Consider the following 115343-nt stretch of genomic DNA (forward strand, 5'->3'; position numbering starts at 1 on the left):
ATCACGCGTTCTGCCGAGTTCGTGCCGCAATCCTTCAACGCCCCGCTCACGTTGACGGTCGAGGGCGACATCGACACGGCGAAATGGGCCGGCGAGACGACGATCGTTGCATCCGGCGCCTCCGCAGCAGCCACGTCCGTCCCCGTCATCCACGAACTCAGCGGGTCGAGCGAACTGATGAACCCCCTCACCGGCGTCGTCAACATCAGTGCGGGCAGCAACGTCGATGATGCCTTCTACGCGCAGGTTGGTGACTTGCTGCTGCGGCGGCTGGGAAGTGCGTGGACCGAGGACGCGCAGAATGTCCAGGACCCTGCCTTCCCCGGTTGACGCGGTGGATGCCTGATTCGCTGCGCGGCGTGCCCGACGGATTCGTCATGGGCGGCCCGAGCACGGCCTCGTCGGGAGGCGCGCTTATCCCCATGGGCGAACCGCCGTCCTGACTTCCCGGCCGGCCTGCGATCCTTGAGCCATGGTTCCGGCGGTGGTCCTCAAGGCAGGGATCTTCAAAGCAGCGGACCGGCTTGTGCTGGCACCCGCCTGGCAGCTGTGCGCTGAAGCTGCGGCGAGCTTCTGGTCACTGGTCTTCCCCACTGCCTGCATTCGATGCGGCGCCTGGGACCGGTCCCTGTGCAGCGCCTGCCTGGATGATTTCCGGCGGGCCACCGCTCGGCCGTTCCGAGCCGAAGCCGGCGCGGAGTCCCTTCCGGGGTATCTTGAGCCCCGACGCGCGGGTCGGTTCTCGGTTTCCATCCGGACCGGTGACCTTGAGGGGTTCGTGCCCCTGCCGGTCACAGCGGCCGGGGTCTACGCGGGGTCCGTTGCCGGTACGGTGCTCGCTTTCAAGAACCACGGCCATACGGACCTCGAACGCCCCCTCGCCGTTGCGTTGGCGGGCGCGCTGCATGCCGCGTGCACGACTGCGCAAGGAGAGCGGGCCGCCTGCACCTACTTCCTCGTGCCTGTTCCCGGAAGGTCAGCCTCCATTCGGCGGCGCGGCTACGACCCGCTCCGCCTTGTGCTGCAGGGTCTGGCGAAACGCGGCGAGCTTCCGGCAGGCACCCGCGTCGTCGCCGCCGTCAGGCCGGCGTCCGCCTGGCAGGGCGTGGGCGACCGCCCACTACCGGTCAGGGCAGTGCTCCTATTCGCTGCCTTCGTGCGCAACAGAGGTGCCGGCGGCGGCCAGAAAGGGCTCGGGCGGCGGGGCAGGCAGCGTCAGGTAGCAGGTTCGATGGTCGTCCCGCCCGGAGTTGGTGCCCGGCTGGAGGGTAGGGCCTGCCTTGTGATCGATGATGTCCTCACCACCGGTTCGACAGTGGCGGAAGTGACGCGGGCGCTCCGCGCGGCGGGAGCGGATGTGGCAGGCGCAGTCGTCATCGCGGCTGCGCGTCCCCCCGCTGCCATGAAGCAGGCTCCATCCGCACCACAAGAAAAATCGGGCCACGCAGGGATGAATAAAGAACCCGCGTGAACTACCGTGAAGTATGGGTAGCACGATGACGAACGTTACTCATCGACACCGGCCAGCAGCTCCGTTCCCGGCCGGTGTTGCATCACCTTAGCGAAGTGGAGGGCACCATGGAATTTGTGATCAATGGTCGAAACTTGGAAGTATCCGACCGGTTCCGCGAGTACGCGACGGAAAAGCTCGACAAGATCGAGCAGCTCGGAGACAAGGTCCAGAGGGTGGATGCAAAGATCACCAAGGAGTTGAGCGCCCGCATGGCGGATACCTCCCTGACCGTCGAACTCACGGTGTTGTGCAGGGGGCCGGTGGTCCGTGCCGAGGCATCCGCAGCTGACAAGTTCGCCGCTTTCGACCTCGCCTACAACAAGCTTCTCGAGCGCTTGCGCAGGGCTCGGGACCGCAGGAAGATCCACCACGGCCGCCACACTCCTGTCGCCGTCCGCGAGGCGACTGCGGATCTGGAGCCCGCAAGCGCGGGACAGCCGCTCTACCTGGAGACCCGGGCCGATGAAGCTGAGCCGATTGCTGCCGCTTCGGCACCGGCTGATGCCTACGAGTCGCCGAATGACCTCCCGGCCGGTGATTCGCCGGTACTGATCCGCCGGAAGGTGTTCTCCGGGGCGTCGATGACGCTCGACGATGCGGTGGACAATATGGAGCTCGTGGGCCACGACTTCTACCTCTTCGTCGATTCCGCCACGGGCGCGCCCTCGGTCGTGTACCGCCGGCAGGCGTGGACGTACGGCGTCATCACGCTCGACGCGAAATGTGCCGAAGGGACAGAAGAGCCCCGCGAGGAAGTGCTGGCCTACCGCGCAACGGAAGCAGTTGCCTCAGCCTGATGAACCGGCCTGAAACCGCCTCGAGCCTTTCTCCGCACACGACGTGTGCGGAGAAAGGCTCGACCCGGTGACCGTCCGCCTGAGTCCCTCGCAGGCGAGACGGATCGCCCTGAATGCCCAGGGGCTCGCAAGGATTCGACCGGAAGGGCCAGTCTCCCCGGCAGCAGTGTCCCGGATCACACGCCGGCTTCAACTGCTCCAGATCGATTCGGTGAACGTCCTTTCGAGATCCCACTACCTGCCGGTGTTCTCCCGTGCCGGCAGTTACGACACCGCAGTGCTCGATAGGCTGTCCACCAGGCATCCGCGCCGGCTGGTGGAGTACTGGGCCCACGAAGCAAGTTTCGTCGATCCGGAACTGTTTCCCTACCTCCGCCCGTGGCAGCGGCGCACCTGGATGGGCGCGTCGCGAATGGACCAGGAACTCCGCAATCATCTCGAGCCCAAAGTCCTGGATCTTCTCGCATCCGGCCCTGCACTCACCGCAACCCAGATCCAGCGGCAGCTGGGCCATGAGGAGATCCGTTCGACCGACGGCTGGGGGTGGAACTGGAGTGCCGTGAAACGGGTGCTGGAGGACCTCTTCGGCCGAGGCGAGATCGGTGCAGCGGGGCGAAGTGCCCAGTTCGAGCGGCAATACGGGCCGGTACGATCGGTGCTGCCTGATCCGGCTCTCGCCGACGCGTGCATCCCCGCGCAGGAGGCACTGCAGGTCCTTGCCGAAAGGGCCTTCGGCGCCCTCGGCATCGGGTCCGCGCGTTGCATTGCCGACTACTTCCGGACCCCCGTCCGAGAGACGACCGAGGCGATCCGCTTCCTCGAGGCCCGGGGCATAGTCCGGGCAGTAGAGGTGGACGGGTGGAACAAACCCGTCTTCGTCTCATCATCGGCGGTCCTTCCGCGCCGCGCGGCGGGCAGGGCACTGCTCAGTCCCTTCGACTCGATGGTGTTCGAGCGATCACGGCTACAGGCGCTCTTCGGCTTCCACTACCGCATAGAGATCTACACACCGGCCCCGAAGCGCCGCTATGGCTACTACGTGCTGCCCTTCCTCCTCCGCGAGACCATGGCCGCCCGGGTGGATCTCAAAGCCGACCGCAGCTCGGGAAGGTTGCTGGTGAGGGCAAGCCATGCCGAGCCCGAAGCGCCCGCCGACACTGCCGTCGAACTGGCCAGGGAGCTGTTGCTGATGGCGGCCTGGCTGGGCCTGGGCAGTGTGGTGGTCGGGGAATCCGGCAATCTCTCCGCCGCTTTGCGGGCTGCAATCGACACGGCCTGAGGGACTGCGGGGAACTGAAACCAGAGAGTGAGCGTCTAGCACGTAGACTGAACACGCCATATTTGGGCAGCCTTAGATTGGGAGCGAAAACCAGTGCCATCACTTCTTGAACGTGTTCTCCGTACCGGCGATAAGAAGACACTGAAGAAACTCCGGAACTACGCTGATGCGATCAATGTTCTCGAAAACGAGTTTCGAGAACTCTCCGACGCGGAGCTGCGCGGAGAAACCGACCGGCTGAAGAAACGCCATGAGGAGGGGGAGTCGCTCGATGCGCTGCTTCCCGAAGCGTTCGCCGCTGTTCGCGAAGCCTCCAGCAGAACCCTCGGGTTGCGGCACTTCGACGTCCAGCTGATGGGCGGGGCGGCGCTGCACCTGGGCAATATCGCCGAAATGAAAACCGGTGAGGGCAAGACGCTCGTCGCGACGGCACCGGCCTACCTCAACGCACTGGCGGGCAAGGGCGTCCACATCGTCACCGTCAACGACTATCTTGCCGAGTACCAGTCGGACCTCATGGGACGCGTCTTCCGTTTCCTCGGACTGACGAGCGGCTGCATCCTTTCCAAACAAGACCCTGCGACGCGCCGCGAGCAATACGCCGCGGACATCACCTACGGCACGAACAATGAGTTCGGATTCGACTACCTCCGGGACAACATGGCCTGGAGTGCAAGCGAGCTGGTGCAGCGCGGCCATAGTTTCGCGATCGTCGACGAGGTCGATTCGATCCTGATCGACGAGGCACGGACACCCCTCATTATCAGCGGGCAGGCCTCCGGGGACGTGAACCGCTGGTACAACGAGTTCGCCAAGGTCGTCAAACGCCTCACGATCGACAATGACTACGAGGTGGATGAGAAGAAGCGCACCGTCGGTGTGCTGGAGGACGGCATCGAGAAGGTCGAGGACTACCTCGGCATCAGCAACCTCTACGAGTCCGCCAACACGCCGCTCATCGGATTCCTGAACAACGCTATCAAGGCCAAGGAACTCTTCAAGCGCGACAAGGACTATGTGGTCCTCAACGGCGAAGTGATGATCGTCGACGAGCACACCGGGCGCATCCTCGCCGGTCGGCGTTACAACGAGGGAATGCACCAGGCGATCGAGGCCAAGGAAGGCGTCGAGATCAAGGCCGAGAACCAGACCCTGGCCACTGTCACACTGCAGAACTACTTCCGCCTGTACGACAAGCTTTCCGGAATGACCGGCACCGCTGAAACCGAAGCCGCGGAGTTCATGTCCACCTACAAGCTCGGCGTCGTGCCCATCCCCACCAACCGCGAGATGGCGCGGAAGGATCTGTCCGACCTCATCTACAAGAACGAGGTCGCGAAGTTCGACGCCGTCGTCAAGGACATCGTCGAGCGGCACGAGAGCGGGCAGCCTGTCCTGGTGGGTACGACCAGCGTCGAAAAGAGCGAGTACCTGTCGAAGCAGCTTGCCAAAGCCGGTGTGCGCCATGAGGTGCTCAACGCCAAGAACCATGCACGGGAAGCCGCTATCGTGGCCCAGGCCGGACGTAAGGGAGCCGTCACGGTAGCCACCAACATGGCCGGCCGCGGAACCGACATCATGCTGGGCGGCAACGCGGAGTTCAATGCAGTGGCGGAACTCGAGAAGCGGGGCCTCGACCCCGCCGAGAACGCCGAGGAGTACGAGGCTCAGTGGACCGTAGCGATCGAGGCTGCCAAGCACGCAGTGGAGGCTGAGCAGGAGGAAGTCCGCGAGCTGGGCGGGCTCTACGTCCTGGGCACCGAACGGCATGAGTCACGCCGCATCGACAACCAGCTGCGTGGGCGCTCGGGCAGGCAGGGCGACCCGGGGCGGTCGCGGTTCTACCTGTCACTGACGGATGACCTGATGCGGCTTTTCAACTCCGGCGGCGCCCAGCGCATCATGAACAGCTCGACCATGCCCGACGACGTCGCGCTCGAGTCGAAGCTCGTGTCGAAGGCCATCGAGAACGCCCAGGGGCAGGTCGAAGGCAGGAACGCGGAACAGCGCAAGAACGTCCTGAAGTACGACGACGTCCTGAACCGTCAGCGTGAGGCCATTTACGGTGACCGCCGGAGGATCCTCGAGGGCGGCGACCTCCAGGAAAAAGTCGGCTACTTCCTTGAGGACGTGGTGACAGCGATGGTTGATGAAGCCACGGCGCAGGGCCACGGTGACGACTGGGACTACGAGCTGCTCTGGACCAACCTCAAGACCCTGTACCCGATCACCCTGACCATCGAAGAGGTCGTCGAGGAAGCCGGCGGCACGTCGAAGATCACCCGCGACTTCCTGCACGCCGAGATTCTCTCCGATGCGAAGCTGGCCTATGGGGCGAGGGAGCAGGCGCTCGGCGAACAGACCATGCGCGAACTCGAGCGCAGGGTAGTGCTCTCCGTGATCGGGCGGAAGTGGCAGGAGCATCTTTACGAGATGGACTACCTCAAGGAGGGCATCGGGCTGCGCGCCATGGCCCAGAGGGATCCGCTTGTCGAGTACCAACGGGAAGGCTTCGTGCTCTTCCAGGCGATGATGGAAGCCATCCGGGAGGAAAGCGTCGGGTACCTGTTCAATCTCGACGTCGAGGTGACGGCGCCCGCGACCACGGGCCTGCCGGGTGTGAAGGATGCCCGGGGACTCATCCAGTCGCCCACGATCAAGGCTGCCGGGCTCGATGCACCTGAAAAGCCGGCAAGCCTGAACTTCTCCGCCCCGAATGCGCAGGGCGAGGTCGAAACCCACGTCGAGCGTTCACGGGCTGAGAAGCCGGTTGCCGGGGCGAAGGGCGAGGGCAGGGGCGACCAGCGCTCCGCGGCCAAGCGGAGGAAGAGCTGACCCCTCAACCGATCTCGAGGGCAGTGACCCTCCACGATCCGCGTCGTTGCTCGATGCGAAGGGCAACGGCGCGGACCCGTTTCTGGTCGAAAACCACTACCGCCGCCTCGTAGGCGGCGGGTTTGACGCAACATACCCGGACAGAACGGACCACGACATTCCGGTGCACCCGGAATGCCGGTTGTTGTCCCGGTAGTCCTGTCCCACTTCGTTCTGCGGAGATGCAGCGGATGAGGTTGGCCCGGAGTTGGAGGCGTTCATAGCTGTCCGGGTCCAGCCACTTCGCCATCTGCTGCAGGGGGCGCGTTCCTCCGAGGACCTCGAGAGCTCCCTGGGCGACCGAGCGCGCGATTCCGGAGACGCGGGCATCGAGGGAATTCTCATCATCTGAAGTCGCATCCTCGGCCACCGGTACCGAAGACGCCGCAGGGAGAGCAACGACGGACACCGCATGCTGGCGGGGTTGCCGGGCCTGCCGCGGAGGTACTGGCCTCGGTCCGCCGCTCAAGGCGGCCGAATCCACGGCTTCTATGGGTTGCAGGCGGGTGATGACCGACATTATTTCGTTCCTCTCGCTGGCGACTCAGGGTGCTGGGGGAATTCGAAGGATCTGACCTGGGTAGAGCAACGAGGGATTCCCTCCGATGACGTCCCTGTTGGCGACGTACCACGAAGGCCAGGCCGCTGCCACCTCGGAGTCGGTGGCGAACGCACCGAGGTGGGCCGCAGCGATGGTCCACAGGGAGTCGCCCGGTTTCACGATGACCTCGACGGCCTCTCCGGCCACGCTGTCCGGACTTCGCGCCGTGTCGGTTCGGAGCACCAGTCCGCCGCCGGGCGGGAACGGGAGGGGCTTCCAGGAAGGGGCGGCATCCGGTCCCGCGGCTTCGTCCCCTGCGGTGGCGTCGGCTTCCGCGGCTTCGTTCCATGGCGGGCTCCAAAAGGTGCTTCCTCCGGGATGGATGGTCTCCCACTTCTGCAGGGCGCTGGTGGACTCGAGTAGCGGTGCTGCATTCGCCATCGCCGGAACGGCCAGCAGATTCGCTCCCAGTGCCGCTGCCGCAAGGCGCCTCATGAAGGCTGGTGAGAAACGGGCGGCAATCGCAGCGGCGTACCGGTGCCCGCTGCCGGCAAGGAGTTGCGCCATCACTGCTGCGATCGCTGCGAACACCCACCAGGTGATGATGCCGAGGCCGGCCGCCGAACAGCCGATGCCAAGTATCTCCTCAGTCCCTGCTGCCGGATAAGGCGACGCATCGCTGGCAAGGCGTGTCCCGGACCACCACAGGAGTGCGCCTGCCATCAGCCCCGCAGCACCGGATGCGGTATCCACTGGAACTGCTTTCATACCGGCCTCCCTCGCTCCCGTCCCCATCAGTTTGATGCAGTTTGATGTCATTTGTCTACACCGACCTTATTTGTTTTTATTTGATCGCGTTGACTGAGACCCCTGGTCGGCATAGGCTTCCCGCATGCGCTGGGCCGCCCTGTTCGATGACATGGAGTTACAGTTCTCGGCTGCCCTTCAGGCGGCGTCCGAGGAGGAAACAGCCAGCCTTTACCGGAGTGAGCAGGGACGCCTTGCCTTGACCGCCCGGCTCGCAGGACAGGGTGATAGCGACGTGACGGTGAGGGTTGCCGGGGGGCAGGATTTCGTGGGCGGCATCTCACACGTAGGGTCGGACTGGCTCGTGATGCGCTCGGGCGCCCGTTCCGTTCTGATACCGCTCGCCGCAGTCCAGGTTGTCCAGGGCTTGAGCCGGGCCGTCGGAGCGGCGCCCACGCGGGTACACGCGAGGCTCGGACTTGCCTCGGCACTTCGCACCCTGAGCCGGGACCGGCAGTCCGTGAGCGTGTATGCAGGCAGCGCAGATGCCCGGTATGACGGCGTCCTGGACAGGATAGGTCGTGACTTCCTCGAACTGGCGCTGGTTCCGACAGGTGAGGAGCGTCGTTCCTCCAACGTTCTGGGCGTGCTGACCATGCCCTTTGCCGCAGTCTCGGCAGTAGTAACGCTCGTCTAACAGGACCGACTGCTGCCGGGCCATTCCGCCGCGTCGGGCTAGCTGTTGGTAATGCTCTCCGGGTCCCGCAGGGAGGACGCGGTCTTTTCGTAGGCCTGCTTGATGTAGTCCTCGAGCACAGTGGTTTCCACCCTCCACTGGCCGCGCCCTCCTACCTGAATGGCGGGCAGATCGCCGGAACGCACCAGCGCGTAGGTCTGGGACGAACTGATGTTGAGGACTTCGCCCACGTCTGCGAGGGTGAGGAACCGTTTCTCAGCCACGACAGCCGCCTTCCTTTACCGGATGAAACTTCGTCCCAATGATGTCATTCCAAACCGTCGTCGCACCTACTTATCCACAACTCGGGTGTATTCGACCCCGATGGGCTAGTTTTGTACGCGGCGGAGAGAACAGGGGAGCGCAGTGTCTACAATCAGCGCACGCGGCAGCAGGACCGGCGACGCGGAGAGGCTGAAGAAGCCCTCGTGGCGTGATCCACGCCTACTGGTGGGCCTTCTCCTTGTCCTCGCCTCGACTGCCGGGGTCATCGCGCTGATGGGCAGCGCGGACCGGACCACCGGGGTCTACGCCGCGAAGAGCGACATCGCGGTGGGATCCATCCTGGTGCCCGGTGATTTCGACGTGGTCCCCGTGCGTCTTGGCGACCTCGAATCGTCCTACGTCCTGGCAGCGGATGGTCTTCCGGAGAGCCCCATCGCCACCCGCCTGATCAAGCAGGGTGAGCTCGTACCGAGAGGCACGGTCGGCACTGCAGATGAGCTCGACCGCAAACCCGTCGGATTGAGCGTTACTGATCCGCTGCCCACCGGCACTTCCGCCGGAGCGAGAGTGGATGTATGGGTTTCGCTCCGTGGACAAGGGACCGCATTCGAAGAACCGATCCTTCTCCTTGAAGCCGCCGAGGTATCCGAGATCACCGTGAATGAGTCGGCACTTGGCGCGAACTCCTCGACGCTGGTCCACGTCCTCGTCGACGATCAGGCCATGCCGGCCCTCCTCGACGCACTGTCGAACGAGGCCGCGATCGCCGTAGTGCTGAATCCCGGCGGAAATTCATGAACATACCCGTAGTCACCATCGGAGCCGCCGCCGGCGATCATGTGGCGGGTCTCGAGAAGCTGCGGGGTCCGGTGACCGTCGTGCGCCGGTGCGAGTAACTGTCGGAGCTGATGGCGGCGTGTCAAAGCGGCCTCGCCCGCGCCGCTATCTTTGCTCCCGGCGCGGGGGAGTTGACCCTGACGATGCTCGAAAGGCTTCGCGGAGCGGGTGTGGCGGTCGTGGTCCTCACCGACGGCACACCCCACCCACACCTCGATCAATTGGGAGTGCGTACCGCTCCATCCTCCATCCCGGCGGAGGAGCTTGCCGCCGTCGTGTCCTCAGCGGTCGAGGACCTTGCCGCCCAACCGGCGGGGCAGGGTTTCGCCACCGGGTATTCGGACCCCGCCGCCGCGCTGCAGCCGGTGCGCACCCAGGAAAGTGCCCAACCCGCAGCGCGTGGTGGAGGAACGGTCGTCGCTGTATGGGGTCCGGCGGGATCGCCGGGCCGAACCACCATCGCCGTGAACGTGGCGGCGGAGCTCGCTGCGGCCGGCACGGAGGTGTTGCTCATCGACGCGGACACGTACGGTGCGAGCGTTGCTGCCTCGCTCGGTCTCTTCGACGAGTCCGCGGGCCTCGCCCAAGCCTGCAGGCTCGCTGACCAGGGCGGATTCGGTGCGACGGAACTCGCCCGTGTCATCACCACCGTGGCAGTGCAGGGAGGTCGGCTCGGCGTGTTGACCGGTATCACCAGGCCGGACCGCTGGCCCGAACTCCGGCCCGCGGCACTGACCAGGGTACTGGACACTGCGCGCTCCAGCGCCGCGGTCACCATCATCGACTGCGGATTCTGCCTGGAGTCCGACGAAGAGCTGAGCTTCGATACCGCTGCGCCGAGAAGGAACGGTGCAGCCCTGCGCTGCCTGGAACTCGCTGACACCATCCTTGCTGTCGGTGCGGCGGACGCGCTCGGGGTACCGCGGCTGGTCCGGGCGCTCGCAGAATTGCGTGAAGCAGTACCCTCGGCAGTTCCCAGAGTGGTTTTCAACAAGGTCCGCGCCAGCTCCATCGGGCGATCCCCTGAGCACCAGTTGCGGGAGGCCTGGGACCGGTTCGGTTCGTCCCACCGGATAGCCGCTTTCCTCCCCGCTGACTTCGCCGCTGCAGACAAGGCGCTGTTGGGAGGCTCAGCGCTGGTGGAAACTTCGCCGTCGTCGCCCCTGCGTGCAGCCATCGCCGAACTCGCTGATGTGCCTGTTGAACAACGGCGGCGCCGCCGGGTTGGAGCAGGGGACAACGAAGTGAAGTTTTGGAGGAAGCCCGTTAGTCTTCCAAGGTAAGAGGCCGCAAGGGTGCGGTCTTTAATTTCGTTTTGGAGGCGTTTTCCATGTCGTCTGGATCCAGCACCACGGACCAGTCCACTTCAGCCACGACCCCCGAGGATTTCATCGGGCATTACTATGAACACCTCGCGGCGGAGGACGCCGGAAGCTACAGCGGGCAGATGCTCCAGGATCGGGCGGTGAGGCACCGCGAACTGGCGGCAAAACGTGCGCCGGGGCAGGCCGTCGTGGAGGTCTTCGACCAGGCCAATTCAAGTGTGGTCCTGATCGTCACCGACGACATGCCGTTCCTCGTGGACTCGGTCACAGCAGAACTGGTGCGCCTCAATGCCGCGATCCGGCTGGTCGTCCACCCCACCTTCGTTGCCACCCGCAGCCGGGAGACGCATGCGCTCAGCAGTCTGCAGCGGGTCCCCTCCGTCGCGGGAGTGTCGAGCGGGGATACCGCTGCCCTGCCGGATATTTCCGGTTATGTGGCCCTCGCTGATCAGAGCGCCTCCATCGAGTCCTGGATATCGGTGGAAATCGGGAAGGTCGCCGACGACACCGAGCGGTCCGCCGTTGTGCGGGGGTTGCTCGGCGTCCTCCAGGATGTCCGTGCCGCCGTTGAGGACTGGCCCGCGATGCGCAGCAAGGTCCGGAGCATCGAGGCTTCCCTTGCGTCGACCGAGGGTGCAGCCGGCATTCCGGACCTGCATCAGGCCCGGGAATTGCTCCAGTGGCTCGACGACGGGAACTTCACGTTCCTCGGGTACCGGGAGTACGACCTCGTCAGCGAGAACGGGATCGATGCACTCCGCATGCGGGATTCGAGCGGACTCGGCCTCCTGCGGGGTGGAGGTGCCAGCGGCCAGTTACAGCAGCTCACCCGCGCAGGGCGGGCAAAGGCGCGGGAGAAGCGGGTGCTGGTCATTACCAAGGCCAATTCACGGTCCACCGTCCACCGTGCCGCGTACCTCGACTACATCGGTATCAAGAACTTCGATGATCAGGGGAACGTCACCGGAGAGCGCAGGTTCATCGGGCTTTTCGCCACCAGCGCCTACACCGGCTCGGTGCGGAACGTGCCGATCGTCAGGGACAAGGTCGCGGAGGTGCTCCATCGGTGCGGATTCCCGTCGGACTCCCACTCCGGCAAGGACCTCCTGTCCATTCTCGAAACGTACCCGCGCGACGAACTGTTCCAGATCGACGTCCAGGACCTCGTAGCGACGGCACTGGGCATACTTCGCCTGCAGGAACGTCGCCGCACCCGCCTGTTCCTGCGCCCCGACGTCTACGGCCGCTTCATGTCCGCGCTCGTCTATCTTCCCCGCGACCGGTATACCACCAGCGTCCGGCTGCGGTTCGAGGAGGAGCTGCGCAGCACTTTCCATGCTGACTCCATCGACTTCGAAGCGCGCATGAGCGAATCCGCCCTGGCGCGGTTGTTCTTCCGGATCCGGCTGACCCGCGGCGACGAAGTGGCGGAAGTCGACGCCGCCGCTCTCGAGGAACGGCTGGTCCGGGCCGCGCGTTCCTGGTCCGAGGGGATCACCGAGGTGGCCCATGGACGGTTTCCGCGGGAGTCCGCCGAGCGGTTGGCCGGATTGTGGGCTGAAGCCTTCCCGCCGAGCTACCGTGTCGACTACGAGGTGGAGGACGCTCTCGAGGACATCGAGCGTTTCGAGTCCCTGGACCGGTCCGCCGGCGGAGCTCCGGGGATGCATATCTACGTACCGACGCGCGCGGGGAACCAGCGTGAAGAGGATGCACGGCTCAAGCTCTACCTCACGGAGTCCAAGAGCCTCACCCAGATTCTGCCGTTCCTCCATAATCTCGGCCTCGAGGTGCTCGACGAGCGTCCCTTCGAGATCGAGCGCGCCGACGGAGAGTCATATTTCCTCTATGACCTGGGCCTGAAGTACCCGCAGGGCGTCGATCCCGGGGCCACCGCGTCCCTCCTGAAGGATGCCTTCGCTGCCGCCGTCGTGGGGAACAGCGAGTCGGACACGTTCGACCGGCTCGTCCTGCGGGAGGGGCTCAGCTGGCGCCGGGTCCTCATCCTTCGGAGCTACGCCAAGTACATGCGCCAGATGGGCAACACCAATTCCTACGGCTTCGTGGCCGACACCCTGCTGCGCAACGCCGTCGTCGGCCGCGCGCTCGTCGCCCTTTTCGAGGCACGTTTCGACCCGGATGCCCGGGGTAACCGTGAGGAGTCGGCGGACAGTGCGCGTCAGGTGCTCGATGCAGGCCTCGAGCAGGTACCCACGCTCGACGCCGACCGCGTGTTGCGCACGTTCGCGAACCTGATCGAGGCAACCTCGCGCACCAACTACTTCCAGGGCAAACGGCATCTCAGCTTCAAGCTCAATACATCGATGGTCGAGGGGGCGCCGTTCCCCCGGCCGAAGTTCGAGATCTGGGTCTACTCACCGCAGGTGGAGGGTGTTCACCTGCGGTTCGGGGCCATCGCGCGTGGTGGCCTTCGCTGGTCGGACAGGCGGGAGGATTTCCGCACCGAGGTGCTGGGGCTCGTCAAGGCGCAGACCGTCAAGAACGCCGTCATTGTTCCCACCGGAGCCAAGGGCGGTTTCTTCGCGAAACAGCTCCCGGACCCTTCGGTCGACCGGTCGGCGTGGCTCGCGGAAGGACAGTCCAGCTACCGGACGTTCATCCGCGGGCTACTGGACATCACCGATAATCTTGCGACGACCGACGGTTCGGAAGTCGTTGTTCCGCCGGAGCGGGTGGTCCGGCACGACGGCGATGACACCTACCTCGTCGTCGCAGCCGACAAGGGAACGGCGTCTTTCTCCGACATCGCGAATGACCTCTCCCGCGAGTACGGCTTCTGGCTCGGCGATGCTTTCGCCTCGGGTGGATCGGTCGGCTACGACCATAAGGCCATGGGGATCACGGCTCGCGGCGCATGGGAATCGGTGAAGCGGCATTTCAGCGAGTTCGACCTCGATACGCAGACACAACCTTTCACTGTCGTGGGAGTGGGCGACATGAGTGGTGACGTGTTCGGGAACGGCATGCTGTTGTCCGAACATCTCCGGCTCGTCGCGGCCTTCGACCACCGCCATATTTTCCTCGACCCGAACCCGGACTCCGCGGCTTCATTCGCTGAACGGCGCCGCCTCTTCGCCCTGCCACGGTCGAGCTGGGAGGATTACAGCACCACGCTCCTCAGCACCGGCGGCGGAATCTATTCACGCCAGGCGAAATCGGTACCGGTATCCGAGGAGGTACGCGCGGTTCTGGGGATCGAAGGAACGGCCGCATCCATGAGTCCTCCCGAGTTGCTGCGGGCGATCCTTCGGGCGCCCGTGGACCTGCTGTACAACGGTGGAATCGGAACCTACGTCAAGGCCGAGTCTGAGACCCATGCGGAGGTCGGGGACCGTGCGAACGACGCCATCCGGGTGAACGGCAGCGAGCTGCGGGTGAAGGTGGTCGGCGAGGGCGGAAACCTCGGCATGACCCAGCGGGGCCGGATCGAGGCCGCGCTGGCCGGAGTTGTCCTCAACACCGATGCGATCGACAACTCCGCCGGAGTGGACTGCTCGGACCACGAAGTGAACATCAAGATCTTCGTCGACCGTATGGTGAAGATCGGCCGGCTCTCAGCAGCCGAGAGGCCGGAATTCCTTGCCTCGATGACTGACGAAGTTGCCGGCCTCGTCCTGCAGGACAACGTGGACCAGAACGTCCTGTTGCTCAACGACCGGCAGCGGGTGGTGGAGTGGAGCCCTAGCTTCGAGCGGTTGATGGACTGGCTCGAACAGAAGGCAGACCTCGATCGGTCACTGGAGGCACTGCCCACAACTGCGGAGCTGCGTGCACGGCTCGAGACCGGCCAGGGCCTTACCTCACCGGAATTGTCGGTGCTGGCCGCCTACGCCAAGATCGAGCTGACGAAAGCGCTCACGAAGAGCAATCTTGCCGATGACCCGTGGTTCTCCGGAACCCTGAGGCGGTATTTCCCGCAGCAACTGGTGGAGCGGTTCGACGACGTACTGGACACGCACCCGCTACGGCGCGAGATCATCGCGACGGTGGTTGCCAACGACATGATCAACCTCGGCGGCATCACCTTCGCCTTCCGCGTCATGGAGGAGACCTCGGTGCCGGAGGTCGTGATCGCGAAGGCTTTCGTGGCGCTTCGGGAGATCTATGATCTCGATGAGACGGTGCGCGCACTGGCGGAACTGCCGGCGGACTTCCCGACCGACCACTGGTCCACCGTCCACCTCGACCTGCGCCGTCTTCTTGACCGGGCCGTGCGCTGGTTCGTGAACCACGTGGAGCAGGGAACCACAGTGGAGCAGGACGTTGCGGCGTTCAAGCCCCTCATCGCTCCGCTTCGGTCGAAGCTGGCGAACTACGTCCGCGGCTGCGACCTTGCCCGTGTGGAGCAGTGGAGTGCCCGCGCGGAGGAGTGGGGGCTTCCCGAGGGAATCGGCCAGCACTGGGCGGAGCAATTCGAATCGTTCGCGCTCCTGGACATCGCGATCAGCACCCGGCGTGTCGATGAACCGGTGGAGGAGATCGCCCGGGTCTACTACGCCGTCTATGACCGTTTCGAGGTGGACAACCTCCTTGAACGGATCACCAAGCTGCCCCGCAGCGATCGGTGGCAAGCGCTTGCCCGTGCAGCACTGCGGGATGACCTCTATTCGACCGTCGCCGACATCTCTGTGGCGGTGCTCCGGGCGTCCAGGGAGGTGGGCGGTGGCGACCCCACCCTCCGGCTCAAGGAGTGGGAAGCCCAGAATGCCGACCAGCTCAAACGAGCCAGCAATATGTTCGCCGAGGTGAACCGCCTGGAACGTGACGACATCTCGTCGCTTTCGGTAGCGCTCCGCCTGCTGCGTTCGATCGTGCGCTGAGCCGGGGAGGACATCATGGCAATGTTTGCTGACCCGATACGGGAGTACGCGGGGTTCGGTCCCGGCGACGCGGAGTGGCTGCACCTCCTGGTCGGCGACTGGCAGATGGTTGCGGACCTCGCGTTCGCGGACCTTGCGCTATGGTTCCCGCTCGAGGGCGGCGGTTTTGTGGCGCTGGCGCATGCCCGGCCCTCGACCTCGCACACCGTCTTCCATAGTGACTTCGTGGGGGAGCGGATTCGTGCCGACCTTCAGCCGCTGGTCGAACAGGCGTGGGAATCGCAGAAGATCGAGCGTTCCGGCGAGACCAACTGGACCACCGAAATGGCCATGCGGGTGGAGGCCGTCCCCATGGTGAGGAACGGGCGGACGCTTGCGGTGGTCACGACCCATCTGGACCTGTCGAGCTCCCGCATGCCGTCCAGGCTGGAGTTGACCTACCGGCAGTGTGCCTATGACCTCCTGCGCATGGGGACGCTTGGTCTGTGGCCCGATTTCGCAACGCCCACAGGCTCGCGCCGAGGTGCCCCCCGCGTGGGAGACGGATTGATCCGGCTGGATGTCGACGGAATCGTTCAGTACGCCAGCCCCAACGGGGTGTCCGCGTTCCGGCGGCTCGGTGATGTCGAAACGCTCGAGGGCCGCCCCCTGGCTGAGATCACCACCGCGCTGCTCAAGGACGGGCGGATGGTTGACGAGACGCTGCCGCTGGTAGTGACCGGCCGGATGCCGTGGCGCACGGAAATCGGATCGAAGGGCGTCAGTCTCTCCCTGCGTGCCATCCCGCTGCGTGACGAGAAGGAACGTTTCGGAGCCCTGGTCCTCTGCCGTGATGTCTCCGAGCTCCGGCGGCGCGAGATGGAACTCGTTTCCAAGGACGCCACTATCCGGGAGATCCACCACCGCGTGAAGAACAATCTGCAGACCGTTGCCGCGCTCCTGCGGATGCAGTCCCGCCGAATGGTCAGCGACGAGGGAAAACTCGGCCTCGAGCAGGCGATGCGGCGGGTATCGACCATTGCCCTGGTTCACGAGACACTTTCCCAGGGTCTGTCGCAGGTTGTGGATTTCGATGAGCTGATCGCGCGTCAGTTCCGCCTTTCGGCCGAGGTCGCGTCGCCGTCGCAGACGGTGCGCACCGAACGTCAGGGCGATTTCGGTGAACTTCCCAGCGACTTCGCCACGCCGCTTGCGCTCGTCATCAACGAGTTGGTCACCAACGCCGTCGAGCACGGGCTGTCCGAAAGGGCAGGTACGGTGTGGCTCCTGGCCAACCGGCGGATCGCGGATGACGGTGAGGAGATCCTTGAGGTCACCATCGCTGACGACGGCGCGGGGCTTCCCCCCGGCGGGCACGCCGAAGGCCTGGGGCTGCAGATCGTCCGTACTTTGGTCACCAGCGAACTCGGGGGGAGTATCTCCTGGAGCGCGAGGCAGGGCGGAGGAACGTCCGTGAGTATCGAGATGGGCCTGAGCCATAACCAGGGCTCCTGAGCCGGACTTTCCAGGGAGTTCGGGACCGGTTGTTCCGGGCCGGCCGAGCAAAAAGCCCGAAACAAGGAAGGACCGCCCTGAGGCGGTCCTTCTCCGGTTCTGCCGTCACCCGGCAATTCTTGCGGGGTCGTTCCGTTCCCTGGCGGTGATGGCCAGGGATTCCGTCAGGACGCTCTGCGCGCCCGGGCGGCGCGACGCTTCAATGCACGGCGTTCGTCCTCGCTGAGACCGCCCCAGACGCCGGCATCCTGGCCGGATTCAATCGCCCACTGAAGGCATGTGTCCATCACCTGGCAGCGACGGCAGACGCTTTTGGCCTCTTCGATCTGAAGAAGCGCCGGTCCGGTGTTTCCGACCGGGAAAAACAGCTCCGGGTCCTTGTCCAGACACGCAGCGCGGCTACGCCAATCCATGCTAATCACATTCTCCTTCGACCCTGCTTGTGAAAAAATTCACGAGGGGTCACATAGTAAAGGGGCCGAATTTGGCCCCCGCTTTTATCTGCTATTAAGGCTGACACGTTACCTACTGGTAAACAAGGGGTTGCGCACCGCTAATTGTTGCTATTGGTGAGCGATGCGTCACAGGGTCCAGAATGCCGCCCGGAAAAGGCCGTCCCTGTCGGGTATCTCCGATAGGGTGCTCGTGTGTCGACACCCCAGGATCCGTTGCCTCTCCGACGTCCCGCCTCAGTGGTGGTCCTGGCGCTCGTCCTCCTTGGAGAGGCTTTGGCCCTTGCCGCACTGGCTTTGGGCTACATTCTTTCCCTCCTTGGCCCAGATCCCCTGTCGGTGGGGGGAGCGGTGTTCATGATCGTCTTCCTCCTGCTGCTCGCCGCCGGCATTCTGGCCGCCGCACGCGGGCTCCTGGGCGGTTACCGGTGGCCGAGAACGCCGTCGTTGGTGCTCCAGGTGTTCCTGGTCATCTTTTCTGTCTCCTTCCTGTCTGCGGGGGCCGTGGCTGCAGGGATCGTGGTGTTCGTCCCGGCCGGTACTGCACTGGTGCTGCTGTTCACCCAGCCGGTTGTCGCGTTCACGGTGCGGACCACCGGGGAAACGAGAATCCACTAGTCTCCTTCCGCTGCCGAGGGGGCGGCTCCGGGCGCCCCGAGTGGCGGAGAATGGTAAGGAGGCCTCCGGAAAATCTGCAGCTCCACTACAGTGCCCTGCTCCACCAGAAATGCCCGCCCAGGTTTCGGGCGCCCGTCGAGGTCGAACCGCACGCCGAAGAAGTCGCCGTCCAGGGGGCTCCGGGGTGCGAGATGAAGGCCCCTTCCCGCGGCACGGGCCTGCAGTGCGAGCGGAACGCGAATCGGCAGCGATGCGCCGGGGACTACCGTCAGTACTGCCGCGGCTCCCCGAGCGACCCAGGATGCAAGGACCGGCTGGACATCCGTCGGCAGTGCGTCGGCATCGTCCACGAGGAGCACGCACTTTCTCGGATCCGGATTGCCGCTTCCACGTTCCAGGAGTCTCCAATAGGACGACGGATCATCAGTAGCCGCGGCCCTCAGGATAGTTGTGCCCGGGCCGGTTCCTGCGCCCTGCTCGATGACGTCGAGCAGGTTGCTCCGCCCGGATCCACGGGCCCCCAGCGCAATGAACGCGCTACCGGCGGGTAGTTGCAGGGAGAAAATATCAAGATTGTCGCCCGACACCCCAAGAGGAACTGTGAGTCCTTGGACATGGCTCGTTCCCTTCACCGAGGCCGGTAGGTCGATCAGTACCGGAAGGGCGGCGACCGGAAAGGGGAGCACCGTGGGCGACTGCCCGGATTCCGCGGGCCGCCGGCGTTCGACGACGAGTTGGGCCACCGCGTCCCGGCCCGGGGCCACAGGGCCCTGGACCAGTCCCCTTCCCTGGACGGGCTCCAGATCGGGAAGTTTCGGCCAGGTCAGGAGGGAGTCAGCGGCGGCGCCCGCGGGGAAGTAGATTCGGTTGGGCAGGAGGCCGAACAGCCGGCTGGACACCAGTTCCCGGTTCCCGGTGATGACGATGGTAATGTGTGCTGCTTCTCCGTCCCTGACGAGATCATGCAGGGAGTCCTCCGCCCAGGAGAAGCGGCTGTTCCGGAAGAGGCTGGTCCAGCGGCCCCATCCCGAGACAGCCAGAAGGATGGGGGTACGGTCGGCTCCGACGCCGGCGGTGAGCCTCGAGGAAAGAAGGAGTGCAAGCCGTTCCAGCACGCGGGCGGCTCGCTTGACCTCGTGACCCCCGACGTGGGCGCCCGTTTGGCTTCGCGCAGAGACGAAACCCAGGGTGGAATCGCCGTCGAGTACGTACAGGTGGGTCTCGGGCAGGAAATCGAGGCATTCCGTGAGGACATGCGCCAGGAGACCCGTCCCTCCTGCAGAGGGAATACCGACGAGCCCGAGGTGTGAGTGGTGTCCCGGTGCCCAGAACAACCCGCGTTGTGCCTGCTGTCGGGGTAGATCCAGCACGCCGAGGTAGAGCTCTCCCGGCTGTCCTTCCTGTGCCGGCACTGCCTCGGAACGCCTGGGCAACGGCGGCATCACCGGTCGACGGGGCGAAGGGTGACCACCGGTTGCGGCTGCAGCAGCTAGTGCACTGACCGCTGCCGCCAACGGGTCACCGGCCGTTCCTGCCGTTGGTGCTCTTTCGCCGCCGGGAATCGACCCGCGCGCCGGGCCGGTGAGGTGCGTCTCGAGGTCCTCAAGGCCCGAGGCGGCCGGACGCCCTGTCGGAAGGCGAAGCGATGCGGTCTGGAAGGGGACGGGAGTGTCGGAACCTACTCGGATGATGGCGCGCCCGGGCACGGAGACCGGGATGACCGCGGCCGCGGGAGACCCGATGATGTCCTGCGAATCCATCGCGGTCTGGACCCGAAAGGCCACAGCAGTATTCACGTTGGCCCGGATATCAGGGGTGATGGCGCCCTGGGGTCGCTGCGTTGCCATCACCAGGTGGAGTCCCAGGGATCTGCCGAGAGTGGCGATCCTCAGGAGCTTCTGGACCGAACCGGGAACATCATCGGTCAGCATGCGGAATTCGTCGATCACCACGATCAGGTGAGGCATGCTGACGGAACCTGCGTGCAAGGAAAGCTCCGAGATGTCCTGCATGCCATGGTCCGCCAGAATCGCTTCACGGCGGCCCAGCTCAGCCCGGAGGGAAACGAGGGAGCGGGTGACGGATTCGGTCGAGAGATCGGAAAGGAATCCGACGGCGTGGGGAAGCCGCGCGAGCTTGCCGAGTCCTGAGCCGCCCTTGAAATCGATCAGCAGGAAGTTCACCCTGGCAGGTGAATGGTTGGCTGCAATGCCCAGGAGGAGTGTGCGGAGGAACTCGGACTTTCCGGATCCGGTGGTTCCCGCCACCAGCAGGTGCGGACCTTGCTGGGCCAGGTCGAAATGGAGGGGGCCCCCGGTGCTGACACCGATCGGGCAGCCCAGACTCGAGGACTGCTGCGTCTCCCGCCACCGGGCGAGCACTGTGGGTGGTGCGGGAAATCCGTCGCCCTGGCCGGGCAGGGCCGCCGTCGCGGGAAGGTGACCCGGAGCCCGCTGAGACGACTTCGGGCCCATCCCGCCCATCGCACGCGCGGTCCTGTCGAAGGACTGCGTCCCCACCAAGTCCGGCGTCAGGAGAAGCTTGCCGCAATTCCCCGTCTGGATGGCTTTTCCCGCCCGAAGGGCCACTGTGGCTGTTGCCATTCCCGCGACGGCTGCCGTCCCGGGGCCCGGCTGGAATCGAAGGACCGCAGCCGGTCGGGCGATCGCATCGGGAAGCGGCCGGCCGCCGAAGGCGAAGACGAGATGCCGGGAGCCGTTCCGAAGCAGGTGCCCCAGTCTTCCCGGGTGGGTGACGAGCTCCACGCCGGGGAGGAACCTGGCGGCCGACGGAAGGTCGGGGAGTGAGCCCCAACAGAGGACGGAGACCGTGCCCGCGTGTCCGAAGCTGACCTGCAACAGCAGCAGCCGGGCCAGCCCCAGAAGCTCCGACGGCTCACCCTGGAAGTGCAGCTCCATCTCCTCGGAGCGATCCAGTTCGACCCCGATCAGGCAGGGCAACTGGGCCAGAAGGGGTGGTTCCCATCCCGGCACGCTGCCCCGGACCGCGACGTTGGCGCGCTGGTCCGCAAGGCCGATCCGCAGGTGGATCCGGGAGGGCGGGGTTGGGGAGCGCGGCGGAAATCTCCTGCCCTTCAGGGTCTCCGCGGCGAGGGCGAGTTCTCCGGCATCCGCTACTGCGCGTCGTCGTCGTTCCCCGTCTCTCTCCGCTGCTTCTCCGACGGCGGTATCGAAGGCTTTGGAGCGCCGGTGGCGCGTGAGGAACGGCACGACGCCGGTGACCGCTGACAGTGCGCTGAAGGCCAGGAAGAACCACATGCCGGTGGAAAGGGCCAGAGCTACGCCGAGAACCAGGGGAAGAAAGGCGGTGACGAGTTGTGTCCGTGACAGCTCGGGCGGGGGAAGGGCTTCGACGTCGAGGGGAATATCCACATCGACACCCAAGGGATCAGCGGCCGTCGCGGGGCCGTCCACGGAAGGGCCGTGAATGGAGGGTGCACGGGTGGTCGCGCTGCCCGCGGGAAAACCGGGCAGCGCGATCCTGCAGGTACTTGACCCGCACGTGATCAGGGAGCTGGTGGTGATCGTACTCTCAGTGATCAGGGCGCCATCCACCCAGGTGCCGTTGGACGAGTGCGCGTCCGAAAGAGTGATCCGTTCCTTCCCGACGACCAGGGGGGCGTGGTGCCGGGACATCTCGGGATCACTGATCGGGATGTCGCCATGGTCGCGACCGATCGTATGCGTGCCGCGCGCCAGGGGGGTGAGTCGTCCTGCGTCCGGACCGGTATGCACGACGAAGACGAGGGAGGGGCTTGGTGTCCTGCCTGTGGTAGCCGTTGCTCCTGCAACGACCACTGCTCCGTCGACCAGCGGGAAGTCGCCGGGAGTGAGTGTTTCGAGGGGCAGCCCGGCCACGGTGAGAAGTGGGGTTCCGGCGAGCTTCCCCAAACTATTGCTGATCTTGGTCCCGCTGTCCAGGAGCGCAGTGTCGACGACAAGTTCCCGGACGGGCTGCTCCACGAGCGCAGCGATGACCAGCGATAGGTGCAGCGTTCCAACCACCTGCCTTCCCTCGACGCGGCCGAGCCTGCAGGTTATGGCCTGGCCAAGGTCGGGAGTGCGAGGGGCCAGGGGATGTGAACAACAGGTCAGGGCGACAGTACCTCCCGACCCACGAGCCGTCGATCGCCCTGACGGTTGGACCGGCCTGATCCGCGATCCCCATCCGGCCCCGCCGTGGTCGGTCATGCCCGCGCGTGTTCCGACGATGATCACCTGACGAGGCGCCATATCGAGACCTGAGTCCGCGCCTCCCGGACCCGGTTCCTGGCCACCACCGCTTCACAGCGTGCACACGGCCGGGGGCCGAGCGTTGCCGGGATCATGTACCGCATCGGGTAACCTTGACCGGCAGGCAGTTGATGTTCATGCCTGCCCAAAACAACTCAGGAGACTTTGTGAACGTTGATCTCGTCGTCGTAGGTTCGGGCTTTTTCGGACTGACCATCGCGGAACGAGCTGCAACCCAGCTGGGGCTCAAAGTCGCAGTACTCGACCGCCGCCACCATATCGGCGGCAACGCCTACAGCGAGAACGAGGCGCAGACCGGAATCGAGGTACACCGCTACGGTGCCCACCTCTTCCACACCTCCAACGAGCGCGTGTGGGACTATGTCGGGAACTTCACGAAGTTCACCAACTACGTGCACAAGGTCTATACCCGCCACAAGGGTGAGGTGTACCCCATGCCCATCAACCTGGGAACGATCAACCAGTTCTTCCGCTCGGCCTACGGGCCCGAGGAAGCACGAGCGCTGATCCAGGAGCAGGCCGGCGAGTTGGCGGGAACCGATCCCCAGAACCTGAACGACAAGGGCATCCAGCTGATCGGGCGTCCGCTCTACGAGGCGTTCATCAAGTACTACACCGGGAAGCAGTGGCAGACGGACCCCAAGAACCTTCCCGCCGAGATCATTTCCCGGCTTCCGGTCCGCTACACCTATGACAATCGGTACTTCAACGACAAGTACGAGGGACTCCCCGTCGACGGCTATACGGCCTGGATCGAGCGGATGGCAGACCACCCGAACATCTCCGTCCAGCTCAATACCGACTTCTTCGACGAGGGACACGAGTACTCCCGGTCGACGACCCTGGGGCAGGTTCCCGTGGTGTACACCGGACCCGTGGACCGTTACTTCGACTACGCGGAGGGTGACCTGTCCTGGCGGACGATCGACCTCGAGGAGGAGGTCCTTCCCGTGGAAGATTTCCAGGGCTGCTCCGTCATGAACTATCCGGACGAGGACGCCGCCTTCACCCGGATCCACGAGTTCCGCCACTTCCACCCCGAGCGCGCATACACCAAGGACGCCACCGTCATCATGCGCGAATTCTCCCGCTTCGCGGAGAAGGATGACGAGCCCTACTACCCGATCAACACCGCGGACGACCGGGCCAAGCTGCTCGCCTACCGCGATCTGGCGAAGGGTGAGAAGTCGGTGCTGTTCGGCGGGAGGCTGGGAACCTACAAGTACCTCGATATGCATATGGCCATCGGATCGGCGCTGGGAATGTTCGACAACAAGATCACGCCGCACTTCACCGGTGGGACAACCCTTGAAAGCGGGGGAGTGGACGCGTGAGTGCTGCGGCGACCGACACCCTCGCTGGCAAGGAAATGGCCGGCCCCGCCTATCGGGTGGTGCAGCGCGTCGTTCTTCCGCTGGACGGCGATACCGATGTGCTGCCGCTCTACGTCGACTTCAACTCCGCACGGCGGGTCGTCGAGCACACCAAGCGCGCCATCCGGCGAGGTGCACCGAAAACGCCTGAGCATCTTCCCGAAAGCACGCACCAGCGTTCGGACTTCATCGTCGGACGGTGGAGCCTGCGGCTCCCTGCGTTCCGGAGGATCTCGCTCGGCACGTATTTCAACGCCTTTCCGGCGAGCTACTGGCGCAAGCACACCGAGGTCCGGTCAGTCCGGCTGACGGTGGAGGTCGACGCCGAGGCAACAGTGATCGTCTACCGATCGAGCCCGCGCGGCGTCGCGAACCGCGTCGACAGCGCGCACGTCCTCAAGGGGCAGGCCTCGTTCGATCTTCCCGTCACGGCTTTCGTCGACGGCGGATGGTACTGGTTCGATCTGGTGGCACACGTCGACAACGTCACACTGGTCGGCGCGTCCTGGGCGGTCGAGGAGTCGAAGCAGCTGCAGCGCGGCTCCCTGTCGGTCGCGGTCACCACCTTCAACCGGCCCGACTACGCACTCCGCCACATCTCCACCCTTGCCGACGACGCCGGCGTGATGGAAGTGCTGGACCGCCTGATCATCGTCGACCAGGGCACCGACAAGGTGAGGCTCCAGGAAGGATATGCCGACGCCGCGGCGCAGCTGGGCGAGAAGTTCCTCCTCGTCGAACAGGCGAACATCGGCGGATCGGGTGGTTTCGCCCGGGGCATGCACGAGACGCTCGAGGCGGGTGACAGCACCTATGTGCTCCTCCTCGATGACGATGTCAGCATCGAGACCGAGGGAATCCTGCGGGCGGTCAACTTCGCCGATTTCACCACCAAGCCCACCATCGTGGGTGGCCACATGTTCAACCTCTACGAGAGGTCGGTCCTCCACACCTTCGGGGAGCAGGTCGATCAGAGACGGTTCTTCTGGGGACCGGCAGCCAATACGAAGGAAGGCCACGATTTCGCGGCGAGCAACCTGAGGACCAGCCCCTGGATGCACCGCCGGGTGGATGTCGACTACAACGGCTGGTGGATGTGCATGATCCCCACGAGCATCGTCCGCGAGGTCGGGTTGTCGCTCCCGGTCTTCATCAAGTGGGACGACGCCGAATACGGGCTCCGCGCCCAGCAGCACGGCTATCGGACGGTCACCCTGCCCGGTGCCGCCGTCTGGCACATGCCGTGGACCGAGAAGGACGACACCATCGACTGGCAGGCTTACTACCACCAGCGGAACCGGTGGGTTGCCACGCTCTCGCATTCCTCCCAGCCGAAGGGTGGCAGGATGCCGTTCGAGAGTTTCGCCATCGACGTGCGGCACCTCCTGTCCATGCAGTATTCGGCAGTGGAAGTGCGGTTGAAGGCCCTGGAGGATGTCCTGTCCGGGCCCGACCACCTTCACCGGACGATCGGTGAGCGGCTGCCATGGATCCGCGCTACACGGGCTACCTTCAGCGACGCCCAGATCAAGCCGGACCGGAGTGCCTTCCCCGAAGTCCGGCCGCCGTCGATCCGTAAGGAAGTCGAGGAACCCGTCGTCGTGGCGGAGTCCCTCCTTCGTGCCGGACTCGGCGCGCTTCGCCAGTTCCGGGCGGTCGACCCGGAGGCCCGGGCCCATCCCCAGGCCGAGGTACCGGCGATGGACGCACGGTGGTGGCGCCTGACCGGACTGGACTCGGCACTGGTTTCGTCGTCGGACGGATCAGGATCGTCCTGGTACAAGCGCGACCGGAAACAGTTCGTGAGCATGTTGCTGCGGACGATGGCACTGCACCGCTCGCTGCTTCTTCGCTGGAACACGCTCAGCGCGGACTACCATGAGGCACTTCCCCGCTTCACCGGGCGTGAGGCCTGGGCCGAGACGTTCACAGCAGCGACTGTTCCCGGTGAAGAGCCGAAGGTGTTGTGAGTTGGGAGTGCTGACTTCCAGCAGTGCAGAATCCTCGGATTCGCTGCTCCCCCCGGGAAGAGGACGCGGCCTGCGCGATGTGCTCCGCGACCGCTTCCTCCTGAAGCTGCTCGTCCGCAAGGAGATCCGGGTCCGATACCGCGGGTCGGTGCTCGGCCTGATGTGGTCCTACCTCAAGCCCCTCCTGCAGTTCGCCGTCTACTATGTGGCACTGGGAATCTTCCTGAATCTCCAGGGATCCACACCGAACTATGCCGTCTACCTCTTTTCGGGCATCGTCCTCATCAACTTCTTCACCGAGGCGCTCGGAAACGCCACCCGCTCGATCGTCGAGAACCGGGACCTGATCCGGAAGATCTACCTGCCCCGGGAGCTCTTTCCCGTTGCTGCCGTGTGGGTTTCCGCCGTCCACTTCTTCCCCCAGGTGGTCGTCCTCATGGGCGCCTGCCTGATCGTGGGCTGGGTTCCTTCAGTCCTTCAGATCGCTGCACTGGTGGTTGCCTTCCTTCTGGTGGCGGTCCTAGCGACAGGGCTCGGCCTGCTGTTCGGCGCCGCCAACGTCTATTTTCGGGACTCCGAGAATATCGTCGACATGATCCTGATGATCGTCACGTGGGCCTCACCCGTGCTCTATGTCTGGAGCATGGTCGAAGACGTTCTCGGCCGCTGGTTCTTCCTTTACCAGCTGAACCCGATGACCGTCGCGGTCGAGCTGTTCCATTGGGCCTTCTGGTACCCCACGCTCACGGACGTCGAACTGGCGGCTGCTCCGCTCCCGCCCGACCTGCTGACCGTCTGGACTCCGATCGCGCTGGCGGTCACGGTCCTGATCATGTTCCTCGGGCAGATCACCTTCCGGCGCCTCTCGGCCAACTTCGCGCAGGAGCTGTGATGAAGGCGATGGTGGACGATCCGGCGATCGTCTGTGTCGGTGTCCAGAAGCAGTTCGTGCTGCGCCACACGCGTTCCCTCAAGGAAGCGCTCGTGTGGATCGTGAAGGGACGCAAGGGCGATCTCTCCAAGAAGTTCGATGCGCTGCAGGAGGTCTCGCTCACCGTCAACCGTGGTGAAACCGTGGCGCTCCTCGGCCTGAACGGCTCCGGGAAATCGACACTCCTCAAGCTCATCTCCGGCGTCCTGCAGCCGGACAGGGGGTCGCTGCTGACGAAGGGCAGGATCGCCGGGCTGATCGAGGTCGGGGCCGGTTTCCACCATGACCTCAGCGGCCGGGACAACGTCTACCTGAACGGCGCTATCCTCGGCATGTCCGAGCACAAGATCAATGCGATGTTCGATTCCATCGTCGATTTCGCCGAGATCGGCGAGTTCATCGATACCGAAGTGAAGTTCTACTCATCGGGCATGTACCTCCGGTTGGCTTTCTCCATCGCTGTGCACACCGATCCGGAAATCTTCCTCGTCGATGAGATCCTCGCCGTCGGTGATGAGCCGTTCCAGCGCAAGTGCCTGGCCAAGATCAAGGAACTGGCAGCAGCGGGCAAGACGCTGCTGGTGGTCAGCCACGACCTCGACCTCGTGTCAACGGTCTGCGAGCGGGGGATCCTGCTCGAACATGGAAAGCTGATCGCGGACGGGCCTGTCGGGGATGTGGTCGCCGAACTGCGCTCTCGCTCGCGCGCCGATGACTAGCCGCCCACCGGGCTCCCGGGAGCGACGCCGGTGATCCGACAGAAGGACGAAGACGCACACCATGCCGATGTTTGAGTTGAAGGTTGGATCATGACGCACCATTTCAGAAGTACTGCGGGGAGCGGGCCCAGCCGGCGGAGCGTACTGCTGGGGCTCGCAGCCCTACCCGTGGCACTCACCGCGTGCAGTTCGCCGGACGAAGGTGCAGTGCAGGCGGTACCGCCGTCCACGGAGTTCCCGGTGACGATCAGGCACAGATTCGGTGAAACCGTCATCAGGTCCGCTCCGCAGCGGATCGCGACGATCGGAGCCTCGAGCGCCGACGTCTGCCTCTCGCTCAAGGTCGTCCCGGTAGGAATGCCGGGCTCCAACGCAACGCCGTGGTTCGTCGTCGAACTGGCGGAACTGTCGTCCCCGATGCCGGTTCTCTATCCCGATGAGGTGGACCTCTCGATACCGCAGATCGAGAATCTCGAGCCGGACCTCATCCTGGCCGTCAACTCGGACCTGACCCAGGCGCAGTACGACGAACTGACGGAGATCGCGCCTGTGGTGGCCAGTACCGGGGCGGCACTGAATACGGACTGGCGGACGTCCGTGATGATGGTGGCCCAGGCGCTGGGCCAGAGCCGGGCGGGTGCTGAACTGGAAGAGGAAACCACCGAATTCATGGCGGAATCAGTATCCGATTACCCCGATCTTCCCGGCAAGACCTTCTTGTTCGTGGGCCTCTCCACAGCTCTCGGAGCGGATTTCGAGGTCTACGGTGAGGCATCCAACCCGGTCCGCATCCTCGAGGACTTCGGTCTCGTGGCCGGCCCGCTGATCGCCACGCCCGAGGCTCAGGCACTCCTGGTCGCGGACGGCACGGGGCCGGTCACTCTCCAGTGGCCCAGGGACAGGGGCGCCGAGCTGGACACCGATATCGTCATCGCCTCGATCGATCGGTTCCAGCGGGAGGAACTCGACGAGCTCGACCTGCTCGCCGAGGCTCCGGCTGCGGGCAGGGGATCCGTCGCCTATGCCACGAGGGATGTCTACACCGCTGCCCTCGAGACCGGATCGCCCCTCGGCATCCGCTGGCTCGGGCGGAACTTCATTCCGGAACTGGCGAAGGCCGCCTACTACGCGGGAAGCTAGTCCTCATACCGCCGGGGCGGGAGCGGGATTCACCCGCCACCCCGGCGATCAGCTGCAGGCAGTCATTCGGAACAGTCGGGCGTCTCCTTCTTCAGCCACGAGCTCGACCCCCGGCGCGGATTCGTCGACGAGGTCCCGCAGCCCGATAAACGGCTCCTCGCCAGGAACGATCTCCTGGTTCCCGAAATCCAGTGCCCAGTAGGCATTCAATTCATTGACTGCCGAGCACACCGACGTGTTGTAGGCCGCTTCGCCCCAATGGTCGAGGAGCGTCTGCTCCTCAGGCGTGCGCTCACCGAAGATGTGCGGCGCGATCGTCTCGCTCGAGGAGAACGCGTAGACCAGCGAAGCGCCGGTCCGGGGGTTGGCGACCACGACGTCGGTCTCGGGGACATAGTCGTCCACCCTTTCCAGCAGCGCGATCTCGTCCTCGGTCAGCAGCGGGGAGCCCTCGGTCGTTGCGAACACCTCGCGCATCCGGTCCTGCACGCCGGCGAGCGTCCCACCCTGGGTTCCGAAGCCCAACAGCAGGATCAGGGCCACCGGCACCACGTTCTGCAGGTTCTGCGGCAGCAGCCGGGCTGCGCGCCCGACGACGGACGGCCGGCGGTGAGCGGCGGTCGCGGAGTGCTGCGAGCCCAGCAGGACGTAGAGTGCCCGCACGCGCCAGGCGAGCCACTCCGCTCCGAGCACGATGACGGGGAGGGTCACCACGGGAAGGAGTGCGGCGAGACGGAAACTGTCGTTGTACCAGACGCCGGTGAGGAACGTACGGAACGCACCGAGGCTCCAGCTCGACACCACCATGTAGAGAAGGCCGCCGACGCCGTACATGGCCGCAACCCACCAGTAGGTGCGCAGCTGCCGTGCAACGACATACAGGCCGATTACCGTGAGGAGGAGGAGGATCCAGGCCGTTGTCGCCCCCATCGGAGCACTTCCGAGAATTTCCCCGATGGCCCTTGCATTGGACTGGAAGGGAGTCCAGGGGGCGAAGGCGAGGCTGGGCCTGACCAAGATCCAGGCGAGCACGACGACGACGATATAACCGGCGGTGAAGACAAGCCACAGATAGGCAGCCCGCCTGCTTTCCGTGCCGGCCCGTGCGCCCAGCCATGACCGGATGAGCCGCGCAACGACGACCGGTCCACCGAATCCGAGCAGGGCAACCGCCGTGCTCGGATGTGAGAGACCGAGACCCGGAAGCGTGGCAACGAGGGCGATCGCAGCCGGCCAGACGGAAAGCGGCCGGGCCCTCGACATCCCGACCGCCTCGATGAGCAGGCCGAGCACCACCGGCAGCAGCGCGATGGCCGCATGGTTGGGATACAGCACGCCGAAAGCGACCATCAGGTAGGGGAACCCGCTGAAGCCTGCGCAGAGGACCCCCGCACAGAGGAGGGGGATCGGTCGGTAGCCGATGATCCGGCTGATGAGGAAGATGCAGGCAAGGGGCCACACGAGGGCCCCTGTGACGATGGTCCCCACATTGACCACTGCCATCACCGACGGGGCGCCCAACATCAGCACGAGCGCCATGGAATCGTGCATGGCCGCAGGATAGAGGGCCTGTGAGGCGTCGGTGAGGTTGCCCAGGGTCAACGTCGACCCGTTCTGCGTCTCGGCAATATGGCGGATCGCATTGAGGTGGTAGACGTTGTCGAACGTCTGGGAGAAATTCTCGGGGGAGCCGAAGGCCGCAATATAGCGCCCGGCGATGATGATCGCCGGGAAAATCACGGCGACCGGCACGGCGAGTAAGGCAATCCACCGAGGGTAGTCACTGTCAAGGAGGCGCCCGTTGCCGCCCAGCGCCCCCCGCGACGCCGTCCGGCTCTTATTCGACGCGCTGCGTCGCATCAGGAGGAATCGGGCGAGGAGTGTGCCAGCCGCTGCAAGGACGCTGAAGACGAAGTAGGAGACCGGATTGAAAGGAAGCCCGGCATACGGCAGGACGATGGCCAGGCAGGCCGCTACCGACGTCGACACCGGCGCAGCCAGCGCAACCAGATTGAGCCGGCGGACACCTGCCGCCGCCAGGATGAGGAGGCCCGGAACGAAGAAAACCACCAGGGTCGCCGCGAGGGTAGGGATGGTTGCCCACCAGCTCATATATTCAATCTCCTCTAGTCGCACGCTTGCCGTGCCCTGCGCCCAGTCCGGGTCGAAGCCGGGAGGCCGGTCAGGGCCGGGAGCTTCCTGCGAACTTGAGCTCGCTTCCGGTCACGTCACCCCACGTCAGAGTAAGAACGTCGATGGTGTATTGCTATGATTGCACATCATGGGCAACTCAACGCGTTCGGGCGTTCTCATCGTCATGCCAGCGTGGAACGAAGCTGAGGCCATCGGAAACACCATCCGTGAGGTTCGAAAAATCGCGTCCCACCACGACATTCTGGTGGTCGATGACGGATCGAAGGATCAGACGGCGTGGATCGCACGGCAGGCCGGAGCGACAGTACTCAAGCTGCCGTTCAACCTGGGCGTCGGCGGTGCAATGCGGACCGGTTTCAAGTACGCGATCCGCAACGGTTATTCCGCCGTGGTGCAGGTCGACTCGGACGGACAGCACGATCCGCACGACATCGACCGGGTGGTGGCAGGGCTGCGCCACGCGGACATCTCGATCGGTGCACGCTTCGCGGGCCGGGGCAGCTACGATGCCAAAGGTCCACGGCGTTGGGCCATGGCCTTCCTTGCGCAGGTGATCTCCAAGGTTGCCGGCACCCGGTTGACCGATGTCACATCGGGCTTCCGCGCAGCCAACGAGCGGGCCCTTCACCAGTACATTGAGCATTTCCCTACTGAATACCTCGGAGACACGATCGATTCACTGGTAGTGGCCATCAAATCCGGCTGTACCGTCACGCAGGTGCCGGTGGAGATGAAAGCCCGGCAGGCAGGAACCCCGAGCCAGAGCCCATGGAAAGCGACGCTGTACCTTGCGAGGTCCGGACTGGTGCTGTGCTTCGCGCTTGCGCGAAGGAAGTCGCCCCGGGAACACCTCGTGCCGTCGTCCGGGGACATTGCCGGGGAAGGAAGTGTCCAGGCATGAGCGTCGCCTTCTCCCTCATCTCGTCGATCCTGATGGTCGTGGTGGTTCTGCTGATGCTGCGCAACGGCAAGCTGCGGGAAAAGTACGCCATCCTCTGGCTGGTCATCGGAACCCTGACCATCATCCTCGGCTTCTTTCCGCGGCTGCTCGACTGGGCGGCATCGCTCGTCGGGGTGATCGTCCCCTCGAACCTGCTGTTCGCCCTCTCGATCCTGCTGCTCGTAGGCGTCAGCCTCCATGTCTCACGCGAACTGACCATCCTGGAGGACGAAACACGCATCCTTGCAGAAGAAGTCTCCATCCTCCGCACAGCCATCGAACAATTGCAGCGGGACCCCGTGACCGCCCCTCGCGCCGGCCGCGCAGCCCCACAAGACCTGAGCCAACCATCGAAGGAAGAATGACGTGACGATTGATGTAATGCTGCCCTACTACGGTGATGTGGCGATGATGAAGGCCGCGGTCGATTCGGTCCTCTCGCAGGCCGACCGGGATTTCAAACTGACAATCGTCGACGACGGCTATCCGGACGAATCGCTCCCCACCTACTTCGCGGGCCTCACCGCCGGCGACAGCCGCATCAGTTACTCGCGTAACGAGCAGAACCTGGGCGCCAACGGCAACTACCGCAAATGTCTTTCGTTGATCGAACACGAGTATGTGGTCATCATGGGCGCCGATGACATCATGCTGCCGAACTACCTCGAGACGGTACGCCGCGGGTTCACGGACCCGACGGTCAGCATCGTCCAGCCCGGCGTCGAGGTCATCGACGAGAACGGCGCTGTCTACCGGCCGCTCGGCGACAAGGTCAAGGACTACCTCAGGCGGCGCGCCGTCGGAGACAGCAGCGACGCCGTCCTCGCCGGAGAGGCTGTCGCCAAGAGCCTCATCACCGGGGACTGGCTCTACTTCCCGTCGGTCGCCTGGCGCTCGGACGCTATCCGGAAGCACAGCTTCCGCGAGCAGTACGACGTCGTCCAGGACCTCGCGCTGGCGATGGATATCGTCATGGACGGCGGCAAGCTGATGGTCACGGACACCGTGTGCTTCCAGTACCGGCGGCACCGCGAATCCGATTCCTCGGTGAAGGCCCTCGACGGACGGCGGTTCGCCGAGGAACGCGCGTTCTTCGACGAGTGTGTTCGCGACTTCCAGCGGCTGGGGTGGCAGAAAGCGACGCGCGCCGCGCGGCTCCACGTCTCGTCACGCCTTCACGCCCTCACCCTTGCGCCCAAAGTCATCGACAAGCGCATGTGGAACGGGTTGCAGAAGCTTGCCACCCACGCCGTCAAACCGTAGAGCGTGACTGACCGGCAGGAGACTCCCCGGCGCGGGATCGCGGGCAGGAGGTCTGCCCTCCTCTACCTGTTCGGGTCCCTCCTCCAGGGTCTTGGACTGATCCTGATCCAGCCGTTCGCCATCCGGCTGCTCAGCGAACTCCAGTGGGGCCTGGTAGCCACCTCCATCGTCCTCATCCAGGTCGTCGTCGTCCTCCTGTCGGCAGGTTTGCCGCTCGCGATCAGCCAGTTGTGGTTCGACCAGGACAACGGCCGCAACCGGTCGCTCGCAATGTACGGGTTCCTGGCGATCGCATGCCTCGCGGTGGGTTGCGTCCTCGCTGTCGCTGCCGGCTTCCTCGGAAGGAGCGAAGCCACCGGAACTCCCTGGACGATCGTCCTGGCGATGGTCATCATCGGGTTGCTCGGCACCGTGCTCGGCGCGCAGGCGGTGTTGAGGGCACAGGACCGCCCGGTGGCCTTCGTGGTCCTCAGCGTATGTTCGTCAGTCCTTGCGAACCTCGCGGGACTCGGCGCCATCCTCGTCGCGGGCAGGACGGCTCTGGTCTACATCGTTGCCTACGGAGCCGCCGTGGTGGTGTCCGTCGTCGTTGCCCTGGTCCTCGTGCGGCCGCGTCTGCCGTGGAAGGTACCAGGCATGACCCGCGCGTCCATGAGGATAGCGGGCCCCCTGCTTCCGCACACCGGCGCCCTCATGCTCCTGACACAGGGCGCCGTCCTGCTGCTGGCGCAACTATCTGGAGCCTCGATGGCCGGCCAGTATGGTGCCGTACTCATTTTTGCGCTCGGTCCGTTGACGATCCTCAATGCGCTCAACAATTCCTGGTCCACCCGCATCATGTCCGCGGATCCCGCTGAGCTACAGGCGAGGATACGGGAAGTGGCCGGTGAAGCCGCCGTCATCGCGCTCGTGGTCGGTCTGCTGGCCACCTCCGCAGCCAATGTCGGCGCCCATGTGCTGACGACGGACCCCGGGTCACTGGTCCAGGTTGCGCAGATCCTGCCCGTCGTTTCGCTGGGCTACGCGCTGTTCCTGGTTGCCGGTAACGTGCTGTACGTCGTGCACCGGACGCGAGTGATGGCTTTCGTCACTCCCGCAGTCCTGTTACTGACCACTCTTCTTGCGCTCCTTCCCGCGACGACGCCCGCTTTGGCGCTGTTGGCCGGTGTCCACGCTGCGGGCTTCGCCGTACTCGGGGCGAGCTACCTGATCGCGGTCCGCAGGTATACGCCGGCGGAAGCGTGGCCTTCGTCGGTCTTCCTCTACTGCGGAGCAGCCCACGTGCTCTATGCGGCCGTGCTCTGGTTCGCCCCGGTCACCCTCCTGTGGGGAGTGGTGGAGTTGGCCTCGGTCGTCGTCGCTATCGGCGTTGCCGGCCTCCTCTGGCTCCGGCGCAGGCGTTCCGGCTCCGCCGCGGAGCAGGCGGCTGCGAGCGATGCCCGGCGAACGACGGGAACCGCGGGGGACTAGCCCGCCCTGGCTGCTTCGAAGCGCTCCGAGAACAGCGGCACGAGGGAACGGATGTAGCTGCGGGCCACGTGGTCAGTATCGTAGAACACATGAAGTCCCCCGATTGCCGCATAGCACTTGTCGTCCGGGCAGAACCGGTCCGACAGGTCGATGACCTTCGCCCCCGGTTCATCCATGTCGTACACCGCCTCGGCAAGCGGGTCGAGGGGTAGTGCCTTGGTCTTGTCGTTCGCACACGCCAGGGGATTGTTGCTGTTGAGCGAGAGGCATTCGGGGGTGGAGCGGTTCAGGGTCAGGGGCGTGTCCCGGATGACGTGAACCTGTGTGCCGTTCGCGGTCCATTGGCCAACCCTTTCGCGGAAGGCTTCGCCGTACTGCTCGAGCTGCGAGCGGCCGGTGCCGTCGTCGATGGTCTCGCCCGCTGCGAAGGTTGCGAGGAAGACGGTGTCCGGCCGTTCAGCAAGGATCCGGTCGGAGACTTCGGCGCTCCATTCGAGGCAGCGCCTCTGGAACGCGGCGTCGGTAGTCCGTACTCCCAGGAAAGCGACCCGCTTCACGTCGACGAGCGGGCATCCACCCATCAGGCTCGCGTTCACCTGCCACTTGTGCTGGCGGGCCAACTCGAAGACGCCGGCCTGCCATTGCTCCGCATGTGAATCTCCCACGAGCCACACCGTCTCCGACACTTCCTCGCTCCCCGAGAAATCGCAGGCACTGAGCAGTTCCTGCTCCCGGACGCGGATGGGGTCCTCGTGGGGCAGGCAGTCGCCGGAGGCGAACCAGGGCGCCTCGTCCTCCCCGACATTGTCCACGTCGGGGGGTCCGAACGGATCAACGCAGTCATGTGCAGGGTCAAGGCTTTTCGCACCGAAACAGTCCCCGCCTGAGATTGCGTCGAGCTTGCCCAGCTCGGCTTCCTGCGCAGCGGCTCCGCCTGCCATCATCGCCGCGCTGGCCACGCACACGGTGGCCATGGCGATCGCTGTCCAGCCGAGTACCCTTCGGGTAGTGCCCCCGACGAGAAGCTTCGTTCGTCCCGGGTCCTCGATATATTTCTTGCTGAGCGCAGCGAGGAGGAGTGCGACGACGGCGACACCGACCTTGTCGACGTCGGTCAGGTTGCGGTTGATCACGCTCGGCAGGAGGATGATCAGCGGCCAGTGCCAGAGGTAGAGGGAGTACGACACGTTACCGACGAACTGGATCGGTGCCGTTGCGAGGGGATAGTTGGGTGACCACAGCGGGAACCGGGGGCCCGAGCAGATGACGAGGACCGTCCCGAGAACCGGGACAACGGCCGCGTAGCCGGGGAAGTACGTTTCCTCATTGTAGGAGAAGGCAGCCAGCATGATCAGGGCGAAGCCTGCCCACTGCATCAGGCCCGCCAGAATGCCGGACCGTCCCAGTCTCGCCGGCAGGGAGGCTGCGGCTGCTGCGACAAGGGCGCCGGCAGCGAATTCCCAGACACGTGCGGGCGTCACGAAATAGGCTTCGCTTCGGCTCGCGTAGGTGAAATAGATCGAGAAGGCCAACGACGCCGTGCCGACGGCGGCGAGGCCCAGGACGAGGATCCGACGCCGGCCGAGGGAGAAGCGTCGGGCAAGGAGGAAAAGTACCAGCAGGAAGACGGGCCACACGAGATAGAACTGTTCCTCGACGGAGAGGGACCAGTAGTGCTGGACCGTCGACGCAGCAGTGTTCTGCGCCGAGTAGTCGATCGACTCGGACGCCAGCCACCAGTTCTCGACGTAGAGGGTTGCTGCGATCGTTTCGCCGGCGATGGTCGGCCAGCGCGAGAACGGCAAGAATACACAGGCGCCGATCAGGGAAATGACCGACACCACCAGGGCGGCCGGCAGGAGCCTCTTGGCACGGCGGGTGTAGAACTTGCCGAGCGAGATACCCCCGGTCCTCTCGAGCTCGCCCATCAGGTGCTTGGTGATGAGGTAGCCCGAGATGACGAAGAAGACGTCGACGCCGACATAACCCCCGGGCAGCACCTGTGGCCACAGGTGGTTGAGTACCACAAGGAGCACAGCTATCGCCCGCAGGGCCTGGATGTCCCGCCGCGGGGTGGTTCCGGTCGCTGCCCGGCGTCCACCGTCCTGAACGGACGGGAGTTGATCGATCACGCAGTCTCCTAGCGACTTTTGCTGCACCGCGAGGAAACGGAGCCGGGTCGGGGATCCCGCGGTATCAAGGATACCGCGGGATCCTGGGCAGTAGCGGCACTCGACGCCGGTCCCTTGCCGGCTGCCAGCGCCCCTACCGCGCTATTCCGGCTCTTATTGTCGAACCATCCGGACGCCGTTGGTGGGGGTCCAGGTGAGGGTTCCGTTTTGGAAGGGTTGGGTGCATTGGGTGTTGGTGGTGCAGGTTTGGGTTTTGGTGGGGTAGCCCAGGGCACCGTTTTCGGCTCCTTGGGCCCGGTAGGTGGTGCGGATGGGTCCGGTGATGGTGGAGTGGGCTTCGGTTCTGGGGGACCAGAGGATCTCGCCGTTTTGGAAGGACTGGTAGCAGCCGCCGTCCCTGATGCCGCAGATTTCGGTGTTGGTGGGGTAGCCCAGGGCACCGTTTTCGGCTCCTTGGGTCCGGTATGTGTTGCGGATGCCGCCGTTGCGGGTGATCACGGGACCGGTTTTGGGGGACCAGAGGATCTCACCGCGTTGGAAGGACTGGTAGCAGCCGCCGTCCCTGATGCCGCAGATTTCGGTGTTGGTGGGGTAGCCCAGGATCCCGTTCTCGGCTCCTGCCGCCCGGTAGGCCAGGCGGATACCGCCGCCGCGGCTGAGGTGCGCTCCGCTGGCGGCTGACCAGAAGATCTCGCCGTTTTGGAAGGACTGGTAGCAGCCGCCGTCCTTGATGCCGCAGATCTCCCGATTGGTGGGGTAGCCCAGGATGCTGCTTTCTGCTCCTGCTGCCCGGTAGGCGGTGCGGATGGCGCCGTGGTGGGTGATCTGGGTACTGGTGGTGGGGGACCAGAGGATCTCGCCTCGTTGGTAGGCCTGGTAGCAGCCGCCGTTTCTGAGGCCGCAGGTCTCGGCGCCGGTGGGGTAGCCCAGGATGCTGTTTTCGGCTCCTGCCGCCCGGTAGGCCAGGCGGATGCCGCCTTGCCGGGTGAGGTGCGCTCCGCTGCCGGCGGACCAGAGGACCTCGCCGCCCTGGTATGCCTGGTAGCAGCCGCCGTCCCTGATGCCGCAGATTTCCCCGCTGATGGGGTAGCCCAGGATGCCGTTCTCGGCTCCTGCAGCCCGGTAGGCGGTGCGGATGGCGCTGTTGTAGGAGATCCTGGCTCCACTGGCGGGGGACCAGAGGACCTCGCCGTGCTGGAAGGTCTGGTAGCAGCCGCCGTCCTTGATGCCGCAGATTTCCCCGTTGGTGGGGTAGCCCAGGATGCTGCTTTCGGCTCCCGCTGCCCGGTAGGCGGAGCGGATCTCGCCGTTGCGGCTGAGGTGCGCTCCGCTGGCAGCGGAGTAGAGGATCTCCCCGCCCTGGAAGGACTGGTAGCAGCCGCCGTCCCTGATGCCGCAGCCCTGGGCGCTCACGGGGTAACCCATGGGCCCGTTCTGCGCACCGGAATCAAGCCAGGCCTTGCGCAGGGGACCGTTCAACGTGGCCGCCGCGCCGGAGCCGGCTGACCATAACACTGCACCATTGACATAGCCCCGGTAGCAGCCGTTGTCCTTCAGGCCACAGATGACATCCGACACCGGCGTACCCAGGGCCGGTACCGCCGCCGCAGCACCATCAATGAACGGCTTCGCCACCGCCTCCCGCGACGGAGGCACCGAAACTGAGGGCCCGTTGCGTGCGAAATCCCGGAGGCTGGCAAGATCACCGCGCCACTGGTTCCAGTCGCCCACTACGGGGCCGGAATCGGTGTACTGCCACAGGCTGTAGTTGCTCCAGCCGGACGGCATGGTGCCCGCCGTGGAGTTGCTGTATCGCGCCAGGTGGAGGGGGTGGTCCGAGAAGGCCCGTGAACTGCCGGTGCACGTGTTCCACCAGTCAGCCGTCGTGTAGATCATGGGTACGCGTCCGGTGAGCTGAACCATCCGGTCGGAGAAATCCCGAATCCAGGTGACCATCTGCGACGCCGTCATGTTGTAGCAACTGTTGCCCAGGGATGGGTACGGGTTGTATTCGACGTCGAGCAGCGGAGGCAGAGTCTTCCCGTCAGCGGACCAGCCGCCTCCGTTCTTGACGAAGTACTCGGCCTGGGTTTTCCCGTCGGAGAGGCTGGGTGTGGCGAAGTGGTACGCCCCGCGCAGCATTCCTGCGGAACCAGCTCCGGCATACTGCTGGGTGAAGAATGGATTGAGATAGTTGGTGTTTTCGGTGGCCTTGACGTAGGCGAAGCGCGATCCGTAGTTCCAGGCACCGGTCCAGTCGACCGCGCCCTGGTAGCTGCTCACATCCACGCCGAGCACCCCGGTAGGCGTCCAGAAGTTCGTCGCTGCAGCGAATGAATCTGTATCAGGAGAATCCAAGGCCGCTCCTGCCCCTGCCTTCGCGGTCGCCCACAATCCCTGCTCCTCGCTGGTGGGTACCTGTGGATCGCCGTGCTCCGCTATCCGGGCGAGTCCCTGGCCGAGGGTTGCTCCCTGCAGCCTCTGCTTCAGCTCATCCTCCGCCGAAAGTGCCGGGGTGCCGGGCTTCGGAGCTTCTGCCGCAGGCACTTCTGCCGGAGTGGGCGCGGGCACTTCGGTGGCGGACACCTCGGGCACCGCCTGGGGTGGCATCGGGGCGGCTTCGGCCGAGGGCTCAGGTGTCGCCGTCGGAAGCGCCCCCTGCGTTCCGGAAGGAACCGATTCGCTCGACTGCTGCGATTCGACGGTGTTAGCCACAGCAGCGACCGGTGCTGTCAGGCCGACCAGCAATGATGCGAGCAGTGCGGACCGGCGTGCCAGGCGCAAGGTGTTCGATGATTTCACGGCAGTGTCTCCAGATCAGTAAAGCTGTGGAACAGGTAGCGGGTCCGCCCGCAGCCGCACCGGAGTTCCGATAGCTCGGATTCCGGCGGAGGCGACGGGCGGCTGCTCATCATTTGGAACGCGAAACCACGCCGTTGGTGGGGGTCCAAGTGAGGGTTCCGTTTTGGAAGGGTTGGGTGCATTGGGTGTTGGTGGTGCAGGTTTGGGTTTTGGTGGGGTAGCCCAGGGCACCGTTTTCGGCTCCTTGGGCCCGGTAGGTGGTGCGGATGGGTCCGGTGATGGTGGAGTGGGCTTCGGTTCTGGGGGACCAGAGGATCTCGCCGTTTTGGAAGGACTGGTAGCAGCCGCCGTCCCTGATGCCGCAGATTTCGGTGTTGGTGGGGTAGCCCAGGGCACCGTTTTCGGCTCCTTGGGTCCGGTATGTGTTGCGGATGCCGCCGTTGCGGGTGATCACGGGACCGGTTTTGGGGGACCAGAGGATCTCACCGCGTTGGAAGGACTGGTAGCAGCCGCCGTCCCTGATGCCGCAGATTTCGGTGTTGGTGGGGTAGCCCAGGATCCCGTTCTCGGCTCCTGCCGCCCGGTAGGCCAGGCGGATACCGCCGCCGCGGCTGAGGTGCGCTCCGCTGGCGGCTGACCAGAAGATCTCGCCGTTTTGGAAGGACTGGTAGCAGCCGCCGTCCTTGATGCCGCAGATCTCCCGATTGGTGGGGTAGCCCAGGATGCTGCTTTCTGCTCCTGCTGCCCGGTAGGCGGTGCGGATGGCGCCGTGGTGGGTGATCTGGGTACTGGTGGTGGGGGACCAGAGGATCTCGCCTCGTTGGTAGGCCTGGTAGCAGCCGCCGTTTCTGAGGCCGCAGGTCTCGGCGCCGGTGGGGTAGCCCAGGATGCTGTTTTCGGCTCCTGCCGCCCGGTAGGCCAGGCGGATGCCGCCTTGCCGGGTGAGGTGCGCTCCGCTGCCGGCGGACCAGAGGACCTCGCCGCCCTGGTATGCCTGGTAGCAGCCGCCGTCCCTGATGCCGCAGATTTCCCCGCTGATGGGGTAGCCCAGGATGCCGTTCTCGGCTCCTGCAGCCCGGTAGGCGGTGCGGATGGCGCTGTTGTAGGAGATCCTGGCTCCACTGGCGGGGGACCAGAGGACCTCGCCGTGCTGGAAGGTCTGGTAGCAGCCGCCGTCCTTGATGCCGCAGATTTCCCCGTTGGTGGGGTAGCCCAGGATGCTGCTTTCGGCTCCCGCTGCCCGGTAGGCGGAGCGGATCTCGCCGTTGCGGCTGAGGTGCGCTCCGCTGGCAGCGGAGTAGAGGATCTCCCCGCCCTGGAAGGACTGGTAGCAGCCGCCGTCCCTGATGCCGCAGCCCTGGGCGCTCACGGGGTAACCCATGGGCCCGTTCTGCGCACCGGAATCAAGCCAGGCCTTGCGCAGGGGACCGTTCAACGTGGCCGCCGCGCCGGAGCCGGCTGACCATAACACTGCACCATTGACATAGCCCCGGTAGCAGCCGTTGTCCTTCAGGCCACAGATGACATCCGACACCGGCGTACCCAGGGCCGGTACCGCCGCCGCAGCACCATCAATGAACGGCTTCGCCACCGCCTCCCGCGACGATTGGCTGTTGATGGTCACGGTTGCGTTCGTGCCGAGGGAGTCGATACGCACCGTGGTTCCCCTGGCGGTGCGGAAGGTCGATCCCTGCTGCCAGGCGTGGTTCTGGTTGTAGTAGCCGCTGAACCGGTAGCTCGACGGGGTCAGGGCCAGGGATGCGGCCTCCGGCCAGTCTCCGCGAGCGTCCTTCTTGTGGATCATCACACCGCGGTTGTTGTCTGTTGCGCCGGCGTCGTTGGCACCGGAGGGGTTGCGGTACGAAAGGTAGTAGGTCTCCCTGCTCGCGGGATCGACGAACTTCACGGCACGCCGTGCCGCGGTTCCGCCCCAGGGCTGGAGGGTGAAGGCTTTGCTTCCCTCGATCACTCCCGCGTCGAGGATTTCATCCCCGCGGCCGAATCCGCCGTATTCCCAGAGGTAGGCGTTGATAGGCGGCGTGGTGTACTGCGCCAGTCCCATCAGGTCCATGGTGTCTCCGTAGTCCCGGGAGTCACATGCGGAGTCGCCCCAGGTGTTGTTCGGAGATGCGATATCACTGCTTCCGGTGGAGCACTCCAGGCTGTTGGCGTGGTTCAGTCCGAGAACGTGCCCGAATTCGTGGGTGACCACGTTGTTGGTGAACCCGGACGGCACCGGCATGATGACCCTGCCGCTGTTGGAGCCGTCGGTGAATCCGCCACCGAGCACTCCGCCGGCGAACTGAGCCACCGGAACATAGACCACGAGCGCGTCATTCGGGGTGGCGGTCCACTGCAGCTTCGCGGTGATCTTTGCCATGAGGTCGTAGTACTGGTCGGTGCTGTTCGCCGTGATGACCACGTCCCGGTATTCAGGTCCGAACTGCATCCCGAGCCGGTTGGCCGACGCGGCCCGCCAGTAGTCGTTCGAGGCGAGGATCGACTGCTTGGCCTGGCTGAACTGGAAATCCGAGATTCGATTGTTGGGTGCGCCCGAGAGCACTACCGTGACGAGCGTGACGGTGAAAGTGCCGCTTCGCTGACCGAATGCGGCCGCCGATCCTGCAGGGGCGCCGGATGCACTCTTTGCGGAGTCCGACGGCGCAGCCAGGTGCTCTCCCAGGACCGGATTGAAGCCGGGCTGACTCATGGGGTCCGCCAGGGGCTCCACGGTGACCGCGCTGTCCTTGGTGCCCGGCTCCGCGGAGGGCGAAACCGTCGCAGGGGTGCTCGGGGCTTCGCTCGGGACTGCTGCCGGCTTGCTCGGTGAGATGGCCGCCGGGTCGCTCGGTGGGACGGCCGCCGGCTCGCTTGGTGGAAGGAGCGGCTCGATCGCAGGGCCGGGTACAGGTGCCGACGGAGATGCGGTCGGAGCCGGGGGCTCGAGGGATGCAGCGACTGCGGGCATTGCGCTACTCAGGAGTGCGAGGGACAGGACGGCCGAAAGAACAAGTCGTGACGGGGAAGCAAGGAACAAGAGTTTCTCCAGCGGGACATGGGCGTCGGCCCAGGCGAGTGAAATCCCGAGAAGACTACAGTCCTGTTACAGATGTGAAAGGGGTTCCTGGAGTGAATTAGCAATCCTAGGTCTTTCTTGCGGGTTTCTTTCGTATCCCCCGGGCGTGTCACCGTCGGACAGTTGCTTTTGCGCTCAATACAATTGCTTTGCCTCTCCCCTTTGTCCGCTCGCCCCGACGGCCCGCTCGCCCCGACGGCCCGTCCGGCCCGTCGGGGCGGCCCGAGGGTGCGCGGGGTCGCCGAAACCGGGGAGCACGGTAACCTTGCTCGGACTCGCGGATACCGGGTGACAGCTAGCCGGTGCAATAGGGGCACGCCCGCCCGGTAGGAAGCTCCATCACGCGCAGCGCCTGCAACGGGACGATCGTCCTTCGCTCAGGGCCGCATGAGCCAGGACCGACCGCTGACCTTCTGCCGCCCTTCGACTCGATGAAGCGGACCGGCCCGGCTGGGATGCCAGCAGCAACGTCGCTCAGGCGTTCGCCGCCATCGGCTGGTCCGCTGCAGGAGGTGCAGATCACCGCGAGAAAACGATCCAGGTCCTCGAGGCGATTCTCAGCGCATAGCTCGGGGGCCGGCGAGATGGCCAGCACTATGTTCCCCTGGCGATCCTCGCGTTTCTCGCACCCGGGAAGCGCGACAGTCGACGTCGTCGCGCTGGAATGGTGCGGCCTGAGTCTGTGTCCATGTGAAAGCCCGCCCGCGGCGGGCTTTCCTGGCACTCCGCCTACGGAGCGGTACGGAACTTCCGGATGGGTGAACTTCGCCGTACAACGCTCGTTCAGTGCATGAAGCCACTGCCGTCCCTGCCGCGATCGTACTTGCCGCAACTCGTACAGCGCCTATACCTTGCGCTGCCATCCTCGGTGGATTCCAGGTGCCAGACGTGGCGCAGGTTCAGTTTGCACATCAGGCTCTGGAGCATCGCTCTCCGTTCTGAAGCACGCATCGCATGCAAGCCGGCGGGGTTCAATTCTATGCGGGGTCCCATGGAGCGGCTAGGGACAGGGGAGCGGACGGCCGCGGAGCTCCTGGGCAAACTGCACCGCATCGACATCGCCGACGACGGCATGGGCGCCGTGCCGGCGAAAATTGCACCGGAACCGGGTGCGGAATGTCCGGCAGGATGTGCCTGCGGTATCCACGATCTTCCCTGCCGTGGTGGCCCGATGCTGCCCCAATGGTTCGATCCGCGGTGGCGTGAGCGCCCTCGTGTCTAACGCACGGCCGCCATTGGTCGATCGTCCCCTACGAGGGTACGCCGCACACAGGTTGTCGGGCGCACTTCACCGGGAGTGCCCGGCATGACCTAGTACCAGTAGACGGAGAAACCATGAGGAAAACGTCCACCCCCACCGCGGCGGTTCCGCCCCATCGGTTCGTCGAACTGCTTGGCACACGCGGGACCAAGGCAGCAGCCCCCGTTCTCGTCGCCCTGATGGTGCTGAGCGGCTGTAGTGCCCCAGCTGCTCCGGCCACGCTCGATGAGGTTCGAGTCGCGGAAACGGGCACAGCAACCGCCGACTGGTTGCACACCGATGGCAGCGCCATCAAGAACGCCGACAACGAGACCTATGTGGTGAAGGCCGCCAACTGGTTCGGTCTCGAAACCGACCAGTGCGTGCCGCACGGCCTGTGGACGCTGAAGATGAACGACGGCCTGAAGCAGATCAAGTCGATGGGCTTCAATACCATCCGGTTGCCGTATTCCAACGAGTGCATCACCTCGGGCCGGGTCAGCACCGACACGAACTTCTGGGCCAACCCGGACCTGAAGGACAAGACGCCCCAGCAGGTCATGGACATCTTCATCGCCAGGTCCAAGGCCAACGGGCTCAACGTCATCCTCGACCGCCACCGCCCCTCGTCGTCTTCACAATCCGAGCTTTGGTACACCGGCGCCGTCAGCGAGGCGAAGTGGATCGCCGACTGGAAGATGCTGGCCGACCGCTACAAGAACGAGCCCACCGTCATCGGCATGGACCTGCACAACGAGCCGCACGGTGCAGCACGATGGGGAGGCACCAACCCGGCGACCGACTGGCACGCCGCAGCCACCCGCGCCGGCAATGCCATCCAGACCGTGAATCCGAAGCTCCTGGTGATCGTCGAGGGCGTCGAAGCCCAGGGCGATGACACCTGGACCTGATGGGGCGGCGGACTGAAGGACGTCAAGACCAAGCCGGTGAAGCTCACCGTGCCGAACCAGGTCGTCTACTCCCCGCACGACTCTCCGCAGTCCGTGTACGCCCAGAAGTGGTTCAGCGCCCCCGCCTACCCGGCGAACCTGGCCGGGCTCTGGGACGCGAACTGGGGCTACATTGCCAAGCAAGGCATCGCCCCCGTCCTGGTTGGCGAGTTCGGATCCAAGCTCGAGACCCAATCCGACAAGCAGTGGATGACGGAAATCGTCAAATACCTGGGCAGCAACGGCATCAGCTTCTCCTACTGGTCCTTCAACCCGAACAGCTCCGACACCGGTGGCCTCGTGAAGACCGACTGGCGGACCCCGGAGTTCACGAAGCTCGCAGCACTGAAGCCGATCCTCGACGGCACCCCGCCGGTCGTCGTCGCTCCTCCAGCACCAGGTCCGGCCCCGACAGCTACGGCTACTCCTGCCCGAGTGCCAACGGCCCCGGCTCCGGTGCCCACGCCGAGGCCCACTGTTGCACCAGTGCCGTCTCCCACACCAGTTCCGACGGCTCCTGCGCCTGGGCCGACCACCCCGCCGGCACCGGTGGCGGGAGTTCCGAAGCTTGACGCCACGTGGGGGCTGCAGAGTTCATGGTGGGGCGGGCACACCGCGACGCTGAGGCTGACAGCCAAAGAGGCGGTGAGAAGCTGGTCGGTTACCTATGCTGACCCGAACGTCACTCGGATCCCCACCTCGTGGGGCATGAAGTGCTCGTTCATCCCGAAAACCTCGATTACGTGTGTCGGGGCCGACTGGACGACGTCACTGAAAAAGGGCCAGACGGCCAGCGTCGGCCTGCAGGTCGACGGAGTGAAGCCGCCAGTCAAACCGGTGCTCAGGGTCACCACGAAGTAGATCCGACAACGGCAGCGTCCAGGCAGCCGGTCGCTCGGCTTCCCCCGCTCTGTCATGTGCGGGGGTTACAGGCGATCGGTCGAGCTCCTGCCTGCGGACTTCGTCTGGTACGGCCGATTCACCAGGCAGTCCGTCACCAGGATCAGGCTCACAAGCAGGCAGGCGACCCGAAGTATGAATGCGGCATCGGACGCTGCAGCGGTGTGAATCGGCGCAGCAGACACCGCTTCACCGCCCAGGCTGCCGAGGACCGTTAGCACGAGGATGGCCGAAATGAACTTGAGCGGGGAGTCGACACGTGCGAGTGTCTTCGCGATGAGGTCCATCAGGACACGGTACGCCCGCCAAAACAGGATCGGAATCGCACAGCAGTCGAAAGGGCGTCGCAGATGTCATCCGGACAGCTATAGCCGCGCGCGGCATGGGATCCGGTCGTGGGCGACGCAGGTAGAGCGGAAGTGCTGGGTCTGAAATACAGGTAGTTCGCTTATCCACATGTGCTTACTTACTCTGTCCCGGTGCTTATACCGCGCCTAGGGTGAGGGGGGTCGGCTGGAGCCGGCGCGCAGGACCACCAAGTGGGTCTGCCAGCTACCGGATGGGGGTGCGCCATGGACGGTGTCCGCATTGTCGAGGATGAAGTGCGCGAACTCATTCGAAGGCGAGGTCTGGACCCCGCCCGTCAGGTGCAGGAAATCCTCTCCCTTGTCGATGCGGCCGTGAATGACTATGACGAACGGTCGATCCTCGGGGTGCTTCCGCCCCTGGGTCATCTGGAGCATGCCCGAAAATATGTTTTCGATGCGGTGGCCGGGTTCGGGGCGTTGCAGCCGTATCTTGATGATCCGACGATCGAGGAGATCTGGATCAACGCCCCGTCGGAGATATACGTGGCGCGTGCGGGAGAATCCGAATTGGCTGCCTTGACGTTGACTGAGCAGCAGGTGCGGGACCTCGTGGAGCGGATGCTGAAGTCGTCCGGAAGGAGACTTGACCTCTCGTCGCCCTTCGTGGACGCCTCGTTGCCCGACGGTTCGCGGCTCCACGTGGTCATTCCGGATGTCACCCGACGGCATTGGGCCGTGAACATTCGGAAGTTCATTGCCAAGGCCACCAGGCTGGAACATCTCGTGGATCTCGGGACGCTTTCTCCCCAGGCTGCGCTCTTCCTCAAGGCAGCAGTGGCCAGCGGCCTCAATATTCTTGTTTCGGGAGCTACCCAGGCCGGGAAGACGACGCTCCTCAATTGCCTGGGTTCGGCAATCGGTCCGCGGGAGCGAGTGGTCACGGTCGAGGAAATCTTCGAGCTTCAACTGCCGCTGCGCGACGTGGTGGGACTGCAGTGCAGGCATCCGAATCTTGAGGGCCATGGCGAGATTCCGTTGCGGAGACTCGTCAAGGAGGCTTTGCGGATGCGGCCCGACCGGCTGATCGTCGGGGAAGTCCGGGAAGCGGAGAGTCTGGACATGCTGATCGCGCTCAACAGCGGGCTGCCCGGGATGTGCAGCGTCCATGCAAATAGCGCGCACGACGCCATCACGAAAATCTGCACCCTGCCGCTGCTCGCCGGCCAGAACATCTCAAGCGCCTTCGTGGTCCCCACGGTCGCTTCCTGCATCGACCTGGTCGTGCATTGCGCCAGGGTGAGCGGCGGCGCACGCCAGGTTCTGGAAATAATGGCCCTCGGCAGACGTGTGGAGAACGGGATCATCGAGTCATCTTCGGTTTTCCGGCGTGTCAACGGTCGATTATTGGTCAGCGCAACGTCGATGCCCGCCGAGGAGAAGTTTGCCGAAGCGGGAGTGGACGTAGCAGCCCTCCTCGGGGACCGCTCGTGAGAGCCGCCCTCGGACTCTGCATGGGGACGGGACTATTTCTCATCTGGTGGTCCTGCTGGGTCACTGGTGCCAGCCCTGCAGGAAAAGGGAAACGACGGCGCCGCTTCGATGAGCTCCTGGTCCGCGCGGGAGTGGAACGGGTTTCATCGGGAGGCCTCCTGGCGAGTTGCGCCGCGCTCGCGGCATTCGTTCTCCTGCTGATCCTCGTGCTGACGCGATCCCTGCCCATCGCCCTGTGTTTCTCGATTTTCGGCGGGTTCATCCCTCTCGCTATCGTGCGGTGGAGAGCTGCCAGGAGGACCGCTTCCCTGCGGGAACTCTGGCCGGATGTGGTGGATCACCTGCGGTCGGCTATCCGGGCAGGTCTGTCCCTGCCTGAGGCACTCATCCAGTTGGGGGACAAGGGTCCGGTTGAGCTCCGGCCGGCGTTTCTGGCGTTCGGGTCGGACTATCGTGCGGGCGGCCGGTTCGATGACTCACTGAGCCGCCTCAAGGACCGACTGGCCGATCCCGTCGCGGACCGCATCATCGAGGCACTCCGGATGACGCGGGAAGTAGGCGGCTCGGACTTAGGAAGGCTGCTGGGTACTCTTTCGGAGTTTTTGCGGGACAGCGCCCGGACTCGAAGCGAACTCGAGGCACGGCAATCCTGGACCGTCAACGCAGCACGCCTTGCGGTCGCGGCGCCGTGGTTCGTCCTGATGCTCCTTGCTACCCGGCCCGAAGCAGTACGGGCCTACAACACTGCCACCGGTTCGCTGGTGCTCCTCGGAGGGCTGGTGGTCTCGGTGGTGTGCTACCGGATCATGTTGAAAATCGGTGCATTGCCTCAGGACGAGAGAGTCCTCCGGTGAGCACCCCGTTGGCGCTTCCTCTGCTGCTCGGTGGAGCGATGGGAGCCGGCTTGTGGCTGATTATGGTGCGGGTACCGATGATGCGCCGTGTACGTTTCGAGGACCGCATTGCTCCTTCCCTGAGGGCGGTGGAGGTCCAGTCGCGTCTACTTCTGCCTCAGGCCGGTCCGCTCACGCCGTTCGTGCCGCTCGAGCGGATCATTCGCCCGCTCCTCGCGGATGCTGTCGGCTGGTTCAACAAGTTCAATCCGGCATCAACTGTTCTTGCCAAACGCCTGGTGCAGGCCGGGAGCGGGCAGTCGGTCCTGGATTTCCGGGCACAGCAGATTCTCTGGTCCGCTGCAGGACTGGCCGGCGCCACCATCGTCATGGTGCTGTCCTCGGCAGCGGGGCGGGCAAGCGTCCTGTTCGGCGTCGTCGTCATACTTTCGTGCGGTGCGGGCGGATTCCTGTTGAGGGATTTCCTGCTGTCCAGCCGAATTCGAAAACGTGAAGCGCGAATGGTCGCGGAGTTTCCCAGCCTTGCGGAGCTGATGGCGTTGGCCGTCAGTGCGGGGGAGAGCGCCACCGGGGCGCTGGAAAGGATCTGTCGCACCGCCAATGGTGAGCTTGCGGGCGAGTTCTCCCGGGTGCTGGCGGAAACGAGGGCTGGAATGCCGCTCATCGAGGCCCTGCAGGAATTCTCCAGGCGCACGCAGCTGGCACCCCTGGCCCGGTTCGTCGATGGGCTCAGCGTCGCAGTTCAGCGCGGCACCCCGCTTGCCGATGTGCTGCGTGCACAGGCACAGGACGTCCGGGACATGGCCAAACGGGAGCTGATGGAGTCGGCCGGCAGGAAGGAAATCGCCATGATGGTTCCGCTGGTCTTCGGCGTGCTCCCGTTGACCGTTCTCTTCGCCGTCTACCCCGGCCTTGCACTCATCAACCTAGGTTTCTAGCATCAACCCGAATCCCCGACCGATCGGCAAAGGATGAAAATGCGCAGGTTCAGCAGCCCCTTCCACAGACTCTTTGTCCTGCTCCTGGGCACCATGCTCCATGGGAGATCCACAGGCGACAGCGAACGGGGGGACGTCCCCGGCTGGGTCATGATCACCCTGATGTCAGCGGTGCTGGTGGCCGGTCTACTGGCGCTCGCCGGTCCGGCACTCCAGGGACTCTTCGAATCGGCAATCAGCCAGGTGTCGCCCTAGGTGCTCGAGTCCAGGTTCACGCGCAGGTCTGCCGAAGACGGGACAGCCGTGGTGGACTTCGCGCTGATCGGAGGTCTGCTGACCGTGATCTTCATCGCGATCGTGCAATTGGCACTTGTGCTCCACGTGCGCAATACCCTGATCGATGCGGCGTCCTCGGGTGCGCGGTTCGGAACACTCGCGGACCGTACAGCCGGAGACGCGGAGCAGCGAACGGCGTCGCTCATTTCACTCGCCCTCGGCGATCGCTTCAGCGAGGAGATCGCCGTGGAACAGTCCGACGTCGGCGGGGTGCAGACCCTGGAGGTCGTCGTCCGTGCGCCGCTCCCGGTCATCGGACTGATCGGGCCCGCTGGGGTCCTGGAGGTGAGGGGCCGTGCGGCCTTCCCGCCCTGAGTCATCCGGAGCCTGCCGCTTTCCCCTGGTCCGCATCGTCAAGGGAGTGGCAGCACGGGAGGCCGGCAGCGCAGTTGTTGAATTCACCTTCCTCGGTCTTCTCCTTCTCGTCCCCGTCGTCTACCTGGTACTGACGGTCGGGCAGCTCCAGGGCGGGTCCTTCGCCGTCGTGGGTGCAGCCGACCAGGCGGCGAAGGTGTACGCCGACGCCGAGACCGCGGAGCAAGCGGACCTGCGGGCACGCCAGGCGGTGATGCTTGCCGTGTCTGATTTCGGCTTCTCCGGCGAGCAGGTCCTGATCGATATCGCCTGCGAGGGCGTGTGCCTGTCGCCTGCCTCGAGTGTCACGGTCGTCGTCGAACTGCAGGTGCCGCTGCCCCTCATCCCTACCATGCCCGGCATCAACACGTCGGTTGCGAGCCTCACGTCCACCGCCACGCAGATTGTCGAGCGGTACGGATGACGCGTCCGGGGAAACTGCTGCGGATTCGGGATCACGAAGCCGGCCAGGTGAGCGTTCTGATCATCGGCTATGTCCTCGTCTCACTGCTGGTGGTCACCGTGGTGATGGCGATATCCGCCGTATATATAGAGCATAAGAAGCTGTTGTCCGTAGCTGACGGAGCAGCCCTGGCGGCGGCAGACTCGTTCGGGATCGACGTGACCTCCGGCGGGTCCGCCGTGCCCCTGCCTTCCTTGAGCGGACCGGCAGTGCGGGCGGCAACGGGTGCGTACGTGGAGCGCACGGGTGCCGGTGGACGGTTCAGCGCGCTGGCGATCGACGCCGCGACGGGTGCACCGGACGGCAGGACCGCGCGCGTGGTCCTGACCGCCGTCGTCCATCCTCCGGTGGTCAGTATCCTGGTGCCCGCGGGAATTCCCATCACTGCGGTGGCGGACGCGCGTTCTGAACTGACACGCTGAGCTGACGCGCCCCCAAGTCCCATGACGTAGGCTGGAACCACCATGGCAGCCACTGATTTCCCAGCAGAAATACGCGCCCTGCGCGCCAAATACATATCCATCGAGCAGGTATCCGATGTTGAGGGCATCCGCAAGGACATCGCCGAACTCAGCGAGGAAGCCGGTGCTCCGGATCTCTGGGACGACCCCTCCGCCGGGCAGAAGGTCACCTCGAAGCTTTCCCACCGGCAGTCCGCACTCGAGCGACTCGAAACCCTCGAATCGCGCATCGAGGACCTCGAGGTCCTCGTGGAGCTTGCCCAGGATGAAGCCGATGCGGACTCCCTGGCCGAGGCGGAACGGGAACTGGTGTCCCTCAGCAAGGCGCTGGACGACCTCGAGATCGTCACGTTGCTCGCGGGGGAGTGGGACGAGCGGGAAGCAGTGGTGAGCATTCGGTCAGGCGCCGGGGGAGTAGACGCGGCGGACTTCGCCGAAATGCTGCTGCGGATGTACCTCCGCTGGGCGGAACGCCACGGGTACCCCACCCAGGTCCTCGACACCTCCTATGCGGAGGAAGCCGGGCTCAAATCGGCAACCTTCGAGGTGAAGGCTCCCTACGCCTTCGGCACCCTGTCGGTGGAAGCGGGCACCCACCGCCTGGTCCGCATCAGCCCCTTCGACAACCAGGGCCGACGACAGACCTCGTTCGCCGCCGTCGAAGTCATCCCGCTGATCGAGCAGACCGACGTGATCGAAGTGCCGGACAACGAGATTCGCGTGGATGTGTTCCGGTCCTCCGGGCCGGGCGGGCAGTCGGTCAACACCACCGACTCCGCGGTGCGGTTGACGCACCTTCCCACGGGGCTGGTGGTGTCGATGCAGAACGAGAAGTCCCAGATCCAGAACCGCGCCGCGGCCATGCGGGTGCTGCAGTCGCGTCTTCTCCTGCTCAAGAAGGAACAGGAGGATGCCGAGAAGAAGGCATTCGCCGGTGACGTCAAAGCCTCCTGGGGAGACCAGATGCGTTCCTACGTCCTCAACCCGTACCAAATGGTCAAGGACCTGCGGACCGAGCACGAGGTGGGCAATACTTCGGCGGTCTTCGACGGTGAGATCGACGACTTCATCGATGCTGGCATCCGGTGGCGCACCAATAACCGGAATGCCGAGCAGTAAGGACCCACCGGCGTAGGCCACCGATTCTAAAAGAAACAGTTGCCACAGGGGTCACAATAGTAACTTCACGGCTATAGTCGAATAGCTGGCGGACCCTTCCTCGGCACATGCCAGTGCCCTGCAGCGCGGTTCCGGGCAAAGCAGCCATCACTCAGACGCAAAGCAGCCATGATCAGATTCGACAACGTCACCAAGATCTACGACCAGAAGTCGCGCCCTGCGCTGCAGTCGGTCTCCCTCGAGGTCAACCGCAGCGAATTCGTGTTTCTGGTCGGCGCCTCCGGATCAGGCAAGTCCACCTTCATCCGACTTGTTCTGAAGGAGGACAGTGCCTCGCGCGGCGCCGTCCACGTGGCAGGCCGTAATGTGGCCGATATCCCCGGCTGGCGCGTGCCGCGCCTCCGGCGGGGCATCGGCGTCGTCTTCCAGGATTTCCGCCTGCTTCCCAACAAGACCGCCTTCGCGAATGTGGCCTTCGCCATGCAGGTCACTGGAAAGAGCCGCACCGTCATCCGGGAAACCGTGCCGGATGTGCTTCGGATCGTGGGCCTCGAAGGGAAGGGCAACCGCATGCCCCATGAATTGTCCGGCGGAGAGCAGCAGCGCGTGGCCATTGCCCGTGCCATCGTCAACAAACCGGCGATCCTCCTCGCGGACGAACCCACCGGAAACCTTGATCCCACCACGTCCATGGGCATCATGCAGATCCTTGAGCACATCAATCGGAACGGCACCACGGTAGTGATGGCCACTCATGACAACACCATCGTCAACTCACTCCGCAAGCGTGTGGTGGAGCTGCGGCACGGCCAGGTGGTGCGCGATGAAGCGCAGGGCATCTATGTAGGCGACATCCGGGCAGCGGCCGGATGAGGGTAGCGTTCATCCTCTCCGAAGTTGCCTCGGGACTCCGGCGGAACCTTTCGATGGTGATCTCCGTGGTGCTCGTCACCTTCATCTCCCTGACCTTCGTCGGCGCCGCCGGGCTCCTCCAACTTCAGATCAGCCAGATGAAGGGGTACTGGTACGACCGCGTGCAGGTCGCTGTCTTCCTGTGCGTGGACAATTCGACGTCGCCGACCTGCGCGGCAGGCCCCGTCACCGCGGAGCAGCGGGACGCCATTGGAACCCTCCTCGGAGGTGAGAATCTCAGCCAGTACGTCGCTGCGGTCGAGTACGAATCGCAGGACGACGCCCTCGGCCACTTCCAGAACCAATTCGCGAACTCTCCCATCGTCGAATCCGTGACGGCCGATCAGCTGCCGGAATCGTTCCGGGTGAGCCTTGTGGACGCAGAGAAGTACGAAATCATCGATGAGGCCTTCTCTTCGCTGCCGGGAGTCGACGTCGTCAGCGACCAGCGCGAACTGTTGGAGAAAGTCTTCTCCGTCATGAACAGGGCCTCACTCGGTGCCCTGCTCATCGCCGGTGTCATGACCCTGTGTGCGGTATTGCTGATCGCCACCACCATCCGTCTCTCAGCGTTCAGCCGCCGCAGGGAAACGGGGATCATGGCCCTCGTCGGGGCGTCGAAAACGATCATCCAGCTTCCGTTCGTCCTGGAGGGTGTGATCGCCGCCGTGGCCGGCGCCCTTCTGGCTTCCGGCACCCTTTGGCTTTCAAGCAACTTCCTGATTGCGTGGCTCGCCCGCCTCTATCCGGAGACCGCTTTCATCTCAACTCAGCAGGTCCTTCTGCTCCTGCCGGCGCTCATCCTCCTGGCTGCTCTCCTGGCGGGGGCATCCTCCCTGCTGGCTCTCCGGCGTTACGTGAAGGTCTAGGTTATGAATCGGCGTCCGTTCCCCGTTCGAAGCACAGCGGCACTCCTCGTCGCGCTCACCCTGACCTTCAGTACGCCGGCGTCCGCCGACGATCTCGAGGACCGCAAAGGCGTCCTGGAAAGCGAGATCGCGGAAGTCCAGCAGTCGATCGAGTATCTGGATTCGGACATCTCGGCGAGCATTGCTCAGTTGCAGGTGTACCAGAGTGAACTGCCTGCCGCCCAGGAGGCCCTCGCGGCTGCGCAGGGTCGAGTTGAAGCCTCGGCGAACGAGGTCACCGTACTCGCTGGGCGAGTGGAGCTGGCTCAAGAGACGAAGGACAAGCTCACCGGCGAGTTGTCCAGGGACAAAGCCGAGATGGAGAAGACGCGCGAGGTGATAGGCCAGATTGCCACCCAGGCCTACAAGAACGGCGGCGTACCCTCCAACGTGTCCCTGATGTTCGGATCGGAGGGCACCGGGAGCCTGACCTCCTCCATGGACCTGGTGAGCCTCGCGCTCCGCTCGCAGAACGCGGCGATGGACCGCTTGTCGCAGCAGGACGCCACCAACGCCAACAGCAAGGCGCGGCTTGTGGCGGTCGAGGACGAGATCAGGAACCTGAAGGCCAAGGCCGACGCCGCGCTGCAGGCCGAGCAGGCCGAGCGCGACGCCGCCGCATCGGAGAAAGCCAAGGTCGACAAGCTCGTTGAGGACACCTCGGCGCTATCCGCACGGCTGCAGGAGCAGAAACCCGCGATCGAGGCGAAGCTCGCCAGCGTGGAGAAAGCCCACGAGCAGGTCAATGCCGATATCGCGGAACGCCAGCGGCGCCTGCTCGAAGAAGCGCGGCTTGCCGAGGAAGCACGCCTTCGGGCTGAAGCCGAGGCTCGGGCAGCCGCAGAGGCCAGGGCCGCCGCCGAGACGGCGAGACTTCAGGCTGAAGCCAGTGCGCGCCGGGAAGCCGGAGCCGCGGCGCAGCAGCCGGTTCCGGCTCCGGCTCCCGTTGCGCCGCAGGCAGCGATCCCCGCGCCGCCGGTGGATGCGGGTGTTTTCGGGCTCAGAATGCCGGTCAACGCGCCGATCTCCTCCGGGTTCGGCTGGCGTGCCACGCCGCCGAACACCATCGATTTCAACGGCACCGGCGGTTACCTGCACACCGGCGTTGATTTCGCCGCGGCGTGCGGAACCCCGCTGTATGCACCGGCAGCCGGCGAGGTCTGGTATGCGGACTCGGATGCGTTGCTGGGGGCAGGAAAGCGGATCGTCCTGAACCACGGTGTTGTGGGAGGGAACGTGCTTGCGACCAACTTCTACCACCTGTCCCGGTTCAACGTGGCCCCTGGCCAGCGGGTCACCGCGGGCCAGGTGATCGGCTACGTCGGGGATACCGGCAACTCGGCCGGCTGCCACCTGCACTTCGAGACCATGCTCAACGGAAACCTGGTGGACCCCGCGGGGCTGCTGTAGCAGTAGAATGGAACGCACCGTTCCGGGTCCGCCGGTTCCGCGTCGCCAGAGCCGTGAAAGGAGTTCCCCAGTGCCCAAGGAAAGCGGCCGCAAGATCGTGGCCACCAATCGGAAGGCCCACCACGACTATGCCGTCCTGGATACCTACGAAGCAGGCATCGCCCTCATGGGCACCGAGGTCAAGTCGCTGCGTGCCGGGCGGGCCTCGCTCGTCGACGGCTACGCGGTCTTCTACAACGACGAACTGTGGCTCGAGGGCATTCACATCTCCGAGTATTCGCAGGGCAGCTGGACCAATCACGCGGCACGACGACGGCGCAAACTCCTCCTGCACCGCGAGGAACTGACGAAGATCTCCCAGAAGGTGCGCGAGTCCGGCTTCACCCTCGTGCCGCTACAGCTCTATTTCCTCGACGGGCGCGCCAAGGTGGAGATCGCCGTCGCCCGCGGCAAGCGGGACTACGACAAGCGGCAGACCCTGCGCGAGAAGCAGGACAACCGGGAAGCGCTTCGTGCAATGCGTGAGAAGAACCAGGGCGCCTGACACAGGAATAGAACGGCGGGTCGCGTGGGTTACACTGAACATCTGGAAAGCGGCGGATGTGCGCGCCAGGTTCGAGAAGGAACAGCTTGACAAGTACATATGGGGATGACAGGTTTCGACGATGTTAGTCGCGACAGGGGAAGCGGGCCGAGGATACAGGGTTATCTCGTAAACGCTCCTTGTAAAACAATAAGTGCCGAACAAAAGCGCACTGACTTCGCTCTCGCTGCCTAGGCAGCCTAGCTAGTCCGTCAGCCCGGGTTTGCTCTCGCCCCGGATACTGGCGTCATTTAGAGGGCCACTGCTCCCGGTTCTCGTTGTAGGAACCGGGGGGACTCTTATACAACTGGGCTCGGCAGCCACTTGTTCGCACGATGGCTGGAGCCGAGAAAAACCGACGCGAACTGCGCCCGGAGAAGCCCTGACTACACTGCATCGGACGCGGGTTCAATTCCCGCCATCTCCACAGATCGAAAAGCCGGCGGAAGGAATTCCGTCGGCTTCTTCGTGCCCTGTCGGCGCTGCGGGCGGGTGCACGCTGCCCACTACACTTGACGCATGAGCTGGACTGACAGGCCGCCGTCGTGGCTCCCGCCACTGCCGCCGCCGAATCGGGGCCGTGCTCTCCTCATCATCGGCTGGCTCCTGGTCGGGAGCACGTTCATCTACATCATCGTCATGAGCTACGTCGGCGGAACCCATTCGCTCCTGACCCTGGTTCCCCTCCTGATCGGCCTCCTCTGCCTCAGCTTCGGAGTGATCCGGCGGAACGGGAGCCGGTGAGATTTGCTGGGCGCTTATTTCCGCGATAAAAATAACGGATGACCGAAGAAACGGTGCACCTCTCCCGAGGTGGCACGAGCGTCGTCCTCGACACCACGACGCCGGGAGTTCCTGCCATCGTGTACTGGGGACGGGCCCTGGGTGAGCAACCTCGGGAGGCTCTTCGTTCTCTTGCCGTCGCTGCCCGGCCCCAGAGGGTGTCCGGCGGCATCGACGTCCCGGGCCGCCTGACGTTGCTGCCGCTCGAGGCCTTCGGATGGCAGGGTATGCCGGGCCTCACAGGAGACCGCCGGGGAACCGGCGCATTCCCGGCACTTGCCACGAGCACTCTCGACATCACGACGCATGCCGTCACGGTGAATGCCGAGGATGCGGTTGCCGGGCTGCGGTTCTCGGCCAATCTCGAGCTGACGGCGGCGGGACTTCTGGTCCAGCGGCTCGCGTTGACGAACGTCGGGCGGACGCCCTATGAGGTGCGGTCCCTGCAGCCCGTCTTCCCCCTGCCGGCGTCGGCCCTCGAGATTCTCGACACCACCGGACGGCACCTGCGCGAACGCTCCCCGCAGCGGCACTTCCTGACGGCGGGAAGCTATTCCCGCGAGAGCCGGCGCGGACGCCCCGGAGCCGACTCGACGGTGTTACTCGCCGCGGGAGAGCCTTCCTTCGGCTTCGAGAGCGGGACCGTTCACGCGGTACACGCAGCCTGGAGTGGAAATCACCGTTTTTCTGCGGAGAAAACCCCGACGGGGGTCTCATTCCTCGCCGCAGGGGAGCTCCTCCTCCCCGGTGAGGGGACGCTTCAACCCGGGGAAACCTACGAGGCGCCGCCCGTCTACGGCTCCTGGGGGAACGGGCTCAATGAACTCGCGGCACGCTTCCATGACGAGTTCCGGCTCCGCGCGGCACATCCCCGCCGCGCCCGGCCGGTCACCCTCAACACCTGGGAAGCAGTCTATTTCGACCTCGATCTGGAACGGCTGAAGGCACTCGCCGACACCGCGGCGTCGCTCGGCGTCGAGAGGTTCGTGCTCGACGACGGCTGGTTCCGCGGGCGCCGCGACGACACCGCCGGGCTCGGCGACTGGTACGTGGACGAGACGGTGTGGCCGGACGGACTGGCCCCCATCATCGACCACGTCCGTTCCCTCGGTATGGAGTTCGGCCTGTGGTTCGAGCCGGAGATGGTGAACCCGGATTCGGACCTGGCCCGCGAGCATCCGGACTGGATCCTGCAACCCGAAGGTCGGCTACCCGTGCCCGGACGCCAGCAGCAGGTGCTCAACTTCGCCATTCCGGACGCCTATGACTACATCCTCGGACGCCTCGACGCAATACTCACCGAGTACGACATCGCCTACATCAAGTGGGACCACAACCGCGATCTCCTCGAGGCCGCCGATGCCCGCACCGGCGCGCCGGCGACACGCCGCAACGTCACGGCGCTGTACCGGCTGCTCGACGAACTGAGGCGCAGGCATCCCGGGCTCGAGATCGAGAGCTGCGCGTCGGGAGGAGCGCGGGTGGACATGGGGATCCTCGCCCGGACCGACCGCATCTGGACCAGCGACTGCATCGACCCGGTCGAGCGGCTCGTCAACCAGAAATACACGGGACTCCTCGTGCCGCCCGAGCTTCTGGGCATGCACATCGGCGGCCCGGTCTCGCACTCGACGGGACGCGTGCACGGGCTCGAATTCCGCGCGTCCACCGCGATCTTCGGCCACTACGGGATCGAATGGGACATCTCGGGACTCGCTCCGGAGGAACTGTCCCAGCTCGGCGAGTGGGTCGCGCTGCACAAGGCCTGGCGGGGTCGGATCCACCAGGGACGCATGGTCCATGCGGATCTGCCCGATCCTGCCATGGACCTCCGTGGTGTCGTCTCCGGCGACCGCTCATCGGCCCTGTTCGGGTACTCCCTGACCGCGTCCAGTGCGAGCTACCCGCCCGGTATGCTCCGGTTTCCCGGGCTCGATCCGGAGAAGCTGTATCGCATAGTGCCGGCCCGGACCTACCCCGGGCAGCAGGGCAACGGCCAGTCACCGCTGGGCTGGCTGCAAGCCGCCCTCGAAGGGAAACCCCTCTGCATGACGGGCCGATTGCTCGAGGCGGCCGGGATCCAGGCACCGGTTCTCCTTCCCGAACATTCCCTGCTGATCGAACTGCACGCCGTCTAGCGAGTCTTTCTCCGAGAGGATCATCAGTATGAGCATCGACCAACCGGCCTGGTGGACCAGCGCCGTCGTCTATCAGGTCTACCCGCGCAGCTTCGCCGACTCGAACGGCGACGGCATGGGCGACCTCGGCGGCGTTCTCGGCAAGCTCGACTACCTCGCCGAACTCGGTGTCGACGTTCTCTGGCTCTCACCCATCTACGAATCGCCGCAGCACGACAACGGCTACGACATCAGCAACTACCAGGAGATCGACCCTGTCTTCGGGACGCTCGAGGAATTCGACACCCTCCTGGCCGGCGTCCATGAGCGCGGCATGAAGCTGGTCATGGACCTCGTGGTCAACCACACGTCCAACAGACACCCGTGGTTCATCGAGTCCGCCTCGTCGCGGGAGAACCCCAAACGCGACTGGTACTGGTGGCGCGATGCCCGCGAAGGGTTCGCCCCGGGGGAGCGCGGTGCCGAGCCGGCCAACTGGGGATCCGCCTTCAGCGGCCCCGCGTGGACCCTCGATCCGACCAGCGGCCAGTACTACCTGCACTTGTTCGCACCGGAACAGCCGGACCTCAACTGGGAGAATCGGGAGGTCCGCGGAGCAGTCTATTCGATGATGAACTGGTGGCTCGACCGCGGCGTCGACGGCTTCCGCATGGACGTCGTCAACTTCCTCTCGAAGAATCCGGCACTGCCCGACGGCACGGTGCCGGCCGGCCAGCTGTGGGGCGACGGGAGCCCGCACTTTCTGTCCGGACCACGCATCCACGAGTTCCTCTCCGAGATGGCGCTCGCCGTTTTCGACGGGCGGGACGCCGACCTGATCACGGTCGGCGAGATGCCCGGGGTGACGATCGAGGACGCGAAACTGTTCACCGACCCCGCGCGCCGTGAAGTGGACATGGTGTTCCAGTTCGAACACGTGAGCCTCGATCAGGGCCCCGGCGGGAAGTGGGACTACCGCGGCCTGGACCTGCTGGACCTCAAGACGTCCTGGAACCGCTGGCAGAAGGGCCTGGCCGAGACCGGCTGGAACAGCCTCTACCTCAACAACCACGACCAGCCACGACTCGTCTCACGATTCGGTGACGACGCCGGCTTCCGCTACGAATCGGCCACCCTGTGGGCGGCGCTGCTGCACCTGCACCGTGGGACGCCGTACATCTACCAGGGTGAGGAACTGGGCATGACCAACGTGCCCTTCACCTCGGTGGATGACTTCCAGGACCTTGAGTCGGTGAACTGGTTCCGCGAAGCCACCACCGAACTGGGTGTGACCGAATCCGCCGCCCTCGCCGCCCTGCGCATCATGAGCAGGGACAACGCCCGAACCCCGGTGCAGTGGTCCGACGCGCCGCACGCTGGGTTCACCTCCGGAACACCCTGGCTCGCCGTGAACCCCAACTACACCACGGTCAACGCCGACGCCGACCGCGCTTCGGAGAAGTCCGTCTACCGGTTCTACCAGCAGCTCATCGCGCTCCGCCACGACAACGAGGTGGTCCGCCTCGGGCGCTTCGAGATGCAGCAGGAGGACCATCCGACCCTGTACGCCTTCACGCGGACACTCGGCGCACAGGTGATCCGGGTTCTGGGCAACGTCTCAGGCAACGAATTGGTGCTGCCGGACCTGCAGGAAACCGGGGGATCGCCCGGGCTGGTGCTGGGAAACTACGACGCCGGATCGCCGGATCGGCTGCGGCCGTGGGAAGTGCGCATTCTCGAGTCGAACTGACACGCAGCTGCCGTCCGACAGCCTGGGGCGGCAGCGGGCTCAGTCCTCGTGGATCAAACTTTCCCGGTAGAGCGCCAGCAGGCCCGGCATCCCGGCGTCGTGCATCGCCTTGCGTTGGCGCTCGGCCCCGGTTCCCCGAGACTCCAGGTGGAGAAGCGCCGCTTCCACCCAGTCGGTGTCACCCTCGGCGTCGAGAGCCGGGCCGATGAATTCGACCAGTTCGCTGAGGCGCTGGCGGGCCGGCATGCGGGCCGCCGTCTCAGGGTCGACGGCGTGGGCGGTCATGCCGTCGCGCGCTGACTGCCAGAGGGCGGCGTCGAGCAGTTCGGGATCCGGGTCGGGGAGGCGGGCGCCGGCGCGGGCCGCGGAGACCGCCGTCGTGACGAGTCCCCGGATGAGGGCGGCGAGCAGCACCGAATCCTGGGCTTCGAGCTGGGCATCACCCGTGCGCACTTCGAGGGTGGGATAGGCATCCGACAGTCGGGCGACCCACGTCAGCACGCCGCGGTCGATGATGGCTCCTGTCTCCTCGAGCTGTTCGATGCGCCGCTCGTAGTCGGCGGCGTCGGCGAACAGGGGCGGGATGCCCTGCACCGCCCAGCGCCGGTAGTGGATGACACGCCAGCTTCCGAAACCGCTGTCGCGGTCCAGCCAGTAGGGCGAATTGGTGCTGAGCGCGGTGATGATCGGCAGCCAGGGCCGAATCCGGTTGAGGGCCTGGACGCCGGTCTCCCGATCCGGGATTCCTACGTGCACGTGCAGGCCGTTGACGAACTGGTCACCCACAATGCCCGGGGCGCTGGCCCGAAGGTCGCGGTAGCGCTGCTTGTCCGTCAGTTCGGGGTAGTGCTGGCCGATCCGCGGTGCGGTGGCGGTGGGCGCGGCGAGTGCTCCGCACTGGCCGGCGGCTGCCGCCAGCTGCCGGCGGAAATTCAGGAGGGATTCCTCGGCCTGGGTGAGCGTGTCGCACACCGGAGTGGCTGTCTCGATCTGGCAGCTCAACAGCTCGCGCTGGATGTCGTCGTCATTCAGCCCGGGCGCGTTCACCAGCAGTTGCTGCACGTCAGCGGCGCAATGCACGGGGAGCGCGGAGCTTGGATCCAGGAGCAGGTATTCCTCTTCGATGCCGAGGGTCGTCACGCGGGCCTCCAGTTCGGCGGGTAGGGTCCTTCCCAGTGTAGGGAGCCAACAGCATGGGGCCGGCACTGTGTCGCGGCTGCAGGTTCCGGCCGGTACTGCGTCCGCGGTCCCGCTGCGTCCTTCGGTTATAGTGCCACCATGACCCAGTACGGCCCGGGCGATCCGGGGCACCCTCCAGGCGCACCGGTAACGCAGCACTCCAAGCCGCTTCTGGTGGCGCTCGTGCTGGCAGGGGGCGTCCTCGGTACGCTTGCCCGGTATGGCATTTCCGTCGGCGTGCCGGAGGCGGGTGGCTGGCCAGTGCCGACGCTGCTCGTCAACCTCGGAGGATCCTTCCTCCTCGGCGTCCTGTTGGAATGGCTGGCATTCCCCCGGAACGCCGGCCGGGCCCAGCTGCTGAGGCTGGGAGCGGGCACCGGCTTCCTTGGCGCTTTCACCACCTACAGTGCGTTCGCCTTCGACGCGGTGAGCATGCTCGACGCCGGGCGGATCGGCGCGGCAGCGGCCTACGTGTCGCTGAGTGTGCTCGGCGGCATCGCCTGCGCAGCGGTGGGAGTGGTCACGGCGTCCCGCTGGCGTGGCGACCGGCCGGAGGCCGGCACCACTCAGACCGGCACCGCTCCACCCCACCCGCGGCAGGCACCGTGAGTATGCTCGTCGTCCTGCTGGCCGCGCTGGCCGGGGGAGTCGGTGCGGTGGCGCGCTTCACGGTCGACGACGCGGTGCGGGCGCGGGTCGGAGGATCCTTCCCCCTGGGGATCCTGCTGATCAACGTCACGGGCTCCCTCGCGCTTGGAGTTGTCGCCGGGCTGGTGCTTTCCGGAGGGCTCGCACCTGCCGCAGGGGTGGTGGTCGGCACCGGTTTCCTCGGGGGCTTCACCACCTTCAGCACGGCAAGTGTGGACACCGTGCGGCTGATCGGTGCCGGGCGCTACCTCGCCGCCTCCGGCTACGCGCTGGGAACGGCGGGGGCGTCGTTGGCCGCGGCCGCCGTCGGACTCGCGGTGGCTCTCGCGCTGTAGGCCGCCAGCGTGCAGCCCTCGTGCGTGCCGAGGCTCTTCACCCAGAGTGCGGCCACGAGTTCCTCTCCCAGCTGCAGCAGAGGCGCGCGAGGATTCTCGCCCACAGCGACGGCCAGCAGCCCGCCGAACGGCGCGCGCCCGGAAACCAGCAGGGGAGTGTCAAGACCCACACCGTGGTCGGTGAGGAACTTGAGCAGCGCCGGATTGTCATCACTGATCCGTGCCACGCGCGCGCGGTGTCCGTCGTCGAGACGAGCCAGGGGCACGGCGTCGGGCCGCGGCACGACGCCGTCCGGTGTCGGGATCGGATCACCGTGGGGATCACGCGCGGGGTGGCCGAGCTTTCGGTCCAGCCGTTCGACGAAGGTGTCGGACACCGAGTGCTCCAGCAGCTCCGCTTCGTCGTGGACCTCGTCCCAGCTGTACCCGAGCTGGTCCACCAGGAAGGTTTCGATCAGCCGATGACGGCGCACCATCGCCAGTGCGAGCGCCAGGCCGGCGGGGGTGAGGCTGATGGGCCCGTACTTCTCATGACGTGCGAGCCCCAGCTCGACGAGTTTAGCCACCATCCCCGTCACCGAGGAATTGGCGACGGACATGCGCACGGCAAGCTGCGACGCCGTGATGGGGGTCTCCTGCCACTCCGTGAACCCGTAGATGGCCTTGACGTAATCCTGCACGCTCGAGGAGTCGATGCGGAGCACCGTCCCCTTCCTGCCGGCCACGTCAGCCCTTCCCCGGTGCTGCGGTTGCCGTCGCGGTTGACGGCGGTGCTGCCGTTGCGCGGCGACGATGGGCGCGCCGCTGCTGCTGCCGGCGTCGCTGCCACACTAGCCCGTTCGGCCGGGAGAAAAGGTAGACCGCGGTGAAGACCAGCGACTGCGACAGGACCACGGCGGCACCGGTGGAGATGTCGAGGTAGTAGCTCGCATAGATGCCGGCGACGGCGGCTCCCGCAGTGAGAACGACGGCGAGCACCAGCATCCGGTCGAAGCTCCGGGTGAGGAGGAAGGCCGTGGCGCCGGGGGTGATCAGCATGGCGACCACCAGGATGATGCCCACGGCCTGGAGTCCCACGACCACGCTGAGGGCCAGCAGCCCGAGCAGCAGTGCCGAGAGGAACCGCGTGTTGAGCCCGATCACGTGGGCGTGGGTGCGGTCGAACGCCAGCAGCGTGAGGTCCCGCCGTTTGAACAGCACGACGGCGAGGGTCACCGCTCCGAGGATGAGCACCTGCCACAGCTCGCCGTCCGTGACGCCCAGGACATTGCCGAAGAGGATATGCATCAGGTCGATCTGCGAGGGAGTGCTCGAGACGATCGCCAGGCCCGCCGCAAAGAGGGCGGTGAACACCACGCCGATCACGGTATCGGGCTTGAGTTTGGTGGTGGACCGTACGGCACCGATCAGGGCCACGGCACCTGCTCCGAACAGGAACGCCCCGATGGAGAACGGAATGCCCACGATGTAGGCCAGGGCAACTCCAGGGAGCACTGCGTGGGAAACGGCGTCACCCATCAGGGACCAGCCCATGAGGATCAGCCAGCAGGACAGCACTGCGGAGACCACGGCGGCAGCAAGGGTGACCAGCAGGGCCCGGGTCAGGAAGCCGTACTGCAGCGGCTCGGTCAGCCAGGGGAGGATGTCCATGTCAGTTGTCCGTTCCAGGAGTGCCGAAGGCCATGGCGAGATTGCCGGAGGTCAGTACTTCCTCGGGTGTGCCGTGCGCCAGGACGCGCTGATGGAGCAGTACGGCCGTGTCGCAGAACTCCGGGATGCCCGCGAGGTTGTGCGTGGAGACCAGTACGGAGCGGCCCTCATCGCGGAGTTCCCGGAGGAGGACGGTCATGGTTGCCTCACTCGACCGGTCCACGCCCGCGAAGGGTTCGTCGAGCAGCAGGAGCTGCGCCTCCTGGGCGATGCTCCGGGCCACGAAGACGCGTTTGCGCTGGCCACCCGAGAGTTCCCCGATTTGCCGTTTGCGGAGGTGCTCGAGACCCACCCTTTCGAGGGCTGCGCCCACCGCGGAGTGGTCCGCCGGACGAAGACGCCGCGTGGATCCCAGATGCCCGTACCGGCCCATTCCGACGACGTCGTTCACCGACACCGGGAAGTTCCAGTCGACGTCCTCGGCCTGGGGCATGTAGGTCACAAGGCCGCTGCGTCGTGCCTGCCGGTGCGTCATGCCGAAGAGCTCCACCGTGCCGGCCTGTGGTTCGAGAAGCCCCAGAAGTGTCTTGAAGAGTGTCGACTTGCCGGATCCGTTGACGCCGATGAGGCCGCAGATGAGCCCGGCGTCCAGCGTCAGGTTCACGGCGTCGAGGGCCAGTACCTCGTTGTAGGCGACGGTCAGGCCAGAGACCCGCAGCGCGGAATCCCGTGCGGGCCCCTGTACGGGTGCATGCTGGTTCACCGGTTCAACCCCTCGGAGATAGTGCGGATGTCGTAGCGCAGCAGGTCGAGGAAGGTGGGGACGGGGCCATCCGGTCCTGATAGCGAATCGACGTACAGGGGACCTGCCAGACGCGCTCCCGTCGCGAGCGACACCTGCTGCTGGGCGCCCGGGTCGACCGTGGATTCGCAGAACACTGCCGGGACGTCGTTGTCCTCCACGAATCGGATGACCTCGCGGATCTGGCGCGGGGTGCCCTCGGTGTCCGAGTTGACCGGCCAGATGAACTCCTCCTTGAGCCCGGCGTCGCGGGCCAGGTAGGAGAACGCACCCTCGCAGGTCACGAGTGCGGCGGCCGGGTCCGCAGCGACGCTGGCGCGGAGTTCGGTCAGGAGGGCATCGAGCTCGGCCTTGATGCCCGCTCCATTGGTGTGGAAGTCGGTCGCGTGGGTGGGTTCGAGCTCCGATAGCGCGGATACGATGTTGTCGACGTAGGTCTGGGCGGCCAACGGCGACATCCAGGCGTGGGGGTTCGCCAGGCCCTCGTAGTCTCCTGAGCGGATGTCGATCGGATCCACGCCGTCGGAGAGGACCACATGGGGAGCATCGACCGAGAGAAGGAAGCGCTCGAACCAGCGCTCGAGGCCCAGCCCGTTGTCGAGGATCAGGTCGGCGTCCTGGGCTGCGACGAGGTCCGACGGCGTCGGCTCGTAGCCGTGGATTTCCGCGCCCACCTTGGTGATGGACTCCACCCGGACGTGCCCGCCGCCCACTTCGTCGGCCAGGTCGGCGAGCACCGTGAAAGTGGTGAGGACTACCGGGCGGTCATCCCGGCTCCCAGCGGCGGCGGGTACCGCCTCCGAACGGGGAGCACAGGCGGAGAGCAGCAGTGCAAGTGCAAGGACCACCATCGGGAGTGGCACCCCGGAATATTTCGGCATACCTAAACTTACACCTTAGGTGCACCGAATTGCATCAGGTTCACGTCTCGGACCTCGCGCGCCACGCCGAGGTGAAATAGGGCAGGGCCAACCCGGCGCCTGCAGGAAAGGCAAGGTAATCGTGAAGATACCAGGAGAGATTGCGCTCCACTTTCGAGCGGGTCGCAGCGTCCGCCCGCTGGTAGTAGGCCCGTGAACGGGCGAGGTCGATGACATCGGATGTGGAGAGGGCCTGGCTCCATTTCACCTGTTTGCTCTCCGGCTCGGCGAAATGGGGGCCGAAGTCCGGCCGGTAGCCCGGCGAGTAGACGTCGCCGGCATGCATGATCCTCGACAACCGGTGAACCCAGGGGATGCTCACGTCCAGCTGGTTCCACAACACAGCCAGGGTGCCCCCCGGAACGAGGACGCGGGCGGCTTCCACCGCCGCTTTCTCGGGATCACACCAGTGCCACGCCTGCGCGATGGCCACGACGTCGACCGAGCCTGGGACGAGACCGGTCTCCTCGGCCGTACCCGCCAGGATGCGGACCGCCGGAAGCCGTTCCCGGAGTACCGCGAGCATGTCCTCCGAGGGATCGATCGCCGTGACCTCGAGTTCGCGCTGGATCAGGAGCCGGGTGAACAGTCCGGTCCCGGCTCCGATGTCGGCTGCGGTCCGGGCACCGGGTGGCAGCAGCCAATCGGCGCTCGCCTCCGGATACCCCGGCCGCACCCGATCGTAGCGGCTACTGCCGGTACGGTAGCCCCGGGCGAGGTCGCTCCGGCGTTCGGTGCTGATCCGCGGTCCGCTGCGGGGCGTCGACGGTGTGGCAGGCATCAGTGGCACTCTCCGGCCGCTCGGCTAGAAGAGGTCGTCGACGTCCGGGTTCAGGGTGCGCAGTACCTCGCTGTGCAGGGTGCCGTTGGTCGCGAGGGCGTTGCCTCCGAAGGGTCCGTCGACGCCTTCGAGCGAGGTGAAGCGCCCTCCGGCCTCGGTGACGATGGGGACCAGCGCCGCCATGTCGTGCAGGTTCAGTTCGGGCTCGCACGCAATGTCCACGGCGCCTTCGGCCACCAGGCAGTAGGACCAGAAGTCACCGTAGGCGCGCGTCCGCCACACCTGGTCCGTCAGGTTGACGAACTCCGCGAGCGACCCCCGGGCCCGCCATCCCGAAAGGCTCGAGTAGGACAACGAGGCGTCCTGCAGCTTCGACACGTTGGAGACCCGCAGGCGAGTTGCGGCAGCCAGGGACTTTCCGGTGAAGGCTCCGGTTCCCGTTGCCGCCCACCAGCGCTTGCCGAGGGCAGGTGCGCTGACGAGCCCGACCACGGGGCGCCCCTCGTCCACGAGGGCGATGAGGGTGGCCCAGACCGGCACGCCGCGAACGAAGTTCTTGGTGCCGTCGATGGGGTCGATGATCCAGCGGCGGGATCCTCCGCCGGTGCTGCCGAACTCCTCGCCCAGTACGGCGTCACGGGGACGCGCGCGGGAGAGCTGTCCCCGGATGGCCTCCTCGGCGGACTTGTCGGCGTCGGTGACCGGGGTGAGGTCGGGTTTGGTCTCGATTCTCAGATCCAGGGCCTTGAAGCGCGACATGGTCTGGTCGTCCACGGAGTCAGCCATGATGTGGGCGAGGCGAAGATCGTCGTTGTAGCTCTGGACAAAAGTCATTCCTTCAACCTATCGTCTGCCGGGCTTAAACAACCAAGGGCCACCAACGGCGAATGCCGTGTTGGTGACCCTTGGTGGACCGCTTTCGCGGTCGAAGGTTTTGAACCTTAGAGAACGGTGATGTTCTCGGCCTGGGGACCCTTGGGACCCTGGGTGGTCTCGAAGTTGACCTTCTGGTTCTCTTCGAGTGAACGGAAACCGTTCGAGTTGATAGCGGAGAAGTGTGCGAACACGTCGGCGCCGCCGTCTTCGGGAGCGATGAAACCAAAGCCCTTTTCAGCGTTGAACCATTTGACTGTACCTGTAGCCATTTTGTCTTCCTTACCTTGTGAGAGCAGCTCCCGTACTTCGGGGCGCTCGTCGCGGTGTTCGTCTTCGCTTATCAAAAAAGCTTTCGAACTCCAGGTGGAGGATCAAGGCTTGAAATAAATGCGCAACACAACAACTAGGTACCAGCCTAGCAGAATCTATTGGGTGCCCAGTTCCTTCGGGTTCATCGCCTGGGCCCGCGCGTCGGACATGCCGGCGCTGAGCAGGCGCCTCAGGGAGGCAAGGCGCACCGGCCCGGATTCTCCCGCGGATCCTTCCGCAACCCAGCCGTCGAGGCCGCAGTCCACGGCCTGGTCGTCATGCCTGCAGCCGCGTTCACACCGCTCAGTGCCCGGTTCGAGGTCCGGAAAAGCCGAGAGAATGCGGTCGGCCTGCACATGGGCCAGGCCGAAGGAACGGATTCCCGGGGTATCGATGATCCAGGTCCCGGGTGCGGATTCCGCGGCCTTCAGGGCGATGGCGGACGACGACGTGTGCCGCCCGCGTCCGGTCACCGCGTTGACCCCTCCCGTGGCACGGGTGGAGCCGGTCAGCGCGTTGACCATCGTGGACTTGCCCACTCCGGAATGCCCGAGGAGCACGCTGACCTCGCCGTCGAGTTCGGTCCGGAGCGCGTCGACGGCGGCGTGCGACAGCCGGGCCGATGCACCGTCGTCGGACGTGGCGTGGATCCCTGCGTGGTCCGTTGCCGTTCCGCTGATGATCACGCGGAGGTCGAGGTGCTCGTAGTTCGCGAGCAGCTCCGCGGGATCCCGGATGTCCGCCTTGGTGATGCAGAGCAACGGCGTGATGCCGGCGTCGTAGGCGGCCACGAGCGCGCGGTCGATGAAACCCGTGCGCGGCTCCGGATTGGCCGCCGCGACGACGATCACGAGCTGATCCGCGTTGGCTACGACCACGCGTTCGATCGGATCCGAATCGTCGGCGCTGCGCCGCAGCACGGTGCGGCGTTCCTCGACGCGGACGAGCCGCGCCAGGGAGTCGGGCCCGCCGGACAGATCGCCGACCAGGGCCACGAGATCACCCGCGACCACGGCGCTGCGCCGCAGTTCGCGCGCCCGTGCGGCCACGATGAGTCGCTCGTCGGCGGTGTCCTCGTCGACGACGGCTGTGTACCGCCCGCGGTCGACGGTGACGATGCGGCCGGTCACGGCGTCGTCGTAGGCCGGCCGGTTCTTGGTGCGGGGACGCGTCCCCTTCTTGTTCGGGCGGATCCGCACGTCCGATTCGTCCCAGGCCCGGGATCCGCGGCGGTTCCCTGCTTCAGACACGTCGGGTGGCTCCAGCCGTCATCCCGGGAGCATCAGCAGTACCGGCGGTGCCGGTCGCCGCCAGCCTGAGCCACAGGTCGGGAAATTCCGGCATCGTCTTGGCGGTGGTGCCGATATTCTCGACGTCGACGCCGTCCACCGCGAGGCCGAGAATCGCGCCCGCCGTCGCCATGCGATGGTCGTCGTACGTGGCGAAGGCTCCGCCGTGGAGGGCAGCAGGTGTGATGATGAGCCCGTCCGCGGTTTCCTGGGCATCGCCGCCGAGGGCATTGATCTCCGTGACGAGCGCAGCAAGCCGATCGGTTTCATGGCCCCGCAGATGGGCGATCCCGGTCAGCGTGGAGGGTGAGTCGGCGAGGGCGCACAAGGCGGCGACGGTGGGGGCCAGTTCGCTGGTGTCGGCGAAATGCCCGCCGCGGATCGCGGGGCCGCCGGTGACGGTCAGGGTTCCGTCGACAAGTTCCACCGTGGCGCCCATCCGGGCGAGGATGTCCCGCCACTGGTCCCCGACCTGCGTTGTTCGGGAGGGCCAATTGGCGATGCTGACCGTTCCCCGGGTCACGAGTGCTGCGGCGAGGAACGGCCCTGCATTCGAGAGGTCGGGTTCCACCCGGACATCGAATGCGGCGATCGGTCCCGGCGGTACGAACCAGTGATTGGGAACCGAGTCGTCCACTGCGACGCCCACGGACCGGAGCACCTGCACGGTCATGGCGACGTGGTCGAGACTGGGAACGGGTTTGCCGACGTGTTCAAGGTGAAGTCCATGCGTGAAGCGGGCCCCGACCAGGAGCAGGGCCGACACGAACTGGGAGGAGGCGGCAGCGTCAATGACCAGGTGCCCGCCCGCCACCTCCCCTGTGCCCTGCACGGTGAAGGGGAGGGAACCGCCACCGTCGTCGTCGACGCGGATGCCGAGGCCCCTCAGCGCCCCGATGATGGCGCCCATGGGCCGCCGACGGGCGTGCGGGTCGCCATCGAAGGAGGTGGGGCCTGCGAGGAGGGCGGCCAGTGGGGGAACGAAACGCATCACTGTGCCGGCGAGCCCGCAGTCGACGTGCCGAGCCGGCGACGGCGGAGTCGGCGCCGGTTGAGAGGACGTCTCAGGGAGCGGTTCGATGCGCAGATCCGGCCCGTACCCGTCCGTACCGGGAAGCTCGGTGACGGTCGCGCCCAGTGACCGGAGGGCCGTTCCCATGAGGGCGGAGTCCCTGGAATGCAGGGGACTGCGGAGCACGCTCGGGCCGTCGGCCAGTGCCGCAAGGATGAGGTAGCGGTTGGTCAGCGACTTGGAGCCCGGCACCTCCAGTCGTGCATTGACCGGCGCCACTGCATGCGGCGCCGGCCAAAGGTCTCGGGTGGTACCTGCTGTCTTCGATGCCGATCCAGTGGCGCCGCCCGATGAGTTGGTCATGCCGCTTATGAGCCCACGACGTCGGCGGCGGTCTTGCGGACTGCGGAGTCGGCCTTCTTCAACTGCTTGCGCGCGTCCTTGCTGATGCCGACGGCGTTCTTCTTGGCGCCGGTGGCGAAGTGCTCCGCCCGCCAGACGAGGCCGGGGCGGCCGTTGGTGTCGACCGCGGCGAGGAGAACGGCTCCGATGAGCGAGAGGTTCTTGAGCAACTGGCTGCGCCTGGCCTTGCGGGCCTCGGGTGTCGACGAGTCGGCGGCATTGAAGTCGGCCAGCGCGTTCACTGCCGCCGTCACCGTGAGCAGGGTAGCGGCGAGCCGGGAGAACCTGCCGATGCCGAGCAGGATACCGGCGCCGACCTGGGTGGCCCCGAGGATCTGGGCCACGAGTTTCTCGTTGCCCGTGATCGAGGCCGCGGACGGTACCGCCTTGGTGACCTTCTTCAGGACTGGTGCCAACTGCGTTGCGGTGGCGCTGGTGTTCCGCAAACGCTCAACGCCCGAGAAAACGAAGCTGCTGGCGATCAGTGGTCGGGCTATAACGCGGACAAGGGTCACAATTGCCTCCTGGTTGCCGACGGTTCACCGCCGGTTTTCGAGATTGTCTGGGAACATACAGGGCACGCTGAGTCTAGTTTTACATGCTCCCGGCGGGTGCGGCGATCCTCTTCTCCCGGTGTCCGCGGCTACCTGCACGGTAAGGAGGACCAATAGGCAGCGCTTCGGGGAACGCCAGGATGGAATAAGTGCACCCTCGCCCGGGTTGGAGAAAGGGTAGGAGCAATCCTGAATGGAAGGTGAACCATTGGCGTCAATGACAGCCGACACAGTCGTGTCTCCTGGTTTTCAGCTCGAGGTGGTGGCAGGTCCTCCGGTGGACGGCGGCTCTGCCCGCCGGTCTGCGGCTGGCCGCAGGCGCGTAGACTTTGCCTCGATGAATACAACAGCCCCGGCGGGCAGCAGCCAGGCCGAAGACGACCAGTTGGACGTGTCCACGGAATCCGTCGCGGACCGCAAGGCGCGGTTCGAGCGGGACGCGATGCAGTACGTTGACCAGCTCTACTCTGCCGCGATGCGCATGGCCCGCAATCCCAGCGATGCCGAGGACCTGGTACAGGAGGCCTACGCCAAGGCGTTCTCAGCTTTCCATCAGTACAAGCCGGGCACGAACCTCAAGGCGTGGTTGTACCGCATCCTGACGAACACCTACATCAACCTCTACCGGAAGCGGCAGCGCGAACCGCTGCAGTCGCACTCGGACACCATCGAGGACTGGCAGCTCGCCAAAGCGGCCGAGCACACCTCCCTCGGACTGCGCTCGGCTGAGGCCGAAGCGCTCGACCACCTGCCGGATTCCGATGTCAAAAGTGCGCTGCAGGCCATCCCGGAGGAGTTCCGGCTGGCAGTGTACTTCTCGGATGTCGAGGGATTCGCCTACAAGGAAATTTCAGAGATCATGAACACGCCTATCGGGACGGTCATGTCCCGACTGCACCGCGGGCGCAAGCTCCTGCGGGAGCTTCTCTCGGAGTATGCGCACGAGCGGGGCCTCGGGACGACGGCGAAAGTCGCCTCACCCGGCACGGGCAAGTCCAGCACCGGCATGGAACAGGAGAGTGGAAAATGAGCGATTGCGAGAGCATGGGTGACTGTGCCGATTCTCGGATCGAACGACTGTATGAGTACCTCGACGGTGCGCTGTCGCACTCGGACCTCGTGGAGATCAAGGACCACCTCGAGGGATGTCCTGAGTGCGCCGAGGAGCACAACCTCGAGTGCCTCATCCGGTCCGTCGTGAAGCGTTCGTGCACGGAGGTCGCTCCGTCAACGCTGAAGGCGAGCATCCTTGATCGTATCAACGTGCTGAAAGCGGTCGACCACTAGGCTTTCGGAGTAGGCATATCCAAAAGCACCTCCGGTCCCGCGCGGGATCGGAGGTGCTTTTATGCGTACGTACTTCCTGTCACCTGCAGATCAGGTGTTGGGACGCTTACCGTGGTTAGCGCCTCCGCGCTTACGGTCGCGGCGCTTGCGTGCTCGCTTGCTCATGGGTGCCTCCTTCTCTATGCCTGCAGAACTGCACTCCAGTCTCCCACAGTGCAGCACCCCTGCCTAAACCGCCGCAGTCCCGGGGCCGGCCCTAGGATGGAAGGACAGCCCCAACGCTAAGGAGTTTCCGCATGCGAGCCGCCTACGTCGATGCAATGTCGAAGGACGATCCCCTCGCGGGACTGAAGATCGGAGATGTCGCGGAGCCGGAGGTGCCCGACGGTTTCCGCCGGGTTCGGGTTGCCGCATCCTCGCTCAACCACCACGACCTGTGGTCGCTCCGCGGGGTGGGCCTCCCCGAGGACCGGCTGCCCATGGTGCTGGGGTGCGATGCCGCGGGAACCGACGACGACGGCAATGAGGTGATCGTTCACGGTGTCGTGTCCTCGCCGGGCTGGCGCGGCGACGAAACTCTCGACCCGAAGCGCTCCCTGCTGTCCGAGCGCTATCCGGGGACCATGGCTGATTACGTGTGGGTGCCGGAGCGGAACCTCCTTCCGAAGCCGGCGGAACTGAGCTTCGAGGAGGCAGCATGCCTCCCGACGTCGTGGCTGACCGCCTACCGCATGCTCTTCACGGTCTCACCGGCTGCGCCGGGGTCCACCATCCTGGTGCAGGGAGCCGGAGGGGGAGTGGCGACGGCGCTCATTGCCCTGGCGTCCGCCGCCGGTTTCCGGGTCTGGGCCACGAGCAGGAGCGAGGAGAAGCGGCAAAGGGCCCTCGAGTTCGGGGCGGCGGCCGTGTTCGAGGCCGGTGCCCGGCTTCCCGAACGGGTCGACGCCGTCTTCGACTCGGTGGGGGAGGCCACGTGGGCTCACTCGCTCAAGGCGCTCGTCCCCGGCGGCGCCGTCATCACCTGCGGAGCGACCAGCGGCCCCGCGCCGTCGGCCGATCTCAACCGCGTGTTCTTCCTGCAGCTCCGCGTCCTCGGCTCCACCATGGGAACGCGGGACGAACTCGTCCGACTCACGCGGTTCCTCGTCGGGACCGGGGTCCGGCCGGTCATCGACTCGGTGATCGACCTCGACGACGCCGCCCGTGGATTCTCCCGCATGCTCGACGGCGATGTCTTCGGGAAGATCGTCTTCCGGCACTAGACGTCGGCGGCTGCTCCCGGAGAGGACGACAGGCGCCCCGGATTCCTCCGGTGCACCTGTCGTTCCCGGTGGAGGTCATCGATCGGGGATGACGGGGCGGGACGTCCTGCCTGCCTATTCCGCCGAGGCACCAGCTGCCAGGATCGCATTCCGCTGCTCGCGCCGCAGCGCCTGCTCGGCCGGGTCCGGGACCGGTGCCGCCGCGAGCAGGCGGCGGGTGTAGGAATCCTTCGGGTACTTCAGGATCTGCGTGGTGGTTCCCTGTTCCACCAGCCTGCCCTTGTTGAGCACCGCGATGTGGCTCGCGAGAAGCTCGACGACGGCGAGGTCGTGGCTGACGAACAGGCAGGCGAAGCCCCGTTCACGCTGGAGTTCCTGGAGGAGTTCGAGCACCTTGGCCTGGACCGAGACGTCGAGGGCCGACGTCGGCTCATCCGCCACGAGCAGGTCGGGCCGCAGGGAAAGCGCCCGGGCGATGCCCACGCGCTGACGCTGCCCGCCCGACAGTTCGTGCGGGTACCGGTTCCGGAAGGAGACGGGCAACTGGACGTCGTCGAGCAGCTCCTCGACGCGCTTGTCCAGGGCTGTCCGCGACAGCTTCTCGTGCAGGAACATCGGCTCGCCGATGCTCTCACCGATGGAGAGCCGCGGGTTCAGCGACGCAGCGGGGTCCTGGAACACGATCGCGAACTTCTTGCGCAGCGGGAGAAGTTTCCGTGCGGAGAGCGTGGTGATGTCCGTGCCGGCAATCGTGACGCTTCCGGCGCTGGTCCTGATCAGACCGGTCACGGCGCGGGCGATAGTCGACTTGCCCGAGCCGGATTCACCTACGAGGCCGAGGACCTCACCCGGGTTGATGGTGAAGGAGACACCGTTGACTGCTTTGAAGGGCGCCTGCCTGAACCGTCCGGGGTATTCGATGTCGACGTTCACCAGTTCGAGCGCCGGAACAGTACCGGCGTCCCGGTGGGTCTGCTGGTCCGCGACCGCTGCGCGCGCGTACTCCTCATGGATTCGGAGGCTCCCGTCCACCACCTCGAGGTCGGACAGAACCCCGCCCACCTTGGACCCGAGGTGCGGAACGGCATCGAGCAACTGACGCGTGTACGGTTCGCGCGGGTTCGTGAACAGCTGCGCGGTGGGCGCCGTCTCCACGATACGGCCGCGTTCCATCACCACCACGTTGTCCGCGAGGTCCGCCACTACGCCCATGTCGTGGGTGATGAGGAGAATTGCACTGTTGAGTCGCTTGTTGAGCCGTCTCAGCAACTCGAGCACCTCGGCCTGGACCGTCACGTCGAGGGCGGTGGTCGGTTCGTCGGCCACCAGCAGCATCGGGTCGTTGGCCAGGGCGATGGCGATCATGGCACGTTGACGCTGTCCGCCGGAGAACTGGTGGGGATAGGATTCGTACCGCTTCTCCGGTTCGGGGATCTCGACCATCGTCAGGAGCTCGATGGCACGCTGCTTGGCCTGGGCGGGGGAAGCCTCCGTGTGCTGTTCCACAGCTTCGCGGATCTGCTCCCCGACCGTCAGGACGGGATTGAGGGCCGTCATCGGCTCCTGGAAGATCATCGCGATGTCATTGCCGCGGATACGCCGCAGTGCACCCTGGGGCGCGCCGATCAGTTCCTTGCCGAGCATTTTCGCGCTGCCGCTCGAGCGCCCGTTCCGGGGGAGGAGGCCGAGCAGGGCCATGGACGACATACTCTTGCCCGATCCCGATTCCCCGACGATTGCGAGGATCTCGCCCGGGTGGATCTCGTAGGACACGTCCTCGGCGGCCATGACCCATTCACCGTCCACGCTGAAGTCGACGCAGAGGCCGGACACGGAGAGGATGGCGCCCTCCCTTGCGGGTGCGGAGTCGTCGATGACGAGGCTGGCCTCGGAAGCACTCATTGCTTGATCCTTGTCTGCTTGGGATCGAAGGCGTCGCGAAGCCCGTCCCCGATGAAGTTGACTGCCAGTGCGATGGCGACGATGAACGCGCCCGGCCACAGGAACAGCCAGGGACGCACCGTCAGTGCCGAGCGGTTGTCATTGATCGCCTTGCCGAGCGAGGTGTCGGGTGCTACTACGCCCAGGCCGAGGTAACTGAGGGCGGTCTCGAGCAGGATCGCCCCGGAGATCGCGAGTGTGGTGGAGACGATGATGACGCCGACAGTGTTCGGCAGGATGTGGCGGAAGATGATCCGGGCCGAGCTCGCACCCACCGATTTGGCGGATTCCACGAACTCCTTCTCGCGGAGGGAAAGGAACTCGCCACGCACCAGTCGGGCGAGGCCCGTCCAGGTGACGAGTCCGAGGAAGATCGCGAACGGGACGATGCCCTGCTTGGCGACGATTCCGGCCACCACGGCCGCGATGACGACGGTGGGAATGGTGATGACGACGTCGGTGATCCGCATCAGGAACGCCTCGGTCCAGCCCCGGAAGTAGCCCGCGACCGCGCCGACCGTGGTGCCGATGACCATGGCCACCAGGCCCACGATGAACGCGATGATCAGGGAGGTCTGAATGCCGCGCATGGTCAGGGCGAAATAGTCCCGTCCAAGGACGTCCTGCCCAAACGGATGTTCCCCGAGGCTGAACGGCCACAGGGTGAATGTCGGCCTGCCCTCGTTGAAGCGCGGGGCAAGCACGTCGTAGTCCTTGTTCCACCAGCCGGGAATCCCGGCGAAACCGATGGAGCTGAAGGAAAGCAGGACGATCAGCATCAGCAGCGCCATGCCCGCAAGGGCACCCTTGTGCCGGAAGAAACGCTCGCGGACGAGCTTTCCCTGGCTTTTCGCTTCGGTGGTCTGGATCCTGCTGGTCTGGATGCGGTCCGTCTGCGCCCGGGTGCGGGCGCCGGTCGAGATGTCGGTGTCCTGGGTCAGGAGAGTCGTCTCGGACAGTTCGACCTGTGCCCGCGAATCGCCTGACCGGTCTGCATGTTTACTCATGATTCTTTCCTAGCTCAGCGTGATGCGGGGATCGAGGAAGGCGTAGGCGATGTCGGCGAGCATGTTGAACAGTACCGCCGCCGTGCCCACCACCAGGAAGAACGCCATGACGGGTGCGGGATCCACGTTGTTGATCCCGTCGATGAACATCTTGCCCATGCCGTTCCACCCGAAGACCTGCTCGGTGATCACCGCGCCGCCCAGCACTCCGGCGAAGTCGAAGGCCATCAGCGTGGTGATGGGAATCATCGCGTTCCGGAACGCGTGCTTGACAAGAACCGTCCGCTCGCTCAGGCCCTTGGCCCGCGCGGTGCGGATGTAGTCCTGGTTCATCACATCGAGCTGGCTGGCGCGGGTGTAACGGGTGTACGTGGCGAAGGAGATCAGGGTCAGCGCGATCGTCGGGAGGACCAGATGCAGCGCGTAGTCGAGGTTGACTTCCCAGAAGGTGCCCGTGAGGTTCGCGGATTGGGACCCGGTGGTCGGGATCGGACGGCCGCCCGCCTTCGACGACAGTGTCGGGTAGGCCTGCAGCAGCCGGTCCAGGAAGATCAGCAGGGCGATGTTGACGGCAATCACCGCTGAGATCTTCGCTGCCTGCTGGCGGTACTGCCTGCCGACCAGACCACCGACTCCGTAGGCCGCCAGCACTGTTCCGACGATCAGCAACAGCACGGTGAGCCAGGTCGGATCGGTGAGGAGGGGGATCGAGATGAGGTATGCCGCGTAGCTCACCGCTGCGGCGGCGAGTGCGGCGTAGAGAATCTGGCGACGCCGGAATCCGGCGAGCAGGGCGGTCCACAGGAACGCGACAGCGGCTGCCGAGACGAGCATGCCCACAGGACCGAGACCCGGTGTGACGAACCAGCCGGTGACGAGTAGCAGCCAGAGGGTGAAGGCGGTAGCGAACGCGGCGATCGCGAAGACGGTTGCACGCCGTCGGCGGTCGCCACCCACCACCAGCGCCCAGATGAGGCCCGCAACCACCCCGATGGCGATGATCGCTGCGTAGGAGAACTGCGGATTTGCAAGCCACGTGTTGAGATCGATCGCCAGGTACTGCTTGAGGAGCGTCGACAGCCAGAACAGTGGAAGCGAGAAGAGTACGAAGGAGAGGAACGTGATCGAGTAGTCGAAGGTGGTGTACTGGCGGATCGCCGTGACGATGCCGACGATCACGCCGACCACCAGCGCGATGACCGTGGCGACGACCACCAGGCGGAGCGTTGACCCGATCGCATTCTCCAGCTGCGGCAGCACGGAGTTGCCGGAGCGGTCCAGGCCGAGCGTGCACGAAACCCCGCCGGGTACGAGGCAGTAACCGACCTCCTGCAACCACAGGAAGTATCGCATCAGGGGAGGTTGGTCGAGGTTCATCGCCGCGGTGCGTGCTGCGATCGTCGCGGCCTTCTGCGGTCCGCTCGTCTCGCCGAGGTCCTCGAAGGGGTCGCCTGAGGAAATGGTGAGGAAGTACATCAGCGTGGTCGCTGCCATCATGATGAAGAACGAGATAATCGATCGTTTGGCGATGAAGTAGAACACTTCGGGCTCCTAGGAAGACAAGACGGGTCGAACTGGCCCGGGCATACGGACGGGCAGACCAGAGGGTCTGCCCGTCCGCTACCCGGCTCTCAGGATGAGCGGGTCAGCCGTTGCTCTTCGTCCACTCGTAGGCATTCCAGGTCAGGCCCGTCTGGGTCGGGTTGAGGACCACGCCTTCAACGTTCGAGTTGTAGGCGGCGATGCCGGGGTTCGCGTACAACACGACGTTGTACTGCGTCTCGGCGAGCCGCTGCTCGAGTTCGGTCTTGAGCGGGACAACCTGCTCAGGATCCGTGTTGGTGACGATCTCGCTCCAGATGCGGTCGACTTCCTCATCGGCGTAACCACCGAAGTTCTGCGCTCCGTCCGAGACGTAGATCGACTCACCGGAAGCGACGAGGCCGGATCCGGCCCAGCCGAAGACTACCGCGTCCCATGCGCCGGGCTGGGAGAGCTTGGCGCTCCATTCAGCATCGGGCTGGGCTGTGATCTCGAAACCTGCCTGGTCGCAGGAGGCCTTGACGAGCGCAACCTGGTCAGCGCGAAGCTGGCTCGTGGAGGCGTGCATCATGGAAACCTGGACGGGCTCGGTCTTGCCGGCTTCGGCGAGGAGCGCCTTGGCGCCCTCGATGTCGGCGACGCCATCACTCTGGGCTGCCGGTGCGCCGTCGAGGACGGTCTGGTAGTCCTCCTGCGCGGGCTGGTACTCGTGCAGGTTGAGGACCGAGCCGTTGGGCTCGATCGGCGTCACGAACTTGTCGACCATGTCGGCACGCGGAATGCACTTGGCGAAGGCCTGGCGGACCTTGAGGTCCTCGAAGACCGCACCGGGACGCTGGTCCAGATCGACGTGGGAGAAGGTGAGGGACTCACCGGTCTCGACGGTCACTGATTCACCGATCGCCTCGAGGGCCGCCTTGGTGTCGACCGTGGGGCTGGAGGGATCGATGACGTCGACGTCGCCGTTCTGCAGGGCCTGGACGACTTCCTCGTCCACGATGGTCTTGTAGACGATGGTCTCGGTCTGCCCGGCCTTCGCCTCGCCCCAGTAGTTCTCGTTCTTCACCATGGTGAGTGTGCCGTTGGTGGCGTTGTCCAGCTTGTAGGGGCCGGAGGAGGGGATGAGCGCCGCGTCGGGCAGGCTCGGGAGATCCGCCTCGTAGTTCCAGCCGGTGTTCCAGAAGTCCGCAACGGGCGTGAGTGCCGCGATGTCGCCGCCCTGGATCAATTCGATCAGTTCCGCGCCGTCGCCCTCGGCCGACAGCCCGGCCTGTTCTGCCGCCACGTGTGCCGGCATGAAGTTGTCGACGAGCGCTTCCCAGTCCGCGTAGGGCTCGGTGTAGACGAGTTCGATTTCCTTGCCGCCGGGTTCGCCCTCCGGCATTTCGGTCTGTCCCCAGCCGTTGTTGGATGCGGCCTGGAAGATGTCGACGTCGTCACCACTGTCCGGGTCCTTCTCGCCGCTCGGGTGCTTGCCCGACGCCGCGGCCCACTGCAGCAGGAAGTCGTCGTAGTCGATCGCGGTGCCGTCGGACCACACAGCATCGTCGCTGATGGTGTATTTGACGGTCAGCGGATCATCGCTGGTCTTCTCGTAGGTCCCGAAATCCTCGTCACGCTCGAGGTTTCCCTCAGCGTTGAAAGCTACGAATCCGCTGTGTACCAGGTTGTCGACGTAGGTGTTGTAGACGCTGTTGGCGTTGGCGGTGTCGCCGTTGTAGGCGTCAGGTGTCTGGCTGATGGCCACGTTGATGGTGGACGCAAGGCTTTCCTCGGTGCCGCCCTCGGTGGGGGTCTCCGCGGTTCCGCCCGCGGACCCACAGGCGCTCAGCATGAGCGCTCCGATGGAGAGAGCCGCGAGCGACATTGTGCGCTTATTACGCATTCGATTTCCTTACTGTGCTAGGGGCGCAGGAGCCGGTGATCAGTCCCGCTGGAGCGGATTGCGACCGTGACGGCAATCACACTTCCCACAGCATAACCAGAGATCGTTGCCTTCGGACACCCAGTGAACGAGATATAACCCATTCGTTACCAGTCGGTAATATTGTCACCGTTCGGTAACGAAGGGGCCGGAGTGGTCCGAGCCGTTCCTCCTATTCGGAGGCGGGGATCTCCAGCCACTGGTACCACCCGCGGTGCAGCACCAGCCACGCCATGAGTCCGTAGCCTGCCTGGCCGGGACCGCCGCCATTGGAGGCGAGGTCGTTGCGCCACTGCTCGTGGGCAAGGAGCGGCGTGAAGGTATCCACGTACACGTGCTTGCGCCGGGTGGTTACGTCGGCGAAGGCGGTCGAGAGGTCTGCGAGGCGGCGGTTGCGCTCGGGATCGAGGCCGGGGGGAGGGCCGACGACGAGGGCCTTGACGCTCATGTGGGCGGCGCCGTCGAGGATGTTCGCGAGGTTCAGCCGGCTGCGGGCCGTCGACAGCTCCAGGTCCAGATCGCGGTCGGAGAGACCGATGACGAGACGGTTCTCGAAGCCGTCGTCGAAGCGGCGTCCCACCTCCTGGAGCCAGCGGTTGGCGAGGGACTCCGTCCCCTCCTGCGGAGCTGCAAGGGTATAGGACTCGACCAGCACGTTCTCCGGCGCGGTCCGTGCCATGACGCGTCCGAACCAGCCGAGCGCGCGCGGGTCGCCCAGGCCCGCCAGGAGTTCGTCGCCCACTGCTGCTAGCCGGATTCTGCGTTGTTCCACTGGTCCCTCGGTTTACTGATCGTTGGAATGGTGCATGAGTGATGAAGCGTGACTATCAACGGAAGACCTGGCATACCCTGCCTTAAACGCGTTGGGTGGGGCCGAAGCCCCACCCAACATCATACGTATGGGCTGATTACTTTCGGCCGAACGCCTTACGGAGCAGGAGCTCCTGCTCCACTGCGTGATGCTTCGCCGAACCGGTGGCGGTGGCAGCCGACGCCGGACGTGAGGCGAGCCGCACCTTCCGATCCAGCTCCTGCGGGAGGTTCAGTCCGATGAACGGCCACGGGCCCTGGTTGGCCGGTTCATCCTGGGCCCAGACCACTTCTGCGTTGGGGTAGGTATCCAGGGCCGCGGAGATCTCGGCCACGGGAAGCGGGTACAGCTGCTCCACGCGCACGATCGCCGTCTTCTGGTCGTCCGTCTTCTGGCGCGACGACAACAGATCGTAGTACAGGCGGCCCGACACCAGGATGACGCGCTCGACGTCGTTGGCCGGCGCCTCGAGGGTGTCGGGGATGACCGGCTGGAAGCTGCCCTGCGTAAAGTCCTCCACCGAACTTGCCGCTGCCTTGAGCCGCAGCAGCTGCTTGGGGGTGAAGATGATCAGCGGCTTGCGCGGCCGGCTGTAGGCGTGGCGCCGTAGGAGGTGGAAGTGCGACGCCGCGCTGCTCGGGTTGGCGACCACCATGTTCTCCTCGGCACACATCTGCAGGAAACGTTCGATCCGTGCGGAGGAGTGGTCGGGGCCCTGGCCTTCGTAGCCGTGTGGAAGCATCAGCACCAGCGACGAGCGCTGGCCCCACTTCTGCTCCGCCGAGCTGAGGAACTCGTCGATGATGGTCTGGGCACCGTTGACGAAATCGCCGAACTGCGCTTCCCAGATCACGAGTGCATCGGGGCGCTCCACCGAGTAGCCGTACTCGAAGCCCATGGCCGCGTATTCGGACAGCAGTGAATCGTAGATCCAGAACTTCGCCTGGCCCTTGCTCAGATCGCCGAGCGGCAGCCATTCCTCACCCGTTGCGCGGTCGTGGAACACTGCGTGGCGCTGGACGAAGGTACCGCGCCGGGTGTCCTGACCGGCGAGACGCACCGGCACACCCTCCATGAGGAGTGAACCGAAGGCGGCGATCTCGCCGAAGCCCCAGTCGATGCCTCCCTCGCGTGACATCTGCTCGCGCTTGTCGAGCAGCGCCTTGAGCTTCGGGTGCACGGTGAAGCCCTCGGGAATGCTCGTATGGGACTTGCCGATGTGCGCGAGCGTTTCGGGGGAGATCGCGGTGGTCGCCGGAGCCCCCGTGCCCGTATCGGACTGCTGGGCGAAGGGCCGCTCGATGTTGGAGACCGCCGCCGGATCCTTGGTGACCACGGGGATCGGTGAGGTCTGCGCTGCGTGGGTTTCCGCGAAGACCCGCTCGAGCCGCTCCTGGTAGTCACGCAGCGCCTGCTCGGCTTCTTCCTGCGTGATGTCACCGCGGCCGATCAGCGCCTCGGTGTAGAGCTTGCGGACCGAGCGCTTCGCCTCGATCAGGTTGTACATCATCGGCTGGGTCATCGAGGGGTCATCGCCCTCGTTGTGTCCACGGCGGCGGTAGCACACCATGTCGATCACGACGTCCTTGTTGAAGCGCTGGCGGAACTGGTACGCCAGCTGCGCCACGCGGACCACGGCCTCGGGATCGTCACCGTTGACATGGAAGATCGGCGCCTGCACCATCTTCGCGACGTCGGTCGAATACACCGACGAGCGCGACGACGTCGGCGACGTCGTGAAGCCCACCTGGTTGTTGACGATGACGTGGATGGTGCCGCCCGTGCGGTAGCCGCGCAGCTGGGAGAGGTTGAGCGTCTCGGCGACGACTCCCTGGCCGGCGAAGGCGGCGTCGCCGTGGATCAGGATCGGGAGGACCGGGAAGGTGTCGCCCTGGTCGAGGAGATCCTGCTTGGCCCGGACGATGCCCTCGAGCACCGGATCCACCGCCTCGAGGTGCGAGGGGTTGGCCGCGAGGTAGACCCGCGTCTCGTTCCCGGCGTCGGAGGTGAAGGTGCCCTCGGTTCCGAGGTGGTACTTCACATCGCCCGAGCCCTGCACGGAGCGGGGATCCTGGGTGCCCTCGAACTCGCGGAAGACCTGCGCGTAGGTCTTGCCGGCGATGTTCGTCAGCACGTTCAGGCGCCCACGGTGTGCCATGCCGACGGCCACCTCGTCGAGGCCGTCGTCGGCCGCTCCGGAGATGATTGCGTCGAGCAGCGGAATCAGCGATTCGCCGCCTTCGAGGGAGAACCGCTTCTGACCCACGAACTTCGTCTGCAGGAAGGTCTCGAACGCCTCGGCGGAGTTCAGCTTGTGCAGGATGCGCAGTTGCTCCTCGCGGCTCGGTTTGGAATACGGGTGCTCGAGCTCGTCCTGGAACCACTGGCGCTCCACCGGGTCCTGGATGTGCATGTACTCGATGCCGGTGGTGCGGCAGTAGGCGTCGCGGAGCACGCCGAGCATGTCACGGAACTTCAGCAACGGCTTGCCGCCGAAACCGCCGGTGGGCCATTCGCGGTCCAGGTCCCAGAGGGTGAGGCCGTGCGTACGGACATCGAGGTCGGCGTGCTTGCGCTGCACGTATTCCAGCGGGTTGGTGTCCGCCATCAGGTGGCCGCGCACCCGGTAGGCATGGATGAGCTGCTGGATCCGGGCTACCTTGTTGATCTCGTCCATCGGATCGACCTGGATGTCGGCACTCCAGCGCACCGGTTCGTACGGGATCCTCAGTGACTCGAAAATCTCGTCGTAGAAGCCCTGCTCGCCCAGCAGGAGCTGGTGGATGATCCGCAGGAACTCACCGCTGCCGGCTCCCTGGATGACCCGGTGGTCATAGGTGGAGGTCAGGGTGATGGTCTTGCTGATGGCGTGGCGGGCCAGCGTCTTGTCGCTGGAGCCCTGGAACGCGGCCGGGTATTCGAGGGCTCCGGCTCCGATGATGCAGGCCTGGCCCTTGGAAAGACGGGGGACGGAGTGCACCGTGCCGATTCCGCCCGGGTTGGTGAGGGAGACAGTGGTGCCGGCGTAGTCGTCCGCGCCGAGCTTGCCGCCGCGCGCCTTCTTCACGAGTTCCTCGTAGGCGTGCCAGAACTCCGAGAAGTTCATGTTCTCGGCCTTCTTGATGTTCGGCACCACGAGTGAACGTGTTCCGTCCGGTTTCGGCATGTCGATGGCCAGGCCGAAGTTGACGTGCGCCGGCTGCACCGACGAGGGCTTGCCGTCCACGACGTCGTAGTACACGTTCTGCGACGGGAACTGGGCCAGTGCGCGGATGATGGCGTAGCCGATCAGGTGGGTGAAGGACACCTTGCCGCCACGGGCGCGGGCGAGGTGGTTGTTGATGACCACGCGGTTGTCGATCAGCAGCTTCGCCGGAATGGCGCGCACGCTCGTCGCGGTGGGAACCGTGAGGCTCGCCTCCATGTTGGTGGCGATGGCCTTCGCCGGGCCGCGCAGCGGCTTCACTGCGTCTTCGTCCATGTCGGTATTGCGTGCCGACTTGGGGAGTTGGGCGGGGATGGGAGGAGTGGCGGGCTTCTGCTCCGCCGCTGCGGGCTCCTTCGCCACCGGCGGTTTGCCGGATTCCTGCTCAGAGGCGGGGGATTCTCCGGAGGCTTTCGGTGCGGCGGCCTCGGTGTGGACGACAGGCAGTTCGCGGGTCACCGGCCGGGAATCAGCAGGTGCCTGCGGGGGAGTCGCCGGGGCTTCCGCCTGCGGAGTTCCGTTCTGCGGGGCTGCGGGGCCGCCTGTCTCGGCCGGCCGGCTCTCCGAGCCGAACGAGTCGAACAGGTTCCACCACTTCTTGTCCACCGAGTGGCGGTCCTTCTGGAACTGCTCGTAAAGCTCATCAACAAGCCACTCATTTCCGCCGAATTCTTCAGGTAGACGGTGGCTGGTTTGATCTGGCACTTGTTATACGCCTCTTCCGTAAGTTGCCTGAGCGCGGTGTGGTCAGCAATCCCGGCCGAAGCGACCGGCGGTGGACCCTGTTCCAGTCTAGTGACAGGAGTTCACAACAAGCCAATTGTGCGGGCTGCCGGTGCGGCGCCCGGCTGTCATGGATTCGGCGGCACGGCCCTCTGCAACTAGACTCTTTGCGGTACTTCGACCGCCGGGAGAGAAAAAATGCGCTTCATCAACCAGCCGACCACTGACCTGACCTATTCGGATGTGTTCCTCGTGCCGTCCGCGTCGGAGGTCCTCTCCCGCTTCGACGTCGACCTTTCGTCCGATGACGGCACCGGGACCAGCATCCCGCTGGTCGTCGCGAACATGACGGCGGTGACCGGCCGCCGCATGGTGGAGACCGTGGCGCGGCGCGGCGGCCTCGCCGTCCTGCCCCAGGACATCCCGTCCGAGGTCATCGCCGAAGTGACGGAATGGGTCAAGGGCAGGCACCCCGTCTTCGAGACGCCCCTGAAGCTCCAGCAGGGGAACACGGTGATCGATGCGCTGCACCTGATCCAGAAGCGCGCCCACGGCGCGGTGGTGGTGGTGGACGACGCCGGGCGCTGTGTGGGCATCGTGCGCGCTTCCGACTGCGAAGGGGTGGACCGGTTCGCATCCCTCGGCGCGGTCATGCGCGATGCTCCCGCCGGGATCGATGCGGGACGCTTCGACGCCGATCCGGCGCGCGCGCTCCAGGAGGCCTTCGAGGAGCTCGACGGCGCAGGCGTTCCGCTTGCCCCGGTCACCGACGCGGACGGCGTGCTGCAGGGCGTCATCACCCGGACCGGCGCGCTGCGGTCGACGATCTACGATCCCGCGGTGGATGCTCGCGGACGCCTCCGGGTGGCTGCTGCCGTCGGCATCAACGGCGATGTCGAGGGCAAGGCGTCCGCACTGCTGGCAGCGGGCGTCGACGTCCTCGTCGTGGACACGGCCCATGGTCACCAGCGCAAGATGCTCGACGCACTGAAGGCGGTTCGAAGCCTTGATCCGCATGTGCCGATCGTCGCCGGGAACGTAGTGAGCGCCGACGGCGTCCGCGACCTCGTGGAAGCCGGAGCCAGTATCGTGAAGGTCGGTGTCGGACCAGGGGCGATGTGCACCACCCGGATGATGACCGCCGTCGGCCGCCCGCAGTTCTCCGCGGTGTACGAGTGCGCGGAGGCCGCGCGTGCCCTCGGAGCCCATGTCTGGGCCGACGGCGGGGTCCGTTACCCGCGGGACGTCGCCCTGGCGCTTGCGGCGGGCGCGAGCCAGGTCATGATCGGCTCCTGGTTCGCAGGGACCTATGAGAGCCCCGGCGATCTGCAGACCGACAGCAACGGGCGCAAGTACAAGGAAAGCTTCGGGATGGCCTCCGCCCGGGCGGTGCAGAACCGTACGCGCCGCGAGGACGTCTTCGCGCGAGCCAGGAAGGGCCTGTTCGAGGAGGGCATCTCGACCTCGAAGATGTACCTCGATCCGGCGCGGCCGGGGGTCGAGGATCTGCTGGACTCGATCACGGCCGGCGTCCGCAGTTCGATGACCTACGCAGGAGCACGGTCGCTGCGGGAATTCAACGAGCGCGCCGTCGTCGGAGTGCAGTCCGCCGCCGGCTACGAGGAGGGACGCCCGCTCCAGCAGAGCTGGTGACTCCCTGACCGCCGTGGCGAGCAATGCCACAGGTTCACTGTGGGCGCAAAAGGTGAGCAGCGCGGGGAAGCTCGGGTAAACTGGAGCCCTTATGGACAGCTCCTCTAGGGGCCGGCCAGCGGGGCACCAGGTGACGACGAACTTCGGTTCGTCCAGTCCGATGCCCGCGCCTCGAGCCGGCAGACCCCGACTACATGCCCATCTTCTCCTTTGCAGCGCTCCGGCAAGCGGTGGGGACTTCTCCCCGGCCGATGCCGGGGACGCCGGTGCGGAGCCGCTCGCGGAGCCCTCCAGACCCGGCGTTCCTTTCGCTGAACCCAGGATCTACCGGACGGCTTCCAGACCTGCTGCGATTCCGCTCCAGGCGGTGGCAGCTTGATGGAATGGATCTACCTGGCCGCGGGAATCCTGCTGGTCCTCGGAACCGGCTTCTTCGTGGCCGTCGAATTCTCGCTCGTGGCACTCGACCAGACCTATGTGCAACGCGCGGTCGACGCCGGCGACAAAAAGGCCGAACCCCTCCTGAGGTGCCTGAAATCCCTTTCGACGCAGCTCTCGAGCTGCCAATTGGGCATCACGATGACGACGCTGCTGACGGGCTACGTCATGGAACCGTCGGTGGCGAGCCTGCTTCAGCGGCCGCTGGGCGGCCTGGGGCTTTCCGGTCCGGCCGTCGCCACGGTGTCCATCGTCATCGCCATGACCCTCGCAACACTGCTGTCGATGCTGATCGGCGAGCTGGTGCCGAAGAACCTCTCGATCTCCCTCCCGTTCCAGGTGGGCCGCACCCTCGCCCGGCCCCAACTGCTGTTCACGGCGGTGTTCAAGCCTGCGATCGTCGTGCTCAACGGGTTCTCGAACCGGGTGCTGAACATTTTCGGGCTCGAGGCGAAGGAAGAGATCTCGGGTGCGCGCACCCCTTCCGAGCTTTCCTCGCTGGTCCGTCGCTCAGCGGAGATGGGAACCCTCGATGCCGGGACGGCGAACTTCCTGGCCCGGACCTTCGCGTTCTCGGAACGGACCGCGGCCGACGTCATGACGCCCCGCATCCGGATGGAGACGATCGATTCGGAGCAGACCGTTGCCGACGTCGTCGAACTGGCCCGCCGCACCGGTTACTCGCGCTTTCCCCTGATTGGCGACTCCGCCGACGACATCCGCGGTGTGGTGCACGTGAAGAAGGCGGTGGCGGTGCCGCGGGACCGCCGCGCGAAGCTTCCTGCGGGCACCATCATGACGGAGGTGCTGCGGGTACCTGAAACGGTGCACCTCGACTCGCTGCTGCGCGAACTGCGTGACGCGAACCTGCAGCTCGCAGTGGTCCTCGATGAGTACGGCGGCACGGCCGGTGTTGCCACGCTCGAGGACCTCGTCGAGGAGATCGTCGGCGAGGTCGCCGACGAGCACGACAAGCTGAAGCCCGGTGTGCTGCAGAGCGCCACCGGAGACTGGTATTTCCCGGCGCTCCTCCGACCCGATGAGGTCAGCGAGCAGATTCCCCTGCTCGTGGTGCCTGACGAGGCGGGCTACGAGACGGTGGGTGGTTTCGTCATGGCCGAACTGGGCCGTCTGGGAGCAGTGGGCGACCGCGTGGAAGTCGACAACGGCATGCTCGAGATCGAGCGCATGGACGGCCGCAGGATAGACCGCGTCCGTTTCGTGCCGTCGGCGACGGCTGCAGCGGACGACGCCGATGACACCGGCCGGGTTGGCCGGACCGGTAGAGGACCCGACGGCGCAGCACAGGTGAGCGGTGCCGCAACCGGCGCCGGACGTTCCGGCAGCACCGCGGTCAAGGAAGGCAAGCGATGAGCGACTGGGCTGGAATCCTTTGGCTGATCGTGCTCCTGATGGGCAACGCGTTCTTCGTCGGTGCGGAATTCGCCGTCATGTCGGCCCGCCGCAGCCAGATCGAACCCCTGGCTGACGCGGGGTCGAAGCGGGCCAAGACCACACTCTGGGCCATGGAGCATGTCTCGCTCATGCTCGCCTGCGCGCAGCTGGGAATCACCGTATGTTCCCTGCTGATCCTCCAGGTGGCCGAGCCCGCCATCCACCACCTGCTGGTGGTGCCGCTCGAGGCCGTCGGAATCCCCGCTGGTTTCGCTGATGGAATCGCCTTCGGCATTGCGCTGCTGCTGGTGACGTTCCTGCACGTGACGTTCGGGGAGATGGTGCCGAAGAACATCTCGGTGTCGGTGGCGGACAAGGCCGCGCTCCTGCTGGCACCGCCGCTGGTGATGGTCGCGCGGGTGGTCAATCCCGTCATCTCGACACTCAACTGGTTGGCGAACCATATCCTGAAGGCCCTGCGCGTGGACCCGAAGGACGAGGTCTCCTCGACGTTCACCCTCGAGGAAGTGCAGTCGATCGTCGAGGAATCGACGAGGAGCGGCCTGGTCGACGACGAATCGGGCCTTATCTCGGGTGCGCTCGAATTCTCCGGGCAGACGGCCGAGACCTCGATGGTCCCCCTCGCCGAGCTGGTGACGATGAGGACGGATTCCACCCCCGAGGACTTCGAGAGGACCGTGGGCCGCACCGGATTCTCACGCTTCGTCCTGGTGGATGAGAGCAGCAACCTCACGGGCTACATCCACCTGAAGGACATCATGTCCCTGCCCCAGGCGATGTACTCGAAACCCATCACCGAGAACAAGGTCCGCACCCTCGCCAACCTCAACCTGCAGGACGGCATCGAGGATGCGCTCACGGTCATGCAGAAGACCGGCTCCCACCTGGCGCGCGTGCTCGGTCCGGACGGCGGCACGCAGGGAGTGCTGTTCCTCGAGGACGTCATCGAGCAGCTGATCGGTGAGATCCGCGACGTCACACAGAACCAGGGTGCCCGCAGGTCCGGTGAGGGCGTGACCGAACCCGAGGCGCGGCTGTCCCGCTAGGTTCAGCCGGCCGGTTCGACGAACACCGCAGGAAACGATGGGCGCCCCGGTTCTGTCCGGGGCGCCCGTCGTCGACGCGGATGGTGCGTCGATTCCGTCTCGGGGCACGGAACACCCGTTTGCGAATGATTCGCGTTAGGTTAGACTGGTTACTAACGTAAACAATTCTCATTACTGTGATCGAGGCACCCATGCACCGCGGATCCACGCGACGACCCACCCAGTTCCTCACCGGCATTGCACTCGTTGCCCTGTCGGTCTCGGCATGCGGAACCGGGTCCGGTACCGCATCCGACGCTCCGTCGGGAAGCTCCGACGGAAAGCTGCAGGTGGTGACGAGTACGAACGTCTACGGAAGCATCGCGGAGGCGATCGGCGGGGACGACGTCGAGGTGACGGCCATCGTCACGAGCCTGAGCCAGGACCCGCACTCCTATGAAGCCACGGTCCAGGACAAACTCGCGGTGTCGAAAGCTGATCTTGTCGTCGAGAACGGCGGCGGCTATGACCCCTTCCTGCACAGGCTCGCCGACGAGACGGAGATCGACCACGACGCGATCGTCAGCGCCGTCGACGTCTCAGGACTCGAGGGCGCACCGGACGAGCACGCCGGGGAGGAGGACGCGGAGGGAGAGCATGCCGAGGAAGAGCATGCCGAGGAAGAGCACGCGGAGGAGGAAGGCCACGCCCACGGCTCGTTCAACGAGCACGTCTGGTACGACCTTCCAGCAATGTCCAGCCTCGCCGACACGATCGCAGGGAAACTCGCGGGCCTGGACGAAGCCAATGCCGGAGACTACGAGGAGCGCGCGGCCGCCTTCAAGGAGGGCCTTGGCGGCGTCGAGGATTCGCTGGCCGATATCCGGGCAACGGGCGGCGGGGGAGACATGGCTGTCACCGAACCGGTGCCGGTATACCTGCTCGAGGCCGCAGGATTCGTCAATGTCACGCCGTCCGGCTACAGCGAGGCGATCGAGGAGGAAACGGATGTGCCGGTGGCGGTGCTCGATGAAATGCAGACGCTCGTTGCCTCCGGGTCGGTGAGGTTCCTCGCCTACAACAACCAGACGGAGGGTCCGCAGACGCAGTCCGTGAAGGCTGCGGCCGACGAGGCCGGAGTGCCTGTGGTCAACTTCACCGAAACCCTGCCCGACGGCGAGGACTTCCTCTCCTGGATGACGGCGAATACCGCGAACGTCGCGGCGGTCGTGGGAACCTGACCTTCGGCGGAATCCTCATCGGCGCCACCCAGCATTCCCTCCGTGCCGCCGCGCTGTGATTGACTGAGAAGTCCCAGCGCGGCGACCGACGGCATTCAACCCGGAAGTAGTACCGCGTGATCCCCCTGCCGACTCTGCAGTACGTACAACCTGGAGAAACCGTGACCACACCTGTGGTGAGCCTGAGGAACGCGTCGCTCTCCTTCGGCACCCGCACCCTGTGGAGCGGACTCGATCTCGACATCATGCCGGGTGAATTCCTTGCGGTGCTCGGCCCGAACGGCTCAGGAAAGACGAGTCTGCTTAAGGTACTGCTGGGCCTCCAGGACCTCGACACCGGAACCGCCCGAATCGAGGGCAGGCGGATCCAGCGGGGCAGCCGGCAGATCGGTTACATTCCCCAGCAGAAGTCCTTCCCGCCGGAAACACCGCTGCGCGCCCGGGATCTGGTGGGGCTCGGGCTGGACGGCCACCGCTGGGGAGTGAGGCTCCGGAACGGTGCCCACAACGCGCGGGTCGATGCCCTCCTGGCGGAGGTGGGATCGTCCTCCTACGCCGATGCTCCTGTCGGTAGGCTCTCCGGGGGCGAGCAGCAGAGGTTGCGTGCGGCGCAGGCGCTGGCGACCGAGCCGGGTGTCCTGCTGTGCGACGAACCCCTGTTGTCCCTCGACCTGCACCACCAGCAGGCGGTGAGTTCGCTGATCAACCGGCAGTGCCACGAGAAGAACAGCGCCGTGGTCTTCGTCACCCACGAGATCAATCCGGTCATCGACTTCGTGGACCGCGTCCTGTACCTCGCGAACGGTCAGTTCCGGGTGGGCGCACCGAAGGACGTCATGACCAGCGAGGTCCTCTCGGAGCTCTACAACAGCCCGGTCGAGGTGCTCCATCACGACGGACGGATCATCGTGGTGGGACTGCCCGACGCCACCACCCACCACCACCACGGCGCGGAGGACTGAGATGGACCTGCAGGAATTCCTCAATGCCGTGTTCAACTTCGACAACTACGCAGAACTCCTGCCGCTGGTGAAGAACTCGCTGATAGCCGGGGCGGTGCTGGGACTGCTGGGCGGCCTCATCGGGACGTTCGTCATGATGCGCGACCTCGCCTTCGCCGTGCACGGGATCGCCGAACTCTCCTTCGCCGGTGCCGCCTTCGCGCTGCTGGTGGGTACCAACGTGGTGTTCGGCTCACTGGTCGGCTCGGTGCTCGCGGCACTGGTGCTCGGGGTCATGGGAATCCGGGCCCGGGATCGGAACTCGATCATCGGCGTCGTGATGCCGTTCGGTCTAGGTCTCGGCATCCTGTTCCTTGCGCTGTACGAGGGGCGGGCCGCCAACAAATTCGGCCTCCTGACCGGGCAGATCGTCTCGGTGGACGCTGTCCAGTTGAACCTGCTGGTCGGCTGCGCCGTCGTCGTGATGGGTGCCCTGGTCGCCATCTGGCGACCGCTCACCTTTGCCAGCGCCGACGCCGACCTCGCCGAGGCGCGCGGTGTGCCGGTGCGGGGACTGTCGATCGTCTTCATGGTGCTTCTCGGCGTGGCGGTCGCCCTGTCCATCCAGGTGGTGGGCGCCCTGCTGGTCCTTGCCCTGCTCATCACGCCGGCTGCCGCCGCATTGAAAGTGTCCTCCCACCCCGGAGTGGTCGTGCTGTTGAGCATTCTCTTCGCCTGTACCTCAGTGGTGGGCGGTATTCTCCTGGCGCTCGGGGGCCGCATACCCATCAGCCCCTATGTCACCACTATCTCGTTCGCGCTCTACCTGGCATGCAGGGTGATCGCCAGCCGCTGCGGACGGGCGCGACCAACCGCGCACAGCGCCGCAGTACCTGCCTGACGACGCTCAGTGGGATGAGTCAGTGTGAGCCGGCGGCCTTCTGCGCCGAGCATTCGGGACACAGGCCGTAGATCTCCACGGTGTGCGCCACCTCGGTGAAGCCGAACTCGGCGGCAGTGCGAGCGGCCCACTGCTCCACGGCCGGCGCCTCGATCTCGACGGCGCGTCCGCAGTTGCGGCACAGCAGGTGATGGTGGTGGTGGGGAGCCGCACAGCGCCGGTAGACGGCTTCGCCGTCGCCGTTACGCAGCACGTCGACGAGGCCGTCGTCCGCCATCGACTGGAGGATCCGGTACGCCGTGGCAAGGGACACCGATTCACCCCTGCCGTGCAGGACCCGGTGCAGCTCCTGGGTACTCACGAAATCGGGGAGACTGTCCAGCGCGGCGCTCACGGCACGGCGCTGCTTGGTCACCCGTTGTTCGGAACCCCGGCGGGTAGGCTGCTCCGCTTCGGGCGGCATGGAAATGTCCTTTTCAGCGAAGGTGCCGGCTCGTTGATCGGGCCGGCTTTTCTCCTCCAGATTATCAGCGGCACGGCGGTAGTCTGTCGGGTATGAAGCTGACGAAGTTCACGCACGCCTGTGTCCGCCTCGAGCGCGAGGGTTCGGTGCTGGTGTTCGATCCGGGTTCCTTCTCCGAGGTGGACGAAGCCCTCGACGGTGCCCAGGCAGTGCTCATCACCCACGAGCACGCCGACCATCTTGACGAGGACGCCGTCGTTGCCGCCCTGCGCGCGAAGAAGGACCTTGAGCTGTGGGCACCGCCGGGGGTTGCGCAGTCGCTGCAGGCACGGCTCGACGAGCACGCCGCCGGCCGCGTGCACCCCGTGGAAAGCGACTCCGAGTTCATGGCGGCGGGGTTCACCGTTCGTACCTTCGGCGGCCAGCACGCGTTGATCCATCCGCTGATTCCGATGGTGGCGAACGTCGGCTACCTCGTCGAGGGCAACGTGTTCCACCCGGGGGATTCCTTCGTGGTTCCCTCCGGGATCTCGGTGCAGAACCTGCTGGTGCCCCTCCACGCCCCCTGGTCGAAGGTCGGCGAGGTGATCGACTTCGTGGTCGCCGTCCGTGCTCCGCAGGCGTTCCCCATCCATGACGCACTGCTCAATGACGCGGGGCTGGGCCTCGTGGAAAACCATGTGAAGCGCATCGGCACGGAATACGGCTCCACCTATCGGCACCTTTCCCCCGGTGAGAGCGTCGAGGTCTAGCAGCGGATTCCCCGCAGGAAAGGGGAAGTGCCGTCGATCCGACGCGTGCAACCCCGCGCCGGTTGGTGATCCGGATGCGGCTGTGGTGAACTGACGGGCATCAGGACCGGCCGTGGTGCCGGTCACATTCTAAAAGGAGATCTTGATGGAGACTCTGATGAACGTGCAGACGCTGCGGGACCGGATGACCTCCGGCGCGCAGACGGTTCTGCTGGATGTCCGGTGGGTGTTGGGAGACCCCCACGGCCACCGGAACTACCGCGAAGCGCACATCCCGGGAGCGGTGTATGTGGACCTTGAAACCCAGTTGTGTGCAGCGCCGTTTCCCGGTTCGGGACGGCATCCGCTTCCCGAACCCGAGGCGCTGCAGGAGGCAGCCCGCCAGTGGGGCATCAACGACGGCGATGTCGTGGTGGCCTACGACGACAACGGCACCCTGGCCGCAGCCCGCCTGTGGTGGCTCCTCCGCGATGCGGGCTTTGCGTCGGTAGCACTGCTCGACGGCGGCCTGTCCGCCTGGCGTGCTGCAGGCTTCGAACTCGAGGGCGGCGAGGAGCAGCACTGCCTCGGTGCAGTGACGCTGGGCTCCGGTGCAATGCCGGTCGTCGAGCTTCCTGACCTGAGCGGTCTCCAGTGGCAGGGAGTGCTGCTCGATGCCCGCGCTGCTGAGCGCTTCCGCGGTGAGGTGGAGCCGGTCGATGCGAAGGCCGGCCATATCCCCGGCGCACGGAGTGCGCCCACTGCCGAGAACCTCCAGCCGGACAAGAGGTTCCGGCCCGCGCCCGAGCTGGCCGCGAGGTTCGCCGCGCTCGGCGCTGACGGCAATGCGCCCATCGCCGTCTACTGCGGCTCCGGAATCACTGCCGCCCACGAGATCGCAGCACTCGAGATAGCAGGGTACCCGGCGGCGCTGTACCCGGGCTCCTGGTCGCAGTGGTCCTCGCGGGCCGAGCTTCCGGTGGCGACCGGCGCCTGAGGAGACACACCCCGCCGCGCCGCGGGGGCTTACCTGCCCGTGCCTCCAGGTGGCCAACACTGGTGAGGCACGGGTAGCGTCGGAACATGCTTCCCGGTCGCCCCGCACCGCCGCCCCTGCGAACCCCCGTGCCCGAACGCAAGTCACCGGCGACCCCGACGTCAGGAGAACGAGTGAGCACCCTTTTCACGAAGATCATCAACGGCGAGATTCCCGGCCGTTTTCTCTGGGAGGATGACGAGGTGGTGGCGATCCTCACGATCGCTCCCATCACGCCGGGCCACGCGCTGGTCCTCCCGCGCCGGGAGATCGAGCACTGGCTCGACGCCGATGCAGAGACCCTGACCCGCCTCATGGCCGTGGCGCAGCATATCGGCACTGCACAGCAGGAGCTGTTCGCCGCCAAACGAGTGGGCGTGCTGCTTGAGGGCTTCGAGGTACCGCACCTCCACGTTCATGTCTGGCCTGCGCAGGGACCGGAGGATTTCGATGTCCACCGCGTCGACCATTCTCCGGACCCGCAGGACCTGGACCGGATCGCGCAGGCGCTCCGGGAAGCACTCCGAGCGGCGGGCTACGGGAATCACGTCCCTGCCGGGTAGGCGCCGGACGGGATCAGGTGCCGGTCGGAGTGCCGGATCTCCGCGGACCTGAACGGTACGGCTAGGCCGCCTTCGCGCTCAGGGCGTCGTTCAGGGCGGTGCGGATGCGCTTCTCCGACACCGAGTAGGCTGTGCCCACTTCCTGCGCGAACAGGCTGATCCGCAGTTCCTCGAGCATCCAGCGCACCTTCAGCAGCCCCGGGGGCGTCCGGCGGGTTGAAGCGGCAAGGGCCGATGCGGCGTCGTCGTACTCATCCTCGAGGCGCTGGACCAGCGCGGTGTTCAGGCCGTCGCGCTGGACGTTGGAGGTCAGCTTGTCGAGCCGGACCTCGATCCCGCGCAGGTAGCGGGGGAGGTGGGCCAGCTGGGCGTATCCGGTCTTCGCCACGAACCCCGGGTACACGAGTTGCTCGAGCTGGCTGCGGACGTCGCCCAGCGCAGTGATCAGGGCAAGACTCGTGGTGCCCTTGAGCTGCTTCTGGATGCGGCGGTTGCTCGACAGGATGGTTTCCACGGTCGCCGTGACGGTGAAGACCGTGTCGATCAGTTCGGCCCTCACCTGCTCGTACAGGCTTGAGAAGTCCTGTTCGGTCCACGGCAGCTGTTCCGGGACCAGCTTGTCGATGGCGGCCAGTGAACAGTCCCGGATCAGTTCCGCGACGCTGCCGTGCGGATTCTGGCTGAAGGTGAGTTTCTCGGTGTTGCTGAGGTGTTCAAGGACGTACTTGGCGGGACTCGGGACGCGGAGGGACAGCAACCGGATGACGCCGGCCCGCATGGCCTCCGCCTGCTCGCCAGCAGAGGGAAAGACCCGCAGTCCTACTGAGGAGCCTTCATCCACCAGGGCTGGGTAGCCGGTGACCAGATGCCCGGCCACAGTGCGGGACACGTCCCGGGGGAGTGTGCCGAAGGTCCAGGACACCTGTCCCGTCACCTCTGCGATGGCCGGCTGCGCGCCCCGGACACCGTCAGGGGTGCCGGACCCGCGGGTTCCCGCAGGGGAGCCCGGAGCGCGGGAGGCCACAGGGCTCCGCTTTCCGGGATCCGCCGCCTGCAGCCGGGCGCCGTTCCGGCCGGGCCCGGCGGTGGCCGGCGTGGCGCCGAGGGACTCGGCGATGGCACGGCTGACTGCCGGTGCGAGCGATTCCTTGAGGACGTCGAGATCGGGCCCCTCGTCGAGGATCCGCCCCTTGGCGTCGACGATCCGGAACGTCATCAGCAGGTGCGGGGGCAACACCGACCAGTTCCATGATCCCGGCGGAATGATGTGCCCCTTGAGGCGGCGCAGCGCCAGCTCGAGCGATTGTTCGAGGTCATCGGTAGCAGGGTCGAAATCGGTGGTCAGGGCCTCGACCGCCGAACGCGCGACATCCGGCGCGGGGATGAAATTCTTGCGCACCTGCTTGGGCAGCGATTTGATGAGTGCGCTCACGAGCTCCACGCGCAGCCCGGGGATCTGCCACCGGAAAGGCTTCGCCTCGAGCTGGTTGAGGAAGAGGACCGGAATGGTCACCGTGACGCCGTCGGCGGCTCCCGTCGTCAGCGGGGAGAACTCGTAGCGCAGGGGCAGCTCGAAACCGGACTGGTGCCAGCTGGTGGGAAACGCTGCCTCATCGAGGCCGTCGGCGTCGTCGCTCAGCAGCTCCTCGGGCTTGAAATCGAGCAGCTCCGGGTTGTCCTGCCGTGCCTGCTTCCACCATGTGTCGAAGTGCCGCTCCGAGACCACCTCGGGGCCGAGCCGCGCGTCGTAGAACTCGAACAGCGTCTCGTCATCCACCCGGAGGTCCCTGCGGCGCAGCCGGTTCTCGAGTTCCTCGATCTCGGCGAGCCGTGCGGTGTTGCGGGCGAAGAACTTGTGGTGCGTCTTCCAGTCGCCCTCGACGAGTGCATGGCGGATGAACAGCTCGCGGGCAACTTCCGGGTCGACGCGCCCATAGTTGATCCGGCGCTGCGGCACGATCGGCACGCCATAGAGTGTGACCTTCTCATACGCCATCACCGAGCCGGACTTCCGGGACCAGTGGGGTTCGCTGTAGCTGCGCTTGACGAGGTTCGGGGCTACCTCCTCCGCCCAGAGCGGGTCGAACCGCGCAGCCACCCTCGCCCAGAGCCGTGAGGTCTCGACGAGTTCGGCGGCCATGACCCAGTCGGGGGATTTCTTGAACAGGGCTGAACCGGGGAACACGGCGAACCTGGTGCCGCGGGCTCCCGCGTATTCACGCTTGCGCTGGTCATACAGGCCGATATGGCTCAGCAGCCCGGAGAGAAGGCTGATATGGACCGCGTCGCTCAACCCCACAGGGTCCACCTCCCCAGCGGAGAGCGTAATGCCGAGGGGCTTCGCGAGCTGCCGGAGTTGGGCGAAAAGATCCTGCCACTCACGGACGCGGAGGTAGTTGATGTATTCGTTGCGGCACAGTTTGCGGAACTGCGTCGACGACAGTTCCTTCTGCTGCTCCTGAAGGTAGCGCCACAGGTTGAGGTAGGCCGTGAAGTCCGAATTCTCGTCGAGGAAGCGCTTGTGCTTCTCGGTCGCCGTCTGCAGCTTCGCAGCCTGGTCGGCCTGCGGGCGTTCACGGGGGTCCTGGATGGTCAGGGCCGCGGCGAGCACCATCACCTCACGGACACAGCCGCGCTTTCCGGCCTCCACGATCATGCGGCCCAGCCGGGGGTCCACCGGGAGCTGGGCGAGCTTTCGTCCCACGCCGGAGAGACCGCCGTCGTCCTTCAGGGCGCCCAGCTCCTTGAGGAGGGTCACGCCGTCGTTGATGGCTTTCGAGTCCGGCGGCTCGACGAAGGGGAATTCGGCGACGTCCCGCGGACCCCGCGTCACGCCCATCGCCGTCATCTGGAGGATGACGGCGGCAAGGCTGGTGCGCAGGATCTCCGGATCGGTGAAGGGCCTGCGCGAGCCGTAGTCCTCCTCCGAGTACAGGCGGATGGCGATGCCGTCGGAGACCCGCCCGCACCTGCCGGACCGCTGGTTGGCGGAGGCCTGGGACACCCGCTCGATCGGGAGGCGCTGCACCTTGGTGCGGTGCGAATAGCGCGAGATGCGGGCGGTGCCGGTGTCGATCACATATTTGATCCCGGGAACCGTCAGGGAGGTTTCAGCGACGTTCGTGGCCAGGACGATCCGGCGGCCCGCGCTGCCCGTGCTGAAGACCCGGTGCTGTTCCTGGAGGGACAGCCGTGCGAAGAGGGGGAGGATCTCGGTGCCGCGGAGCCGGGAGTTCGTCTGGACGCGCGCCCTCAGGGCATCGGCGGCATCGCGGATCTCCCGTTCGCCGGAGAAGAACACCAGGATGTCCCCCGGCGCTTCGAACGCGAGTTCGTCGACGGCGTCGCACACGGCGTCGAGCGGATCGCGTTCCTCCTCGAGTTCACTGTCCGGTCCGTCGCCGTCGTCGGAAGCACCACCGGCGGGCTGGTCGAGCGGCCGGTAACGGATCTCCACGGGATAGGTGCGGCCCGAGACCTCGATGATCGGCGCCGGCGTGGTCTCCGCCAGGGCGGCGTCGGCGGCGAAGTGCTGCGCGAAACGTTCCGGATCGATGGTGGCCGAGGTGATGATCACCTTCAGGTCCGGACGCTGCGGCAGGACACGCTTGAGGTAACCGAGGATGAAGTCGATGTTCAGGCTGCGCTCGTGGGCCTCGTCGATGATGATGGTGCTGTACTTGCGCAGCATGCGGTCGTGCTGGATCTCGGCAAGGAGGATGCCGTCGGTCATCAGCTTGATCTTGGTGCTGCGGCTCACCTCTCCGGTGAACCGCACCTGGTAGCCCACTTCCGCGCCCAGCTTCACGTCGAGCTCCTCGGCGATGCGCTCGGCAACAGTGCGAGCAGCGAGGCGCCTCGGCTGGGTATGGCCGATGAGGCCGCGTTCGGCAAGGCCGAGTTCGAGGCACATCTTCGGGATCTGGGTGGTCTTTCCCGAGCCGGTCTCACCGGCGATGATGGTGACCTGGTTCGCGGCGATCGCCGCCATGATGTCCGCGCGGCGTTCCGAGACCGGAAGTTCGGCGGGGTAGGAAATAGTCAGTGCCATAGTTACCCCAATTCTAGGGTGTGGCGGGTGGTTCCCCGTCACCTGGACCGAGGGGTCCACCTGCCGCGCGCTGGAGCCTCGACGCCAGCTGTCGGGCCTGCTCCCGCATGAGTGGAGGCTCGAGGATCTCGAAGTCGAGATCGAGGGCGGCAAGGTGTGCCAGCGGGTAATTGAGCGAGTCGAATCCGGCGCGAAGGATGGTGTGCTGTTCGCCGTCCGCCTCCAGTTCGGCGATATCTGGTGGAATCCGCTGCTGGACGTCCGCGAGGGGTGCCCGGAAACGGATGACGGCGTCGTACAGATAGGGCGAGCGCGTGATGGACTGCTGGACGTACTTCGCGAGGTCGGCGGCGGGCAGCGGGCGCGGAAGGAACCGCATCCGCTGCACAGGAACACTCCTGCACCGGTCCACCCTGAAGGTGCGCCAGTCCTGTCGAGTGGCGTCCCACGCCACGAGGTACCAGCGCCTGCCGGTATCGACGAGGCGGTAGGGCTCGACGAGGCGGTGCGATGATTCGCCGTCGTTCCTCTCGTACCGGAAGGCCACACAGCGCCGTTCGGTGATGGCTGCCGACAGTGCCGTCAGAATCTCGGGACTGACGGGCGTGCTTGCTGCTGCCATGCGTGTCACCGCCGACCGGAGGCCGGCGAACTTCGGACGGAGGCGCGAGGGCAGTACCTGTTCCAGTTTCGTCAGGGCCCGTACCGAGGCCTCGCCGACGCCCGCGACGGGGCTGGCGGTGACCGCGGTGAGGCCGATGGCCACGGCGAGGGCTTCGTCATCATCAAGGAGCAGCGGCGGAAGCTGGGCGCCCGCGCCCAGCTGATAGCCACCCGCAACGCCGGGGGATGCCTGGATGGGGTAGCCGAGGGTGCGCAGCTTTCCGATATCCCGGCGCACTGTGCGCTCGGTGACCTCCATGCGTACAGCGAGTGCAGGGCCCGTCCATTCCCGCCTCATCTGGAGGAGGGACAGCAGGTGCAGGAGCCGCGCCGAGGTCTCGAGCATGGTTCCAAGCTACCCGCTAACGAGGACAGTTCCTGTCCTCACGGGCTGGGGATGGTCGCCGGTACTGCGGTGATCTTCCCTTCCCGGAAGCCGTCCACGAAGAGCGCGTGGTCGTTGCGGACGGTGGCGGCATACTCCTCCGCGAAACGAATGATGTCCTCGATGAACTCCTCCTCCCTGCCATCCAGTGCTTCGGTGATGGCGACCTCCGTGCGGAAGGGGACGAGATCGTGGTCGCTGTCCTGGTCCGTGGAGCAATGGATCTTTGCCGTTGCCTGGCCGAGGCTCCTGAGGATCGGTTCCATGTCGCCGGGCTCCGTGAGGTCCTCCCAGTCGAGATCGCGCTTGTAGGGGGACAGCTCGGAGACGACGAAGGACGTACCGTCGAGCGTGGTGTAGCCGAGGAAAGGGTCGGTGTGGGTCTGAAGTGACCGCTGGCTGATGACGGCCCGGTGTCCGTCGTCCAGGAAGTAGTCCCGGATCCGCTGATCCATGACGATCCGGCTGGGTGCGGCGATATTCGACTGTTTCATCGTCAGGATGATGTCGTTCTCCTGGGCCTCGTCGAAGCCCTCGATCAGGATGTTGTAGGTGGGTAGTCCGGCGCTGCCGATGCCGAAGCCCTTCTTGCCCACGATGCCCTTGACCCTGAAGAACACCCTCCGCCGCGCACGTTCCTGGCCGGGGATCGTTTCGAGGTAGTCCTCGAACGCCTTTTCCACCTTGCGCCGCTCGGCGGCATCCAGCTGCCGGATGGACCCGTCATCGCGGAACTGGCGCTCGTAGTCCTCGATCATGGTCAACGAATCGAGGAGCTGGGTCCGTTTCGCAGCTCGTGCCACCTGGAGGATCTGGTAGATGGTCCCCTCGGCATTGTGCAGGCCGAAGGAGAAGTCGGACCGCTCATCGAGCACATAGTCGGAAACCCTTGCGAGGTAGGCCTCCAGATAGGTCCGCGCGAGCCTGCGAGTGGCTTCGGCGGGAAGCGCCTTCTGCCAGCACAGCAGCGTCAGGGAGGCCGCGAAGCGCCGCAGGTCCCACGAGAAATGCCCGACGTAGGCTTCATCGAAGTCGTTGACGTCGAAGGTCAGCTTGCCTTCGTTGTTCATGTAGGTGCCGAAATTCTCGGCATGCAGGTCTCCGTGGATCCACACCCGACCGGTCTGCTCGTCAGCCCAGGGATCCCGCAGCTCCTTCATGTCGGAGTAGAAGATCGAGGCGCTGCCGCGATAGAACGCGTAGGGATCAGCGGCCATTTTCCGGAACCGCGCCCGGAATGCGCGCGGATCAGCCTGCATGAGATTGTCGTGAGCTTCCACGAGGGTGTCGATGATGTGCTGCTGACGGGGAGTTGTATCGGCCATCGGGACAGCCTACAAGCGCCGGCTGGTGCCCCGCTGAGGAAGTGCTTTCCGAACTTCCCGCGGACGGGAAAGCCAGCCTGTGCGAGGACTGCAGGTGTGGCGTCGGTCCTTGCCGTCTTGGTGGCGTGGGGACGGTTCACCGACTGGCCGCTCCAGCAGGAAACGAGAAACCGCCGCCGTCCTTTTCAGGACGACGGCGGTTCCTTCCCGCTACAGGAACTTCCCTGCTGCTTCGGTGCCCTCGATAGGATTCGAACCTACGACCTTCCGCTCCGGAGGCGGACGCTCTATCCCCTGAGCTACGAAGGCAAAGGACGCGACAAGCGCGCCCTCAAGAGGACTTATCGAGCTTAGCAGGTGGACGATGCCCGGCGAAAACGCCGACGGTTCAGTACCCCACGAACGCGTCGGTAGCCACCCGTTTGGTCCCGGCTTGCTTCAACGCTGCCCTGAGGTGGGCGATGATCCTCGGGGACCCGGAGACGTAGGCCCTGCGCTCGCAAAGATCCGGGATCTCCCTGAGCAGCGCGTCGGCGTCCGGGTAGCCGGATCCGGCATAACGCCAGGAGGCGGGCAGCTCCACGCCGTCGTCGGACGGATCTGCCGACGCGAACAGGATCACGCGGGTGCCGAGGTGCTTCAATTCGGCCAGGTAGGCGATTTCGGTAGGCGCCGTCACGACATAGAGCAGGACGACGTCGCGCTCCTCCCCGCGCTCCACGACGTCCCGCAGCTGGCTGAGGAAGGGCGTCACGCCGATTCCGCCCGCCGCGAGGAGCAGCGGAACGGAGCGATCGCCGGGCAGCCGGAAATCCCCGCCCACCAGGGTGCCGGTGATGCTCGCGCCCTCCCGGAGGCCGAGCAGGGCTTTCTTGAAGGAGCTGCCCGGGTCGGCGGTACGCAGGCCGAAGCTGATCCGTGAGGTGTCCTGGGGCGCCGAGGTGATGCTGAACGTCCGGCGGGCCCCGCGTGCGTCGGCGCGTGCATGGGGGAGGGTGAGTTCCATGTACTGCCCGGCGTCGAACCGCACGGGACGGGCCGGTTCGAACACCAGCTCGGTGCTTGTGGGCGTCAGCTGCCGTTGGCCGGTGTACCGCAGGCGCACCCCCCGGCGCTGACCCATCAGGAAGGCCACCGCGTTGCCGATCACCAGGGCGAACTCCGGTCCCAGGAGGATGGGGCCGATGCTCGGCTGGGAGGCGAAGACGACGGCGACGACGACGGCGACCGCGAGCTGCTGCCACCGCAGCGGTGGGAGGGTCAGGGGTTCGGTCAGCATGAACCCGACGAGGAACAGGATGGGATAGGAAAGGAAGATCAGCTGTGCGGCCGCCCCCGCGGTGAGGCCGTTGCCCACAAGGCCTCCGATCAGGATGGCAGCGCTCACCGCCACGAAAGCCAGTCCCAGAGTCAGTTTCCCCGTCCGGTACAGGAGCACGAGGGCGCCGAGGAGGACGAGCGGCAGCAGATAGGGGTTGGCCACCCACCACCCTGCGGCTGAGACCCCCAGCAGCGTCGCGATCACCGCACCGATGGCCGCGGGGTTGAAGATGTGACGGCCACGCACGGCCAGGAGGAACTTCGAGGCGGCCGCTGCGAGCCCTGCCACGGCGATGCCGCCGAGTCCGGTGACGGTGTTCGACGGGAACATCACGAAGAACAGGATCAGGCCGGTGATCAGCGTCGATTCAGTGTGCGGCCGGAGCCGGAGGACGAGGGCCATCAGCCGGGTGCCCACCACGGTGGAGATGAGCGTGACGGCCAGGGTCGCGGCGAGTTCGGTGAGGGTGAAAGCCAGCAGCCCGGCGGCGGAGAGGAGGAATGCCTCAAGTGCCAGCGCCACCAGGAGGGCCAGGGTCAGCCGGTACATCGTGAACCGGCCCAGCAGGGTATCGAATCGGGTTTTCATCTAGAAGAGCGCTCCATTCAGGGAAGGGGAGTAGCGGGCGCGCCCGTCGGAGAATACCTGGACGTAATCGAACTCGAACTCGGGCATCAGGTTGTCCGGCTCCGTCAGGAAGAGTGCCGTGGCAAGGGCATCCGCCGTCATCGTGTCCGCGGCGAGCACCCACGTGGCGACCACGCGCTCCACGCTTCTGCCTGTCGCGGCGTCGACCACGTGGTGGAGCCCATCGCCCCACGCCCGCCGGTTGGAGGCCGACGCGCACAGCGCGCGGTTGTCGAGCACCACGGTGCCGATGGCCGACGTCGGATCATAGGGGTGTTCGAGGGCCACGGTCAGCGGACGGAGCCCTCGGTGCAGCATGTCGCCGCTGGCGTCGACCAGGACGTCGTCGTAGCCGGCGGACGCCAGGAAAGCCCCCACCAGGTCCACGAGCTGGCCCTTGCCCGCAGCGCCGACGTCGAGGAGAACCGGCCGACGAGCGGTCAGGATGTTGCCTTTCCACTCGAGACCGTCCTCCCACCGCGGCGCGGCGCTCGCCGGCCCCCGCGGCGTGAGACTGTAGGCGGCGTCGTAGCCCTGGTGCTCGAGCACCGAACCCACGAGGGGTGACATCGAGCCACCCGTGATCCGGTAGAGGGTGCTGTACAGGGCGCCGAGTGCCGCGCCGGAGTCGGGAAGGGTCAGCGAGCCGCCTGCCCTCGCGAGCGCCGACACCGCCGAATCCGCGCGGAACCGTGAGTACACGGCGTCGTATTCCTCGGTGAGGTCGAGGACGCCGCCCCGCGTCGCGGGATCCAGCTCGGCGCCGCTGTCCACGCGCCAGGCGGTGCCGATCGCCTCGAAGGTAAAGCTGCTCGTCATTGCGGGTGCCGTGCCTAGAGTGCGGCTTCGCTCTTGATCTTCTCGACGGCTTCGGAGAATCCGCCGCTGGACAGGGAGGATCCGGCTACCTTGTCGACCTCCAGGTCGTCGAGCTTCTTGCCGGCGATCTCCTCCTGGATACCGCTGGCGAAGCGCCCCTGGTACATCTCGGTGGTCGGGTTGGAGGGCATGGGCTCGGCCTCTGCGCCGGTCACGGCATCACCCTCGAGGGTGAGCGTGATCCCTATCTCCTCGGGCCCGCCGGGGGAGACGTACGTACCTACCTGCGTATAGGTGCCGTCCTCGTACTTCTGGTCCGAAGCAGCATTCCCAGGCGTTGCAGCCGCCGTGCCACCGGCCGCCGCTGACGGTTCCGCAGCGGCGGGCGCCGTGGTCGCGGTGCCTTCACCGGCTTCTGGAGCATCCTGGGCGGCATCGGAGGAACCGGCGCAGCCGGCAGCGCCGAGGAGGGACACCGCGGCAAGGGCGGTCAGGACGGCCCTGCCGGGGCTGCCCTGTCGGGCGGGGGTCGTCTTGGCATTCTTGGGGTTCACGACGGGTCTCCTAGCGGATGCAGGCTCAGCGCTCGCTGGCCCCGGAACGGGAATGGGCGTGTGCCCATTCCAGCATGGTCGGAGGTACTTCGTTCCATACGGCGTTCCGGACGGGCGCGTGCCGTCACACAAAACGGCCTCCCTGTTGCGCGCCGTTATGCTGGAGCGGTGACTCCTGAACAACTCTCCTCCGCTATCACCGCATGCCTGAAGAACGCCGTCGAGGCCGGCGACTTCTCCATCGAGCTCCCCTCCGAAGTCCGGGTCGAGCGGCCGAAGAACCGGGAGCACGGGGACTGGGCCACCAACATCGCGCTGCAGCTGTCCAAGAAGGCCGGCATGAAGCCGCGCGACTTCGCGGAGATCCTGAGTGCACGCCTGGCCGCCATCGAGGGCGTGAAGAGCGTTGACATCGCCGGGCCGGGCTTCCTCAACATCACCCTCGACGCCGGTGCCGCCGGCGAACTCGCCCGCACCGTCGTCGAAGCCGGAGCCGCCTACGGAACGAACGACGCCCTGGCGGGACGGAAGATCAACCTCGAGTTCGTCTCGGCGAACCCGACGGGCCCCATCCACATCGGTGGTACGCGTTGGGCGGCCGTCGGTGATGCCCTGGCGCGGATCCTGCAGTCGCAGGGCGCCGAGGTCACCCGGGAGTACTACTTCAACGACCATGGGGCGCAGATCGACCGCTTTGCGCGGTCGCTCTTCGCCAGCGCCTCGGGAAGCCCTGCCCCGGAGGACGGCTACGGGGGACAGTACATCGTCGACATCGCCGATCGGGTCCTGGCGAAGGAGCCGGATGCCCTGTCCCTGAACGAGGCGGAAGCCCTCGAGACGTTCCGCGCCGTCGGCGTCGACCTCATGTTCACCGACATCAAGAAGTCCCTCCATGACTTCGGCGTCGACTTCGACGTCTATTTCCACGAGCATTCACTCTTCGCCGACAACTTCGTCGAGGGTCTGCTGGAGCAGCTGAAAACGTCGGGGAACCTGTTCTTCGAGGAGGGGGCGTGGTGGCTGAAGTCCACGGACTTCGGTGACGACCGCGACCGCGTGGTCATCAAGTCGAACGGCTCGCCGGCTTACATCGCCGGCGACATCGGCTACTTCGTCAACAAGCGCCGGCGCGGATTCGACCTCAACATCATCATGCTGGGCGCGGATCACCACGGCTATGTGGCCCGGCTGAAGGCGGCCGCAGCGGCACTGGGCGACGACCCCGACGCCGTCGAGGTCCTGATCGGCCAGATGGTCAACCTGATGAAGGACGGCGCGCCGGTCCGCATGTCGAAGCGCGCCGGAACCGTGGTGACGCTCGAGGACCTCGTCGACGCCGTGGGTGTCGACGCCGCCCGGTACACCCTGGCGCGCTTTTCGGCGGATTCGAACATCGACATCGACCTGGATCTGCTCACCAAGAAGAGCAACGAGAACCCGGTGTTCTATGTGCAGTACGCCCATGCCCGGACGCACGCGGTGGAGCGCAACGCCGTCTCGGCAGGCGTCGACACCGGAAGCTTCGACGCAGCCACGCTGGAGCACCCCACGGAGGGTGAGCTCCTCGCCGCGCTCGGACAGTTCCCCGGAATCGTCGCCTCGGCCGCCACCTTCCGGGAACCGCACCGCGTGGCCCGCCACCTCGAAGTCCTCGCCGGCACCTACCACCGCTGGTACGACGCCTGCAGGATCGCGCCGCTGGGGAACGCACCGGTGGAGGAAGTGCACCGGAGCCGACTATGGCTCAACAACGCCACGCAGCAGGTCCTGGCCAACGGTCTCGCGCTGCTGGGTGTCTCTGCCCCGGAAAGGATGTAGGCGTGGCTGTCGACGCATCGCCGCTGGCCCCCGGCTGGCTGACCGTACCTGCGGATCCCGCGGCCCTCGAGCGGAAGCTCTGGGCCGAGGACGTCCTCCGCGGCTCCGACGGCGCCCTCGAGATCGACGGCGTCCGCGTGACGGACCTCGCGCGGGAGTTCGGCACTCCGCTCTACGTCGTCTCCGAAACGGATTTCCGCGCCCGCGCCTCGGCCTTCCGGGACGCCTTCAACGAGGCGTTCCGCGAGCTGTGCGGGGGAGTGGACACCTTCTACGCGGGCAAGTCCTTCCTGTGCTCCGAGGTTGCCCACTGGGTGTCGGAGGAAGGCCTCGGACTTGATACGTGTTCGGGCGGCGAGCTGGCTGTGGCCCTTCGTGCCGGAATTCCAGGTCATCGACTGGGCCTGCACGGCAACAACAAGTCGGCAGCGGAGATCACGCGTGCGCTCGACGCCGATCTCGGCCGGATCGTGGTCGACAGCCTCCAGGAAGTCGCGCTGGTCGGTGGCCTGGCAGTGGAGCGCGGCGTCACGGCCAACGTTCTGTTGCGGGTCACGCCGGGCGTCCACGCCGAGACGCACGAGTTCATCGCCACGGCGCACGAGGACCAGAAATTCGGATTGTCGCTGGCAACCGATCCCGACACCACCGACGACGACGGCGCCTCACCCGCCGCCCAGGCCGTGTCGGCCGCGCTTCGGCACCCCGGTATCAACCTCCTGGGCGTGCACTGCCACATCGGGTCACAGATCTTCGAGCCCGAGGGCTTCGAACTCGCAGCACGGAGGCTGCTGGGCTTCCTCGCCGAGGTCCGGGACCGCCACGGTGTCGAACTTCGGGAGCTCGACCTCGGCGGAGGCTACGGCATCGCTTATACCGAGGCCGATACGCCGCGTCCACCGCGGGACATCGCACAGGCCATGGCCGGCGTCGTCGGGACCACCTGCACGGAGCTGGACCTGCGCGTCCCCCGCATCTCCATCGAGCCGGGCCGGGCCATCGTGGGTCCGACCACCTTCACCCTCTACACCGTGGGAACCACCAAGGTGGTGCGGGTGGACGGCGCCGGGCCGGAGCAGGACGTCACCCACCCGCGCCGGTACGTGTCGGTGGACGGCGGCATGAGCGACAACGCGCGTCCGGTGCTGTACGGCGCGGACTACTCGGCCGTCCTGGCATCGCGGCTTCCGACCGCGGAGCCCGTGCTGTCACGCGTGGTCGGCAAGCACTGCGAAAGCGGCGACATCGTGGTGCGGGACGTCTACCTTCCGACGGACACCACGGCGGGCGATCTCCTCGCGGTGCCCGGCACCGGCGCCTACTGCTGGTCCCTGTCCAGCAACTACAACTACATCCCGCGGCCGCCGGTCGTGGCGGTGGCCGGAGGCAAAGCCCGGCTGATCGTCCGTGGCGAGACCGAGGATGACCTGCTGGCGCGGGACATCCCCCGTTCCCCGGTATCCCCATCCCCCAGCTCAGGAGCCGAACCGACAGTATGAACAGCACTGGATTCTCCCCCGGCACACCCCTGCGCGTGGCACTTCTGGGGTGCGGCAACGTCGGTTCCCAGGTGGCCCGGATCCTGATCGAGGATGCCGGGAACCTCGGCCTGCGGGCAGGCGCGCCGCTCGAGCTGACCGGGATCGCCGTACGGTCCCTCGACGCGACCCGCGACGCCGGGATCCCGCGCAGCCTTCTCACCCTCGATGCCGAGTCGCTCGTGGAGGACGCCGATATCGTCATCGAGCTGATGGGCGGGATCGAGCCCGCCCGGTCACTGATCCTCCGCGCCATCGAACACGGCGCGTCGGTGGTCAGCGGCAACAAGGCCCTGCTGGCACAGGACGGGCCGGCGCTCTACGAGAAGGCCGACGCCGCGGGGGTTCAGCTCTCCTACGAGGCGGCCGTCGCCGGGGCGGTCCCCATCCTCCGGCCGATCCGCGACAGCCTGTCGGGCGACCGCATCCAGCGCGTCCTGGGCATCGTCAACGGCACCACGAACTACATCCTGGACCAGATGGATTCCACGGGAGCCTCCTTCGGGGACGCGCTGAAGGACGCTCAGGCATTAGGGTACGCCGAGGCGGATCCTACCGCCGACGTCGAAGGCCACGACGCTGCGGCGAAGGCCGCCATTCTGGCTTCACTGTCCTTCCACACGCGATTCGCGCTCGAGAACGTCCACTGCGAGGGCATCACTTCGGTCACCGCTGCGGACATCGCTGCGGCGAAGGACGACGGCTATGTCATCAAACTCCTCGCCATCGCGGAATTCTGGAACGACGACGGCGGCGAGCCCGGGGTCAGCGTGCGCGTCCACCCGACCCTCCTGCCGCGGACCCACCCCCTCGCAGCAGTGCGCGGCGCCTTCAACGCCGTGTTCATCGAGGCGGAGAACGCGGGCGAGCTGATGTTCTACGGTCAGGGTGCGGGGGGAACGCCCACGGCGTCGGCCGTGCTGGGCGACGTCGTCAGCGCTGCCCGCCGCATGGTGCTCGGAGGCCCCGGCCGCACCGAAACCACCACCGGCCATGTTCCGGCGCGCGGCATCGACACCGTCAGCACGAGCTACAGCATCGGCCTCGAGGTGGCGGACCAGCCGGGTGTGCTCGCGAAGATCGCGCACATCTTCGCCGAGAACGGCGTCTCCATCGAGACGATGCGGCAGCGGATCGACCAGACCGGGCAGGACGGCGAGCCCACGGCGGAACTGCGGATCGTCACGCACCGCGCCGTCGAGGCTTCGCTTGCGGCGACCGTCAAGCAGATCGCCGGGCTCTCCGTCATCAACGCCGTGACATCAGTCCTGAGAGTAGAGGGAATCTAAGTGGCCCACCAGTGGCGCGGAGTCATCCGTGAATACGCCGACCGCCTGCCCGTCAGCGACACCACCGAGGTGGTGACCCTGGGCGAGGGGGGTACGCCCCTCGTGCATGCGAAGCACCTCTCGGAACTCACCGGCTCCTCGGTGTACCTGAAGGTGGAGGGGATGAATCCCACCGGGTCCTTCAAGGACCGCGGGATGACCATGGCCATGACCGCCGCGGTGGCGGCCGGAGCGAAGGCGGTCGTGTGTGCCTCGACGGGCAACACTTCGGCCTCCGCGGCGGCGTACGCCACGCAGGCCGGGCTCACCTGCGCGGTCCTGGTCCCCGACGGCAAGATCTCGCTCGGCAAGCTGAGCCAGGCCATCGCCCACGGTGCCGAGTTGCTGCAGGTCAACGGCAACTTCGACAACTGCCTCGACGTCGCACGCAAGCTCGCCGAGGCGTACCCCGTCTTCCTCGTGAATTCAGTGAATCCGGCACGCCTCGAGGGCCAGAAGACGGCTGCTTTCGAAGTGGTGGACACCCTCGGTGACGCACCCGACTACCACCTGCTCCCGGTCGGCAACGCGGGAAACATCAGCGCGTACTGGAAGGGTTACAAGGAGTACGCGGCACCCTATGCCTCCCTGCACGCGGGGGAACTGCCTGCTGTGGCCACGAAGACCCCGGTGATGTGGGGTTTCCAGGCCGAGGGAGCGGCGCCGTTCGTCAAGGGCCACCCCATCACCGAGCCGGACACCATCGCGACGGCCATCCGCATCGGGAACCCGGCGTCCTGGGATTACGCAGTAGCCGCCCGCGATGAATCGGGCGGGTTGATAGAGGCCGTGTCCGACGACGAGATCCTCGATGCGCACCGCTGGCTCTCCTCCCGGGAGGGGGTCTTCGTCGAGCCGGCTTCCGCGGCCGGCGTGGCGGGGCTCATCAAGAAGCACGCCGAGGGGCTCGCCCCCGTCGGCAAGACCATCGTCATCACCGTGACGGGCCATGGCCTGAAGGACCCCCAGTGGGCACTGCGGACCGCCAACGGCTCGGATGTCGAACCCACCAAGGTGGAGTTCGACGTCGTGAGCGTGGCTGCAGCGCTCGGGCTGGAGGGCTGAGCGTGCCGCACCTGTCCGCGGTCCGGCCGAGCCCTGCAGGTCCTTCGATCGCCGCCGGTCAATCGTTCGAGGTGACGGTCCCCGGAACGAGCGCCAACCTCGGCCCCGGCTTCGACACGCTCGGCCTCGCGGTGACCCTGCGGGACACCGTGAGGGTGCGTTCCGTCGATTCGGGCACGACGACGGTTCTCCCCGTGGGGGAGGGCGCCGAAGCGCTTCCTCGGAACGAGCTCCACCTCGTGGCCAAGGCGCTGCTCGCGACCCTGCACCGGGTGGGCAGGCGGTCCCCGGGCCTGGAGATCGAAACGGTGAATGTGCTGCCGCACGGCCGCGGGCTGGGTTCCTCGGCCGCGGCGATCGTCTCGGGTGCGGTGGCGGCGAACGCACTGCTCGACGACGCCGACCGGATGGATGACCAGGCTCTTCTGCAGTGGTGCGCCACGCTCGAAGGGCACCCCGACAACGTCGCGGCAGCCCTCTCCGGTTCCCTCGCGATCTCCTGGGAAAGCGGGAAGGCATACTCGAGTGCCCGCCTCGAGGTGCACCCTGACGTCATCCCCGTCGCGGCAGTCCCCGGCGGATCGCTGTCCACGGAAAGTGCAAGGGCGCTCCTGCCGCCGTCGGTATCGCACCGGAGTGCAGCAACAAATGCAGGACGCGCGGCGCTCCTGGTCCATGCCCTGACAGCCCGCCCGGACCTGTTGCTCCCCGCGACGGAGGATTCCCTCCACCAGGAATACCGGGCACCGGCCATGGTGGCCAGCGCGATACTGGTGCGGGCCCTACGGGCGGAGGGCTTCGCCGCGGTGATCTCGGGTGCCGGACCCACCGTGATGACACTGGCGGTGGGGGAGAAGCAGGCGGCCGAGACCGTCACCGCCGTGCAATCGCTGCTCGGTGCATCCGACACGCCGGAATCCTGGCGGGTCCTCCGACTGGATGTGGACGGCGAAGGTGCTAAACTGGGGGTGCACCCGGGGTAGGAACCGTCTTTACGTTTCTGCCGTGTGCTTCTGTTGGACCGGCCGTCATTCTCTTTCGACCGCCGTGAAACTGCAAACCTGTCAGCAGTAGCGCAAATTCCGGTGCAGCCTCCGAACTTATCGGTGCATGGGTGGGTCGCGAACCTTCCCCGTGCGGATATCCCTAGGCTTCCAGCACACCCGGCCACCCCGGAAAGTTTCCGGCTCGGCCGAACCCCGCCTGTCCTCTGCGGCATCGGGGCAAACCAACGCGGCACACCCGAGGGTGGCCGCCCGACGAGGGGGAAGGATCCTTCGTGACTGAAACCACTGACCTGTTACCAGGTGTGGACCAACAAGCCGCCGAATCAAACGGCGCAGCATCCAAGAGCAGTGGCCTCGCGGGCCTCAAGCTTGCACAGCTGCAGGCTCTTGCCGGACAGCTGGGTATCACCGGCGGATCGCGGATGCGCAAGAGCGATCTTGTGTCGGCGATCTCCGACCACCAGCGCGGCTCGGCAGTAGCCGACCGCCAGAAGACTCCCGCAGTGCGCACCGAAACCGCGGCCGCGGTGTCGGAAAAAGCGCCCGCGAAGGACGCCGGGACATCCCAGGACTCGCCGGCCGGGCAGGACAACGACGCTTCCGCGCAGGCCGAACGCCAGCCCCGCACCCGTAACCGGAACCGCCGCGCAGGCAGCGACGGCGTCGTCACCGCCCAGGCTCCCGCGGGTTCGGCTGACGCAGCCACCACGGGCGAGGTCACGTCCGGCGAAGCGTCCGGACAGGATCCGACCTCAGCGTCCGGCCAGAACACCGGCGGCAGCGCCGACTCCGATTCCGGCAGTGATACCCGTGGCGATACCCGTGATTCCGAGGACCGCTCGAACGAGCGCGAGAACACCGGACGCGGCCAGCGGAACCGGCGCGGACGCCGCGGCGAGGAACGCTCCGACCAGCAGGCGGAGTCGAATCCGCCGGTCGACGCTCAACAGGGCGAGGCAGGAAACGCCCAGCAGGGCGAGACCCGCGCCGACCGCAATGAGCGGCGCAACCGTTCACGCTCGGAGCGCGACGACGACCGCAACGGCAACGACCGCAACGCCGACGCCCGCACCGGCAACGACCGCAACGCCGACGTGCGCAACGACCGCGCCGGCAACGGCAACGACCGCGCCGGCAACGATCGCAACCCTGACGTCCGCAACGACCGCGGCGCGAATGCGAACACCAATGACGATGAGGGCCGTGGCCGCAACCGCCGGAACCGTCCCACGCGCAACGCCCCCCGCGAGGACGACCGCAGCAGCCGCTTCCGTGACCGGAACGACCGCAACGACCGCAACGAGCGCCGCCGCGGACGCAACCAGAACCCCGAGGTCGACGACGTCGAGGTCACCGACGACGACGTCCTGCTGCCCGTTGCCGGCATCCTCGACGTGCTCGAGAACTACGCCTTCGTCCGGACTTCCGGCTACCTCCCCGGACCGAACGACGTGTACGTAACGCTCGCCCAGGTCAAGAAGCACAACCTGCGCAAGGGTGACGCCGTCGTCGGTGCCATCCGCGCACCCCGTGAGGGTGAGACGCAGGCCAGCACGCGCCAGAAGTTCAACGCCCTGGTGCGGATCACCACGGTGAACGGCAAGCCGGCCGAGGACCTCAAGGACCGCGTCGAGTTCGCGAAGCTCGTGCCGCTGTATCCCTCGGACCGCCTGCGCCTCGAGACGGATCCCAAGAAGATCGGGCCCCGCGTCATCGACCTCGTGGCGCCGATCGGCAAGGGCCAGCGTGGTCTGATCGTGTCGCCTCCGAAGGCAGGCAAGACCCTGATCCTCCAGGCGATCGCCAACGCCATCACCATCAACAACCCTGAGGTCCACCTCATGATGGTGCTCGTCGACGAACGTCCCGAGGAAGTCACCGACATGCAGCGGACCGTGAAGGGTGAGGTCATCGCCTCGACCTTCGACCGACCCGCCGATGACCACACCACAGTGGCCGAACTGTCCATCGAGCGCGCCAAGCGCCTGGTGGAGATGGGCCAGGACGTGGTGGTCCTGCTGGACTCCATGACCCGCCTCGGCCGTGCCTACAACCTCGCCGCTCCGGCGTCGGGCCGTATCCTCTCGGGCGGCGTGGACTCGGCGGCGCTCTACCCGCCGAAGCGTTTCTTCGGTGCCGCCCGCAACATCGAGAACGGCGGTTCGCTGACCATCCTCGCCACTGCGCTGGTGGAGACAGGTTCGAAGATGGACGAGGTGATCTTCGAGGAGTTCAAGGGCACCGGCAACATGGAGCTCCGGCTTTCCCGGAACCTCGCCGACAAGCGCATCTTCCCAGCCGTCGACGTCAACGCTTCGGGTACCCGCCGCGAGGAGAACCTGCTGTCGCCTGACGAGGTCAAGATCATGTGGAAGCTCCGCCGGGTGCTCTCCGGTCTCGAGACGCAGCAGGCGCTCGAGCTGCTGACCAACAAGATCCGTGAGACGCAGTCGAACGTGGAATTCCTGATGCAGGTCCAGAAGACCACGCTGGGGTCCAAAGACTCCGATTAGCTGAGCTGAGCCGCTCACGGCACCGTCCGTCCAGAACAGCTTGCCTTGCCGGATCTTCCGGGAGAGCGGGCTGTTCCGGGGCAGGCGTGGCCCTGGGCGGCTCTTGCGGTTAACAGCCCCCATCGAGTGCGCAGGAATCACGGCTGTCCGGGCTGGAAGCCGTGATTCGAGTGCAGCCGATGATTTCCCAAGACTGGCTTTTCCGGCCGAAAGAGGTTCAACGAATGTTCGAGTCCATCCAGGGTCTGCTCGACGAGCACTCCGAGTTGCAGCTCCAGTTGTCCGACCCGGCAGTGCATGCCGACCAGCCGTTGGCGCGGAAACTCGGCCGGCGGTATGCGGAACTGGGCAGGATCGTCGACGCCAACAACAAGTGGAGCGCCCTGAAGGACGACCTCGAGGCCGCCCGGGAGATGGCGGGGGAGGATCCGGAGTTCGCCGCCGAGGTTCCTGTCCTCGAGGAGCAGCTGGCTCTCGCGCAGGAACGGCTCCGGCGCCTGCTCATCCCGCGTGATCCCAATGACGGCCGCAATATCATCATCGAGGTCAAGGGCGGGGAGGGCGGCGACGAGGCTGCGCTGTTCGCCGGCGACCTTCTCCGCATGTACTCGCGCTACGCGGAATCGCGCGGCTGGAAGACCGAACTCCTCTCGGCCAACGAGTCGGATCTGGGCGGCTACAAGGACGTCCAGATGGCGATCAAGGGCTCCTCCAACGACCCCGCCGACGGCGTCTACGCCCGGCTCAAGTTCGAGGGAGGCGTGCACCGCGTCCAGCGGGTGCCCGTGACGGAGTCCCAGGGCCGCATCCATACCTCGGCCGCAGGCGTGCTCATCCTCCCCGAGGTCGATGAGCCGGAGGAAGTCGACATCAACCAGAACGATCTCAAGATCGACGTCTACCGTTCATCCGGCCCCGGTGGCCAGTCGGTGAACACCACCGACTCGGCCGTCCGCATCACCCACCTTCCCACGGGGATCGTCGTCGCCATGCAGAACGAGAAATCGCAGCTGCAGAACCGGGAAGCAGCCATGCGCGTGCTGCGGTCGCGAATCCTCGCCG

Annotated in this window: 93 protein-coding genes, 1 tRNA gene, 1 other RNA gene and 1 pseudogene (2 of these 96 cut by a window edge); 60 read left to right on the forward strand and 36 right to left on the reverse strand. The window is 65.8% G+C overall.

All coding sequences use genetic code 11. The annotated features are described in order from the left end of the window. The 5 genes from IWX75_RS05060 to secA all read left to right on the forward strand — a co-directional run. Positions 1-330 carry the 3' portion of an LpqB family beta-propeller domain-containing protein gene (locus IWX75_RS05060; RefSeq protein ID WP_196821148.1) on the forward strand. 1404 nt of this gene lie to the left of the window's left edge, so 330 of the gene's 1734 nt are visible here — the last part of the coding sequence; its start codon lies beyond the left edge, outside the window; it ends in the stop codon at positions 328-330. A gap of 154 nt (positions 331-484) precedes the next feature. After that, positions 485-1471, forward strand: a complete 987-nt coding sequence (locus IWX75_RS05065; RefSeq protein WP_334684115.1) for a ComF family protein — start codon at positions 485-487, stop codon at positions 1469-1471. Positions 1472-1578: 107 nt separating this feature from the next. Next, positions 1579-2310, forward strand: a complete 732-nt coding sequence (gene hpf / locus IWX75_RS05070) for a ribosome hibernation-promoting factor, HPF/YfiA family (protein ID WP_196821150.1) — start codon at positions 1579-1581, stop codon at positions 2308-2310. Between the two features lie 67 nt (positions 2311-2377). After that, on the forward strand, positions 2378-3589 hold the full coding sequence (locus tag IWX75_RS05075) for a winged helix-turn-helix domain-containing protein (RefSeq protein ID WP_196821151.1): 1212 nt from the start codon (positions 2378-2380) through the stop codon (positions 3587-3589). Positions 3590-3682: 93 nt separating this feature from the next. After that, complete coding sequence (gene secA, locus IWX75_RS05080; protein WP_196821152.1) at positions 3683-6424, forward strand: preprotein translocase subunit SecA; 2742 nt, start codon at positions 3683-3685, stop codon at positions 6422-6424. 4 nt (positions 6425-6428) lie between these two features. Here secA and IWX75_RS17630 read toward each other — a convergent pair whose 3' ends face one another. Continuing rightward, positions 6429-6983 (reverse strand): Rv3235 family protein, encoded by a 555-nt coding sequence (locus tag IWX75_RS17630; RefSeq protein WP_334684116.1) that lies wholly within the window; start codon positions 6981-6983, stop codon positions 6429-6431. A 24-nt stretch (positions 6984-7007) separates the two neighbouring features. Then, positions 7008-7772 (reverse strand): LysM peptidoglycan-binding domain-containing protein, encoded by a 765-nt coding sequence (locus IWX75_RS05090; RefSeq protein WP_196821153.1) that lies wholly within the window; start codon positions 7770-7772, stop codon positions 7008-7010. A 124-nt stretch (positions 7773-7896) separates the two neighbouring features. On the opposite strand from IWX75_RS05090, the gene IWX75_RS05095 reads away from it, so the two are divergent. Next, positions 7897-8448: a hypothetical protein gene (locus IWX75_RS05095; protein WP_196821154.1), complete on the forward strand. Its 552-nt coding sequence runs from the start codon at positions 7897-7899 to the stop codon at positions 8446-8448. 38 nt (positions 8449-8486) lie between these two features. Here the strand turns inward: IWX75_RS05095 and IWX75_RS05100 are convergent, their stop codons facing one another. Then, positions 8487-8711, reverse strand: coding sequence for a helix-turn-helix domain-containing protein (locus IWX75_RS05100; RefSeq protein ID WP_196821155.1), 225 nt, complete (start codon positions 8709-8711; stop codon positions 8487-8489). Positions 8712-8853: 142 nt separating this feature from the next. Between IWX75_RS05100 and IWX75_RS05105 the strand changes: the two genes are divergently transcribed. The 4 genes from IWX75_RS05105 to IWX75_RS05120 all read left to right on the forward strand — a co-directional run bounded on the left by IWX75_RS05105 (position 8854) and on the right by IWX75_RS05120 (position 17209). Further along, the gene (locus IWX75_RS05105) at positions 8854-9510 is read left to right on the forward strand and encodes a hypothetical protein (RefSeq protein ID WP_334684117.1); all 657 of its coding nucleotides are present in this window, start codon (positions 8854-8856) and stop codon (positions 9508-9510) included. Between the two features lie 110 nt (positions 9511-9620). Beyond that, positions 9621-10832 (forward strand): AAA family ATPase, encoded by a 1212-nt coding sequence (locus IWX75_RS05110; RefSeq protein WP_334684118.1) that lies wholly within the window; start codon positions 9621-9623, stop codon positions 10830-10832. A 47-nt stretch (positions 10833-10879) separates the two neighbouring features. Further along, entirely contained in the window at positions 10880-15715 is a 4836-nt protein-coding gene (locus tag IWX75_RS05115; protein ID WP_196821156.1) for an NAD-glutamate dehydrogenase, read from the forward strand. Between the two features lie 15 nt (positions 15716-15730). Beyond that, entirely contained in the window at positions 15731-17209 is a 1479-nt protein-coding gene (locus IWX75_RS05120; protein WP_196821157.1) for a sensor histidine kinase, read from the forward strand. A 164-nt stretch (positions 17210-17373) separates the two neighbouring features. On the opposite strand, the gene IWX75_RS05125 is transcribed toward IWX75_RS05120, so the two are convergent. After that, a complete protein-coding gene (locus IWX75_RS05125) occupies positions 17374-17622 on the reverse strand; it encodes a WhiB family transcriptional regulator (RefSeq protein WP_026533500.1) in 249 nt (82 codons plus the stop codon). Positions 17623-17856: 234 nt separating this feature from the next. Between IWX75_RS05125 and IWX75_RS05130 the strand changes: the two genes are divergently transcribed. After that, positions 17857-18279 carry a hypothetical protein gene (locus IWX75_RS05130; RefSeq protein ID WP_196821158.1) on the forward strand — a complete coding sequence of 141 codons (423 nt, stop codon included), beginning with the start codon at positions 17857-17859 and terminating at the stop codon, positions 18277-18279. Here the strand turns inward: IWX75_RS05130 and IWX75_RS05135 are convergent. Beyond that, positions 18276-22304 carry an FtsK/SpoIIIE domain-containing protein gene (locus IWX75_RS05135; RefSeq protein WP_196821159.1) on the reverse strand — a complete coding sequence of 1343 codons (4029 nt, stop codon included), beginning with the start codon at positions 22302-22304 and terminating at the stop codon, positions 18276-18278. The two genes, IWX75_RS05130 and IWX75_RS05135, sit on opposite strands and share 4 nt — an antisense overlap. A 395-nt stretch (positions 22305-22699) precedes the next feature. Here IWX75_RS05135 and glf point away from each other — a divergent pair, with 395 nt between their 5' ends. From glf to IWX75_RS05160, 5 genes are all read left to right on the forward strand, one after another. Continuing rightward, complete coding sequence (gene glf, locus IWX75_RS05140) at positions 22700-23887, forward strand: UDP-galactopyranose mutase (protein ID WP_196821160.1); 1188 nt, start codon at positions 22700-22702, stop codon at positions 23885-23887. Continuing rightward, positions 23884-25896 (forward strand): glycosyltransferase, encoded by a 2013-nt coding sequence (locus IWX75_RS05145; RefSeq protein WP_334684119.1) that lies wholly within the window; start codon positions 23884-23886, stop codon positions 25894-25896. Before glf ends, IWX75_RS05145 begins: the two co-directional genes overlap by 4 nt. Before the next feature lie 7 nt (positions 25897-25903). Next, positions 25904-26788 (forward strand): ABC transporter permease, encoded by an 885-nt coding sequence (locus tag IWX75_RS05150; protein ID WP_334684120.1) that lies wholly within the window; start codon positions 25904-25906, stop codon positions 26786-26788. An 8-nt stretch (positions 26789-26796) separates the two neighbouring features. After that, positions 26797-27546 (forward strand): ABC transporter ATP-binding protein, encoded by a 750-nt coding sequence (locus IWX75_RS05155; protein WP_196821379.1) that lies wholly within the window; start codon positions 26797-26799, stop codon positions 27544-27546. 90 nt (positions 27547-27636) lie between these two features. Further along, complete coding sequence (locus IWX75_RS05160; protein WP_196821162.1) at positions 27637-28686, forward strand: ABC transporter substrate-binding protein; 1050 nt, start codon at positions 27637-27639, stop codon at positions 28684-28686. 48 nt (positions 28687-28734) lie between these two features. On the opposite strand, the gene IWX75_RS05165 is transcribed toward IWX75_RS05160, so the two are convergent. Beyond that, the gene (locus IWX75_RS05165; RefSeq protein ID WP_196821163.1) at positions 28735-30798 is read right to left on the reverse strand and encodes a DUF6541 family protein; all 2064 of its coding nucleotides are present in this window, start codon (positions 30796-30798) and stop codon (positions 28735-28737) included. Between the two features lie 169 nt (positions 30799-30967). On the opposite strand from IWX75_RS05165, the gene IWX75_RS05170 reads away from it, so the two are divergent. The 4 genes from IWX75_RS05170 to IWX75_RS05185 are packed head-to-tail and all read left to right on the forward strand — an operon-like array spanning position 30968 to position 34513. After that, entirely contained in the window at positions 30968-31741 is a 774-nt protein-coding gene (locus IWX75_RS05170) for a glycosyltransferase family 2 protein (protein ID WP_334683550.1), read from the forward strand. Continuing rightward, positions 31738-32145 carry a DUF2304 domain-containing protein gene (locus IWX75_RS05175; protein WP_196821164.1) on the forward strand — a complete coding sequence of 136 codons (408 nt, stop codon included), beginning with the start codon at positions 31738-31740 and terminating at the stop codon, positions 32143-32145. The genes IWX75_RS05170 and IWX75_RS05175 overlap by 4 nt, the downstream gene beginning before the upstream one ends. A gap of 1 nt (position 32146) precedes the next feature. Beyond that, positions 32147-33043, forward strand: coding sequence for a glycosyltransferase family 2 protein (locus IWX75_RS05180; protein WP_196821165.1), 897 nt, complete (start codon positions 32147-32149; stop codon positions 33041-33043). Positions 33044-33046: 3 nt separating this feature from the next. Further along, a complete protein-coding gene (locus tag IWX75_RS05185) occupies positions 33047-34513 on the forward strand; it encodes a lipopolysaccharide biosynthesis protein (RefSeq protein ID WP_196821166.1) in 1467 nt (488 codons plus the stop codon). Here IWX75_RS05185 and IWX75_RS05190 read toward each other — a convergent pair. From IWX75_RS05190 to IWX75_RS05200, 3 genes are all read right to left on the reverse strand, one after another. Next, positions 34510-36645 carry an acyltransferase family protein gene (locus IWX75_RS05190; protein ID WP_196821167.1) on the reverse strand — a complete coding sequence of 712 codons (2136 nt, stop codon included), beginning with the start codon at positions 36643-36645 and terminating at the stop codon, positions 34510-34512. The two genes, IWX75_RS05185 and IWX75_RS05190, sit on opposite strands and share 4 nt — an antisense overlap. Before the next feature lie 153 nt (positions 36646-36798). Next, the gene (locus IWX75_RS05195) at positions 36799-39447 is read right to left on the reverse strand and encodes a GH25 family lysozyme (protein WP_196821168.1); all 2649 of its coding nucleotides are present in this window, start codon (positions 39445-39447) and stop codon (positions 36799-36801) included. Positions 39448-39556: 109 nt separating this feature from the next. After that, positions 39557-42415 carry a M43 family zinc metalloprotease gene (locus tag IWX75_RS05200; protein ID WP_196821169.1) on the reverse strand — a complete coding sequence of 953 codons (2859 nt, stop codon included), beginning with the start codon at positions 42413-42415 and terminating at the stop codon, positions 39557-39559. 1099 nt (positions 42416-43514) lie between these two features. On the opposite strand from IWX75_RS05200, the gene IWX75_RS05205 reads away from it, so the two are divergent. The 3 genes and pseudogenes from IWX75_RS05205 to IWX75_RS17640 all read left to right on the forward strand — a co-directional run bounded on the left by IWX75_RS05205 (position 43515) and on the right by IWX75_RS17640 (position 45574). Further along, a complete protein-coding gene (locus IWX75_RS05205) occupies positions 43515-43745 on the forward strand; it encodes a hypothetical protein (RefSeq protein WP_196821170.1) in 231 nt (76 codons plus the stop codon). A gap of 218 nt (positions 43746-43963) precedes the next feature. Next, a pseudogene (locus tag IWX75_RS17635) lies at positions 43964-44983 on the forward strand (glycoside hydrolase family 5 protein); the annotation flags it as partial. Between the two features lie 279 nt (positions 44984-45262). After that, entirely contained in the window at positions 45263-45574 is a 312-nt protein-coding gene (locus IWX75_RS17640) for a cellulose binding domain-containing protein (RefSeq protein ID WP_334684149.1), read from the forward strand. 65 nt (positions 45575-45639) lie between these two features. Here the strand turns inward: IWX75_RS17640 and IWX75_RS05215 are convergent, their stop codons facing one another. Continuing rightward, a complete protein-coding gene (locus IWX75_RS05215; RefSeq protein ID WP_196821171.1) occupies positions 45640-45900 on the reverse strand; it encodes a hypothetical protein in 261 nt (86 codons plus the stop codon). 285 nt (positions 45901-46185) lie between these two features. Here IWX75_RS05215 and IWX75_RS05220 point away from each other — a divergent pair, with 285 nt between their 5' ends. The 16 genes from IWX75_RS05220 (at position 46186) to IWX75_RS05295 (ending at position 60400) form a co-directional block, all read left to right on the forward strand. Continuing rightward, positions 46186-47412: a CpaF family protein gene (locus IWX75_RS05220; RefSeq protein WP_196821381.1), complete on the forward strand. Its 1227-nt coding sequence runs from the start codon at positions 46186-46188 to the stop codon at positions 47410-47412. Next, positions 47409-48266 carry a type II secretion system F family protein gene (locus tag IWX75_RS05225; protein ID WP_196821172.1) on the forward strand — a complete coding sequence of 286 codons (858 nt, stop codon included), beginning with the start codon at positions 47409-47411 and terminating at the stop codon, positions 48264-48266. The genes IWX75_RS05220 and IWX75_RS05225 overlap by 4 nt, the downstream gene beginning before the upstream one ends. Further along, positions 48263-49204: a type II secretion system F family protein gene (locus tag IWX75_RS05230; RefSeq protein ID WP_334684121.1), complete on the forward strand. Its 942-nt coding sequence runs from the start codon at positions 48263-48265 to the stop codon at positions 49202-49204. The genes IWX75_RS05225 and IWX75_RS05230 overlap by 4 nt, the downstream gene beginning before the upstream one ends. 39 nt (positions 49205-49243) lie before the next feature. Further along, positions 49244-49459, forward strand: coding sequence for a hypothetical protein (locus tag IWX75_RS05235; protein WP_196821173.1), 216 nt, complete (start codon positions 49244-49246; stop codon positions 49457-49459). Beyond that, a complete protein-coding gene (locus IWX75_RS05240; RefSeq protein ID WP_334684122.1) occupies positions 49460-49855 on the forward strand; it encodes a TadE family protein in 396 nt (131 codons plus the stop codon). Continuing rightward, positions 49836-50318 carry a hypothetical protein gene (locus IWX75_RS05245; RefSeq protein WP_334684123.1) on the forward strand — a complete coding sequence of 161 codons (483 nt, stop codon included), beginning with the start codon at positions 49836-49838 and terminating at the stop codon, positions 50316-50318. The genes IWX75_RS05240 and IWX75_RS05245 overlap by 20 nt, the downstream gene beginning before the upstream one ends. 47 nt (positions 50319-50365) lie before the next feature. Beyond that, positions 50366-50779 (forward strand): pilus assembly protein TadG-related protein, encoded by a 414-nt coding sequence (locus IWX75_RS05250; protein ID WP_334684124.1) that lies wholly within the window; start codon positions 50366-50368, stop codon positions 50777-50779. A 42-nt stretch (positions 50780-50821) separates the two neighbouring features. Next, positions 50822-51937, forward strand: coding sequence for a peptide chain release factor 2 (gene prfB, locus IWX75_RS05255; protein WP_196821175.1), 1116 nt, complete (start codon positions 50822-50824; stop codon positions 51935-51937). A 168-nt stretch (positions 51938-52105) separates the two neighbouring features. Next, positions 52106-52810, forward strand: a complete 705-nt coding sequence (gene ftsE, locus IWX75_RS05260; RefSeq protein WP_196821176.1) for a cell division ATP-binding protein FtsE — start codon at positions 52106-52108, stop codon at positions 52808-52810. Next, positions 52807-53718, forward strand: coding sequence for a permease-like cell division protein FtsX (ftsX, locus tag IWX75_RS05265; protein WP_196821177.1), 912 nt, complete (start codon positions 52807-52809; stop codon positions 53716-53718). The genes ftsE and ftsX overlap by 4 nt, the downstream gene beginning before the upstream one ends. A gap of 3 nt (positions 53719-53721) precedes the next feature. Continuing rightward, positions 53722-55167 (forward strand): peptidoglycan DD-metalloendopeptidase family protein, encoded by a 1446-nt coding sequence (locus tag IWX75_RS05270; protein ID WP_196821178.1) that lies wholly within the window; start codon positions 53722-53724, stop codon positions 55165-55167. A 70-nt stretch (positions 55168-55237) separates the two neighbouring features. Continuing rightward, a complete protein-coding gene (gene smpB, locus IWX75_RS05275; RefSeq protein WP_196821179.1) occupies positions 55238-55711 on the forward strand; it encodes an SsrA-binding protein SmpB in 474 nt (157 codons plus the stop codon). A 101-nt stretch (positions 55712-55812) separates the two neighbouring features. Further along, positions 55813-56180, forward strand: a transfer-messenger RNA (tmRNA) gene (gene ssrA, locus IWX75_RS05280). 89 nt (positions 56181-56269) lie between these two features. Beyond that, the gene (locus tag IWX75_RS05285; RefSeq protein ID WP_196821180.1) at positions 56270-56494 is read left to right on the forward strand and encodes a hypothetical protein; all 225 of its coding nucleotides are present in this window, start codon (positions 56270-56272) and stop codon (positions 56492-56494) included. A gap of 38 nt (positions 56495-56532) precedes the next feature. Continuing rightward, complete coding sequence (locus tag IWX75_RS05290) at positions 56533-58671, forward strand: alpha-galactosidase (RefSeq protein ID WP_196821181.1); 2139 nt, start codon at positions 56533-56535, stop codon at positions 58669-58671. A 28-nt stretch (positions 58672-58699) separates the two neighbouring features. Continuing rightward, complete coding sequence (locus tag IWX75_RS05295) at positions 58700-60400, forward strand: alpha-glucosidase (protein WP_196821182.1); 1701 nt, start codon at positions 58700-58702, stop codon at positions 60398-60400. A gap of 39 nt (positions 60401-60439) precedes the next feature. Here the strand turns inward: IWX75_RS05295 and IWX75_RS05300 are convergent, their stop codons facing one another. Next, positions 60440-61540, reverse strand: a complete 1101-nt coding sequence (locus IWX75_RS05300) for a carboxylate-amine ligase (RefSeq protein WP_196821183.1) — start codon at positions 61538-61540, stop codon at positions 60440-60442. Between the two features lie 138 nt (positions 61541-61678). Between IWX75_RS05300 and IWX75_RS05305 the strand changes: the two genes are divergently transcribed. Further along, positions 61679-62188 carry a fluoride efflux transporter FluC gene (locus IWX75_RS05305; RefSeq protein ID WP_196821184.1) on the forward strand — a complete coding sequence of 170 codons (510 nt, stop codon included), beginning with the start codon at positions 61679-61681 and terminating at the stop codon, positions 62186-62188. 2 nt (positions 62189-62190) lie between these two features. Next, positions 62191-62562 (forward strand): fluoride efflux transporter CrcB, encoded by a 372-nt coding sequence (crcB, locus tag IWX75_RS05310; RefSeq protein WP_196821385.1) that lies wholly within the window; start codon positions 62191-62193, stop codon positions 62560-62562. On the opposite strand, the gene IWX75_RS05315 is transcribed toward crcB, so the two are convergent. The 10 genes from IWX75_RS05315 to IWX75_RS05360 form a co-directional block, all read right to left on the reverse strand. Further along, positions 62490-63287 (reverse strand): metal-dependent transcriptional regulator, encoded by a 798-nt coding sequence (locus IWX75_RS05315; RefSeq protein ID WP_334684125.1) that lies wholly within the window; start codon positions 63285-63287, stop codon positions 62490-62492. The genes crcB and IWX75_RS05315 overlap by 73 nt on opposite strands. Before the next feature lies 1 nt (position 63288). Further along, a complete protein-coding gene (locus tag IWX75_RS05320) occupies positions 63289-64212 on the reverse strand; it encodes a metal ABC transporter permease (protein ID WP_196821186.1) in 924 nt (307 codons plus the stop codon). Position 64213: 1 nt separating this feature from the next. After that, positions 64214-64975 (reverse strand): metal ABC transporter ATP-binding protein, encoded by a 762-nt coding sequence (locus IWX75_RS05325; RefSeq protein WP_196821187.1) that lies wholly within the window; start codon positions 64973-64975, stop codon positions 64214-64216. Then, positions 64972-65895, reverse strand: coding sequence for a metal ABC transporter substrate-binding protein (locus tag IWX75_RS05330; RefSeq protein ID WP_196821188.1), 924 nt, complete (start codon positions 65893-65895; stop codon positions 64972-64974). The genes IWX75_RS05325 and IWX75_RS05330 overlap by 4 nt, the downstream gene beginning before the upstream one ends. Before the next feature lie 40 nt (positions 65896-65935). After that, complete coding sequence (locus IWX75_RS05335; RefSeq protein ID WP_196821189.1) at positions 65936-66715, reverse strand: class I SAM-dependent methyltransferase; 780 nt, start codon at positions 66713-66715, stop codon at positions 65936-65938. 24 nt (positions 66716-66739) lie between these two features. Then, positions 66740-67549, reverse strand: a complete 810-nt coding sequence (hisN, locus tag IWX75_RS05340; protein ID WP_196821190.1) for a histidinol-phosphatase — start codon at positions 67547-67549, stop codon at positions 66740-66742. Positions 67550-67656: 107 nt separating this feature from the next. After that, positions 67657-67860, reverse strand: coding sequence for a cold-shock protein (locus tag IWX75_RS05345; RefSeq protein ID WP_026532371.1), 204 nt, complete (start codon positions 67858-67860; stop codon positions 67657-67659). A gap of 156 nt (positions 67861-68016) precedes the next feature. Further along, positions 68017-69150 carry a ribosome small subunit-dependent GTPase A gene (gene rsgA / locus IWX75_RS05350; protein WP_196821191.1) on the reverse strand — a complete coding sequence of 378 codons (1134 nt, stop codon included), beginning with the start codon at positions 69148-69150 and terminating at the stop codon, positions 68017-68019. Next, complete coding sequence (gene aroA / locus IWX75_RS05355; protein ID WP_196821192.1) at positions 69143-70564, reverse strand: 3-phosphoshikimate 1-carboxyvinyltransferase; 1422 nt, start codon at positions 70562-70564, stop codon at positions 69143-69145. Before aroA ends, rsgA begins: the two co-directional genes overlap by 8 nt. Positions 70565-70569: 5 nt before the next feature. Then, complete coding sequence (locus tag IWX75_RS05360) at positions 70570-71118, reverse strand: DoxX family protein (RefSeq protein WP_196821193.1); 549 nt, start codon at positions 71116-71118, stop codon at positions 70570-70572. Between the two features lie 376 nt (positions 71119-71494). Here IWX75_RS05360 and IWX75_RS05365 point away from each other — a divergent pair, with 376 nt between their 5' ends. Both IWX75_RS05365 and rsrA read left to right on the forward strand, forming a co-directional pair. Then, positions 71495-72187 carry a sigma-70 family RNA polymerase sigma factor gene (locus tag IWX75_RS05365; protein ID WP_334684126.1) on the forward strand — a complete coding sequence of 231 codons (693 nt, stop codon included), beginning with the start codon at positions 71495-71497 and terminating at the stop codon, positions 72185-72187. Next, positions 72184-72444: a mycothiol system anti-sigma-R factor gene (rsrA, locus tag IWX75_RS05370; protein ID WP_196821194.1), complete on the forward strand. Its 261-nt coding sequence runs from the start codon at positions 72184-72186 to the stop codon at positions 72442-72444. The genes IWX75_RS05365 and rsrA overlap by 4 nt, the downstream gene beginning before the upstream one ends. Before the next feature lie 90 nt (positions 72445-72534). Here rsrA and IWX75_RS17860 read toward each other — a convergent pair whose 3' ends face one another. After that, on the reverse strand, positions 72535-72609 hold the full coding sequence (locus IWX75_RS17860; protein ID WP_369299106.1) for a 50S ribosomal protein bL37: 75 nt from the start codon (positions 72607-72609) through the stop codon (positions 72535-72537). Positions 72610-72740: 131 nt separating this feature from the next. On the opposite strand from IWX75_RS17860, the gene IWX75_RS05375 reads away from it, so the two are divergent. Next, positions 72741-73706, forward strand: coding sequence for a zinc-binding dehydrogenase (locus IWX75_RS05375; protein WP_196821195.1), 966 nt, complete (start codon positions 72741-72743; stop codon positions 73704-73706). Positions 73707-73820: 114 nt separating this feature from the next. Here IWX75_RS05375 and IWX75_RS05380 read toward each other — a convergent pair whose 3' ends face one another. From IWX75_RS05380 to IWX75_RS05405, 6 genes are all read right to left on the reverse strand, one after another. Beyond that, a complete protein-coding gene (locus IWX75_RS05380) occupies positions 73821-75608 on the reverse strand; it encodes an ABC transporter ATP-binding protein (RefSeq protein WP_196821196.1) in 1788 nt (595 codons plus the stop codon). Next, positions 75605-76654: an ABC transporter permease gene (locus tag IWX75_RS05385; RefSeq protein WP_196821197.1), complete on the reverse strand. Its 1050-nt coding sequence runs from the start codon at positions 76652-76654 to the stop codon at positions 75605-75607. The genes IWX75_RS05380 and IWX75_RS05385 overlap by 4 nt, the downstream gene beginning before the upstream one ends. Before the next feature lie 9 nt (positions 76655-76663). Then, the gene (locus IWX75_RS05390; RefSeq protein ID WP_196821198.1) at positions 76664-78196 is read right to left on the reverse strand and encodes an ABC transporter permease; all 1533 of its coding nucleotides are present in this window, start codon (positions 78194-78196) and stop codon (positions 76664-76666) included. A 103-nt stretch (positions 78197-78299) separates the two neighbouring features. Further along, positions 78300-80081, reverse strand: coding sequence for an ABC transporter family substrate-binding protein (locus tag IWX75_RS05395; RefSeq protein ID WP_196821199.1), 1782 nt, complete (start codon positions 80079-80081; stop codon positions 78300-78302). Between the two features lie 211 nt (positions 80082-80292). After that, a complete protein-coding gene (locus IWX75_RS05400; protein WP_196821200.1) occupies positions 80293-80892 on the reverse strand; it encodes a GDSL-type esterase/lipase family protein in 600 nt (199 codons plus the stop codon). 136 nt (positions 80893-81028) lie between these two features. Continuing rightward, a complete protein-coding gene (locus IWX75_RS05405; RefSeq protein WP_196821201.1) occupies positions 81029-84841 on the reverse strand; it encodes a multifunctional oxoglutarate decarboxylase/oxoglutarate dehydrogenase thiamine pyrophosphate-binding subunit/dihydrolipoyllysine-residue succinyltransferase subunit in 3813 nt (1270 codons plus the stop codon). 216 nt (positions 84842-85057) lie between these two features. Here IWX75_RS05405 and IWX75_RS05410 point away from each other — a divergent pair, with 216 nt between their 5' ends. From IWX75_RS05410 to IWX75_RS05435, 6 genes are all read left to right on the forward strand, one after another. Beyond that, positions 85058-86512 (forward strand): GuaB1 family IMP dehydrogenase-related protein, encoded by a 1455-nt coding sequence (locus IWX75_RS05410; RefSeq protein ID WP_196821202.1) that lies wholly within the window; start codon positions 85058-85060, stop codon positions 86510-86512. Positions 86513-86890: 378 nt separating this feature from the next. Then, positions 86891-88324: a hemolysin family protein gene (locus IWX75_RS05415; protein ID WP_196821203.1), complete on the forward strand. Its 1434-nt coding sequence runs from the start codon at positions 86891-86893 to the stop codon at positions 88322-88324. Further along, positions 88321-89412 carry a hemolysin family protein gene (locus tag IWX75_RS05420; protein ID WP_196821204.1) on the forward strand — a complete coding sequence of 364 codons (1092 nt, stop codon included), beginning with the start codon at positions 88321-88323 and terminating at the stop codon, positions 89410-89412. Before IWX75_RS05415 ends, IWX75_RS05420 begins: the two co-directional genes overlap by 4 nt. A gap of 191 nt (positions 89413-89603) precedes the next feature. Beyond that, positions 89604-90632 (forward strand): metal ABC transporter solute-binding protein, Zn/Mn family, encoded by a 1029-nt coding sequence (locus IWX75_RS05425; RefSeq protein ID WP_196821205.1) that lies wholly within the window; start codon positions 89604-89606, stop codon positions 90630-90632. A 176-nt stretch (positions 90633-90808) separates the two neighbouring features. Beyond that, positions 90809-91594 (forward strand): metal ABC transporter ATP-binding protein, encoded by a 786-nt coding sequence (locus IWX75_RS05430; protein ID WP_196821387.1) that lies wholly within the window; start codon positions 90809-90811, stop codon positions 91592-91594. Position 91595: 1 nt separating this feature from the next. Further along, complete coding sequence (locus tag IWX75_RS05435; protein ID WP_196821206.1) at positions 91596-92474, forward strand: metal ABC transporter permease; 879 nt, start codon at positions 91596-91598, stop codon at positions 92472-92474. Between the two features lie 19 nt (positions 92475-92493). On the opposite strand, the gene IWX75_RS05440 is transcribed toward IWX75_RS05435, so the two are convergent. Beyond that, on the reverse strand, positions 92494-92937 hold the full coding sequence (locus IWX75_RS05440) for a Fur family transcriptional regulator (RefSeq protein WP_196821207.1): 444 nt from the start codon (positions 92935-92937) through the stop codon (positions 92494-92496). Positions 92938-93029: 92 nt separating this feature from the next. On the opposite strand from IWX75_RS05440, the gene IWX75_RS05445 reads away from it, so the two are divergent. From IWX75_RS05445 to IWX75_RS05455, 3 genes are all read left to right on the forward strand, one after another. After that, positions 93030-93689 (forward strand): MBL fold metallo-hydrolase, encoded by a 660-nt coding sequence (locus IWX75_RS05445; protein ID WP_196821208.1) that lies wholly within the window; start codon positions 93030-93032, stop codon positions 93687-93689. Between the two features lie 145 nt (positions 93690-93834). Beyond that, positions 93835-94665, forward strand: coding sequence for a sulfurtransferase (locus tag IWX75_RS05450; RefSeq protein ID WP_196821209.1), 831 nt, complete (start codon positions 93835-93837; stop codon positions 94663-94665). 173 nt (positions 94666-94838) lie between these two features. Next, positions 94839-95267, forward strand: a complete 429-nt coding sequence (locus IWX75_RS05455; protein WP_196821210.1) for an HIT family protein — start codon at positions 94839-94841, stop codon at positions 95265-95267. 61 nt (positions 95268-95328) lie between these two features. Here the strand turns inward: IWX75_RS05455 and hrpA are convergent, their stop codons facing one another. From hrpA to IWX75_RS05490, 7 genes are all read right to left on the reverse strand, one after another. Further along, positions 95329-99318 (reverse strand): ATP-dependent RNA helicase HrpA, encoded by a 3990-nt coding sequence (gene hrpA / locus IWX75_RS05460; RefSeq protein ID WP_196821211.1) that lies wholly within the window; start codon positions 99316-99318, stop codon positions 95329-95331. Positions 99319-99331: 13 nt separating this feature from the next. Beyond that, positions 99332-100327, reverse strand: coding sequence for a helix-turn-helix transcriptional regulator (locus IWX75_RS05465; protein ID WP_196821212.1), 996 nt, complete (start codon positions 100325-100327; stop codon positions 99332-99334). A 38-nt stretch (positions 100328-100365) separates the two neighbouring features. Continuing rightward, complete coding sequence (locus IWX75_RS05470; RefSeq protein WP_196821213.1) at positions 100366-101691, reverse strand: DUF2252 domain-containing protein; 1326 nt, start codon at positions 101689-101691, stop codon at positions 100366-100368. Between the two features lie 236 nt (positions 101692-101927). Then, positions 101928-102000 (reverse strand) — tRNA-Arg (locus tag IWX75_RS05475). Positions 102001-102079: 79 nt separating this feature from the next. Continuing rightward, the gene (locus IWX75_RS05480) at positions 102080-103600 is read right to left on the reverse strand and encodes an FAD-dependent oxidoreductase (protein WP_196821214.1); all 1521 of its coding nucleotides are present in this window, start codon (positions 103598-103600) and stop codon (positions 102080-102082) included. Further along, the gene (locus IWX75_RS05485; RefSeq protein WP_196821215.1) at positions 103601-104458 is read right to left on the reverse strand and encodes an FAD:protein FMN transferase; all 858 of its coding nucleotides are present in this window, start codon (positions 104456-104458) and stop codon (positions 103601-103603) included. Between the two features lie 14 nt (positions 104459-104472). Next, positions 104473-105012: a hypothetical protein gene (locus tag IWX75_RS05490; RefSeq protein WP_334684127.1), complete on the reverse strand. Its 540-nt coding sequence runs from the start codon at positions 105010-105012 to the stop codon at positions 104473-104475. Between the two features lie 168 nt (positions 105013-105180). Here IWX75_RS05490 and argS point away from each other — a divergent pair, with 168 nt between their 5' ends. The 7 genes from argS to prfA all read left to right on the forward strand — a co-directional run. Continuing rightward, a complete protein-coding gene (gene argS, locus IWX75_RS05495) occupies positions 105181-106830 on the forward strand; it encodes an arginine--tRNA ligase (RefSeq protein WP_196821216.1) in 1650 nt (549 codons plus the stop codon). 2 nt (positions 106831-106832) lie between these two features. Then, positions 106833-108329 carry a diaminopimelate decarboxylase gene (gene lysA / locus IWX75_RS05500; protein ID WP_334684128.1) on the forward strand — a complete coding sequence of 499 codons (1497 nt, stop codon included), beginning with the start codon at positions 106833-106835 and terminating at the stop codon, positions 108327-108329. Next, the gene (locus IWX75_RS05505) at positions 108326-109657 is read left to right on the forward strand and encodes a homoserine dehydrogenase (RefSeq protein WP_196821218.1); all 1332 of its coding nucleotides are present in this window, start codon (positions 108326-108328) and stop codon (positions 109655-109657) included. Before lysA ends, IWX75_RS05505 begins: the two co-directional genes overlap by 4 nt. Continuing rightward, on the forward strand, positions 109658-110761 hold the full coding sequence (gene thrC, locus IWX75_RS05510; RefSeq protein WP_196821219.1) for a threonine synthase: 1104 nt from the start codon (positions 109658-109660) through the stop codon (positions 110759-110761). It begins immediately after the preceding gene. An 11-nt stretch (positions 110762-110772) separates the two neighbouring features. Further along, a complete protein-coding gene (gene thrB, locus IWX75_RS05515; protein WP_196821389.1) occupies positions 110773-111744 on the forward strand; it encodes a homoserine kinase in 972 nt (323 codons plus the stop codon). A 296-nt stretch (positions 111745-112040) separates the two neighbouring features. Beyond that, entirely contained in the window at positions 112041-114281 is a 2241-nt protein-coding gene (rho, locus tag IWX75_RS05520) for a transcription termination factor Rho (RefSeq protein WP_196821220.1), read from the forward strand. A 224-nt stretch (positions 114282-114505) separates the two neighbouring features. Further along, a protein-coding gene (gene prfA, locus IWX75_RS05525) for a peptide chain release factor 1 (protein ID WP_196821221.1) crosses the window boundary here: on the forward strand, positions 114506-115343 show its 5' portion. It continues 242 nt past the right edge of the window; only the first 838 of its 1080 coding nucleotides appear in the window; the start codon lies at positions 114506-114508; its stop codon lies off the right edge, out of view.

Source organism: Arthrobacter sp. CAN_A6 (assembly GCF_015751715.1).
GTDB lineage: Bacteria > Actinomycetota > Actinomycetes > Actinomycetales > Micrococcaceae > Arthrobacter_D.

What these genes read in the sequence shown, in the direction of transcription:
- IWX75_RS05365 (WP_334684126.1), top strand. Translation starts at nt 71,495, where the DNA reads ATGAATACAACAGCCCCGGCGGGCAGCAGCCAGGCCGAAGACGACCAG.
- IWX75_RS05395 (WP_196821199.1), bottom strand. Translation starts at nt 80,081, where the DNA reads ATGCGTAATAAGCGCACAATGTCGCTCGCGGCTCTCTCCATCGGAGCG.
- IWX75_RS05480 (WP_196821214.1), bottom strand. Translation starts at nt 103,600, where the DNA reads ATGAAAACCCGATTCGATACCCTGCTGGGCCGGTTCACGATGTACCGG.
- IWX75_RS05410 (WP_196821202.1), top strand. Translation starts at nt 85,058, where the DNA reads ATGCGCTTCATCAACCAGCCGACCACTGACCTGACCTATTCGGATGTG.
- IWX75_RS05090 (WP_196821153.1), bottom strand. Translation starts at nt 7,772, where the DNA reads ATGAAAGCAGTTCCAGTGGATACCGCATCCGGTGCTGCGGGGCTGATG.
- IWX75_RS05330 (WP_196821188.1), bottom strand. Translation starts at nt 65,895, where the DNA reads ATGCCGAAATATTCCGGGGTGCCACTCCCGATGGTGGTCCTTGCACTT.
- ftsX (WP_196821177.1), top strand. Translation starts at nt 52,807, where the DNA reads ATGAGGGTAGCGTTCATCCTCTCCGAAGTTGCCTCGGGACTCCGGCGG.
- IWX75_RS05485 (WP_196821215.1), bottom strand. Translation starts at nt 104,458, where the DNA reads ATGACGAGCAGCTTTACCTTCGAGGCGATCGGCACCGCCTGGCGCGTG.
- aroA (WP_196821192.1), bottom strand. Translation starts at nt 70,564, where the DNA reads ATGACCAACTCATCGGGCGGCGCCACTGGATCGGCATCGAAGACAGCA.
- IWX75_RS05450 (WP_196821209.1), top strand. Translation starts at nt 93,835, where the DNA reads ATGGAGACTCTGATGAACGTGCAGACGCTGCGGGACCGGATGACCTCC.
- IWX75_RS05155 (WP_196821379.1), top strand. Translation starts at nt 26,797, where the DNA reads ATGGTGGACGATCCGGCGATCGTCTGTGTCGGTGTCCAGAAGCAGTTC.
- IWX75_RS05120 (WP_196821157.1), top strand. Translation starts at nt 15,731, where the DNA reads ATGGCAATGTTTGCTGACCCGATACGGGAGTACGCGGGGTTCGGTCCC.
- IWX75_RS05200 (WP_196821169.1), bottom strand. Translation starts at nt 42,415, where the DNA reads ATGCCCGCAGTCGCTGCATCCCTCGAGCCCCCGGCTCCGACCGCATCT.
- IWX75_RS05205 (WP_196821170.1), top strand. Translation starts at nt 43,515, where the DNA reads ATGGAGCGGCTAGGGACAGGGGAGCGGACGGCCGCGGAGCTCCTGGGC.
- IWX75_RS05170 (WP_334683550.1), top strand. Translation starts at nt 30,968, where the DNA reads ATGGGCAACTCAACGCGTTCGGGCGTTCTCATCGTCATGCCAGCGTGG.
- IWX75_RS05125 (WP_026533500.1), bottom strand. Translation starts at nt 17,622, where the DNA reads ATGGATTGGCGTAGCCGCGCTGCGTGTCTGGACAAGGACCCGGAGCTG.
- IWX75_RS05440 (WP_196821207.1), bottom strand. Translation starts at nt 92,937, where the DNA reads ATGCCGCCCGAAGCGGAGCAGCCTACCCGCCGGGGTTCCGAACAACGG.
- hrpA (WP_196821211.1), bottom strand. Translation starts at nt 99,318, where the DNA reads ATGGCACTGACTATTTCCTACCCCGCCGAACTTCCGGTCTCGGAACGC.
- IWX75_RS05420 (WP_196821204.1), top strand. Translation starts at nt 88,321, where the DNA reads ATGAGCGACTGGGCTGGAATCCTTTGGCTGATCGTGCTCCTGATGGGC.
- IWX75_RS05385 (WP_196821197.1), bottom strand. Translation starts at nt 76,654, where the DNA reads ATGAGTAAACATGCAGACCGGTCAGGCGATTCGCGGGCACAGGTCGAA.
- IWX75_RS05470 (WP_196821213.1), bottom strand. Translation starts at nt 101,691, where the DNA reads ATGGCCGATACAACTCCCCGTCAGCAGCACATCATCGACACCCTCGTG.
- IWX75_RS05445 (WP_196821208.1), top strand. Translation starts at nt 93,030, where the DNA reads ATGAAGCTGACGAAGTTCACGCACGCCTGTGTCCGCCTCGAGCGCGAG.
- IWX75_RS05285 (WP_196821180.1), top strand. Translation starts at nt 56,270, where the DNA reads ATGAGCTGGACTGACAGGCCGCCGTCGTGGCTCCCGCCACTGCCGCCG.
- IWX75_RS05290 (WP_196821181.1), top strand. Translation starts at nt 56,533, where the DNA reads ATGACCGAAGAAACGGTGCACCTCTCCCGAGGTGGCACGAGCGTCGTC.
- IWX75_RS05220 (WP_196821381.1), top strand. Translation starts at nt 46,186, where the DNA reads ATGGACGGTGTCCGCATTGTCGAGGATGAAGTGCGCGAACTCATTCGA.
- ftsE (WP_196821176.1), top strand. Translation starts at nt 52,106, where the DNA reads ATGATCAGATTCGACAACGTCACCAAGATCTACGACCAGAAGTCGCGC.
- IWX75_RS05375 (WP_196821195.1), top strand. Translation starts at nt 72,741, where the DNA reads ATGCGAGCCGCCTACGTCGATGCAATGTCGAAGGACGATCCCCTCGCG.
- IWX75_RS17630 (WP_334684116.1), bottom strand. Translation starts at nt 6,983, where the DNA reads ATGTCGGTCATCACCCGCCTGCAACCCATAGAAGCCGTGGATTCGGCC.
- IWX75_RS05415 (WP_196821203.1), top strand. Translation starts at nt 86,891, where the DNA reads ATGGAATGGATCTACCTGGCCGCGGGAATCCTGCTGGTCCTCGGAACC.
- IWX75_RS05465 (WP_196821212.1), bottom strand. Translation starts at nt 100,327, where the DNA reads ATGCTCGAGACCTCGGCGCGGCTCCTGCACCTGCTGTCCCTCCTCCAG.
- hisN (WP_196821190.1), bottom strand. Translation starts at nt 67,549, where the DNA reads ATGACTTTTGTCCAGAGCTACAACGACGATCTTCGCCTCGCCCACATC.
- IWX75_RS05175 (WP_196821164.1), top strand. Translation starts at nt 31,738, where the DNA reads ATGAGCGTCGCCTTCTCCCTCATCTCGTCGATCCTGATGGTCGTGGTG.
- IWX75_RS05215 (WP_196821171.1), bottom strand. Translation starts at nt 45,900, where the DNA reads ATGGACCTCATCGCGAAGACACTCGCACGTGTCGACTCCCCGCTCAAG.
- rsrA (WP_196821194.1), top strand. Translation starts at nt 72,184, where the DNA reads ATGAGCGATTGCGAGAGCATGGGTGACTGTGCCGATTCTCGGATCGAA.
- IWX75_RS05270 (WP_196821178.1), top strand. Translation starts at nt 53,722, where the DNA reads ATGAATCGGCGTCCGTTCCCCGTTCGAAGCACAGCGGCACTCCTCGTC.
- IWX75_RS05435 (WP_196821206.1), top strand. Translation starts at nt 91,596, where the DNA reads ATGGACCTGCAGGAATTCCTCAATGCCGTGTTCAACTTCGACAACTAC.
- hpf (WP_196821150.1), top strand. Translation starts at nt 1,579, where the DNA reads ATGGAATTTGTGATCAATGGTCGAAACTTGGAAGTATCCGACCGGTTC.
- IWX75_RS05335 (WP_196821189.1), bottom strand. Translation starts at nt 66,715, where the DNA reads ATGCCTGCCACACCGTCGACGCCCCGCAGCGGACCGCGGATCAGCACC.
- IWX75_RS05380 (WP_196821196.1), bottom strand. Translation starts at nt 75,608, where the DNA reads ATGAGTGCTTCCGAGGCCAGCCTCGTCATCGACGACTCCGCACCCGCA.
- IWX75_RS05505 (WP_196821218.1), top strand. Translation starts at nt 108,326, where the DNA reads ATGAACAGCACTGGATTCTCCCCCGGCACACCCCTGCGCGTGGCACTT.
- IWX75_RS05320 (WP_196821186.1), bottom strand. Translation starts at nt 64,212, where the DNA reads ATGGACATCCTCCCCTGGCTGACCGAGCCGCTGCAGTACGGCTTCCTG.
- IWX75_RS05295 (WP_196821182.1), top strand. Translation starts at nt 58,700, where the DNA reads ATGAGCATCGACCAACCGGCCTGGTGGACCAGCGCCGTCGTCTATCAG.
- prfB (WP_196821175.1), top strand. Translation starts at nt 50,822, where the DNA reads ATGGCAGCCACTGATTTCCCAGCAGAAATACGCGCCCTGCGCGCCAAA.
- IWX75_RS05165 (WP_196821163.1), bottom strand. Translation starts at nt 30,798, where the DNA reads ATGAGCTGGTGGGCAACCATCCCTACCCTCGCGGCGACCCTGGTGGTT.
- IWX75_RS05345 (WP_026532371.1), bottom strand. Translation starts at nt 67,860, where the DNA reads ATGGCTACAGGTACAGTCAAATGGTTCAACGCTGAAAAGGGCTTTGGT.
- IWX75_RS05115 (WP_196821156.1), top strand. Translation starts at nt 10,880, where the DNA reads ATGTCGTCTGGATCCAGCACCACGGACCAGTCCACTTCAGCCACGACC.
- crcB (WP_196821385.1), top strand. Translation starts at nt 62,191, where the DNA reads ATGCTCGTCGTCCTGCTGGCCGCGCTGGCCGGGGGAGTCGGTGCGGTG.
- IWX75_RS05235 (WP_196821173.1), top strand. Translation starts at nt 49,244, where the DNA reads ATGCGCAGGTTCAGCAGCCCCTTCCACAGACTCTTTGTCCTGCTCCTG.
- IWX75_RS05095 (WP_196821154.1), top strand. Translation starts at nt 7,897, where the DNA reads ATGCGCTGGGCCGCCCTGTTCGATGACATGGAGTTACAGTTCTCGGCT.
- IWX75_RS05110 (WP_334684118.1), top strand. Translation starts at nt 9,621, where the DNA reads ATGGCGGCGTGTCAAAGCGGCCTCGCCCGCGCCGCTATCTTTGCTCCC.
- IWX75_RS05425 (WP_196821205.1), top strand. Translation starts at nt 89,604, where the DNA reads ATGCACCGCGGATCCACGCGACGACCCACCCAGTTCCTCACCGGCATT.
- IWX75_RS05305 (WP_196821184.1), top strand. Translation starts at nt 61,679, where the DNA reads ATGACCCAGTACGGCCCGGGCGATCCGGGGCACCCTCCAGGCGCACCG.
- IWX75_RS05160 (WP_196821162.1), top strand. Translation starts at nt 27,637, where the DNA reads ATGACGCACCATTTCAGAAGTACTGCGGGGAGCGGGCCCAGCCGGCGG.